The organism is Bosea sp. 124, assembly GCF_003046175.1.
GTDB lineage: Bacteria > Pseudomonadota > Alphaproteobacteria > Rhizobiales > Beijerinckiaceae > Allobosea.
In genome coordinates, this window is the sequence record NZ_PZZM01000001.1 from 2,000,216 (window position 1) to 2,110,100 (window position 109,885).

The 109,885-nt window shown below is 67.4% G+C and carries 110 protein-coding genes and 1 pseudogene (1 of these 111 only partly in view); 63 read left to right on the plus strand and 48 right to left on the minus strand.

The window, feature by feature from the left end; genetic code table 11:
* The first annotated feature begins 112 nt into the window (after positions 1-112).
* The 12 genes from C8D03_RS09345 to trmB all read left to right on the plus strand — a co-directional run bounded on the left by C8D03_RS09345 (position 113) and on the right by trmB (position 11,716).
* Positions 113-673, plus strand: a complete 561-nt coding sequence (locus C8D03_RS09345) for a NifU family protein (protein ID WP_108046014.1) — start codon at positions 113-115, stop codon at positions 671-673.
* 91 nt (positions 674-764) lie between these two features.
* Positions 765-1,448 carry a tRNA (adenosine(37)-N6)-threonylcarbamoyltransferase complex dimerization subunit type 1 TsaB gene (gene tsaB / locus C8D03_RS09350; protein ID WP_108046015.1) on the plus strand — a complete coding sequence of 228 codons (684 nt, stop codon included), beginning with the start codon at positions 765-767 and terminating at the stop codon, positions 1,446-1,448.
* Positions 1,449-1,615: 167 nt separating this feature from the next.
* Positions 1,616-2,113: a GNAT family N-acetyltransferase gene (locus tag C8D03_RS09355; RefSeq protein WP_108046016.1), complete on the plus strand. Its 498-nt coding sequence runs from the start codon at positions 1,616-1,618 to the stop codon at positions 2,111-2,113.
* Between the two features lie 16 nt (positions 2,114-2,129).
* Positions 2,130-2,948, plus strand: a complete 819-nt coding sequence (locus tag C8D03_RS09360; protein ID WP_108046017.1) for a lysophospholipid acyltransferase family protein — start codon at positions 2,130-2,132, stop codon at positions 2,946-2,948.
* 125 nt (positions 2,949-3,073) lie between these two features.
* Positions 3,074-4,480 carry a tRNA (N6-isopentenyl adenosine(37)-C2)-methylthiotransferase MiaB gene (gene miaB / locus C8D03_RS09365; RefSeq protein WP_108046018.1) on the plus strand — a complete coding sequence of 469 codons (1,407 nt, stop codon included), beginning with the start codon at positions 3,074-3,076 and terminating at the stop codon, positions 4,478-4,480.
* 228 nt (positions 4,481-4,708) lie between these two features.
* Entirely contained in the window at positions 4,709-5,812 is a 1,104-nt protein-coding gene (locus C8D03_RS09370) for a PhoH family protein (protein WP_108046019.1), read from the plus strand.
* A complete protein-coding gene (gene ybeY, locus C8D03_RS09375; RefSeq protein ID WP_348981697.1) occupies positions 5,809-6,423 on the plus strand; it encodes an rRNA maturation RNase YbeY in 615 nt (204 codons plus the stop codon). Before C8D03_RS09370 ends, ybeY begins: the two co-directional genes overlap by 4 nt.
* The gene (locus C8D03_RS09380) at positions 6,420-7,397 is read left to right on the plus strand and encodes a hemolysin family protein (RefSeq protein WP_108046020.1); all 978 of its coding nucleotides are present in this window, start codon (positions 6,420-6,422) and stop codon (positions 7,395-7,397) included. Before ybeY ends, C8D03_RS09380 begins: the two co-directional genes overlap by 4 nt.
* Positions 7,397-8,992, plus strand: a complete 1,596-nt coding sequence (lnt, locus tag C8D03_RS09385; RefSeq protein ID WP_108046021.1) for an apolipoprotein N-acyltransferase — start codon at positions 7,397-7,399, stop codon at positions 8,990-8,992. The genes C8D03_RS09380 and lnt overlap by 1 nt, the downstream gene beginning before the upstream one ends.
* Before the next feature lie 124 nt (positions 8,993-9,116).
* On the plus strand, positions 9,117-9,530 hold the full coding sequence (locus tag C8D03_RS09390; RefSeq protein WP_108046022.1) for a helix-turn-helix domain-containing protein: 414 nt from the start codon (positions 9,117-9,119) through the stop codon (positions 9,528-9,530).
* Positions 9,531-9,693: 163 nt separating this feature from the next.
* Complete coding sequence (gene metK, locus C8D03_RS09395) at positions 9,694-10,899, plus strand: methionine adenosyltransferase (RefSeq protein WP_108046023.1); 1,206 nt, start codon at positions 9,694-9,696, stop codon at positions 10,897-10,899.
* A gap of 124 nt (positions 10,900-11,023) precedes the next feature.
* Positions 11,024-11,716, plus strand: coding sequence for a tRNA (guanine(46)-N(7))-methyltransferase TrmB (trmB, locus tag C8D03_RS09400; RefSeq protein ID WP_108046024.1), 693 nt, complete (start codon positions 11,024-11,026; stop codon positions 11,714-11,716).
* On the opposite strand, the gene C8D03_RS09405 is transcribed toward trmB, so the two are convergent.
* Positions 11,691-12,779 carry a DUF2336 domain-containing protein gene (locus C8D03_RS09405; protein ID WP_108046025.1) on the minus strand — a complete coding sequence of 363 codons (1,089 nt, stop codon included), beginning with the start codon at positions 12,777-12,779 and terminating at the stop codon, positions 11,691-11,693. The two genes, trmB and C8D03_RS09405, sit on opposite strands and share 26 nt — an antisense overlap.
* A 33-nt stretch (positions 12,780-12,812) precedes the next feature.
* Between C8D03_RS09405 and rimP the strand changes: the two genes are divergently transcribed.
* The 7 genes from rimP (at position 12,813) to C8D03_RS09440 (ending at position 23,199) form a co-directional block, all read left to right on the plus strand.
* Positions 12,813-13,781: a ribosome maturation factor RimP gene (gene rimP, locus C8D03_RS09410; protein ID WP_465246436.1), complete on the plus strand. Its 969-nt coding sequence runs from the start codon at positions 12,813-12,815 to the stop codon at positions 13,779-13,781.
* Between the two features lie 5 nt (positions 13,782-13,786).
* On the plus strand, positions 13,787-15,391 hold the full coding sequence (gene nusA, locus C8D03_RS09415) for a transcription termination factor NusA (protein ID WP_108046027.1): 1,605 nt from the start codon (positions 13,787-13,789) through the stop codon (positions 15,389-15,391).
* 14 nt (positions 15,392-15,405) lie between these two features.
* The gene (locus C8D03_RS09420; protein ID WP_108046028.1) at positions 15,406-16,179 is read left to right on the plus strand and encodes an RNA-binding protein; all 774 of its coding nucleotides are present in this window, start codon (positions 15,406-15,408) and stop codon (positions 16,177-16,179) included.
* Positions 16,176-19,025: a translation initiation factor IF-2 gene (infB, locus tag C8D03_RS09425; protein ID WP_108046029.1), complete on the plus strand. Its 2,850-nt coding sequence runs from the start codon at positions 16,176-16,178 to the stop codon at positions 19,023-19,025. Before C8D03_RS09420 ends, infB begins: the two co-directional genes overlap by 4 nt.
* Before the next feature lie 157 nt (positions 19,026-19,182).
* A complete protein-coding gene (rbfA, locus tag C8D03_RS09430; protein WP_108046030.1) occupies positions 19,183-19,611 on the plus strand; it encodes a 30S ribosome-binding factor RbfA in 429 nt (142 codons plus the stop codon).
* Positions 19,604-20,551 carry a tRNA pseudouridine(55) synthase TruB gene (truB, locus tag C8D03_RS09435; RefSeq protein WP_108046031.1) on the plus strand — a complete coding sequence of 316 codons (948 nt, stop codon included), beginning with the start codon at positions 19,604-19,606 and terminating at the stop codon, positions 20,549-20,551. Before rbfA ends, truB begins: the two co-directional genes overlap by 8 nt.
* A 155-nt stretch (positions 20,552-20,706) precedes the next feature.
* Entirely contained in the window at positions 20,707-23,199 is a 2,493-nt protein-coding gene (locus C8D03_RS09440; RefSeq protein WP_108046032.1) for a methyl-accepting chemotaxis protein, read from the plus strand.
* A 56-nt stretch (positions 23,200-23,255) separates the two neighbouring features.
* Here the strand turns inward: C8D03_RS09440 and C8D03_RS09445 are convergent, their stop codons facing one another.
* Positions 23,256-24,161 (minus strand): AraC family transcriptional regulator, encoded by a 906-nt coding sequence (locus tag C8D03_RS09445; RefSeq protein WP_108046033.1) that lies wholly within the window; start codon positions 24,159-24,161, stop codon positions 23,256-23,258.
* A 227-nt stretch (positions 24,162-24,388) separates the two neighbouring features.
* Here C8D03_RS09445 and C8D03_RS09450 point away from each other — a divergent pair, with 227 nt between their 5' ends.
* On the plus strand, positions 24,389-25,123 hold the full coding sequence (locus C8D03_RS09450) for an SDR family oxidoreductase (RefSeq protein WP_108046034.1): 735 nt from the start codon (positions 24,389-24,391) through the stop codon (positions 25,121-25,123).
* A gap of 99 nt (positions 25,124-25,222) precedes the next feature.
* A complete protein-coding gene (locus C8D03_RS09455) occupies positions 25,223-25,624 on the plus strand; it encodes an Atu4866 domain-containing protein (protein WP_108046035.1) in 402 nt (133 codons plus the stop codon).
* 43 nt (positions 25,625-25,667) lie between these two features.
* On the opposite strand, the gene C8D03_RS09460 is transcribed toward C8D03_RS09455, so the two are convergent.
* On the minus strand, positions 25,668-26,279 hold the full coding sequence (locus C8D03_RS09460) for an NAD(P)-dependent oxidoreductase (RefSeq protein WP_108046036.1): 612 nt from the start codon (positions 26,277-26,279) through the stop codon (positions 25,668-25,670).
* Positions 26,280-26,403: 124 nt separating this feature from the next.
* Between C8D03_RS09460 and C8D03_RS09465 the strand changes: the two genes are divergently transcribed.
* The 4 genes from C8D03_RS09465 to C8D03_RS09480 all read left to right on the plus strand — a co-directional run bounded on the left by C8D03_RS09465 (position 26,404) and on the right by C8D03_RS09480 (position 30,641).
* Positions 26,404-26,844, plus strand: coding sequence for a winged helix-turn-helix transcriptional regulator (locus C8D03_RS09465; protein ID WP_181300832.1), 441 nt, complete (start codon positions 26,404-26,406; stop codon positions 26,842-26,844).
* Positions 26,845-27,010: 166 nt separating this feature from the next.
* Positions 27,011-27,280 carry a 30S ribosomal protein S15 gene (gene rpsO, locus C8D03_RS09470; protein WP_056803628.1) on the plus strand — a complete coding sequence of 90 codons (270 nt, stop codon included), beginning with the start codon at positions 27,011-27,013 and terminating at the stop codon, positions 27,278-27,280.
* A gap of 272 nt (positions 27,281-27,552) precedes the next feature.
* Positions 27,553-29,721 carry a polyribonucleotide nucleotidyltransferase gene (gene pnp, locus C8D03_RS09475; protein ID WP_108046037.1) on the plus strand — a complete coding sequence of 723 codons (2,169 nt, stop codon included), beginning with the start codon at positions 27,553-27,555 and terminating at the stop codon, positions 29,719-29,721.
* Between the two features lie 284 nt (positions 29,722-30,005).
* A complete protein-coding gene (locus C8D03_RS09480; RefSeq protein WP_108051444.1) occupies positions 30,006-30,641 on the plus strand; it encodes a pyridoxamine 5'-phosphate oxidase family protein in 636 nt (211 codons plus the stop codon).
* A gap of 179 nt (positions 30,642-30,820) precedes the next feature.
* On the opposite strand, the gene C8D03_RS09485 is transcribed toward C8D03_RS09480, so the two are convergent.
* From C8D03_RS09485 to C8D03_RS09505, 5 genes are all read right to left on the minus strand, one after another.
* A complete protein-coding gene (locus tag C8D03_RS09485; protein ID WP_108046038.1) occupies positions 30,821-31,819 on the minus strand; it encodes an adenosine kinase in 999 nt (332 codons plus the stop codon).
* 85 nt (positions 31,820-31,904) lie between these two features.
* Positions 31,905-32,291 (minus strand): helix-turn-helix domain-containing protein, encoded by a 387-nt coding sequence (locus C8D03_RS09490; RefSeq protein ID WP_108046039.1) that lies wholly within the window; start codon positions 32,289-32,291, stop codon positions 31,905-31,907.
* A complete protein-coding gene (locus C8D03_RS09495; protein ID WP_108046040.1) occupies positions 32,288-32,842 on the minus strand; it encodes a Smr/MutS family protein in 555 nt (184 codons plus the stop codon). The genes C8D03_RS09490 and C8D03_RS09495 overlap by 4 nt, the downstream gene beginning before the upstream one ends.
* Positions 32,843-32,844: 2 nt before the next feature.
* Positions 32,845-34,023, minus strand: a complete 1,179-nt coding sequence (gene mltA, locus C8D03_RS09500; protein ID WP_108046041.1) for a murein transglycosylase A — start codon at positions 34,021-34,023, stop codon at positions 32,845-32,847.
* The gene (locus C8D03_RS09505; RefSeq protein WP_108046042.1) at positions 34,020-34,751 is read right to left on the minus strand and encodes a Tim44/TimA family putative adaptor protein; all 732 of its coding nucleotides are present in this window, start codon (positions 34,749-34,751) and stop codon (positions 34,020-34,022) included. Before C8D03_RS09505 ends, mltA begins: the two co-directional genes overlap by 4 nt.
* Before the next feature lie 245 nt (positions 34,752-34,996).
* Here C8D03_RS09505 and secB point away from each other — a divergent pair, with 245 nt between their 5' ends.
* On the plus strand, positions 34,997-35,488 hold the full coding sequence (gene secB, locus C8D03_RS09510; RefSeq protein WP_108046043.1) for a protein-export chaperone SecB: 492 nt from the start codon (positions 34,997-34,999) through the stop codon (positions 35,486-35,488).
* A 188-nt stretch (positions 35,489-35,676) separates the two neighbouring features.
* Positions 35,677-36,420, plus strand: a complete 744-nt coding sequence (locus tag C8D03_RS09515) for a TerC family protein (protein ID WP_108046044.1) — start codon at positions 35,677-35,679, stop codon at positions 36,418-36,420.
* Positions 36,421-36,434: 14 nt separating this feature from the next.
* Here the strand turns inward: C8D03_RS09515 and dnaQ are convergent, their stop codons facing one another.
* The 5 genes from dnaQ to C8D03_RS09540 are packed head-to-tail and all read right to left on the minus strand — an operon-like array spanning position 36,435 to position 40,111.
* A complete protein-coding gene (dnaQ, locus tag C8D03_RS09520; protein WP_108046045.1) occupies positions 36,435-37,142 on the minus strand; it encodes a DNA polymerase III subunit epsilon in 708 nt (235 codons plus the stop codon).
* Positions 37,135-37,761, minus strand: coding sequence for a dephospho-CoA kinase (coaE, locus tag C8D03_RS09525; RefSeq protein ID WP_108046046.1), 627 nt, complete (start codon positions 37,759-37,761; stop codon positions 37,135-37,137). The genes dnaQ and coaE overlap by 8 nt, the downstream gene beginning before the upstream one ends.
* A gap of 46 nt (positions 37,762-37,807) precedes the next feature.
* Positions 37,808-38,641, minus strand: a complete 834-nt coding sequence (locus C8D03_RS09530) for a shikimate dehydrogenase (protein ID WP_108046047.1) — start codon at positions 38,639-38,641, stop codon at positions 37,808-37,810.
* Between the two features lie 16 nt (positions 38,642-38,657).
* Complete coding sequence (locus tag C8D03_RS09535; RefSeq protein WP_108046048.1) at positions 38,658-39,284, minus strand: Maf family protein; 627 nt, start codon at positions 39,282-39,284, stop codon at positions 38,658-38,660.
* On the minus strand, positions 39,281-40,111 hold the full coding sequence (locus tag C8D03_RS09540) for a pyruvate, water dikinase regulatory protein (RefSeq protein ID WP_108046049.1): 831 nt from the start codon (positions 40,109-40,111) through the stop codon (positions 39,281-39,283). Before C8D03_RS09540 ends, C8D03_RS09535 begins: the two co-directional genes overlap by 4 nt.
* A 514-nt stretch (positions 40,112-40,625) precedes the next feature.
* Between C8D03_RS09540 and hemE the strand changes: the two genes are divergently transcribed.
* The 8 genes and pseudogenes from hemE (at position 40,626) to C8D03_RS09580 (ending at position 49,497) form a co-directional block, all read left to right on the plus strand.
* Positions 40,626-41,681 carry a uroporphyrinogen decarboxylase gene (gene hemE, locus C8D03_RS09545; protein WP_108046050.1) on the plus strand — a complete coding sequence of 352 codons (1,056 nt, stop codon included), beginning with the start codon at positions 40,626-40,628 and terminating at the stop codon, positions 41,679-41,681.
* 30 nt (positions 41,682-41,711) lie between these two features.
* A pseudogene (gene hemJ / locus C8D03_RS09550) lies at positions 41,712-42,137 on the plus strand (protoporphyrinogen oxidase HemJ); the annotation flags it as partial.
* Between the two features lie 217 nt (positions 42,138-42,354).
* Positions 42,355-43,620, plus strand: coding sequence for a transcription termination factor Rho (gene rho / locus C8D03_RS09555; RefSeq protein ID WP_108046052.1), 1,266 nt, complete (start codon positions 42,355-42,357; stop codon positions 43,618-43,620).
* Between the two features lie 201 nt (positions 43,621-43,821).
* A complete protein-coding gene (mnmE, locus tag C8D03_RS09560; protein WP_108046053.1) occupies positions 43,822-45,135 on the plus strand; it encodes a tRNA uridine-5-carboxymethylaminomethyl(34) synthesis GTPase MnmE in 1,314 nt (437 codons plus the stop codon).
* 79 nt (positions 45,136-45,214) lie between these two features.
* Complete coding sequence (mnmG, locus tag C8D03_RS09565) at positions 45,215-47,104, plus strand: tRNA uridine-5-carboxymethylaminomethyl(34) synthesis enzyme MnmG (RefSeq protein ID WP_181300834.1); 1,890 nt, start codon at positions 45,215-45,217, stop codon at positions 47,102-47,104.
* A gap of 4 nt (positions 47,105-47,108) precedes the next feature.
* On the plus strand, positions 47,109-47,756 hold the full coding sequence (gene rsmG / locus C8D03_RS09570; protein ID WP_108051448.1) for a 16S rRNA (guanine(527)-N(7))-methyltransferase RsmG: 648 nt from the start codon (positions 47,109-47,111) through the stop codon (positions 47,754-47,756).
* Positions 47,753-48,583 carry a ParA family protein gene (locus C8D03_RS09575; protein WP_108046054.1) on the plus strand — a complete coding sequence of 277 codons (831 nt, stop codon included), beginning with the start codon at positions 47,753-47,755 and terminating at the stop codon, positions 48,581-48,583. Before rsmG ends, C8D03_RS09575 begins: the two co-directional genes overlap by 4 nt.
* Positions 48,584-48,618: 35 nt before the next feature.
* Positions 48,619-49,497, plus strand: a complete 879-nt coding sequence (locus tag C8D03_RS09580) for a ParB/RepB/Spo0J family partition protein (RefSeq protein ID WP_108051450.1) — start codon at positions 48,619-48,621, stop codon at positions 49,495-49,497.
* Position 49,498: 1 nt separating this feature from the next.
* Here C8D03_RS09580 and holA read toward each other — a convergent pair whose 3' ends face one another.
* From holA to leuS, 3 genes are read right to left on the minus strand one after another with little or no spacing between them, the layout of a single operon-like run.
* On the minus strand, positions 49,499-50,536 hold the full coding sequence (holA, locus tag C8D03_RS09585; protein WP_108046055.1) for a DNA polymerase III subunit delta: 1,038 nt from the start codon (positions 50,534-50,536) through the stop codon (positions 49,499-49,501).
* A gap of 18 nt (positions 50,537-50,554) precedes the next feature.
* Positions 50,555-51,109 carry an LPS assembly lipoprotein LptE gene (locus C8D03_RS09590; RefSeq protein ID WP_108046056.1) on the minus strand — a complete coding sequence of 185 codons (555 nt, stop codon included), beginning with the start codon at positions 51,107-51,109 and terminating at the stop codon, positions 50,555-50,557.
* A complete protein-coding gene (gene leuS / locus C8D03_RS09595; protein WP_108046057.1) occupies positions 51,096-53,720 on the minus strand; it encodes a leucine--tRNA ligase in 2,625 nt (874 codons plus the stop codon). The genes C8D03_RS09590 and leuS overlap by 14 nt, the downstream gene beginning before the upstream one ends.
* A 95-nt stretch (positions 53,721-53,815) precedes the next feature.
* Between leuS and C8D03_RS09600 the strand changes: the two genes are divergently transcribed.
* The gene (locus C8D03_RS09600) at positions 53,816-54,481 is read left to right on the plus strand and encodes a YggS family pyridoxal phosphate-dependent enzyme (protein ID WP_108046058.1); all 666 of its coding nucleotides are present in this window, start codon (positions 53,816-53,818) and stop codon (positions 54,479-54,481) included.
* A 19-nt stretch (positions 54,482-54,500) separates the two neighbouring features.
* On the opposite strand, the gene C8D03_RS09605 is transcribed toward C8D03_RS09600, so the two are convergent.
* Positions 54,501-55,070, minus strand: a complete 570-nt coding sequence (locus tag C8D03_RS09605; protein ID WP_108046059.1) for a L,D-transpeptidase family protein — start codon at positions 55,068-55,070, stop codon at positions 54,501-54,503.
* Positions 55,071-55,151: 81 nt separating this feature from the next.
* Here C8D03_RS09605 and C8D03_RS09610 point away from each other — a divergent pair, with 81 nt between their 5' ends.
* Complete coding sequence (locus C8D03_RS09610; protein ID WP_108046060.1) at positions 55,152-55,838, plus strand: response regulator transcription factor; 687 nt, start codon at positions 55,152-55,154, stop codon at positions 55,836-55,838.
* Between the two features lie 5 nt (positions 55,839-55,843).
* A complete protein-coding gene (locus C8D03_RS09615; RefSeq protein WP_108046061.1) occupies positions 55,844-56,311 on the plus strand; it encodes a cyclic nucleotide-binding domain-containing protein in 468 nt (155 codons plus the stop codon).
* Positions 56,312-56,342: 31 nt separating this feature from the next.
* On the opposite strand, the gene xth is transcribed toward C8D03_RS09615, so the two are convergent.
* The 6 genes from xth to tesB form a co-directional block, all read right to left on the minus strand.
* Positions 56,343-57,158: an exodeoxyribonuclease III gene (gene xth / locus C8D03_RS09620; RefSeq protein ID WP_108046062.1), complete on the minus strand. Its 816-nt coding sequence runs from the start codon at positions 57,156-57,158 to the stop codon at positions 56,343-56,345.
* A gap of 87 nt (positions 57,159-57,245) precedes the next feature.
* On the minus strand, positions 57,246-58,085 hold the full coding sequence (locus C8D03_RS09625) for a LolA family protein (RefSeq protein WP_146170128.1): 840 nt from the start codon (positions 58,083-58,085) through the stop codon (positions 57,246-57,248).
* A 206-nt stretch (positions 58,086-58,291) separates the two neighbouring features.
* A complete protein-coding gene (locus C8D03_RS09630) occupies positions 58,292-60,913 on the minus strand; it encodes a DNA translocase FtsK (RefSeq protein ID WP_108046064.1) in 2,622 nt (873 codons plus the stop codon).
* A 219-nt stretch (positions 60,914-61,132) separates the two neighbouring features.
* Positions 61,133-62,599, minus strand: coding sequence for an ammonium transporter (locus tag C8D03_RS09635; protein ID WP_108046065.1), 1,467 nt, complete (start codon positions 62,597-62,599; stop codon positions 61,133-61,135).
* A gap of 31 nt (positions 62,600-62,630) precedes the next feature.
* Positions 62,631-62,969 carry a P-II family nitrogen regulator gene (locus tag C8D03_RS09640; protein ID WP_038358178.1) on the minus strand — a complete coding sequence of 113 codons (339 nt, stop codon included), beginning with the start codon at positions 62,967-62,969 and terminating at the stop codon, positions 62,631-62,633.
* 240 nt (positions 62,970-63,209) lie between these two features.
* Positions 63,210-64,079 carry an acyl-CoA thioesterase II gene (gene tesB, locus C8D03_RS09645; protein WP_108046066.1) on the minus strand — a complete coding sequence of 290 codons (870 nt, stop codon included), beginning with the start codon at positions 64,077-64,079 and terminating at the stop codon, positions 63,210-63,212.
* Between the two features lie 146 nt (positions 64,080-64,225).
* Between tesB and C8D03_RS09650 the strand changes: the two genes are divergently transcribed.
* Positions 64,226-65,473: a ubiquinone biosynthesis hydroxylase gene (locus C8D03_RS09650; protein WP_108046067.1), complete on the plus strand. Its 1,248-nt coding sequence runs from the start codon at positions 64,226-64,228 to the stop codon at positions 65,471-65,473.
* Between the two features lie 111 nt (positions 65,474-65,584).
* Here C8D03_RS09650 and C8D03_RS09655 read toward each other — a convergent pair whose 3' ends face one another.
* Positions 65,585-65,785: a Trm112 family protein gene (locus C8D03_RS09655; RefSeq protein WP_108046068.1), complete on the minus strand. Its 201-nt coding sequence runs from the start codon at positions 65,783-65,785 to the stop codon at positions 65,585-65,587.
* A 27-nt stretch (positions 65,786-65,812) separates the two neighbouring features.
* Positions 65,813-70,660, minus strand: a complete 4,848-nt coding sequence (locus tag C8D03_RS09660; protein WP_108046069.1) for an NAD-glutamate dehydrogenase — start codon at positions 70,658-70,660, stop codon at positions 65,813-65,815.
* Positions 70,661-70,832: 172 nt separating this feature from the next.
* On the opposite strand from C8D03_RS09660, the gene C8D03_RS09665 reads away from it, so the two are divergent.
* Both C8D03_RS09665 and C8D03_RS09670 read left to right on the plus strand, forming a co-directional pair.
* Positions 70,833-71,381 (plus strand): peroxidase-related enzyme, encoded by a 549-nt coding sequence (locus C8D03_RS09665; RefSeq protein ID WP_248308667.1) that lies wholly within the window; start codon positions 70,833-70,835, stop codon positions 71,379-71,381.
* Between the two features lie 376 nt (positions 71,382-71,757).
* Entirely contained in the window at positions 71,758-72,126 is a 369-nt protein-coding gene (locus C8D03_RS09670; RefSeq protein ID WP_108046070.1) for a DUF2794 domain-containing protein, read from the plus strand.
* A 12-nt stretch (positions 72,127-72,138) separates the two neighbouring features.
* On the opposite strand, the gene C8D03_RS09675 is transcribed toward C8D03_RS09670, so the two are convergent.
* The 4 genes from C8D03_RS09675 to C8D03_RS09690 form a co-directional block, all read right to left on the minus strand.
* Positions 72,139-72,678: a GNAT family N-acetyltransferase gene (locus C8D03_RS09675; protein ID WP_108046071.1), complete on the minus strand. Its 540-nt coding sequence runs from the start codon at positions 72,676-72,678 to the stop codon at positions 72,139-72,141.
* 85 nt (positions 72,679-72,763) lie between these two features.
* Positions 72,764-73,537: a Bax inhibitor-1/YccA family protein gene (locus tag C8D03_RS09680; RefSeq protein ID WP_108046072.1), complete on the minus strand. Its 774-nt coding sequence runs from the start codon at positions 73,535-73,537 to the stop codon at positions 72,764-72,766.
* 221 nt (positions 73,538-73,758) lie between these two features.
* On the minus strand, positions 73,759-76,344 hold the full coding sequence (locus C8D03_RS09685) for an ABC transporter permease (protein WP_108046073.1): 2,586 nt from the start codon (positions 76,342-76,344) through the stop codon (positions 73,759-73,761).
* A gap of 2 nt (positions 76,345-76,346) precedes the next feature.
* Entirely contained in the window at positions 76,347-77,078 is a 732-nt protein-coding gene (locus C8D03_RS09690) for an ABC transporter ATP-binding protein (protein WP_248308410.1), read from the minus strand.
* A 174-nt stretch (positions 77,079-77,252) separates the two neighbouring features.
* On the opposite strand from C8D03_RS09690, the gene C8D03_RS09695 reads away from it, so the two are divergent.
* From C8D03_RS09695 to C8D03_RS09710, 4 genes are all read left to right on the plus strand, one after another.
* Positions 77,253-77,849 carry an arylesterase gene (locus C8D03_RS09695; protein WP_248308411.1) on the plus strand — a complete coding sequence of 199 codons (597 nt, stop codon included), beginning with the start codon at positions 77,253-77,255 and terminating at the stop codon, positions 77,847-77,849.
* An 81-nt stretch (positions 77,850-77,930) separates the two neighbouring features.
* Entirely contained in the window at positions 77,931-78,986 is a 1,056-nt protein-coding gene (locus C8D03_RS09700) for an aldo/keto reductase (protein ID WP_108046075.1), read from the plus strand.
* Between the two features lie 158 nt (positions 78,987-79,144).
* The gene (gene thpR, locus C8D03_RS09705) at positions 79,145-79,723 is read left to right on the plus strand and encodes an RNA 2',3'-cyclic phosphodiesterase (protein WP_108046076.1); all 579 of its coding nucleotides are present in this window, start codon (positions 79,145-79,147) and stop codon (positions 79,721-79,723) included.
* Positions 79,724-79,725: 2 nt separating this feature from the next.
* Positions 79,726-80,016: a 4a-hydroxytetrahydrobiopterin dehydratase gene (locus C8D03_RS09710; protein WP_108046077.1), complete on the plus strand. Its 291-nt coding sequence runs from the start codon at positions 79,726-79,728 to the stop codon at positions 80,014-80,016.
* A gap of 9 nt (positions 80,017-80,025) precedes the next feature.
* Here C8D03_RS09710 and C8D03_RS09715 read toward each other — a convergent pair whose 3' ends face one another.
* A complete protein-coding gene (locus C8D03_RS09715; RefSeq protein ID WP_108046078.1) occupies positions 80,026-80,781 on the minus strand; it encodes an RluA family pseudouridine synthase in 756 nt (251 codons plus the stop codon).
* 72 nt (positions 80,782-80,853) lie between these two features.
* On the opposite strand from C8D03_RS09715, the gene ftsY reads away from it, so the two are divergent.
* From ftsY to C8D03_RS09735, 4 genes are read left to right on the plus strand one after another with little or no spacing between them, the layout of a single operon-like run.
* Positions 80,854-82,026 carry a signal recognition particle-docking protein FtsY gene (gene ftsY / locus C8D03_RS09720; RefSeq protein ID WP_108051456.1) on the plus strand — a complete coding sequence of 391 codons (1,173 nt, stop codon included), beginning with the start codon at positions 80,854-80,856 and terminating at the stop codon, positions 82,024-82,026.
* Complete coding sequence (locus tag C8D03_RS09725; protein ID WP_248308412.1) at positions 82,023-82,673, plus strand: septation protein A; 651 nt, start codon at positions 82,023-82,025, stop codon at positions 82,671-82,673. Before ftsY ends, C8D03_RS09725 begins: the two co-directional genes overlap by 4 nt.
* Positions 82,674-82,730: 57 nt before the next feature.
* Positions 82,731-83,144: an MbcA/ParS/Xre antitoxin family protein gene (locus C8D03_RS09730; RefSeq protein WP_108046079.1), complete on the plus strand. Its 414-nt coding sequence runs from the start codon at positions 82,731-82,733 to the stop codon at positions 83,142-83,144.
* Positions 83,141-83,878 (plus strand): RES family NAD+ phosphorylase, encoded by a 738-nt coding sequence (locus tag C8D03_RS09735; protein ID WP_108046080.1) that lies wholly within the window; start codon positions 83,141-83,143, stop codon positions 83,876-83,878. The genes C8D03_RS09730 and C8D03_RS09735 overlap by 4 nt, the downstream gene beginning before the upstream one ends.
* On the opposite strand, the gene C8D03_RS09740 is transcribed toward C8D03_RS09735, so the two are convergent.
* A complete protein-coding gene (locus C8D03_RS09740; RefSeq protein ID WP_108046081.1) occupies positions 83,875-84,102 on the minus strand; it encodes a toxin-antitoxin system YwqK family antitoxin in 228 nt (75 codons plus the stop codon). The genes C8D03_RS09735 and C8D03_RS09740 overlap by 4 nt on opposite strands.
* A 10-nt stretch (positions 84,103-84,112) precedes the next feature.
* On the minus strand, positions 84,113-84,898 hold the full coding sequence (locus C8D03_RS09745; RefSeq protein ID WP_108046082.1) for an SDR family NAD(P)-dependent oxidoreductase: 786 nt from the start codon (positions 84,896-84,898) through the stop codon (positions 84,113-84,115).
* 197 nt (positions 84,899-85,095) lie between these two features.
* On the opposite strand from C8D03_RS09745, the gene C8D03_RS09750 reads away from it, so the two are divergent.
* Positions 85,096-85,470 (plus strand): YkvA family protein, encoded by a 375-nt coding sequence (locus C8D03_RS09750; RefSeq protein WP_108046083.1) that lies wholly within the window; start codon positions 85,096-85,098, stop codon positions 85,468-85,470.
* Positions 85,471-85,480: 10 nt separating this feature from the next.
* Here the strand turns inward: C8D03_RS09750 and C8D03_RS09755 are convergent, their stop codons facing one another.
* Positions 85,481-86,455 carry an NADPH:quinone oxidoreductase family protein gene (locus tag C8D03_RS09755; RefSeq protein WP_108046084.1) on the minus strand — a complete coding sequence of 325 codons (975 nt, stop codon included), beginning with the start codon at positions 86,453-86,455 and terminating at the stop codon, positions 85,481-85,483.
* Positions 86,456-86,668: 213 nt separating this feature from the next.
* Here C8D03_RS09755 and C8D03_RS09760 point away from each other — a divergent pair, with 213 nt between their 5' ends.
* From C8D03_RS09760 to C8D03_RS09770, 3 genes are all read left to right on the plus strand, one after another.
* Complete coding sequence (locus C8D03_RS09760) at positions 86,669-87,277, plus strand: invasion associated locus B family protein (RefSeq protein ID WP_248308413.1); 609 nt, start codon at positions 86,669-86,671, stop codon at positions 87,275-87,277.
* 240 nt (positions 87,278-87,517) lie between these two features.
* A complete protein-coding gene (gene rlmN / locus C8D03_RS09765) occupies positions 87,518-88,741 on the plus strand; it encodes a dual-specificity RNA methyltransferase RlmN (protein ID WP_108046085.1) in 1,224 nt (407 codons plus the stop codon).
* A gap of 5 nt (positions 88,742-88,746) precedes the next feature.
* Entirely contained in the window at positions 88,747-89,223 is a 477-nt protein-coding gene (locus tag C8D03_RS09770) for a hypothetical protein (RefSeq protein ID WP_108046086.1), read from the plus strand.
* Positions 89,224-89,241: 18 nt separating this feature from the next.
* On the opposite strand, the gene ggt is transcribed toward C8D03_RS09770, so the two are convergent.
* Complete coding sequence (ggt, locus tag C8D03_RS09775) at positions 89,242-91,029, minus strand: gamma-glutamyltransferase (protein WP_108046087.1); 1,788 nt, start codon at positions 91,027-91,029, stop codon at positions 89,242-89,244.
* A gap of 146 nt (positions 91,030-91,175) precedes the next feature.
* Here ggt and C8D03_RS09780 point away from each other — a divergent pair, with 146 nt between their 5' ends.
* The 3 genes from C8D03_RS09780 to C8D03_RS09790 all read left to right on the plus strand — a co-directional run bounded on the left by C8D03_RS09780 (position 91,176) and on the right by C8D03_RS09790 (position 93,314).
* Positions 91,176-91,784 (plus strand): LemA family protein, encoded by a 609-nt coding sequence (locus tag C8D03_RS09780; RefSeq protein WP_108046088.1) that lies wholly within the window; start codon positions 91,176-91,178, stop codon positions 91,782-91,784.
* A gap of 139 nt (positions 91,785-91,923) precedes the next feature.
* The gene (locus C8D03_RS09785; protein ID WP_108046089.1) at positions 91,924-92,709 is read left to right on the plus strand and encodes a TPM domain-containing protein; all 786 of its coding nucleotides are present in this window, start codon (positions 91,924-91,926) and stop codon (positions 92,707-92,709) included.
* Positions 92,709-93,314, plus strand: coding sequence for a TPM domain-containing protein (locus C8D03_RS09790; RefSeq protein WP_108046090.1), 606 nt, complete (start codon positions 92,709-92,711; stop codon positions 93,312-93,314). Before C8D03_RS09785 ends, C8D03_RS09790 begins: the two co-directional genes overlap by 1 nt.
* Before the next feature lie 7 nt (positions 93,315-93,321).
* Here C8D03_RS09790 and C8D03_RS09795 read toward each other — a convergent pair whose 3' ends face one another.
* From C8D03_RS09795 to acnA, 11 genes are all read right to left on the minus strand, one after another.
* On the minus strand, positions 93,322-94,080 hold the full coding sequence (locus tag C8D03_RS09795; RefSeq protein ID WP_108046091.1) for a DUF1223 domain-containing protein: 759 nt from the start codon (positions 94,078-94,080) through the stop codon (positions 93,322-93,324).
* A gap of 67 nt (positions 94,081-94,147) precedes the next feature.
* On the minus strand, positions 94,148-95,080 hold the full coding sequence (locus C8D03_RS09800) for a lipid A biosynthesis lauroyl acyltransferase (RefSeq protein ID WP_248308671.1): 933 nt from the start codon (positions 95,078-95,080) through the stop codon (positions 94,148-94,150).
* A gap of 175 nt (positions 95,081-95,255) precedes the next feature.
* Positions 95,256-96,278: a zinc-binding dehydrogenase gene (locus C8D03_RS09805; protein WP_108046093.1), complete on the minus strand. Its 1,023-nt coding sequence runs from the start codon at positions 96,276-96,278 to the stop codon at positions 95,256-95,258.
* A 16-nt stretch (positions 96,279-96,294) separates the two neighbouring features.
* Positions 96,295-96,579: a type II toxin-antitoxin system RelE/ParE family toxin gene (locus tag C8D03_RS09810; protein ID WP_108046094.1), complete on the minus strand. Its 285-nt coding sequence runs from the start codon at positions 96,577-96,579 to the stop codon at positions 96,295-96,297.
* Positions 96,576-96,815: a CopG family ribbon-helix-helix protein gene (locus C8D03_RS09815; protein ID WP_108046095.1), complete on the minus strand. Its 240-nt coding sequence runs from the start codon at positions 96,813-96,815 to the stop codon at positions 96,576-96,578. Before C8D03_RS09815 ends, C8D03_RS09810 begins: the two co-directional genes overlap by 4 nt.
* A gap of 69 nt (positions 96,816-96,884) precedes the next feature.
* Positions 96,885-97,637 carry an SDR family oxidoreductase gene (locus C8D03_RS09820; RefSeq protein ID WP_108046096.1) on the minus strand — a complete coding sequence of 251 codons (753 nt, stop codon included), beginning with the start codon at positions 97,635-97,637 and terminating at the stop codon, positions 96,885-96,887.
* Positions 97,634-98,932: a beta-ketoacyl-ACP synthase gene (locus C8D03_RS09825; RefSeq protein WP_108046097.1), complete on the minus strand. Its 1,299-nt coding sequence runs from the start codon at positions 98,930-98,932 to the stop codon at positions 97,634-97,636. Before C8D03_RS09825 ends, C8D03_RS09820 begins: the two co-directional genes overlap by 4 nt.
* A 10-nt stretch (positions 98,933-98,942) precedes the next feature.
* The gene (locus C8D03_RS09830; RefSeq protein WP_108046098.1) at positions 98,943-100,070 is read right to left on the minus strand and encodes a beta-ketoacyl-ACP synthase; all 1,128 of its coding nucleotides are present in this window, start codon (positions 100,068-100,070) and stop codon (positions 98,943-98,945) included.
* A 2-nt stretch (positions 100,071-100,072) separates the two neighbouring features.
* Positions 100,073-100,540: a 3-hydroxyacyl-ACP dehydratase FabZ family protein gene (locus C8D03_RS09835; RefSeq protein WP_108046099.1), complete on the minus strand. Its 468-nt coding sequence runs from the start codon at positions 100,538-100,540 to the stop codon at positions 100,073-100,075.
* 174 nt (positions 100,541-100,714) lie between these two features.
* Positions 100,715-100,996 carry an acyl carrier protein gene (locus tag C8D03_RS09840; RefSeq protein WP_054211782.1) on the minus strand — a complete coding sequence of 94 codons (282 nt, stop codon included), beginning with the start codon at positions 100,994-100,996 and terminating at the stop codon, positions 100,715-100,717.
* Positions 100,997-101,255: 259 nt separating this feature from the next.
* Positions 101,256-103,955 carry an aconitate hydratase AcnA gene (gene acnA / locus C8D03_RS09845; RefSeq protein ID WP_108046100.1) on the minus strand — a complete coding sequence of 900 codons (2,700 nt, stop codon included), beginning with the start codon at positions 103,953-103,955 and terminating at the stop codon, positions 101,256-101,258.
* Positions 103,956-104,211: 256 nt separating this feature from the next.
* On the opposite strand from acnA, the gene ccmA reads away from it, so the two are divergent.
* The 3 genes from ccmA (at position 104,212) to C8D03_RS09860 (ending at position 106,287) form a co-directional block, all read left to right on the plus strand.
* Complete coding sequence (gene ccmA, locus C8D03_RS09850; protein WP_108051462.1) at positions 104,212-104,808, plus strand: heme ABC exporter ATP-binding protein CcmA; 597 nt, start codon at positions 104,212-104,214, stop codon at positions 104,806-104,808.
* The gene (ccmB, locus tag C8D03_RS09855; protein ID WP_108046101.1) at positions 104,805-105,473 is read left to right on the plus strand and encodes a heme exporter protein CcmB; all 669 of its coding nucleotides are present in this window, start codon (positions 104,805-104,807) and stop codon (positions 105,471-105,473) included. Before ccmA ends, ccmB begins: the two co-directional genes overlap by 4 nt.
* Positions 105,474-105,532: 59 nt before the next feature.
* A protein-coding gene (locus tag C8D03_RS09860; RefSeq protein WP_108046102.1) for an IS5 family transposase occupies positions 105,533-106,287 on the plus strand; the annotation gives its coding sequence in 2 pieces (ribosomal slippage) (positions 105,533-105,866 and positions 105,866-106,287; 756 coding nt in all).
* 127 nt (positions 106,288-106,414) lie between these two features.
* On the opposite strand, the gene C8D03_RS09865 is transcribed toward C8D03_RS09860, so the two are convergent.
* Complete coding sequence (locus C8D03_RS09865; RefSeq protein ID WP_108046103.1) at positions 106,415-106,657, minus strand: hypothetical protein; 243 nt, start codon at positions 106,655-106,657, stop codon at positions 106,415-106,417.
* A 230-nt stretch (positions 106,658-106,887) separates the two neighbouring features.
* Here C8D03_RS09865 and C8D03_RS09870 point away from each other — a divergent pair, with 230 nt between their 5' ends.
* From C8D03_RS09870 to C8D03_RS09885, 4 genes are all read left to right on the plus strand, one after another.
* The gene (locus tag C8D03_RS09870; RefSeq protein ID WP_108046104.1) at positions 106,888-107,127 is read left to right on the plus strand and encodes a hypothetical protein; all 240 of its coding nucleotides are present in this window, start codon (positions 106,888-106,890) and stop codon (positions 107,125-107,127) included.
* A gap of 113 nt (positions 107,128-107,240) precedes the next feature.
* On the plus strand, positions 107,241-108,017 hold the full coding sequence (locus C8D03_RS09875) for a heme ABC transporter permease (RefSeq protein ID WP_108046105.1): 777 nt from the start codon (positions 107,241-107,243) through the stop codon (positions 108,015-108,017).
* A complete protein-coding gene (ccmD, locus tag C8D03_RS09880) occupies positions 108,014-108,187 on the plus strand; it encodes a heme exporter protein CcmD (protein WP_108046106.1) in 174 nt (57 codons plus the stop codon). Before C8D03_RS09875 ends, ccmD begins: the two co-directional genes overlap by 4 nt.
* Positions 108,184-108,816: a DsbE family thiol:disulfide interchange protein gene (locus C8D03_RS09885; RefSeq protein ID WP_108046107.1), complete on the plus strand. Its 633-nt coding sequence runs from the start codon at positions 108,184-108,186 to the stop codon at positions 108,814-108,816. The genes ccmD and C8D03_RS09885 overlap by 4 nt, the downstream gene beginning before the upstream one ends.
* Positions 108,817-108,906: 90 nt before the next feature.
* On the opposite strand, the gene purQ is transcribed toward C8D03_RS09885, so the two are convergent.
* Entirely contained in the window at positions 108,907-109,602 is a 696-nt protein-coding gene (purQ, locus tag C8D03_RS09890; protein WP_108046108.1) for a phosphoribosylformylglycinamidine synthase subunit PurQ, read from the minus strand.
* Between the two features lie 89 nt (positions 109,603-109,691).
* On the minus strand, positions 109,692-109,885 hold the 3' portion of the coding sequence (gene purS / locus C8D03_RS09895) for a phosphoribosylformylglycinamidine synthase subunit PurS (protein ID WP_108046109.1). The gene runs 49 nt beyond the window's last position; the window shows 194 of its 243 coding nt (coding positions 50-243); the start codon falls outside the window, past its right edge; its stop codon occupies positions 109,692-109,694.

Consider the following 109,885-nt stretch of genomic DNA (forward strand, 5'->3'; position numbering starts at 1 on the left):
TGCGCGAACGCATGCCCGGCGGCGATCGTTCGCGCTGGAATGATTCCATGCAGACGCCTATATCGAAGCTTGGAACGGCGGCCTTGAACCGTCCGCGACCGGAGATTCCACCATGTTCATCCAGACCGAAGCCACCCCCAATCCGGCGACCCTGAAATTCCTGCCCGGCCGCGCCGTGATGCCGGACGGGACGCTTGAGCTGCGCGATCCCGAGCAGGCGGAGCGTTCGCCGCTGGCCCAGCGCCTGTTCGGCGTCAACGGCGTCTCCGGCGTGTTCCTCGGCTCGGATTTCATCACGGTGACCAAATCGGGCGGCGAGTGGCCGCATCTGAAGCCGGCCATACTGGGCGCGATCATGGAGCATTTCATGTCGGGCGCGCCGGTGCTCTCGGACGGCTCGCGCGCCGACGTGGTCGAGGAGGGCGAGTTCTTCGCTCCCGAAGACGCGCAAACCGTCGAGACGATCAAGGATCTGCTGGAGACCCGCATCCGCCCGGCGGTCGCGGGCGATGGCGGCGACATCACCTTCCGCGGCTTCAAGGACGGAACCGTCTATCTGGCGATGAAGGGCTCCTGCTCGGGCTGCCCGTCCTCGACCGCGACGCTGAAGCACGGCATCCAGAACCTGCTGCGCCACTTCCTGCCGGATGTGCGCGAGGTCGAGGCGATTTGAACGAACGCATGGTTTTGGCTTGATCGGCCTGCCATTATAGCTTTGGTGCATCTTTCACCCGCCACAGACCCGACAGGCTGATCCGAACCTGATGCGCATCCTCGCGATCGACACCGCGCTCGGCGCCTGTTCGGCCTGCGTGCTCGAAGCCGGCCGTCCCGAGCCGCTCGCGATCGAGCAGATCGCGATGGAACGCGGCCATGCCGAGGCGCTGATGCCGCTGATCGAGCGCGTCATGAACGCGGTCGAAGGCGGCTTCTCCTCGCTCGACCGTGTCGCGGTGACCGTCGGCCCCGGCAGCTATACCGGCCTTCGCGTCGGCGTCAGTGCGGCCCGCGCCATCGCGCTCGCCGCCGGCATCCCTGCGGTCGGCGTCACCACGCTGGCCGCCTGCGCCGCGCCGCTGGTCGGACGCGAGACCGGTCGCGTGATCGCGGCCGCACTCGATGCCAGGCACGGCCAGGTCTGGTTTCAGGCGCTGAGTTCGGAAGGCCGACAGATCGTGGCGCTGCGCCAGGTCAGCTATCGCGATGCGGCTCGTGCCATCGGCGCCGGGCCGGTCAGTCTGGTCGGATCGGCTGCGCTTCCCGTGGCGAACGAAGCCTGGGCGATCGGGCTCGATGCGCTGGTGATCGACGATTCGCGGGCCCCGGACGTGACCTGGGTAGCGCGGCTCGGCATGATCGCCGATCCGGATTCGGCGCCGCCGCGCCCACTCTATCTCAAGGCGCCGGAGACGACGCCGCAGGACCGCGCCCGCCTGCCGCGTCGCTAGAGCATCGGCCCGAAAAGTGGCATGCGGTTTTCGGGAAAGCCGCTGCACAAGCAAAGAGCTCCGGCAGCGGCCCGACAAGGTGCGACGACGTGCGCGGACAAGGCGATGCGACCCTGCGAATAACGCAACAGGACTTGCCAGCCGGCGCGGCTGTGCCATCAAGCGCCATGGACTGGCTGCGTCGACTGCTACACCCCCATGCGAGCCCGGCGCGGACCGGCCATCTCGACGCGCGCCACGCCCGCGACGTCGCGGCGCTGCATGGCCAGGGCGGCTTCGCGCGAGGCTGGGAGCCCGGCGAATGCGCGGCGCTGCTGGCGGATGCGAGCGTTGCGACCGACGGCGTCTTTCCGGGGCAGGCGTCGCAACCGACCGGTTTCGTGATGTCGCGCAAGGCGGCCGACGAGGCCGAAATTCTCTCGATCGTGATTGCGCCCGGGCATCGCCGAAACGGATTGGCGGCGAGCCTGCTCGGCGCGCATCTCTCGCGGCTGGCCGGCAGCGGCGTCGCGCAGGTCTTCCTCGAGGTCGAGGAGGGGAATGTCGCAGCCGAGCGGCTCTACCGGCATCTCGGCTTCCGCGAGGTCGGCCGCCGCAAGGGCTACTACCCGAAGCCCGACGGCAGCCGGGCCACGGCGGTCGCGATGCGGCTCGATCTCGCGTGAGCGGGGAGGCGCGGACATGAAGGGCCTGCGCGCCGGCGCGATCCTGCGGCTGTCGCTTCTGTCGCTGAGCACGGCCGCGCTGCTGCCGGCACAGCTTCTCGTCGCCCGGCTGGCGCCGGCGCATGGCGCCGTCATCCCGCGGCTGTTCCACCGCATCACCTGCCGCTGCCTCGGTGTGCGGCGGCACGTCCGGGGCACGCCGCCGCCATCCGGCAGCAGCGGGCTGATCGTCGCCAACCACGTGTCCTGGCTCGATATCTCCGTGCTCGGCGCCGAGAGGCCGGTCTGCTTCGTCGCGAAGAGCGAGGTGGCGGGCTGGCCGGTGATCGGCTTCCTCGCAAGGCTGCAGCGCACCGTCTTCATCGACCGCTCGCGCCGCGCGGCGACGGCCGATGTCGCAGCGCAGATGGGCGCGCGCCTTTCGGCCGGGGAGGCCGTCGTGCTCTTCGCCGAAGGTACGACCGGCGACGGCACGCGCATCCTGCCGCTGCGGTCCTCGCTGCTGGGCGCGGCGCATGAGGCGCTCGGCAAGGGTGCGGGCGACCCGGACGGCGACGGCGACATCGCGGTCTATCCGCTGGCGATCAGCTATACCGGCTTCCACGGCATGGCGGGCGGGCGGGTCGAGCGCACGGCGCTGGCCTGGTATGGCGACACCGAGCTCGCGCCCCATCTCAGGACGGTCCTCGAGGTCGGCGCGATCGATGTCGAACTCGCCTGGGGCGAGCCGATCGCGATGGGGCGCAAGACCTCGCGCAAGGAGGCGACGCGGCAGGCCGAGGCCGCGATCCGCAAGGCCCGGCAGGAGACGGTGAGCGGGCGGCCCTTGGCGTGAGGCCGAGCACGGCATCGACCGGCGCGATGGCCCGGGCATTGCTTGATCGAAGGATCAGGCGGCCGGGCGTTTCCTCGGGACGTGATCCGGAGTAAGGAGACGGTTTGGAGACCAGACCCGGCGCGATGAAGAAAGTCCACATCAAGTCCTTCGGCTGCCAGATGAACGTCTATGACGGCCAGCGCATGGCCGACATCCTGGGCGAGCAGGGCTTCGAGGAAACAGCGACGCCGGAAGGCGCCGACCTGATCCTGCTGAACACCTGCCATATCCGCGAGCGCGCGGTGCAGAAGGTCTATACCGAGCTCGGCAAGCTGCGGGACATCAAGAACGCGCAGAAGGCCGAGGGCCAGGACACCCGCATCGTCGTCGCCGGCTGCGTCGCGCAGGCGGAGGGTGCCGAGATCCAGCGGCGCCAGCCCGCCGTCGATCTCGTCGTCGGCCCGCAGGCCTATCACCGGCTGCCGGAGCTGCTGGAGCAGGCGCGCGCCAGGCGCATCGTCGATACCGACCTGCCGGTCGACGACAAGTTCGGCCATCTGCCGGCGCCGAAGCCGCAGGCCATCCGCCAGCGCGGCATTTCCGCCTTCGTCACCGTGCAGGAGGGCTGCGACAAGTTCTGCGCCTTCTGCGTCGTGCCCTATACCCGCGGCGCCGAGTTCTCGCGGCCGGTGGCCCAGATCATGGCCGAGATCGAGCGGCTGGCGGCATCGGGCGTACAGGACGTCACGTTGATCGGCCAGAACGTCAACGCCTATCATGGCGAGGGGCAGGACGGGCGGGTCTGGGGCCTGGCGCGGCTGATGCACCGTGTCGCCGAGGTGCCGGGCATCGCCCGCATCCGCTACAGCACGAGCCACCCGCGCGACATGGACGACGACCTGATCGCCGCCCATCGCGATCTGCCGCAGGTGATGCCGTTCCTGCATCTGCCGGTGCAGGCGGGCTCGGACCGCATTCTCGCCGCGATGAACCGCAAGCACAGCGCCGACGAATACCGCAGGCTGATCGGCCGCATCCGCGAGGCCCGGCCCGACATCGCCCTGTCGTCGGACTTCATCGTCGGCTTTCCGGGCGAGAGCGACGCCGATTTCGAGGATACGATCGCACTCGTCGACGAAATCGGTTTCGCTTCGAGCTATTCCTTCAAGTACTCGGCGCGTCCCGGCACGCCCGCCGCCGATCTCGGTGGGCAGGTTCCGGCCGCCGTGATGGACGAGCGGCTCTATCGCCTGCAGGCGCGCATCGAGCATCACCGGCAGGCCTTCAACCATGCGATGGTCGGGCGCACCGTCGAGGTTCTGCTGGAACGGGCCGGGCGTCATCCGGGACAGCTTGCGGGAAAATCGCCCTACCTTCAGGCTGTGCAGATCGAGACGGAGGCGAATCAGATCGGCGACCGGGTGCAGGTGGTGATCGAGCGGGCGGGCTCCAACTCGCTCTTCGGCCGCAAGGCCGGCGCGCCTGCGCCCTCGGCACAGGCGCTGTCCTCGACAGAGCAAGAGCCATCCTCGAAGGAGATGGCCGCGTGAACGCCATCCCGACACAAAATGCGGCCCCGCCGCTCGCCGCCGTCACGGCCTGTCATCAGGCTGAAACCGGCACGCCCGCTGATAACGACGACCGATCCGCTCAACGACCCGGCCTCACGCTCCTGTCCGGCCGGAACAGGCGCCAGGGAGACGACGCTTTTGGCACAGGCTGACTCGACGAATCCGAGACCGGAACGCGGAACGCGGCGCGATCTCGCGCCCGCCCCGATGGATGCCCTCGCCCGCGACGGGTTGCCGGCGACCGAAGTCCTGCTCTCCTTCGACGACAACCGTCTGGCGAGCCTGGTCTTCGGGCACTACGACCAGAATCTGGCGCATATCGAGCGCCGGCTCGGCGTCGTGATCAGCCCGAACGGCAACCATGTCACCATCAAGGGGCCGCGCGAGACCGCCGAACAGGCCGGGCGCGTGCTGAAGACGCTCTATACGCGCGCCAAGGCCGGTGCTCCCGTGACGCTGGGCGAGGTCGACGGCGCGATCGAGGAGAGCAATGTCCAGCGCTCGCTCTTCCCGGCCGCCGATACGGGCAAGGCCTCGTTCGACGCGATCGTGACGCGAAAGCGCGGTCCCGTCAGGGCGCGGAATGCGGCGCAGGACGCCTATCTGCGCCAGCTCAAGCGCAACGAGCTCGTTCTCGCCGAAGGCCCGGCCGGCACCGGCAAGACCTGGCTCGCAGTCGGTCACGCCGTCTCGCTGATCGAGCAGGGCGTGGTCGAGCGCATGGTGCTGTCCCGCCCTGCAGTCGAAGCCGGCGAGCGGCTCGGCTTCCTGCCCGGCGACATGCGCGAGAAGGTCGATCCGTATCTCAGGCCGATCTACGACGCGCTGAACGACTTCATGGAGGCGCGCCATGTCGAGCGCGCGCTGCAGACCGGCATGATCGAGATCGCGCCGCTCGCCTTCATGCGCGGGCGCACGCTGACCAACGCCGTGGTGCTGCTCGACGAGGCGCAGAACGCGACTTCTGTGCAGATGAAGATGTTCCTGACCCGCCTCGGCGAAGGCTCGCGCATGATCATCACCGGCGATCCAACGCAGATCGACCTGCCGCCGGGCCAGCGCTCGGGGCTGATCGAGGCGGTTCGTCTGCTGTCGGGCGTCGAGGGCGTCGGCTATGCCAAGTTCGAGGAAGGCGACGTCGTCCGCCACGACCTCGTGCGCCGCATCGTCATGGCATATGAGAGCGCGTCGCGCCGCGAGCGCGAGGAACGGGAGGAGCGGATGCGCGCCGCCGTGCCCGAGCCGCAGGCCCCGATCGAAAGCGAGACCGAAGGGCTGAAGCGCACCCTGTCGCGGGAGCGCCCGCGATGACCGACCGACCTCGCGCGCGGCGTCCGGCGCCGCGCCCCAAGACCAAACCGGCCGCGCCTGTGATGGCGCTCAGGGCCCAGTCGCGCCAGTGGCGCGCGCTCGGCGACCTCGCCGCCCTGCGCGCACGAGTCAGGCTGGCGGTCGAGGCCGCTCTGGCCGTCGCGCCGGTGCAGCCCTGCGACGGCGCCGAACTCAGCCTGCTCCTGACCGACGACAGGCGCATCCGTATCGTCAACCGCGACTGGCGCGGCTTCGACAAGGCGACGAACGTGCTGTCCTTCCCGGCCGCGCCGCCCGAGCGGATCGCGACCAGCCCGATCCTCGGCGACATCGTCATCGCCTATGAGACCGTCGAGCGCGAGGCTCAGGCCGAGGACAAGAGCCTTGTCGACCATTTCAGCCATCTCGTGATTCACGGCCTGCTGCATCTGCTCGGCGAGGACCATGAGACCGAAGCCGAGGCCCAGCGCATGGAAGGGCTCGAGATCGCAGCGCTCGCCCGACTCGGCATCGCCGACCCCTATGCCGGCGGCGAGCTGATCGCGCGCACGCAGGCCCCTTCCCCGACTTCTCCGCAAGCCGCAACACCGGACCACCTCCCAAGATCATGAGCGACGACAGTCGACAGACCGAGGCCGCCGGGCGCGGCCTCTCCCATTGGCTCAGCCAGTTCCTCGACAGGCTCGGCCTGCGCGGCAGCGGCACGATCCGCGAGGACATCACCGAAGCCCTGGCGCAGGGCAGCGGACAGCTCGCGGACCTCAGCGCCCAGGAGCGCGCGATGCTCTCCAACGTGCTCAGCCTGCGCGAACGCCGTGTCGGCGACGTCATGATCCCGCGCGCCGACATCATCGCCGTCCCGGCCGACGCGACGCTCGACGAGGTCCTGGCTCTGTTCCGGACGGCGGGTCATTCGCGCCTGCCCGTCTTCGACGATTCGCTCGACGACCCGCGCGGCATGGTCCATATCCGGGACTTCCTCGAGTTCATCGCGGGCCAGGCCAAGGCCGAGGTCACGCCCGGCCTCTCCGAGCCGGCCTTCCACGATCTTTCCGCCGTCGATCTGCGAATGACGCTGGCCGAGTCCAAGATCCTGCGCCCGGTGCTCTATGTGCCGCCCTCGATGCCGGCGGTCGACCTGCTGGTGCGGATGCAGGCAACGCGGACGCATATCGCGCTGGTGATCGACGAGTATGGCGGCACGGACGGGCTGATCACGATCGAGAACCTGATCGAAATCGTCGTCGGCGACATCGAGGACGAGCACGATCTCGAGGAAGCGCCAGCGATCACCGCAGCCGGCGAAGGCCGCTTCACCGCCGATGCCCGCGCAACCCTGGAAGAGCTCAAGGAAGCAACCGGGATCGACCTCTCCGACAGCCCGGTCGCCGGCGACGTCGATACGCTGGGCGGGCTGATCGTGACGCTCGCCGGCCATGTCCCGGCCCAGGGCGAGGTCATCGAAGGCCCGGAGGGGCTCAGCTTCGAGATCATCGAGGCCGACCAGCGGCGGGTGAAGCGCCTGAGCATCCACCAGCGCGCGCCGTCGGCGCCCGAGACCACCGCCCCGGCGGAGCCCGATTGATGCGCCTTCCCGCGCTGGCCGACAGCGTCATCCTCGCCTGGGGCTGGCGCAAGCGACTGATCGCGCTCGCGGCTGGCGCCAGCGGCGCGCTCGCCCTGCCGCCGCTCGACCTCTGGCCGCTGATCGTCGTGCCGATGACGATCGCGGTCTGGCTGATCGACGGCGCCGTCGGCACGAGCATGGCCGGGCGCTTCCGCGCCGCAATGGCGGTCGGCTGGTGGTGGGGCTTCGGTTTCTTCCTCGCCGGGCTCTGGTGGCTCGGCGCCGCCTTCCTGGTCGAAGCCGACAAGTTCGCCTGGGCCATGCCGCTCGGCGTCGTGGCGCTGCCGACCTTTCTCGCCTTTTTCCCGGCGCTGGCCTTCGGCTGCGCCCGGCTCGCCTGGCCTGCGGGGGCCGGACGCATCCTGGTTCTGGCCGTCGCGCTCTCGCTCAGCGAATGGCTGCGGGGCCATGTGCTGACCGGCTTCCCCTGGAACATCTACGGGATGATGCTGGCCGGGCAGGCCCATATCGCGCAATTCGCCTCGATCGGCGGCCTCTACGGGCTGACGCTGCTCGCGGTCGCGATCGGCGCGGCGCCAGCGACGCTGGGAACCGCGGAGAGTGGCGCCGGCCGCTGGCGCGCGCCGCTCACGGCGCTGATCGTCCTGGCCGGACTAATCGGTTTCGGGTTCTGGCGCGTGCCAACGGGGCCAACGCCGCTGGTTGCGGGGGTCAAGCTGCGGCTGATGCAGCCCAATCTGCCGCAGGACGCCAAGTTCAGTGCGCGCAACGGCGAGGCGATCCTGAACCAGTATCTGGCGCTGAGCGACCGGGCGACGAGCCCGGCCACGCCCGGCGTCCAGGCCGTCACCCATCTGATCTGGCCGGAATCGGCGTTCCCCTTCCTGCTCGGGCGCACGCCGCAGGCGCTCTCGCGGATCGCAGCGCTGCTGCCGCCGAACACGACGCTGATCACCGGCGCTGCGCGGGCGGGCGAGGCCCTTCCCGGCGAGAGCCGACCACCGATCTTCAATTCCATCCAGGTCGTGGATGACGAAGGCACCATCGTCTCGAGCTACGACAAGATCCATCTCGTGCCGTTCGGCGAGTATCTGCCGGGGCTGCTCGAACGGCTCATCCGCAGCCTCGGCCTGTCCGAGTTCGTGTCCGTACCGGGCGGCTTCGCATCGGGCACGCGGCGGCTGCCGCTTTCGATCCGCGGTCTGCCGCCGGCAGCCCCGTTGATCTGCTACGAGGTGATCTTTCCCGGCGACGTCGCCCCGCAGGGGCCACGCGCCGGATTTCTGCTCAACCTGACCAATGACGGCTGGTTCGGCCAGACCAGCGGCCCTTACCAGCATTTCGCCCAGGCGCGGTTGCGGGCGATCGAGGAGGGGCTGCCGCTGGTTCGCGTCGCCAACACCGGAATCTCGGCGGTGGCCGACGGGCATGGCCGGATCATCGCAAGCCTGGCGCTCGGCACAGAAGGGGTGCTCGACGCGGGCCTGCCGCGCGCCGGGCCCGCCACGCCTTACGCCCGGTTCGGCGATCTGATCTACGCGGCCCTGCTTGCAGGATTCTTGCTTCTGTCGCGTCTGCTGCCGCACCGTTAATCCCATTTGGAACTTCTTGGCAGATTGGGTAACGTCGGGTCCGTCGTCGTCTCAAACCAATTGACTATGCGGCCTTCGGAGCTAATGCATCCGGGGCGGCGCTCCCGAGCCAAGGCTGTCATTCATGCTGAAGAAAATCCCGAACCCGATCGACCGCCATGTCGGCAGCCGCGTGCGCATGCGCCGCATGCTCGCCGGGGTCAGCCAGGAGAAGCTCGGGGACGCATTGGGACTGACCTTCCAGCAGGTGCAGAAATACGAGAAGGGCTCGAACCGCATCAGCGCGAGCCGGCTGCAGCAAATCGCCAAGATGCTCGATGTGCCGGTGTCGTTCTTCTTCGAAGGCGCGCCGACCGGCGACATGCCGACGGGCGGGTTCTCCGACGCCGCCTCAAGCGCCTATGTTTCCGATTTCATGGCGAGCAGCGAGGGCGTGCAGCTGACCAAGGCCTTCGTCCGCATCAAGAACGGCAAGGTGAGGCGCCGGATCATCGACCTCGTCGAGTCGCTGGCCGAGGAAGACGGCGGAAACGCCTGATTCAGCGCAAATTTCGTTCGTCCTGACGAACGAAGCTCCCGATAAACGGATTGCCGTGCTTGACGGCGAACGCGTCCACTGCAAAGAGGATGGCCGTTTCCGTCGATCGGCCCCGTTTCCGAGCCGGTCTCCCGTCTCACGCCTGCAAAAGGGCAGACCGACCGTGTCACGCCAGAATTACCTGTTCACCAGCGAATCCGTCGGCGAAGGCCATCCCGACAAGATCTGCGACCGGATCTCCGACGAGGTCGTGGACCTGTTCTTCAAGGAAGCCGCCAAGTCCGGCATGGACGCCGCCCAGGTGCGTGTCGCCTGCGAGACGCTGGCGACGACCAACCGCGTCGTCATCGCCGGCGAGGTCCGCACCTCGCTCGACGAGAAGGCGATGAAGAGCAAGGTCAAGTCGGCCGCGCGCAAGGCGATCAAGGCGATCGGCTACGAGCAGGACGGCTTCCACTGGAAGAAGTGCAAGATCGACGTGCTGCTGCACGCCCAGTCGGCGGATATCGCCCAGGGCGTCGACGCCTCCGGCAACAAGGACGAAGGCGCCGGCGACCAGGGCATCATGTTCGGCTATGCCTGCCGCGAGACGCCCGAGCTGATGCCGGCGCCGATCTACTACGCCCACAAGATCCTCGAAGTGCTGGCCAAGGCCCGCCACGCCAAGGACGGCGCCGCCGCCAAGCTCGGCCCCGACGCCAAGAGCCAGGTCACGGTCAAGTACGAGAACGGCAAGCCGGTCGGCGTGACGCAGATCGTGCTCTCGACCCAGCATATCGACGAGAGCCTGACCTCGGCCGATGTCCGCAAGATCGTCGAGCCCTACATCCGCGCGACGCTGCCGGAGGGCTGGATCAGCAAGGACACCGTCTGGCACGTCAATCCGACGGGCAAGTTCGTGATCGGCGGTCCTGACGGCGACGCCGGCCTGACCGGCCGCAAGATCATCGTCGACACCTATGGCGGCGCGGCCCCGCATGGCGGCGGCGCCTTCTCGGGCAAGGATCCGACCAAGGTCGACCGCTCGGCGGCTTATGCCGCCCGCTACCTCGCCAAGAACGTGGTCGCGGCCAAGCTCGCCGAGCGCTGCACGATCCAGCTCTCCTATGCCATCGGTGTCGCCAAGCCGCTGTCGATCTATGTCGACCTGCACGGCACCGGCAAGGTCGACGAGGCCAAGCTCGAGGCGGTTCTGGGCGAGGTCATGGACCTGACCCCGCGCGGCATCCGCACGCATCTCCAGCTCAACAAGCCGATCTATGCCAAATCGGCGGCCTATGGCCATTTCGGCCGCAAGGCCGGCCGCGACGGCAGCTTCTCCTGGGAGAAGACCGACCTGGTCGACGCGCTGAAGAAGGCCGTCGCCTGATCCCCGGATCGCGAACTCTTTGAGAAAGGCCGGGGCCTGCGCTCCGGCCTTTTTCTTTTGGGCGCTTGCGCTACAAGCGCCGTCATTTCCTATCAAAGACCGCATTCCCTCGCAAAGACAGCTCATGACGAACGATTACGACCCCGACCGCGCCTTTTTTGGCCGGCGCAAGGGCAAGGCGCTGCGCGAAGGCCAGAACGCGATGATCGACACCGTGCTGCCGCGACTGCGGCTGCCGGAGGGCGAGATCGCCGGGCTGGCGGCGCTGTTTCCGCAGACGGTGACGGCCGTGCGGCTGGAAATCGGCTTCGGCGGCGGCGAGCATCTCCTCTCCCGCATGCGCGAGAGCCCCGAGATCGGATTCATCGGCGTCGAACCCTTCATCAACGGCATGGCGAAGTTCCTCGCCGTAATCGAACGCGAGGGCCTGACCAATATCCGGATCTGGGATGGCGATGCGGCGCTGATGCTGCCGCGTCTGCCCGCTGGCTCGCTCGACGCGATCGACCTGCTCTATCCCGATCCGTGGCCGAAGCGACGCCAGCGCAAGCGCCGCTTCGTCTCGGACCGGACGCTGGCCCTGTTTGCGCGCGCCTTGCGCGACGGCGGCCGTTTCCGCTTCGCCAGCGACATCGACGATTATGTCGGCTGGACGCTGGCGCGACTGGCGCGATCACCCGATTTCGACTGGACGGATACACGCGCGGACGACTGGCGCCAGCCCTATCCCGGCTGGATCCGCACCCGCTACGAGGCCAAGGCCGTCGCGGCGGGCCGGGTCCCGAGCTATCTCACTGCTGCGCGTCGCGCATCCTGAGGAAGCCGAGAACGCGCTGGGCGGTCGGCTGGGCGAGGTTGCGGAAGTGCTGGCGGGCGCGCTCAACCGCCGGCGCCGATTTGCCGAAATCCTTGCGCAGGCCGATCAGCGCGGCTGCGGTCTCCCACGACCAGCCGAGCCCCCGGGCGACGAGCAGCACCGCGTCCCGGTCCGAGCCGAGGATGATCTGTTCCGTTGCCGGCAGCCCGAGCTGGGCGAGAGCGGCGACGGCGCAGATGGCATGCTCGGTCGCGCCCGCCGTGGCAAAGCTCGCGACCTTGCTCTCGTCGAGCTCGCCGGCCTCGTTCAGACGGTTGATCTCGACCAGCGCCTCATTCACCGCACCGAGATCACCCTGGATCTGCGCCTGGGCGGCAACTGCCTGCGCACCCCGCTCGACCGCGCCATCGACCGCGCCGGCCAGGCCGGGCTCGAGGCTCGCGGTCAGACGGCGGCGGGCAGAGTTCTTCGCCGCGGCCATGAGCTGGCCGGCGAGTTCCGCCGGAATGTCACGCCTCGCGCCGAGCGCCGTCTGCAACGCATCGTCCTGGACCGCGCGCATGACGAGGACGCCCATGCCGTGATGGGAGAAGCGGGCGGTATGATTGGCCGCGATGGCGTGGGTCACGACCCGGCCGCCGCGCAGGATCAGAAAATCGGTCACCGGCTCGCCGAGATCCGGCCGCTCCGTGATCGCCAGCATGTGATCGCGACCCTTGGCCGCCGAGATCGCGACGAGGTCCTGATCGGTCAGGCGGCTGGAGCCGACCAGCACCGGCCGCGCCACCGCGATCTCGTCGAGCGCCAGTTGACGCACGACCCCGGTCGGCGCGTTCGGGACGGGAGCGAGCCGCTCCGAGAGCTCGATGCGGGCCCTGAGCTCGATGGCACGCGAGAGCCGCCCGATGACGACGTCGAAAATGCCGACCTGGTCCTCGTCCATGACCGAGGCCGTGCTCAGGAAAAGATCGGTCAGGCGCGACACGATCTGGGCGCGATCGTCGGTCGAGCCGCGCAGCATCGTCGTCTCGAGATCACGCAACAGCGTACTGACAGAACTCATACCGCATCCCCAAACAACGCGTAGCGCCCGACCATGACGCAGAAGGATGACCAGCGGGTTAGCGGCGGCGGAAAAGCTCCGCCATGGTCCGCATCGGCCAAGAACGCTTGCATGCGCGGCCAAGGCGGACTAAATAGCAGGCCAACAGCTCTGGTTTCGGTATCAGCCGATGATCAAGAGCGGGCCTGCCGGCCCGCTCTTTTTTATTGGCCGCAGCCCAGCCGGGACTGGAGCATGACGGCCCGTAACAGCCAGCGGCATCATGTTCCGATAATGGTTGGAGCCGGCAGCCCAGGCATGAACGAGCCGACAGCGAATAACGATCTTTCAGAGCCGCGCCTCGTCGTCGAGACGGGCGTCGCCGCGCGCATCGCGGTCATTGTCGAGCCTGCCATCGCCGATCTCGGCTACCGGCTGGTGCGCGTGCGCGTCTCTGCCCAGAACGGCTGCACCGTTCAGATCATGGCCGAGAAGCCCGACGGCACGATGAATGTCGAGGGCTGCGAAGCCGTCAGCCAGGCAGTCTCGCCGGCGCTCGACGTCGACGATCCCATCCAGGCGGCGTATCATCTCGAAGTGTCATCGCCGGGGATCGACCGGCCGCTGGTGCGGGCGAGTGATTTCGAGCGCTGGGCCGGGCATCTCGCCAAAATCGACACCGAACAGCTCGTCGCCGGCCGCAAGCGCTTTCGCGGCATCCTGCGCGGCGTCGAGGGCAGCAATGCGCTGCTCTCCCGCGACGATGCCAAGTCGACCGAGGAGCGCGACGTCGCGATCCCGATGACGTTGATCGCCGATGCCCGCCTCGTGCTGACCGATGCGCTGGTCACCGAGTCGCTGCGCCGCGGCAAGGCGGGCCTGCCGCCTGAAATGCCGGCGGCCGACGAGATCGCCACCCCCAAGAAGGGTCGCGGCAAATCTCTCGGGCCTCGTCCTGATAAAAAGCCTGATCCGGACAAGAAGCGCGGACCTGATCCGCAAGACACGAACGAAGAGGAGTGAGCGTCATGGTCGTCAGCGCCAACAGGCTCGAACTGCTGCAGATCGCCGACGCGGTCGCCCGCGAGAAATCCATCGACCGGCAGATCGTCGTCGATGCGATGCAGGACGCGATCGCCAAGGCGGCACGCTCGCGCTACGGCGCCGAGACCGACGTCCATGCCGAGATCAACACCAAGACCGGCGAGCTGCGGCTCGCCCGCCACCTCCAGGTGGTCGAGCAGGTCGAGAACGGCGCCGTCGAGATCACGCTCGACGAGGCCAAGCGCCACAATCCGGCGGCCCAGGTCGGCGACGTCATCGCCGATCCGCTGCCGCCCTTCGATTTCGGCCGCATCGCGGCGCAGTCGGCCAAGCAGGTGATCGTGCAGAAGGTGCGCGAGGCCGAACGCGACCGGCAATATGACGAGTACAAGGATCGCATCGGCGAGATCGTCAACGGCGCGGTCAAGCGCGTCGAATACGGCAACGTCTTCGTCGATCTCGGCCGTGGCGAGGCGATCATCCGCCGCGACGAGATGATCCCGCGCGAGACCTTCAAGGTCGGCGACCGCGCCCGCGCCTATGTCTACGACGTGCGCCGCGAGCCGCGCGGCCCGCAGATCTTCCTGTCCCGCACGCATCCGCAGTTCATGGCCAAGCTGTTCGGCCAGGAAGTGCCGGAGATCTATGACGGGATCGTCGAGGTCAAGGCGGTCGCCCGCGATCCGGGCTCGCGCGCCAAGATCGCGGTGATTTCCCGCGATTCCTCGATCGACCCGGTCGGCGCCTGCGTCGGCATGAGGGGATCGCGCGTGCAGGCCGTCGTCGGCGAACTGCAGGGCGAGAAGATCGACATCATCCCGTGGTCGCCGGACGTCGCGACCTTCGTCGTCAATGCGCTGCAGCCGGCGGAAGTCGCCAAGGTCGTGCTCGACGAGGAGGCCGACAAGATCGAGGTCGTGGTGCCCGACGAGCAGCTCTCGCTCGCCATCGGCCGGCGCGGCCAGAATGTCCGCCTCGCCTCGCAGCTCACCGGCTGGGACATCGACATCCTGACCGAGGCCGAGGAATCGGAGCGCCGCCAGAAGGAGTTCCTGGCCCGCACCGAGATCTTCATGAACGCGCTGAACGTCGACGAGACGGTCGGCCAGCTCCTTGCCTCGGAAGGCTTCCGGACCGTCGAGGAGGTCGCCTATGTCGACCCCTCCGAGCTGGCCTCGATCGAGGGCTTCGACGAGGACACCGGCGCAGAGATCCAGTCTCGCGCGCAGGACTATCTCGCGGCTGTCGAGGCCGAGTTCGACGAGAAGCGGCGTGCGCTCGGCGTGGAAGACGCCTTGCGCGAGGTCGCCGGGATCACCACCTCGATGATGGTGGCACTGGGCGAGAACGACGTGAAGAGCGTCGAGGACCTCGCCGGCTGCGCCACCGACGACCTGATCGGCTGGACCGAACGCAAGGACGGCGAGACCACCCGCCATTCCGGTTATCTCGACGGTTTCGACCTGTCCCGGCAGGATGCGGAGGCAATCATCATGGCCGCCCGCGTCCTGGCCGGCTGGATCGAGGCACCGGCCGAAGAGCCTGAGGAGGCCGGGCTTCCGGCCGATGGCGAAACGGCCGAGGCCTGAGCCGGACGGCGGCGATGAAAGCGGCCGCGGCGCGTGGCGCGCGCGAGACGCGCCTGGATCGCAAGGATGGTCCGGAGCGGAGCTGCGTCGTCACGAGGACGGTCAAGGCGCCGGACGATCTGATCCGTTTCGTCATCGGTCCCGATGGCGTGCTGGTGCCGGATCTGCGGCGCAAGCTGCCGGGACGCGGCGTCTGGGCGAGCCTCAGCGCCGCGACGGTGGCCGAGGCGATCAAGCGCCGGGCCTTCGAGCGCTCGCTCAAGGCCAAGGTCGTCATACCGCCCGATTTGGTTGCGATGATCGACACCCTGATGCTGAAGGATGCGCAGCAGGCGCTGGCGATGTCGAACAAGGCAGGACTGGTTCAGGCCGGTTTCGCCAAGGTCGAGGCGGTGATCGGCTCCGGCCGCTGCGCGGCGGTGATCGAGGCCAGCGACGGCGCCGAGGACGGCCGTCGCAAGATCGGGCAGGCACTCCGGAGGGCGGAGCTCGCCCGCGAGGAGGCCGGCCTCAAGCCGCGAAGAGTGCCCGTCGTGGCAATTTTCGCGGGCATAGATTTGGAATTGGCGTTGGGCCGGACACATGTGATACATGCGGCGCTTGCTCCGGGACCGGCGGCCGAGGGTTTCCTCTCCCGCTGGCGTCGGCTCGTCCGCTACCGGACGGACGATGCCGGTGCAATCCACCCGGATGAGCCGGCTTTCTCCGACTCCATCGACGACGATTCCGTAGACCAACGAACGACCGAACCGGCTGGACCGAACGCGGCAGGACCGAGCACAGAATGAGCGATACCAAGACCCCGGGCGACAAGACCTTGACCGTCAGCCCCCCGAAGACCCTGACGCTGAAGCGTCCTGTCGAGCAGAGCACTGTTCGGCAGAGCTTTTCGCATGGGCGCTCCAAGCAGGTGGTCGTCGAGGTCAAGCGGCGCGTCGCCGGCACCGAGGTCAAGGAGCAGCCGGTTGCCCGCGCGCCCGCCCCGCAGGTCCAGCAGGCGGCTCCCCGCCCGGTGCCTCCGGCGCCGCCGACACCGCCGCGTCCCTCTTCCGGCATGCTGCTGCGCACCCTGTCCGAGGACGAGAAGGACGCCCGTCAGCGCGCCCTGACCGACTCGCGCAGCCGCGAGGCCGAAGCCCGCCGTATCGCCGAGGACGAAGCCCGCCAGCGTGCGCAGATTCTCGAACGCGAGCGGCAGGAGCGCGAATCCGCCCTCGCCCGCCAGCGTGAGGAAGAAGAGCGTCGCCGTCAGGAAGAAGACCGCAAGCGCCGTGCCGAAAGCACCGCGCGCCAGCGGATGGACGAACCGCAGGCTCCGCGCCCGGTGCAGGCGCCGCGTGAGTTCACGCCGGCCCCGCAGCAGGCCGAGAGCTCCGCCCCCGCGGCGGCCGCTCCCGCCTATGCCCCTTCGCCGCGGCCCGCGCCCTCCGGTCCGCGCCCCGATTTTGCGCCGCGCACCCCGATGCGCGATGTCGGCGCACGGCCGCCACGCCTCGACTCGCGGCCGCCGCGTCTCGATACGCCGCGCCCGCCGCGCCCCGTCGATACGACGGCCCCGGCCGAGCCCGCCATCACCCGCCCGACCCGCCAGGCGCCGTCCACGACCGCGCCGCGCAGCCGGCCGGATGACGGTGAGGCACGGCCCGCCTTCCGCCGCCCTGGCGGCGGCGCGGGCGGCCCGCCCCGCGGCGCGCCTGTTCCGGCTCCCAAGACTCCCAAGGTCGGCGAGAAGCCGCGCGGCCGCCTGACGCTGTCGACCGCCACCGGCGGCGACGACGAGCGGACCCGTTCGGTCGCGGCCTTCCGCCGCCGCGTCCAGCGCATGACCGGGCACCGTGCTTCGGACGTCGCCAAGGAGCGCGTGATGCGCGAGGTGATCGTTCCCGAGACGATCACCATCCAGGAACTCGCCAACCGCATGTCGGAGCGCGGCGTCGACGTCATCCGCCTGCTGATGAAGCAGGGTGCGATGCACAAGATCACGGATGTGATCGATGCCGATACCGCCCAGCTCGTGGCCGAGGAAATGGGCCACACCGTCAAGCGCGTCGCCGATTCCGACGTCGAAGGCGGTCTGTTCGACACACCCGACACCGACGATGCGCTGACCTCGCGCCCGGCCGTCGTCACGATCATGGGTCATGTCGATCACGGCAAGACCTCGCTGCTCGACGCGATCCGCCAGACGCATGTCGTCACTGGCGAGGCCGGCGGCATCACCCAGCATATCGGCGCCTATCAGGTTCTGACACCGTCCGGCGCCAAGGTGACCTTCATCGACACGCCCGGCCACGCCGCCTTCACGGCGATGCGCGCCCGTGGTGCGAAGGTCACGGACGTCGTGGTGCTGGTGGTCGCGGCCGATGACGGCGTCATGCCGCAGACGGTCGAGGCCATCAACCACGCCAAGGCGGCCGGCGTGCCCCTGATCGTGGCGATCAACAAGATCGACAAGCCCGATGCGAACCCCGATCGGGTCCGTTCCGAGCTGCTGCAATACGAGATCCAGGTCGAGACGCTCGGCGGCGAGACACTGGAGATCGAGGTCTCGGCCAAGACCGGCCAGAATCTCGACAAGCTGCTGGAAGCCATTGCGCTGCAGGCCGAACTGCTCGACCTGAAGGCCAATCCCGACCGGCCGGCCGAAGGTACCGTGATTGAGGCCAAGCTCGACCGTGGTCGTGGCCCTGTCGCGACGGTTCTCGTCCAGCGCGGCACGCTGCGCACGGGCGACATCGTCGTGGCGGGCTCCGAATGGGGCCGCGTGCGCGCCCTGATCGGCGACACCGGGGCTCATATCAAGGAGGCCCCACCCTCGCTTCCGGTCGAGGTGCTCGGCTTCAACGGCACGCCCGAGGCCGGCGACCGCGTCGCGGTGGTCGAATCCGAGGCCCGCGCCCGCGAGATCACCGATTACCGCGAGCGCCAGAAGCGCGACCGCATCGCCGCTCGTGGCGGTGGATCGGCGGCGGGCCGTTCGCTCGCCGACATGATGCGCGACCTTAAGGAAGGCGCCGGCCGCAAGGAATTCCCGCTCGTCGTCAAGGGCGACGTGCAGGGCTCGGTGGAAGCCATCGTCGGAACCTTGGAGAAAGTCGGCAACGACGAGGTGCGCGCCCGCGTGCTGCAGTCGGGCGTCGGCGGTATCACCGAATCCGACATCACGCTGGCCCAGGCTTCGGGCGCGGCCGTGATCGGCTTCAACGTGCGTGCCCACAAGGAAGCGCGCGAGGCGGCCGAACGGGCCGGCGTCGAAATCCGCTACTACAACATCATCTACAACCTCGTGGATGACGTGAAGGCGGCGATGTCGGGCCTGCTGGCCCCGACGCTGCGCGAAACCATGCTCGGCAACGCGCAAATCCTCGAGATCTTCGCGGTCTCGAAGGTCGGCAAGATCGCCGGCTGCCGCGTCACCGACGGCACGATCGAGCGTGGCGCGAATGTCCGCCTGATCCGCGACAATGTCGTGGTCCATGAGGGCAAGCTCGCCCAGCTCAAGCGCTTCAAGGACGACGCCAAGGAAGTGGTGGCGGGCCAGGAGTGCGGCATGTCCTTCGAGAACTACCAGGACATGCGCCCGGGCGACGTGATCGAGTGCTATCGCGTCGAAGAGATCAAGCGGACGCTGTAAGGCGCTTCGCTTCCCCCAATGCAGAGCGCGTCATGGCCGGGCTCGCCCGGCCATCTCGTGACGATAAGAGCGCGTCTGGCGCCTCATCCTTCGAGAGATGGTCGGGTCAAGCCCGACCGTGACGTTTGATCCGGTCCGATCCCGGAGAACGAGAATCATGGCAAAACCTTCAAAGACATCCGGCCCCTCGCAGCGGCAGTTGCGTATCGCCGAACTGATCCGGCACGCGCTGGCGGAGATGCTTGCGCGCGGCGACATCCATGACGAGGTACTGGCCAAGCATGTCGTGACCGTGCCCGAGGTGCGGCTGTCGACCGACCTCAAGCTCGCGACCTGCTACATCATGCCGCTCGGCGGCGGCGACGTGAAGCCGGTGCTCAAGGCACTGACCGACCACAAGCGCTACATCCGTGGCGAGATCGCCCATCGCGTGAACGCCAAATACGCTCCCGATGTCCGTTTTCTGGCCGATGAGAGCTTCGCCGAGGCCGAGCACATCGATGCGCTGCTCTATTCCGACAAGGTGCGCCAGGACATCCTGAAGCAGCCCCTCAGAATCCAGCCGGACGATCAGGACGATGACTGAACCGACTTCTCCGGACGTCCTCGCGCCGCAGGAACAGAGCTTCGCGCCGCGGCCGAAGAAGCGCGACGTCCATGGCTGGGTCGTGCTCGACAAGCCCGTCGGCATGACCTCGACCCACGCCGTTGCGGTCGTCAAGCGCGCCTTCTCAGCCAAGAAAGCCGGCCATGCCGGCACGCTCGATCCGTTAGCCTCCGGCCTGCTGCCGATTGCGCTCGGCGAGGCGACCAAGACGGTCCCTTTCGTGATGGACGGCCGCAAGGCCTATCAGTTCACTGTCGCCTGGGGCAGCCAGACCGATACTGACGATACCGAAGGCAAGGTCATCGCGACCTCCGACGAGCGCCCCGATGAGGCCTCGATCGTGGCGCTGCTGCCGCGCTTCACCGGCACGATCAGCCAGGTGCCGCCGAAATACTCAGCCATCAAGATCGCCGGCGAGCGGGCCTATGATCTCGCCCGCGAGGGCGAGGAGGTGGTACTGGAGGCGCGTCCGGTCGAGATCGACGCGCTGCGCATCGTCTCCCATTCGGCCGAGACCACGACCTTCGAGGCCGAATGCGGCAAGGGCACCTATGTCCGGGCGATCGCGCGCGATCTCGGCCTGGCGCTCGGCTGCCTCGGCCACGTCGCGCATCTGCGGCGCACCCGCGTCGGCCCGTTTCGCATCGCGGATGCGGCCAGCGTCGAGACGTTGCGCGAGAGCCCCGAGCAAGCGGCGACGGCGCTGCTGCCGGTGAAGGCTGCGCTTTCGCTGATTCCGGAGATCGCGATCCATCGCGACGCGGCGCTCCGGCTGAAACGCGGCCAGAGCGTGCTGCTGCGTGGCCGCGACGCGCCGGTCGAGAGCCAAGCCGTCTACGCAACCTCCGCTGGTGTCCTCATCGCCACGGGCACGGTCGAGCAGGGCGAATTCGTGCCGCACAGGGTCTTCAACCTCTGATTCCAGCGCCTTTGATGCCCCGTTTGAAAGGTGACGTTAACGGCCGGTTCGTTATGTCTCTCTGACAACGCTCCAGCATCTTTCTGGTCCCGCCGCGCGTCAGCGGCACGACCGCATGCCGGATTCGAGGCGGCGGCCGTAGGGACAGAAACGCCATGCGCGTAACGCACTTCCTGATCTGCACCATCGCGGCCGGCGGCGCGGCGATCCTTGCCAGCGGCTATGTCGCCTACACCCAGATGCAGGCGCTTTCGACGGCCCGCGAGACCCGCAGCCTTGTCGTGGCCTCGGACGCCGTGAGCCGCGTCATCGAGCGCGCCGCAATCGAACGGGGCGCGATCACGCAGGTCGTCCTGGCCGCCGATCCCGACGGGAAGATCGCTGCCGCAGCCACCCAGGCGGCCCGTGACACCGATGCCCGCATCGTGCAGATGCAGGAAGGCTTCGCGGCCACCACCTTCGCCAGGCGTCCCGACCTCGCGGGATCGGTGAACCAGATCGGCCAACGTCTGGCCGAGGCGCGCAAGCTCGCCACGGCGGAAGGCAACAAGCCCCTGGAGCAGCGCGACCCCAAGGCGTCACAGCTCTTCAGTGCCTCAGTGCTCGAACTGCTCAACCAGCAATCCTCGCTGCAGCGCCAGATCGGCGCGCGCATTGGCAATCTCAACCCCGACGTCAGCAACACCGTCTCGCTCGGCGAGCTCGCGACGACGATGCGCGAGGCAGCCGGCAGCCGCTCGGTTCACTACACTCAATTTGTCGGCAGCGGCGTGAAGCTAACGCCGATCGCAGTGTCCCAGGTCGACCGCTCCAGCGGGCGCATCGAGCAGCTCTGGCTGCTGATCGACCAGGCCCTGGCGCAGATGCAGACGACGGCCCAGCTCAAGACTGCGCTGGAGGCCGCCAAGACCGGCTTCCGCGACGAGGAGGCTCGGACCTATGGTGCAATGCATGAGGCCGCCCGCGACGGCAAGCCGGCCGGCATAAGCCTCGCCGACTGGCGTGCCTGGACGCAAAAGTCGCTCGCGACCATTCTGCAAATGCGCGATGCCGCCTTCGAGCAGGCGAGGGCCGAAATCGACGCCGACCTGTCGCTCGCCGGCTGGCGGCTGGTGCTCTCGCTCCTCGCCATCCTCGTCGTCACCGGCGTCGTAGTCGGGGTCGTCCTGCTGTTCCATCGCGGCGTGGTCAGGCCCCTCGGCCAACTGGCCAATTCGGTCGGCCTGATGCTGTCGGGCGCCGACGATGCCAAGATCCCGGCCAAGGTCAACATGGTCGAGATCGACGCGATCAGCCATGCGCTCGGCGATTTCCAGGCCAATATCCAGCGTGTGCGCGCGCTTGAGGAGCAGGAGCGGACTGCTGCGGCGGCGCGCCTGGCGCGGGCGCAGTCGATGGAGGCCGTGGTCTCCGATGTCGGCGAGGTCGTGGCAGCGGCTGCGGCCGGCGACTTCTCGGCCAGGCTCCAGATCGACCAGGCCGACGAGCAGATGCAGAAGCTCGTCGCCGGCATCAACGAGATCAACGCGGTTGTTGATTCGGCGACGAGCGAGTTCGCGCGGACGCTGTCGGCCGTGGCGGGCGGCGACCTGACGGTGCGGGTCGATGCGGCCTATCGCGGCAAGTTCGCCGAACTCAAGGGCGCGATCAACGAGACGGTGGACCGCCTGTCCTCGACGGTGCGCACGATCCAGGTGACCTCGGCCGATGTCGGGCTGGCGGCGCGCGAGATCAACATGGGCGCCGACGATCTGTCGAAGCGCACCGAGGAGCAGGCCTCCTCGCTGGAGGAGACCGCCGCCACCACCGAGGAGCTCGCAGCCTCGGTCAAGGCCTCGGCCCAGGCCTCGCGGGATGCCGCCGCGATCGCCAATGATGCGATGCAGGCGGCCCAGTCGGGTGGCGCCATCGCCGGCCAGGCGGTCGACGCCATGGCCCGCATCGAGACCGCCTCGCAGAAGATCTCCGACATCATCCGGGTGATCGACGACATCGCCTTCCAGACCAATCTGCTGGCGCTGAACGCCGCCGTCGAGGCAGCCCGGGCCGGCGATGCCGGCAAGGGCTTCGCCGTCGTCGCCTCGGAGGTGCGCACCCTGGCGCAGCGCTCCAGCGCCGCCGCCAAGGACATCTCCGGCCTGATCTCGTCGTCCAACATGGAGGTCGGCGAGGGCGTCAAGCTGGTGCGCCAGGCCGGCGACCAGCTCAGCCAGATCCTCAGCCACTCGCAGAAGGTCGCCGCCACCATCGCCGACATCTCGGCCGCCTCCGGCGAACAGGCCAACGGCATCGACGAGATGAGCCAGGCCGTCGCCCATCTCGACGAGATGACCCAGCAGAACGCAGCCCTCGCCGAACAGAGCGCCGCATCCGCCGGCTCGCTCTCGGGACGCATCGGACAGCTCAACGACCTCGTCGCAGCCTTCAGGACAGGGCCGGACGAGGCGCCCCGGGCGCGGGCTCCGGCGCCACCGGCAGCAGCCCCCGCCGCCTCCGAGCCGGAACGCCTGCGCAAGCTCGCCGAGGCCGCCTTCGTGCAGCCGAAGGCCCAGCCGGCCAGGGTCAGGTCCGCCACGCCGGCGCCCACCCCCCCGGCCCGCAAGGTCGCCAACAGCCGCGCCAGCGACGCCGGATGGGAAGAGTTCTGAGACGCAGGCTATCTGACCGAGACGACGCATTTTAGGGGCCTGAACCGCTTAGCGGTTCAGGCCCCAACCATGTCGAAGGCAGAGCCGTCTCGCAGGCGGGCGGCATCGCGCAGGGGCGGAGCGCCGAACAGGCGACGATATTCCCGGCTGAACTGCGACGGGCTCTCATAGCCGACGCGAAAGCCGGCGGAAGCCGCGTCCAGCGCCGTGCCGAGAATGAGCCGCCTGGCCTCCTGCAGGCGTAGCTGCTTCTGGTATTGCAGCGGGCTCATCGCCGTCACCGCCTTGAAATGCTGATGCAGGGCAGACGGGCTCATGCGGGCTTCCTGCGCCAGGGCCTCGACGCTGAAGGCCTTGTCGTAATTGCGCTTGATCCAGCCGATCGCCCGGTTGACCTGCTGCAGCCGGCTCTCGGCGGTGGCGATCTGGCGCAGCCGCGCCGCCTGCTCGCCCGTCATCAGGCGATAGAGGATTTCGCGCTCGGCGAGAGGGGCCAGAATCGCGATGTCGCGCGGGGTCTCCAGCAACCGGACCATCCGGAGCATCGCATCGAGCAGTTCCGGCGCCACCGGGTTGAGGGCGAGACCCGGCCCCGCATCGCTGCCGCCCATGCCATCGCCGCCAGCTTCCAGCATGATCGCGCCGAGCAGCACCGGGTCGAGATCGAGCCGAATGCAGAGATAGGGGTGCTCGGGGCTCGCCTCGAGGACCTGGCCGACGACCGGCAGATCAACCGACACCACCAGATACTGGCTGCGGTCATAGCGGTAGACACGGTCTCCCAGCATCACCTGCTTGCGGCCCTGGAGGATGATGCAAAGCGCCGGCTCGTGCAGCGCATGCAGGGGCTCGGTCGGCCGGCTGGAGCGGATCAGCGCGAGGCGCGGGATCGCCGTCTCGTGAATGCCATCCGTATCGGCAAGGCGCCCGGCCAACGCCGCCAGTTCGTCGATCTGCCGCATGCCCGCTCCTCTGGCTCATCGTCGCGGTGGGTCTGATCGCCGCCGCGATGGGCTTTCATACAATGATCCGCCGCCATCCTGCGACCGGAAAGCGGCTCTTCTGGAGGATCAGGCAATCCTTGCGTCGCATCGGTCTACCGCATCGAGGCCTCGCCGCGGCATTGGTCGTCTCACGCCAGCCGGGATTTCTGCCCGGCGGCCCCACAGCAGGACCACAGGAGAGCATCATGTCGCACATCGAAGGCAAGGTCGTCGCCATCACAGGCGCGAGCAGCGGCATCGGCGAAGCCACCGCCCGGCTGCTGGCGGCGCGGGGCGCTCATGTCGTGATCGGCGCGCGCCGCGGCGATCTCCTGGCGGCGTTGGCCGGCGAGATCGCAGCCGCCGGCGGCTCGGTCCGGCAGAAGACGGTCGACGTCACCGCTGCAGCCGACGTCGCGGGCTTCCTCGGCTATGCCGAGGCCGAGTTCGGGCGCCTCGACGCCGTCGTCAACAACGCCGGGCTGATGCCGCTCTCGCGGCTCGACGCCGGCAAGATCGACGAATGGGACCGGATGATCGACGTCAACATCCGCGGCGTCCTGCACGGCATCAAGGCCGGGCTGCCGATCATGAAGCGGCAGGGCTCCGGCCAGTTCGTCAACATCTCGTCGATCGGCGGCCATCAGGTCTATCCGACCGCGGCGGTCTATTGCGCGACGAAATTCGCAGTGCTCGCCATCTCCGAGGGCTTGCGCCAAGAGCATGACGACATACGTGTCACGGTGATCTCGCCCGGCGTCACCCGTTCCGAGCTCGCCTCCACCATCACCGATCCGGGTGCACAGGCCGCGATGGCCGAATTCCGGCAGATCGCCATCGAGCCGGATGCCATCGCCCGCGCGATCGCCTTTTCAATCGAGCAACCCGGTGACGTGGACGTCAGCGAGATCATCGTTCGGCCGACGGCCAGCCCGTATTGAACCTGCAGGCCGCTTCGCGCGACTTCCGGTTCTGAGACATTCGATCTGCATTCGATTTTGCGATCTGCATTCGATTTTTAAAAGACCAGGAGACCCGCCATGTCCATTGCTCCCCGCCCCCTCGCCCAGGTGCTTTGCTCGCTAAGCCATTTCGCTGCCGCCCTCGTCCCATCCGCCCGGCCGAGCCGTTCGCTGGAGATCGCGCTGGTCGACGAGGCCGACGCCTTCGAGCGCGCAGCGCTTGGCCGCTGGGCGACAGAGGACGGCGGCATCGTGATCGAGCTTCGGCCCGATGGCCGCTACAACAAGGCCAAGCAGACCGTTCCTGCCTGGCATCACGGCCGCTATCAGGTCGATCGCTCGCGGCTCTACTTCGAGAGCGATAGCGGGCATCTGGCCAAGGGCGAGATGCGCCGTGGCGTTCTCAGCATCGGCGAGATGCAGTTCCGGCGCGCCAGGAGCGCCGAAGCCGAGCATTCGGTGATCCAGCAGGATCACTGAATGCCCGTACTTCTCAGATTGGTTCAGCCTGACTAAACCGCTCTCAGTAGCCGACCGTGAAGCGCCGGCGGTTGTGAGCGGGCTGCTCGAGTTCGTCGACCAGCGCGATCGCGTAATCCTCAGCCGAAATCCTGCTTTCGCCCTTCGCGTCGACGAGGAGCTGATCGAGGCCGAGGCGGAATGTGCCGGTGCGCTCGCCCGGCGCGATCATCGCCGAGGGCGACAGGAAGGTCCAGTCGAGCGCCTTCTCCTGCTTCAGCCGATCGAGATAGGCCCCACCCTTCCGGGCCTCGTCCAGATAGATCGCCGGGAATTCCGGGGTGTCGACCAGCTTCACGCCCGGCGCCACCTCGAGGCTGCCGGCCCCGCCGACGACGAGATAGCGCGTCACCCCCGACTGCTTGACCGCGCCCAGCAGCGCGTCGGCATCACTCGCCAGATAATGCACGGAGCTGATCACCGCCTCATGGCCGGCGAGCAGCCCGGCGAGGCCATCCCTGTCGAAGATGTCGCCCTTGACGGCGGTGACGCCGGGCAAGGCCGGGACCTTGCCGGCATTGCGGACGATGGCCGCCACCTCATGACCGCGCGAGACCAGTTCGGAGAGGATGCGCGAGCCGATGAAGCCGGTGGCGCCGATCAGTGCAATGGTCATGACAAGGGTCCCTTGCTCTGGTATCCAACGGATACCAAGGATACGATAGAACCCACATGGCTCGCCCGGCGCCGCCCGTAAAGAAGGCACTTTCGCGAGACATGGTCACCCATGGGAAACTGCCATGCTGCAACGACCCGACGCTTTCAACGCAGAATGCCCGACACGACAGGTGCTCGACCGCATCGGCGACAAATGGGCCGTGCTGATCCTGATTATGCTCGAGCGCGAGACGCTGCGTTTCAACGAATTGCGCCGCCGCATCGAAAGAGTCTCGCAGAAGATGCTGTCGCAGACGCTGAAGAGCCTCGAACGCGATGGCCTTGTGCGGCGCGAGGTCTTCGCCACCGTCCCCGTGACGGTCGAATATTCCCTCACCGATCTCGGCCGGACGCTGGCGCATACGGTCCAGGGCCTGACGCTCTGGGCCGAGACCCATATCGGCGCGGTGCAGGAGGCACAGCGGCGCTATGATCGCGGCGAGAGCCCGGGCCCGATTCCAGCGGCCGTGTTCGCCCCGGCAGGCAGGGCGCCGGCCGGGCCTGGAACGCTTCGCGAGGGTTGAGGCGGGCCGCTGGCGTTTCCCGCCATTTCGTGTATATCCCCGCCATCCGGTTTAAAAAGCCGGCCGCGCAGCCTCTCCTCGATGAGAACGCTGCGGGCTTCGGACCCAGCTGGACGACATCCCGGCTAAGGCCCGCCAGATCAACATCCAACCGAAGGATCACACGATGTCGATTACTGCCGAGCGCAAGACCGCGCTCATGAAAGAGCATGCCACCAAGCCGAACGACACCGGCTCGCCGGAAGTCCAGGTCGCGATCCTGACGGAGCGCATCAACAACCTGACCGGCCACTTCAAGTCGCACACCAAGGACAACCATTCGCGTCGTGGCCTGCTCAAGATGGTCTCGCAGCGCCGTTCGCTGCTCGACTACCTGAAGAGCAAGAGCGAGCCGCGCTATCGGACGCTGATCGAGAAGCTCGGCATCCGCCGCTGATCGAGGCCTGACGATCACACGCCCGGTGCGACATCGCTCCGGGCGCTTCTACAAGACGACAGGGGCAAAGCCGCAATGGTGCGGCGACGAGCCCCGATCCATTGCGAAAAGCCGCATGGGGCGGCCTTCCGCATGACCCGCCGGACGATCCCAGTCCATGGCAGGATCGCCGAGCGCTCGGGCGCGAACCCAACCGTCATACCGAGCGCTTCGCCGTCTTGCTCATGGACAGGAATCCCGGCCGGGTCGCATCCGATCCGAAAGATAATCTCATGTTCGATGTACAGACCGAAGAACTGATGTGGGGCGGGCGCAAGCTCGTGCTCGAAACCGGCAAGATCGCCCGCCAGGCCGACGCCGCCGTGCTCGCGACCTATGGCGAGACCGTCGTGCTCGCGACCGTGGTCTCGGCCAAGTCGCCCAAGGCCGGGATCGACTTCTTCCCGCTGACCGTGAACTACCAGGAAAAGACCTTCGCAGCCGGCCGCATTCCCGGCGGCTATTTCAAGCGCGAAGGCCGCCCGACCGAGAAGGAGACGCTGGTTTCGCGCCTGATCGACCGGCCGATCCGCCCGCTCTTCGTCGAGGGCTACCGCAACGAGACGCAGGTCGTCTGCACCGTGCTGCAGCATGACCTCGAGAACGACCCCGACATCGTCGCCATGGTCGCCACCTCGGCTGCCCTGACCCTGTCGGGCGTGCCCTTCATGGGCCCGATCGGCGCGGCCCGCGTCGGCTATTTCGACGGCGCCTACAAGCTCAACCCGCTGGTCGACGAGATCAAGGAATCGGCGCTCGACCTCGTCGTCGCCGGCACCCCCGACGCCGTCCTGATGGTCGAGTCGGAAGCCAAGCAGCTCTCGGAAGAGATCATGCTCGGCGCCGTGATGTTCGGCCACAAGCACTTCCAGCCGGTGATCGACGCGATCATCCGCCTGGCCGAGAAGGCCGCCAAGGAGCCGCGCGACTACACCCCGGCCGACAACTCCGTCGTGCTCGACGCCGTGCTCAAGCTGGTCGACAAGGACATCCGCGCCGCCTACCAGATCAGAACCAAAGCCGAGCGCTACAAGGCACTGGATGCCGCCAAGGCCAAGGTCGCCTCGCTGATTTCCGACACGCCGGACGGCAAGACCACCTTCACCAAGGAGCAGGTCGGCGGTCAGTTCAAGGAAGCGCAGGCCAAGGTCGTGCGCTGGACCATCCTCGACGACGGCGTCCGTATCGACGGCCGCGACCTCAAGACGGTCCGCAAGATCGTCTCGGAAGCCGGCATCCTGCCGCGCACCCATGGTTCGGCGCTGTTTACCCGCGGCGAAACGCAGGCGCTGGTCGTGACCACGCTGGGCACCGGCGACGACGAGCAGTACATCGACTCGCTGGAGGGCACCTACAAGGAGACCTTCCTGCTGCATTACAACTTCCCCCCCTATTCGGTGGGTGAAGCCGGCCGCATGGGCTCGCCCGGCCGCCGCGAAATCGGCCATGGCAAGCTCGCCTGGCGCGCCATCCGGCCGATGCTGCCGGCGAAGTCGGAGTTCCCCTACACCATCCGCGTCGTCTCGGAGATCACCGAGTCGAACGGCTCCTCCTCGATGGCCACCGTCTGCGGCACCTCGCTTGCCCTGATGGATGCCGGCGTGCCGCTCAAGGCGCCGGTCGCGGGCATCGCCATGGGCCTGATCCTGGAAGGGAAGCGCTTCGCCGTGCTCTCCGACATCCTGGGTGACGAGGACCATCTCGGCGATATGGACTTCAAGGTGGCCGGCACGGCCGAGGGCATCACCTCGCTGCAGATGGACATCAAGATCGCCGGCATCACCGAGGAGATCATGAAGGTCGCCCTCGATCAGGCCAAGGGCGGTCGCGACCACATCCTGGCCGAGATGAACAAGGCGCTCGCGACCTCGCGCGGCCAGCTCGGTGAGTATGCGCCGCGCATCGAGACGATGAAGATCCCGGTCGACAAGATCCGCGAAGTCATCGGCTCCGGCGGCAAGGTCATCCGCGAGATCGTCGAGAAGACCGGCGCCAAGGTCAACATCGAGGACGACGGCACCATCAAGATCGCCTCGGCAGACGGCAAGTCGATCGAAGCCGCGATCAAGTGGATCAAGTCGATCGTCTCGGAAGCCGAGCCGGGCATGATCTATGACGGCACGGTCGTGAAGATCATGGAGTTCGGCGCCTTCGTGAACTTCTTCGGCGCCAAGGACGGCCTGGTCCATATCTCGGAGCTGGCCGCGGCCCGCGTCCAGAAGGTCTCGGACGTGGTCAAGGAAGGCGACAAGGTCAAGGTCAAGTTCCTCGGCCAGGACGATCGCGGCAAGATCCGCCTCTCGATGAAAGTCGTCGACCAGGAGACCGGCGAAGATCTGACCGAGAAGCTCAAGGCCCAGCGCGATACCGAGAAGAGCCGCGAGAAGCAGCAGGCCGAGTGATCGGTCCGCATGTGAGCCTCGGCTTCACGTGAAACAGGAAGCGCCCCGCATCGCAGGATGTGGGGCGTTTTTCGTTTGGGCGGCGGCGGAACAACACCGCGACGTCATTCCGGGTGGAGCGAAGCGGATGCCCGGAATCCATCATAAGGCCCTGCGCTCTACGAAGGATTCCGGATCGACGCCGCTGCGCGGCTTGTCGCGAATGACGCGGGCATGATTTGAGCCAATGGCGCAGTCTCGTACGATAGTCTAGACTTATCCGCGCCTCGCCCATGGAGACCGGCATGCCCGCCCACGCCATCACCTCGCTCGATGCCCTCGCGGCGCTCTACCCCAACCCGATCGCGCCGGCGTCGGTCGCCAAGGAGATCGACCATGTCGATGCGAACTATGCGGCGCTGATCGCGGCCTCGCCGTTTTTCGTGCTTGCGACCAGCGGTCTGGAGGGCCTGGATTGTTCGCCGCGCGGGGATCTGCCGGGGTTCGTTACGGTCCGGGACGCGAAAACGCTCCTGATTCCGGACCGAAGAGGCAATAACCGTCTGGATTCATTGAAGAATATCCTGTTCAATCCGCGAATCGGAATGCTCTTCCTGGTGCCCGGTTATGGCGAGACCCTGCGCGTCAACGGAGTCGCCACCCTCTCCAGCGACCCTGAGTTGTGCGGGCGCTTTGAGATGGCCGGAAAGCTTCCGGCCTGCGTCATCGTGGTCGCCGTGGAGAGCGTCTACTTCCAATGCTCGCGCGCAGTGGTCCGGGCCGACCTCTGGAACCCCGCCAAGCATGTCGATCGGCGCAGCGTGCCGAGTGCCGGCCAGATCCTGCGCGACATCACGGCACGCGATGCGGCGATCGAGACGTTCGACGGCGTGGCCTATGACAAGGCGCTGCCGGAACGGGTTCGGACGACGCTGTATTGAGAGCGCGCGGGATCCCCTCTCCTGTAAGGAGAGGGGTAGGGGTGAGGTGTCGGCCCCTATCCGGTCGAGCACCGAATTCCAGGCGCAGCAGCGGTGAGGTTACGGCTACCGTGTCAATCGGCGGACCCCTCTCCCTACGGGAGAGGGGTCCCCGCGCCGGACTCGCTAACCGCTGCTGCTCAGAGCAGCCCTTCGTTGCCCGCCAGCACCTTCAGGTTCACATCCGGCCGCGCCCCGACATGGCTGATGATCTCGGCGGCGGCGAGTGCGCCGAGGCGCAGCGAATCGCGGACCTCGCGGCCAGAGGTCAGGCCGAACAGGAAGCCGGCGGCAAAAAGGTCGCCCGCGCCGGTGGCATCGACCACGCGGGCGACCGGGAAGACCGGCTCCTCGACGATGCCGTCCGGGGTCACGGCCAGCGCGCCCTTCTCCGAGCGCGTGACCACGGCGAGGATGTTCTCGGCCCGCAGCGCCGAGAGCGCGTCCTCGAAGGCGGGCGCCTGGTAGAGGCTCTTCAGCTCGTGCTCGTTGGCGAAGACGATATCGACCATGCGGTTGCGGATCAGCCCGACGAATTCGTCGCGGTAGCGGTCGACGCAGAACGAGTCCGACAAGGTGATCGCGACCTTGCCGCCGGCCTTGTGGGCAATCTCGGAGGCCTTGCGGAAGGCGTCCTTGGCTGCCGGCGGGTCCCAGAGATAGCCCTCGAGATAGATGATATCGGCATTCTCGATCGCTTTCGCATCGACATCGGCGACGGTGAGGCCCTGGCAGGCGCCGAGATAGGTGTTCATGGTGCGCTCGCCATCGGGTGTGACGATGATGAAGGAGCGAGCCGTCGCCGCGCCCTCTGTCGCCGCAGGCGTAGCGAAGGCAACGCCGAGCGAGGTCAGGTCATGCCGGTAGAGCCGGCCGAGCTCGTCGGCCTTGACCTTGCCGATGAAGGCGCCCCTGCCGCCAAAGGAGGCGAGACCGGCGATGGTGTTGGCGGCCGAGCCGCCCGAGATGACCTTGCCCGGCCCCATCGCGGCATAGAGAGATTCGGCGCGGGCCTCGTCGATCAGCGCCATCGCACCCTTGGTCAGGCCGTGCTTCGCCAGGAAATCCTCTTCGGCGGAGGCGATGACGTCGACGATGGCATTGCCGAGGGCGAGGACGTCGGTGCGCGTGCTGGTCATGAGGAAGCCCGATGCTGTGCGGAGGGGGATGGCAGAACGGAAAGGCAAGGAGTGGCGCGGCGTGTCGCATCCATGGCTGTGCGGGTCAAGCGGACCCTCCCGGGCGGCTGCGCCGGGCGGACGCCTCGTCCAGCACGGCGGCGAGACGCCTGAGGTCGTCGGCCTCCAGTTCGGCGATCTCGCGCGCCAGACGGTTGGCGAGTAGCGTCGCGTCCGGCTCGAGCCCGGCTGTGTCGACGGTGACGCGCGGATGGGAGAGATCGGCCAGGCGCACGAGTTCGTCGGCCTCGTCCCAGATCACGCCGAGAACGTGGATGACGCCCTGAATCAGCGTGAAGGTCGGGCGGCCGCGCTTGCCATGCTCCAGCGCGGAGAGATAGGCGGGCGTCACGCCGAGCACACCGGCCATCTCAGCCAGCGTGATGCCGCGCTGCGCCCGGTGATCGCGAACCCGCCGGCCGAAGGGCGTCACGGGCCGGCCTCGCGCGCGCGGCGCAGCCTGACATAGAGCGCGCCGGAGCCGCCATGGCGGGCCTGCGCCTCCTCGAAACCCACGACCAGCGGCCGCAGATCCGGCAGCCGCAGCCAATGGGGCACGACCCGGCGCAGCACGCCGCGCTCCTCCCCGAACAGCACGGTGCCGGCCGCGCCCTTGCCGGTGACGACGAGAGCGAGGCGGGTGCCCCTGCCCTGCTCGCGCCGGAGGAAGGCACGCAGCGCCAGATGGGCCTCGTCCTGGCGCATGCCATGCAGATCGATGACCGCCTCGACGCCCTGCTGGCCACGCCGGAGCTGCGTACGCAGGCGGTTTTCGAGAGGCGCGAGCGGCGGCGGCGCAGGCGCCGCCGGTGCCGATCGCATCGAGGCGGCGGCGATCACGGTTTTCGTCTCCTCGGCGACGGGCGCGGCCACAGGCTCGGGCTCGACCGGCGCGCGGCCCGGCAGCGGCGTCACCGAGCGCGCGACCTGACGCCAGAGCGCGAGATCGGCCTCCGACAATGTCCTGCCCCGCCGCGCGCGCATCGCTATCGCCCGGGGTCGGTCGGCCAGAGCACGGTGAAATTGACTGGATGGCGGATCAGGCCGGCGCGGTGTCCGGCGCTGGCCCCGGAGCCGACGAAGAGATCGAGCCGGGCCGGGCCGAGAATGGCCGAGCCGGTATCCTGCGCAACCATCAGGCGGGCGAGGCGCTCCATGCCGCCAGTTCCATCCGGCAGCGTCGCATCGATCCAGACCGGCAGCCCGTAAGGCCAGACGGTGCGGTCGATCGCAATGCTGCGCAGCGGCGTCAGCGGCAGGCCGGCTCCACCGATCGGCCCCGAATCCGGCGGGAGATCGTCGCGGCGTGCGAAGAAGACGAAGGAGCGGTTGAGCCGGATCAGGTCGCGAGCGAAGCCGGCATCGGCCTTCAGCCTTGCGATCAGCCGGTCCATGGTCATCTCGGCCGGCGGAATGCCCTCGCGCTCGCTCAGGATACGGCCGAGCGAGGTATAGGCGTGGCCATTGCGGCCGGAATAGACCAGACGCGTCACCGAACCGTCCGGTAGGCGAATGCGGCCGGAACCCTGGACCTGCAGGACGAAACGGTCGACCGGATCACGCAGCCAGAGAATTTCGAGATCGCGGCCGTCGAGCGCACCCGTCTCGATCGCACTGCGATCCGGGAAGGGCTCGAGGCCCGTGGCGGTGCGTCGGGCGGCCGAGAGAAAGGCGTCGAGGCCGGGCCAGTCATCGCCCGGCATGCGCGTCACCAGCTCGGGCGGGCGGCCGTAGAGCGGCGTCGGATAATCGTCCGAACGGGTTTGCGAACCCTCGATTTCGGGCTCGAAATAGCCGGTCATGAAGCCGCTCTGCGCGGCGGGCGGGCGGATGCGCCAGAAGGAGAAGTGGCGCTCGAAGAAACGTCTCGCCGTATCGGGCTCGACCGGCCCGGCCGCCGCCAGGCGCTTCGCCTGCTCGCAGATGGCCGCCAACGCGGGGGGAACCGCGACCGAGGCTCTCAGCGGGGGATCGGCCTGACAGCCGCGGACGAAGATAGCAAACGCGGCGCGCTGGTCGTCATCCGCCCAGCCGGCAACCTGCGCGGGCGTCAGAGGCTCGGCGCTGGCGCCCGGAGGCAAAGGCGGGGGAGAAGCGGCCATGCCACTCACCGGCCCCCAGCAGGCTGCGAGCAGCGCCAGTACGACACCGGCGCCATCGATCACGCGGCGGATTCGGTGGCGACCAGGAGCCAGTTGGGATCGCGGCTGCCGAGCTGGCGCGAGAAGGTCCAGAAGTCGTTGACCTCGGAGACCGCCTCGGCGCTGCCGTCTACGACCGTCCCCTCCGCGTCGCGGGTCACGCTGATGAGCTGCGAGACGAAGGCGATGGTGATCTGCGCGGTCTTGGCCTTGACCTCGACCGCGGTGACCTCGGCCTTGTCGATCGAGACGAAGTTGGATTCGGCCTTCTCGCCGCGCTTCTCGCGCTCGGTGATGGCCTGCTCGAACCCATCATAGACCTCCTTGGCGAGGAGGCCCTTCAGTGTCTTGCGGTCGCCGCGGGCGAAGGCGGTCACGATGGTCTCGTAGGCCGCCTTGGCGCCGCCGAGGAAGCCGCGCGGATCGAAGGACGGCTCCTGCCGAACAATCGCGTCGATGCCGGCGATGATCGGTGAATCCGGCGGGGCGATGTCGGTCCAGCGATCGGCGGCCTGCTGCGGGGCGGCTGCCGGATCATTGGCGGCACCCGGCAGGCGGATGACGTTGTCGCGCTTGGCGTCGGCGGGCCCGGCCTGGTCCGGCCGCAGCGGCGGCGTCTCACGGCGGGAAAAGGGATCGGCCGGTGGCTGCTCGTTGCCGGTCTTCTGGCCGAGGACGGAGCGCAGCTTCCAGGCGACGAAAACGGCCAGAGCCAGGAAGACCAGAGTCGTCATGTCGAAGGAATTTTGCATCGAAAGCTGACCCGAGGCTCCAGTCGCGGTAACACACCAGCGGCTCCCTTCAGGGAGTGCTGCTACGCGTCATATGGTGAGCTAGGCTCGTAACATCCACCCCCCTGCTTGTGAAGGCGGCTTCTTGTGCCGCGCTTTCGTCCATGATAGCCGACGCCGCGTTGCACCGGAGAGCGGAGCGCAGTCCCGGACGCCAGCCACGGCGCGGGATTTCCCGAGACAGCCTGCCAGAAGCGATGGGACCGATGGCCAACGAACTCCCCAACGGCAACGGTGCCGGCGAGCTTGCGCCGAGCATGAGCGCCCTGATCCAGTACACCAAGGACTTCTCCTTCGAGAACCCGAAGGCGCCGCGCGGCCTCGGCCAGCAGCAGGCCCAGGAAGGCCCGCAGATGTCCCTGCAGGTCAACGTGTCGAGCAACGCCCTCGGCGAGAACGACTACGAGACCGTGCTCCAGCTCGAGGGCAAGGCCGAGGTCAACGGCGAGACGCTGTTCGCGTTCGACCTCAGCTATGGCGGCGTGTTCCGCCTGCTCAACGTTCCGCAGGAGCATATTCACCCGGTGCTGGTGATCGACTGCGCCCGGCTGCTCTTCCCCTTCGCCCGGCAGATCATCGCCGAGGCCGTGCAGAACGGCGGCTTTCCGCCCTTCTATGTCCCACCGATCGACTTCGCGGCCCTGTTCCAGCAGCGCATGCAGGAGTTCCAGGGTCAGCCAGGCGCGCCGCTCGCCTGAGCCGCCGCTGACCGGCACGACGACCAAAGGGCCCTGCGGGGCCCTTTTTCATGCGTTTTTCCTGCGCGTTAGCCGTTTTGTTCCTGACGCGTTTCCCTTGCGACCCCGGCAGGCACTCTCCATCTCGGCAGCATCGACAGGCGGACGGCCCCACAGCCGCCCGCCGTTTTCATGATGCTGGAGGATAGATGGACTACCTTATGACGCTCGCCGCCGATCCCGCCGTCTGGGCTGCGCTCGGTGCCTTGATCGCCATGGAGGTCGTGCTCGGCATCGACAATCTGATCTTCATCTCCATCCTGACCAACAAGCTGCCGGAGCATCAGCGCTCGCGCGGCCGCAGGATCGGCATCGGGCTGGCGCTGATCCTGCGGCTCGCCTTGCTCGGCACGGTCGCGATCATCGTGCAGCTCACCGCGCCGATCTTCTCGGTCTTCGGCCAGGCGTTCTCCTGGCGCGACCTGATCCTGATCGCCGGCGGCCTGTTCCTGGTCTGGAAGGCGACGGTCGAGATCCATCACAAGGTCGACCCCGATCACGGGCCGGACATGTTCGACGGCGGCCGGGCGGCAGCCGTGACCTTCGGCGGCGTCATCGTCCAGATCCTGCTGCTGGACCTCGTCTTCTCGATCGATTCGATCATCACCGCCGTCGGCATGACGGACCATATCCCGGTCATGGTCATCGCCGTCATCTTCGCGGTTCTGGTGATGCTGCTCGCGGCCGACCCGCTGGCACTGTTCATCGAGAAGAACCCGACCATCGTGATGCTGGCGCTAGGCTTCCTGCTGATGATCGGCGGTACGCTGATCGGCGAGGGCTTCGGCGCGCATGTGCCCAAGGGCTACATCTACGCCGCGATGGCCTTCTCCGCCGCGATCGAGGGCCTGAACATGCTGTCGCGCCGCGCCCTCCGGCGGAAGGGGGACTGAGCAGCGGCGGCGCCTCAGCCCTCCTCGACGATGCCGAGATAGCCGCGCCAGAGCTGGCTCTTGCCGAGCGAGCGGACGAAAGCCTCATGGGCCGCGATCGCCGCCTCGTCGAGGCGGGGCGCCAGAGGCCGCAGCCGCTGCGGGCGCTCGACCACGACGCCGGCCAGGCCGCCACGGCCGGAATCGGCCGAGCCCAGGCCGAGCGAGGCCTGCTTGCCGCCGATCAGCTCGATATAGACCTCCGCCAGGATCTCGGCGTCGAGCAGGGCGCCGTGCCTCGTGCGGCGGCTGTTGTCGATGCCGTAGCGCGAGCAGAGCGCATCGAGGCTGTTGGAGGCACCCGGGTGCTTGCGGCGTGCCATGGAGAGCGTATCGACGACGAGCGAAGGCTCGATCGGCCCGCGCCCGACGCGCCGCAGCTCCATGTTGAGGAAGCCGACGTCGAAGGCGGCGTTGTGGATCACGAGTCGCGCGCCTTCGATGAATCCGATGAAGTCATCGGCGACCGTGGCAAAGACCGGCTGTGGCGCGAGGAACGCGTCCGACAGGCCGTGGACCTTGAAGGCGCCCTCCGACATCGGCCGCTCGGGATTGATGTAGCAGTGGAAGCTGCGCCCGCTCGGACAATGGTTCAGCAGCTCGACGCAGCCGATCTCGACGATGCGGTCGCCGCCATTGGCCTCGACGCCCGTGGTCTCGGTATCGAGAACAATCTCACGCATGGTTTGGCGCCCGGTTTGGCCGCGCCTGGCCAGGCCGGCCGGCGAGCACGCTCAGGATAGAGCCGACCTGCCGGCGCGCGGCCAGCACGCCCCGCGCGGTGTCCACAATGAAATGGGCGCGGCGACGTTTCTCCGCATCCGGCATCTGCCGGGCGAGGATGGCGGCAAGCCTCGCTTCCGTCATCTCAGGCCGGGCAAGCACGCGCTGGCGCTGCACCTCCGGCGGGGCACTGACGACGAGCACGGCATCGCAGCGGCCCTCGCCTCCCGCCTCGAACAGGAGCGGGACGTCGAGCACGGCGAGCTCAGCGCCAGCTTCACGGCAGCGGAGCAGGAAGGCTTCCTCTTCCGCACGCACCAGGGGATGAATGATGGCTTCCAGCCGGCGCAGGGCCTCGGGTTTGCCGAGCACGGCGGCCGAGAGGTTCTGACGGTCGACGACACCGTCGCGGACGACGCCGGGAAAGGCCTCCCCGACCGGCCCGACGGCGCGCCCGCGATAGAGCGCGTGCACCGAGGCGTCGGCATCGTGGACCGGGATGCCGCGTTCGCGGAACAGGCCCGATGTGGTCGATTTTCCCATCCCGATCGAGCCGGTGAGTCCGAGGATAAAAGTCATCGCGTCCGGGCCGTCGTCAGTCTGGCCATGGCTCGCCCCCGCCGAATCAGTGCCCGAGGATATCGGCTTCGAGCAAGGCGCGCAGCGCCGGCGTTACCGCGGGCGTGACCCCGAACCAGCGCGCGAAGCCCGGCACCGCTTGATGCAGCAGCATGCCGAGCCCGTCGACCGCGACGCCGCCACGGCGCTCGGCATCGACCAGCAGGGGCGTCTTCAACGGCACATAGACGATGTCGTCGACGATGGTGCCGGGACGCAAGCGCGCCAGATCGAGATCGAGCGGTGGCTGGCCCTGCATGCCGAGGGCGGTGGTGTTGACGATCAGATCCGCCTCGCCGACGAGGGCATGCCGCTGCGCCCAGTCAGCTGCCACGAGCGGAGCCCCGAGGGCCGCCGCCAGATCGTCGGCACGCCTCCGGCTGCGATTGACCAGGACGATCCGGTCGAAGCCGCGGGCCTTGAGTCCGAAGGCGATGCCCCGCGCTGCGCCGCCGGCGCCGAGAATCAGAGCGGTTCCTCCCTTGCCGTCCCAGCCAGGGGCGGAAGCGTCGAGATGGGCGAGGAAGCCGGCGACGTCCGTATTGTCCCCGCAGATGCGCGCCCCCTCGCTCCAGAGTGTGTTGACCGCTCCAATGGCACGCGCCGCCGCGCTGACCTCGTCGACGAGAGGCAGCATCGCTTCCTTGTGTGGCACCGTGACATTGCCGCCGGTGAATTCGCCGGCACGCAGACGCAGGACGAACCCGGGCAGGTCGGCCGGTGCGACATCGACGCGCTCATAGCAGCCAGCAAGCCCGTGCTCGGCGAGCCAGGTGCCATGGATCAGCGGCGAGCGAGAATGGGCCACCGGGTGGCCGATGATGAAGCAGCGGGGAGGCATCGGCGGTCCGTCGGGTTCAGCGGGCAAGCATGTCCAGATCGCGGAGCGCCGCGAGGACGTGAAAGAGCGGCAGGCCGAGAATGGTGAAGTGATCGCCCTCGACGCTTTCGAAGAGCTGGGCGCCAGGGCCTTCGATCTGGTAGCCCCCGACGCTTTCCAGAGCTGTCTCTCCGGCCTGACCGAGATAGCGCAGGATGAAGCCGGGCGAGAGGCTGCGCATCGTCAGGCGCGCAGTGCTGACACCCTCGACGATCGGCGACCCGTCCTGCGCCAGGACGAAGGCGCTGTGCAGTTCATGCGTCTTCCCGGCGAGCGCCGCAATCTGGTCGGCCGCGCCGGCAAGCGTGGCCGGCTTGTGGAAGGCGATGCCATCGCAGGTGAGGGTCTGGTCGGCACCGAGCACGAGACGTCCGGGTTTCGCTTGCGAGACGGCCAGAGCCTTGGCGCAGGCCAGAGCCGCCGCCACGGCATCGGGCGGTGACCCTTGCGCGAGCAGCGGCGCTTCGACGGCGCGCTCGTCGATCGCGGGTCTGACGATCTCGACCGGAATGCCCGCCGCCCGCAGCATGTCGCGCCGGGTCGGGCTGCCCGAGGCCAGAAGCAAGGGCTCTGCCGCGAGCCAGAGCGTGGCACCGGTGATCATGTCGCAATGAACTTCATGCGGTGGTCGCGCAGCAGATCGAGGATCGAGGCGGCCGTTTCCTCGATCGAGCGGCGCGTCACGTCGATCACCGGCCAGCCCTTGCGGGCGCAGAGTCGGCGCGACTGGGCGACTTCGTCGGCGACGGAGGCCGGATCGACATAGGGGGTTTCGTCATCTGCCTTGAGCGAGAGCAGCCGGTTCTGACGAATCTGGACGATGCGGTCGGCGCTGGCGACGAGGCCGACGATCAGCGGCTTTCGGACAAGCTCCAGTTCGGCTGGCAGCGGCACGTTGGGGACCAGTGGGATATTGGCGGTCTTGATGCCGCGATTGGCGAGATAGATCGAGGTCGGCGTCTTCGAGGTCCGGCTGATACCGACGAGGATGATGTCGGCGCTTTCGAGATCGCCACCGAGTTGGCCGTCATCATGCAGCAGCGTGTAGTTCATCGCATCGATGCGGCGGAAATACTCGGCGTTCAACACATGCTGGGCGCCGGGCTTCGGGGCCGAGGCCTGGCCGAGATAGGACTGGAACAGCGAGAGCACCGGCTGCAGCACCGACAGGCAAGGGCAGCCGAGCTCGCGACAGAAATTCTCCAAACGGGCTGACCATTCCGGCTCGACCAGAGTGTAGAGCACGACACCGGGCGAAGCCTCGATCTCCGCCAGCACGCGCGCGAGCTGCGCCTCAGAGCGTACCAAAGGGTAGACATGCTCGATCGCCGAGACGGTCTCGTATTGCGCGGCTGCGGCGCGGCTGACCGCGATCAGGGTTTCGCCAGTCGCGTCCGAGACGAGATGGAGATGGAAGTAGTTACGGGCCACGATGGCTCCCGGGTCGGTGCGGCGTCAGCCACCTCTAGAGCATGGCGCGAACAAGTGGGAACCGGTTTTTCGCTGAAGCCATGCCCGGGCTTCGTGTCGACGCCGGGCCGGCAAGGCTGATCGGCTGACAGCGGAACGCCTGAGCCGAAGCCTCGACCCGAGGGCATCGACAGGGACGGGGCTGGGGAGCGCTGTGGACAAACGGACGCGGCCGAGGGGCCGGCCGGCGGCTCTGTATAACCTTAAGATTCCGTCAACAGGCCGGACCCTGTGGGGAGGATCGGGAGTGTTTCACGTGAATCATTTTGGCGGCATAGCGGTCCGCGCGGATTCCGATGGGTTAATAAACCGTTAACGGCTCCCGTCGCCTTGCCGCAGAGCACTCGCGGCGAACCTGCGACCTGTGGACCCGTTGTGGACAAGCTTGCGCCGGGCTATCTGCCCCCCTCCAAGAGTCAAAGAAGAAGATTCTCTCTCAAGAATCATATTTAAGAGAGATCGGGATGGACGGCCGATGAGCCCCGCGACACAGGACAGACCGGCCTTGGACAGACCTGCCTTTCTGCGAGCGCTATCAGGCGAGGCGCTGCCGACACCACCCATCTGGATGATGCGGCAGGCTGGACGCTATCTGCCGGAATATCGCGCGCTTCGCGCCAAGGCCGGCAGCTTCCTGTCGCTGTGCTATAATCCGGAATGGGCCGCCGAGGTGACCCTGCAGCCGATCCGGCGTTTTGGTTTCGATGCGGCGATCCTGTTCTCCGATATCCTCGTCGTGCCTCAGGCGCTCGGGCAGAAGCTCTGGTTCGTCGAAGGCGAAGGTCCGCGGCTCGAGCCGGTCGCCGACGAAAGACGGCTTGGCGAGATTGAGGCGCAGGCGGATCAGGATGTGCTGGCGCCCGTCATCGAGACCGTCCGGCGTGTACGGGCTTCGCTGCCGCGGGAAACCACCTTCATCGGGTTCTGCGGGGCGCCCTGGACGGTTGCCACCTACATGGTTGCAGGACGGGGCACCCCTGATCAGGGACCGGCCAAGGCGCTGTTCGGGAGTGACCCGGCGCTGTTTCAGAAAATCATCGACCGTATCGTCGACGCCTCGATCGACTATCTCGCCGCACAGATCGAGGCAGGGGTCGACGCCGTCCAGATTTTCGACAGCTGGGCCGGGTCGCTCGGGCCGGATGATTTCGAGCGCTGGTGCGTCACACCGACGCGCCGTTTGGTCGCGGGCGTAAGGGCGAGGCATCCGCAGGCTCGCATTATCGGGTTCCCGCGCGGGGCCGGCAGGCTGATCCCGCACTATGTCCAGGCCACGGGCGTCGATGCCGTCGGGCTCGAATCGGATATCGACCGGGCTTTTGCGCGCGACGAGATCCAGTCGCTGGTGCCGGTCCAGGGCAATCTCGATCCGCTGGTGCTGCGTGCGGGCGGCCCCGAGCTGGAGCGCGAGGTCGCGGCGGTGCGCGAGGCCTTCGGCGCAGGGCCGTTCGTCTTCAATCTGGGTCACGGCATCCTGCCGGATACGCCGATCGCGCATGTCGAGCGCCTGCTCGCGGCCGTGAGAGCGTGAGCACCGGACGCCGAGTGAGGGAGCGGATTTTCGATGTATGAATGGATCAAGGCCGTCCATGTCCTGGCGGCAATCTCCTGGATGGCGGGGATGCTCTACCTGCCGCGGCTGATGGTCTATCACGCCGAATCGGCCGTCGGCTCGATCCAGTCCGAGACCTTCAAGATCATGGAGCGGCGGCTGCTGAAGGGGATCATCAACCCCGCGATGATCGTCACCTGGCTGCTCGGGCTCTACCTCGCCTGGGCCGCCTTCGGCTTCAAGGGCGGCTGGCTGCACGGCAAGATCCTGCTGGTCTTCCTTCTGTCGGGCGTCCATGGCTATCTCGTCGGTCGGGTGCGCGACTTCGCGAATGACCGGAATGCGAAGTCGGCCCGCTTCTACCGGATCATCAACGAGGTTCCTGCGGTGCTGATGGTTGGGATCGTCATCCTGGTGATCGTCAAGCCGTTCTGACGATCTGCGGTTTCCCGCTTGAGCAGGACGATGATTCCGGTTATCAGGGGCTTGCGCTTCTCCAGCGTTCTCCCTGTTGTCGATGGTTCGTGAGCCGACTGCCCTAGCAGCCGCTCGTGGCGCGCAACCTCCGCGCCGTCCGTCCGGGCCTGTCGATCATTCCATTACCGTCCTGGTTCCGGCCCCTGTGCCGGGACATTTACGATCCGGGTGCCCCATGCGGGAAATCAAACTCCAAGACCTCAAGGTCAAGTCGCCGACCGAACTGCTCGCCTTCTCCGAGGGGCTCGAGGTCGAGAACGCCAGCACGATGCGCAAGCAGGAGCTGATGTTCGCGATCCTGAAGCAGCTCGCGGCGAAGGATACCGAGATTCTCGGTGAAGGCGTCGTAGAGGTCCTGCCCGATGGCTTCGGCTTCCTGCGCTCACCCGATTCGAACTATCTGCCGGGCCCCGACGACATCTATGTCTCGCCGACGCAGATTCGGAAATTCGGCCTGCGCACGGGCGACACCGTCGAGGGGCCGATTCGCGGACCCAAGGATGGCGAGCGCTATTTCGCCCTGCTCAAGGTCAGCACGATCAATTTCGAAGACCCCGAAAAGATCAAGCACAAGATCAATTTCGACAATCTGACGCCGCTCTATCCCGATGAGCGCCTACGTCTGGAAGTCGTCGAGCCGACCAAGAAGGATTTCTCGGCCCGGGTCATCGACATCGTCGCGCCGATCGGCAAGGGCCAGCGCGCTCTCATCGTGGCGCCGCCGCGCACCGGCAAAACCGTATTGCTGCAGAACATCGCGCAGTCGATCACCACCAACCATCCCGAATGCTATCTCATCGTGCTGCTGATCGACGAGCGGCCCGAGGAGGTCACCGACATGCAGCGCTCGGTAAAGGGCGAGGTTGTGTCCTCGACCTTCGACGAGCCGGCGACGCGTCACGTCCAGGTCGCGGAGATGGTGATCGAGAAGGCCAAGCGCCTGGTCGAGCACGGCCGCGATGTCGTGATCCTGCTCGACTCGATCACCCGCCTCGGCCGCGCCTACAACACCGTGGTGCCGTCCTCCGGCAAGGTCCTGACCGGCGGCGTCGACGCCAATGCGCTGCAGCGCCCGAAGCGCTTCTTCGGCGCGGCGCGCAACATCGAGGAAGGTGGCTCGCTGACGATCGTCGCGACGGCGCTGATCGATACCGGCAGCCGCATGGACGAGGTGATCTTCGAGGAGTTCAAGGGCACCGGCAACTCCGAGATCATTCTCGACCGCAAGGTCTCGGACAAGCGCATCTTCCCGGCGATCGATATCCTCAAATCGGGCACCCGCAAGGAAGAGCTCATCACGCCGAAGGATGTGCTGGCGAAGACCTATGTGCTGCGCCGCATTCTCAACCCGATGGGTCCGCAGGACGCGATCGAGTTCCTGATGGACAAGCTGCGGCAGACCAAGCAGAACGCGGACTTCTTCGACTCGATGAACACCTGACGCGTCGGTTCAGGTTCCCTCGCCTGAGCCCATCGCCGTCGATTCGGACCCGTGACGGGTCGGGCGCCTCTGCCGGGCGTTTGTGAGCGCAAGCGAGCGAGTCATACCGGGTCGTACCACGGTGAACCGCAGCGAAGCCGTGATTCCTGGACGTGACGGGCGAAGGCCCCGTGCACAGGCATTCCCACCGCGAGCGCCGGTATGACCGAGTCCGACCCTTATCCGACCATTGTGGCGCTGTCATCGGCGGCTGGTCGTGCCGGCGTCGCGGTCGTCAGGGTCTCCGGACCGCGCGCCCGATTCGCACTCGAAACGATTGCGGGACTCGTGCCCAAGCCCCGTCAGGCGGTGCTGCGCCGGCTCCGCGATGATGCCGGCGAGGTCATCGACAATGCTCTGGTGCTGCATTTTCCCGGGCCGGCCAGCTTCACCGGCGAGGATATTGCCGAATTCCATGTCCATGGCGCGCGTGCCGTGCTGGCGCGTCTCCTCGCGGTGCTCTGCGCCCTGCCCGGCGTGAGGCTGGCGGAAGCCGGCGAATTCACCCGCCGTGCCTTCGAGGCCGGCAAGCTCGATCTCGCAGCCGTCGAGGGACTGGCCGACCTGATCGATTCGGAGACGGAATGGCAGCGTCGCCAGGCGTTGCGGCAGATGGAAGGGGCGCTGGGCCTATCCGTCGGGCGTTGGCGCCTGCGCCTCACCGAGGCGATGGCGTTGTTGGCGGCCGAGCTCGACTTCTCGGACGAGGGCGACGTCTCGGGGCCCCTGCTGGAGCAGGCTCAGGCGGTGAGTGCCGAGGTTCTCGCCGATCTGCGCTCGGCCCTCGGTAGCTTCGGAATGGGAGAGCGTGTCCGCGAGGGCTTCGTCGTCGTCCTGGCCGGACCGCCCAATGCCGGCAAGTCGAGCCTGCTGAACGCGCTGGCGAGACGGGATGTCGCGATCGTCTCGCCGGTCGCTGGCACGACGCGGGATGCGATCGAGGTTAGGCTGGATCTGTCCGGTGTGCCGGTCGTGCTCGTCGATACGGCCGGCTTGCGGGAGAGTGCTGACCCGGTCGAGTCGGAGGGCGTGCGCCGGGCTCGCGCTTTCGTCGCGCGGGCAGATCTGGTCCTCAGTCTTCGTGCGTTCGATTCGGAGCCGGATCGAATCCATCATGATCCCGGTTCGATTGCGATTGCGACCAAGGCCGATCTTCCGGGCGTGGCACTGCCCGGGGAATTGCCGATCTCCGTCATGGCCGGAGACGGCCTCGATTTACTGCTCGCGACGATCGTCACGCGTCTCACGGCATTTGCCCAACCCGAGCCGGCCTTGCTGACGCGCGAGCGGCATCGCGCGGCGGTGACCGACGCGGTCGGGGCGCTGGAGCGCGCAGCGGCTGCGCGTCATGGTCAAGCGGAACTGCTCGCCGAGGATATCCGCCTCGCGGTTCTCGCGCTCGAACGGCTGATGGGGCGCATCGATGTCGAGGATGTGCTGGACCAGCTTTTCGCGGGGTTCTGCATCGGCAAGTGACGCTTCCCAGGCGCTGCTCGGCAGGAGCCCGGGCCCGATAATCATTGACCCATCGAGGCGCCTTCGCTAGCGATCAGCGATGTCCCGTGAACCTGTCGAGATGCGTTACGACGTGATCGTCGTCGGCGGCGGCCATGCCGGCGTCGAGGCCGCTGCCGCCGCGGCGCGATATGGCGCGCGTACGGCCCTGGTCACGCACCGCATCGAGACGGTCGGCGTGATGTCGTGCAATCCGGCGATCGGTGGCCTGGGCAAGGGCCATTTGGTCCGTGAGATCGATGCTCTCGATGGCATCATGGCGCGCGCTGCCGACCGGGCCGGAATCCAGTTCCGGATGCTGAACCGCCGCAAGGGCCCCGCCGTACGGGGACCCCGCGCCCAGGCCGACCGCAAGCTCTACCGCCAGGCGGTGCAGGACCTCCTCGCCGAGCAAGCCGGCCTCGATCTGATCGCCGGAGAGGTCTTCGATCTCGACATCCAGGACGGCCTTGTCGCGGCTGTGTTGATGGCGGATGGGCGTCGATTCGCAACCGGAACAGTCGTGCTGACCACCGGTACCTTCCTGCGCGGGTTGATCCATATCGGCGAGGCGAAGATCCCGGCCGGCCGGGTCGATGAGGTGCCCTCGCTGGGCCTCTCGCTGACGCTGGAGCGCCATGGCTTTCCGCTCGGGCGACTCAAGACCGGCACGCCCCCGCGCCTCGATGGCCGTACGATCGATTGGGCTGCGTTGGAGATGCAGGCGGGTGACGATCCCCCAGAGCCATTCTCGGCCCTGACGACGGCCATCACGACGCCGCAGATTTCCTGCGGGATTACACGCACAACGCTGGCGACGCATGACCTGATCCGCGCCAATCTGCATCGCGCGCCGATGTTCTCCGGTCAGATTGAAGGCCGTGGCCCGCGCTATTGCCCGTCGATCGAGGACAAGGTCGGCCGTTTCGGCGATCGCGACGGCCATCAGATCTTCCTCGAGCCGGAGGGCCTCGACGATCCGACCGTCTACCCGAACGGAATCTCGACCTCCCTGCCCGAGGATGTGCAACACGGCATCCTGACGACGATCCCGGGGCTGGAGCGCGCGACGATGCTGCGCCCCGGCTACGCGATCGAGTATGATTTCGTCGATCCGCGCGCGCTGCGCAACACGCTGGAAACCCGGGCCATTGCCGGGCTCTTTCTGGCCGGGCAGATCAACGGCACGACTGGCTATGAAGAAGCAGGCGCCCAGGGTCTCTTCGCTGGGCTCAATGCCGCACGCCGGGCCGGCGGAGCCGAACCCGTCGTGCTGGAGCGGACATCATCCTATATCGGCGTCCTGGTTGACGATCTGGTCACGCGCGGCGTTACGGAGCCGTACCGAATGTTCACGTCGCGGGCTGAATTTCGCCTGTCTCTTCGGGTGGACAATGCCGATGAGCGGCTGACGGCGCTGGGATCGCAGCTCGGAATCGTCGGGACGGCGCGTTCTATGGCCTATGCGGAGCGGAGCGCCGCCATCGAAAGGCTCAGAACGCGCCTCGGGGAGCTTTGGCTGACACCGCAGCAGGCCGAGGTGGCCGGGCTTCAGCTCAACCGGGACGGCGTGCGACGCAACGCCTATCAGATCCTGTCCTATCCGGACATCGGGTTCGAGCGGCTGGCGGCGATCTGGCCCGATCTGGCGAGCTATGCGCCAGCGATTACGGCGCGGGTAACCGCCGATGCGGTCTATGCCGTCTATCTCGACCGGCAATCGGCCGAGATCGCGGCCTATCAGCGCGATCAAGCCCTAAAGGTCCCGGCAGATCTGGATTTGGACGGGATTTCTGGATTGTCGAACGAACTCAAGACCAAACTCGCGCATGAGCGGCCAGCGGATTTGGCGCAGGCCGGCCGGATCGAGGGCATGACGCCTGCCGCCCTGACACTGCTTGCGGCGCACGCGCGGCGCGGCCGGGTTCGTGCCGCGGCATCGGCGGATTGACACCGTGGCTGTTGATAATTCGGATCGCGGGCGCGCTTTACGCTTGACGCCTGTTTCACGTGAAACAGAAGAGCGTCTCGCGCTGCTGGTGTCGGAGCTGGCCCGCTGGCAGGCGGCGAAAAATCTGGTCTCCAGCGCGACCCTGACGGATGTCTGGACCCGTCATATCGCCGATTCGCTTCAACTCTGCGGACTGGCGCCCGAGGCGTCGCGTTGGCTCGATCTCGGTTCAGGCGGTGGATTCCCGGGCCTGGTCATCGGCATCTGCCTGGCGGAACAGCCGGGCGGCCGAATTGATCTGGTTGAGAGCAACAGCCGCAAATGTGCCTTCCTGCGTCATGCGGCGCGGCTGACTGGCGCGCCGGTGACGGTTCATGCCGCCCGGATCGACGATGTCATTGGTGATTTCGTGGGTCGCGTCGATGTGGTCACGGCCCGCGCGCTCGCGCCGCTGCCCCAGCTTCTGGAGTGGTGCAAAGACCTGTTGAGAACCGGGACGCTCGGACTCTTTCCCAAGGGACAACATCTAGATACGGAATTGACCGAAGCCTCCAGATATTGGAAGATTCAGGCCTCAACGGTTTCCTCCGTCACGGATGGTGCCGCCCGGATCCTGATGGTCCGCGCGGCCGAGAAACGGGCCGATCAATGACCGATCTTACGCCTATCCCCATGCCGCGCCGGCCGCGCGTGCTGGCACTCGCGAATCAGAAGGGTGGCGTCGGCAAGACGACGACCGCGATCAATCTCGGCACGGCACTAGCGGCGATCGGCGAGAAGGTGCTGATCGTCGACCTTGATCCGCAAGGCAACGCCTCGACAGGGCTCGGCGTCGACCGAAAGAGCCGTAAATCCTCGACCTATGATGTGCTGTGCGGCGATGTCGGGCTGGGGCAGGCGATGCAGGAGACGGCCGTTCCTGGGTTGTTCCTGGCGCCCTCCACGCTCGACCTGCTCGGTGTCGAGCTGGAGATCGCGGCCTCCAAGGATCGCGCCCATCGCCTGAAGAATGCGATCGACGAGCTGGTCTATGATCAGCGCTGCTCCGATCTGACCTATGTGCTGATCGATTGCCCGCCGTCGCTCAGCCTAATTACGATCAATGCGATGACGGCCGCGGACGCGGTTCTGGTTCCGCTGCAATGCGAGTTCTTCGCGCTCGAAGGTCTGAGCCAGTTGCTCAAGACGGTCGAGCAGGTGCGCGCCGGGCTCAACCCCCGCCTGATCATCCAGGGCGTTGTCTTGACGATGTATGACCCGCGCAACAATCTGTCGGGCCAGGTCATGGCCGATGTGCGGGAATTCCTCGGCGATAAGGTCTATGACACGGTGATTCCGCGGAATGTCCGTGTCTCGGAGGCGCCGTCCTATGGCAAGCCGGCGCTGCTGTATGATTTGCGGTGCTCCGGCTCGCAGGCCTATCTGAAGCTGGCCTCCGAGGTGATCCGGCGCGAGCGCGCGTTGCGCGCCGCCGCCTGAGTTCGATTTGGCGTAGCGATTTGACGAGGATGGCGATGGCCGAAGAACAGGGGCGTTCACGCCTGGGCCGGGGTCTGGCAGCGCTGATCGGCGATGTCGGCGAGGAAATCGGTGCGCTTGAGCGGGCCCGTGGCCAGCGTCGCGTGCCGGTCGAGTTCCTGCGGCCAAGTGCGCGCAATCCGCGCCGTAACTTCGCCGAGGGCGATCTGGAGGAGCTGACCGCCTCGGTGCGCGAGCGCGGCATTCTCCAGCCGATCATCGTGCGACCGATTGTCGGCATGCTCGATGCCTATGAGATCATCGCTGGCGAACGACGCTGGCGGGCGGCGCAACGGGCGGGTCTGCACGACGTTCCGGTCATCCTGGTCGAGGCCGATGACCGCGAGGCGCTCGAAATCGCGATCGTCGAGAACGTCCAGCGGACGGATCTCAACGCGATCGAGGAAGCCGCGGGCTATGAGCGGCTGATCGCGGAGTTCAACTATACGCAGAATGATCTCGCCCGCGTCATCGGCAAGAGCCGCAGTCATGTCGCCAATACGCTGCGCCTGTCGAAGCTGCCGGAATCGGTTCGCCAGATGGTGAGCGATGGCGCCGTCTCGGCTGGCCATGCGCGTGCACTGCTGTCTGTTTCGGAACCGGAACTGATGGCGCGCAAGATCGTCGACGAGGGGCTGAGCGTCCGCGATATCGAGCGCATCGTCCAGGACGAGACGCGCGGCGAGAGCAAGGGCATCACCACGAAGCCGAAGCTCGACAAGGACCCGGATACGCGGGCAGTCGAGAAGGCTTTGGAAGAGGCGCTCGGCCTTTCCGTCTCGATCGTGCATCGCGCCAATGGCGGCGGTGACATGAAGATCAGCTACAAGACGCTGGAGCAGCTGGACGGGCTGTGCCGGCGGCTCAAGGACTGATTCAGCGCTCTCCGGCGCGGCTGGCGGCTCGGCCCATCCGAGCCAGCGTCCAGAGCACGCGCGTCGCCCCGGCCCTGCCGGTTTCACCGTCGCGGCGGGCGGCCAGCGTGGCGGTGCCGAGAAGGCCAACAGCCTCCACCAGTTTTGCCGTGCTCCAGTTCCCCAGAGCTGATTCGGTCGCCGCGATGCGGGGGTAGGGCAGGCGCATCGCCGCCACCATGTCTCGGGCACTGCGACCGCCATCGATACCCTGCCGTGCCTTGAGCAGCGCCAGCGTGTGCCGCAGGACGGCTCCCAGCATGGCACCGGGGTCCAGCCCCTCGCCGGCGAGCTTGGCCTGGGCGAGGTCGAGAGCCGGCAGGCGGCCAGAGAACACGGCATCGACCAGCATGGCCTGTTCGCGCTGCGCCGTGTCGCCGACGACGGCGTCGATATGAGCCTCGGTGATGGCCGTTTCGGTTCCGACATAAAGCAGGAGCTTCTCGATCTCGCGACGCGAGGTCTGCCGGTCTCCACCCAGCAGACCGGCGAGATGATCCCGGGCGCCGCGATCAATGGTCTTGCCCGCGGCGCGGACCATCTCGTCGATGATGCTGCCGAGATCGCGGGCGGCGTCACCATAGCAGGGCACGGCCAATGCCGTGCGAGCGCGCTCGCAGGCGGTTCGCAGCGGGTTACTACGCTGGAGATCGCCGGCCTCGACGATGACGATGGCGTCCTTCGACGGCGTCGTCAGGAGAGGTTCGACGGCGGCCAGCAGCGGCTTGCTGGTGGGCGAGACGCGAATGGCCCGCCGACCACCGAACAGGCCGATCGTATTGGCCTCGTCGACGAGCTTGAGCGGGTCGGAGGCGATGTCGTCGCCGCTCATGCGTACGAGCTGGAAGGCGTCGGCGGCGTCGTCGACATGGGCGCGGGCGAGGGCGGTCGCGCGCTCCGAGACAAGGCCGGCATCGGGCCCGTAGATCAGGACGAGCCGACAGGCGGGATCGAGCCTGGCCAGGGCGCGGTCGGCCTCATGGGCCTTGATGGCAACCATCGCGGCGTTCCGGCCGGCTCAGCCAGCGACGAGGTCGGCGGCCATCTGTCCGCGAATCAGGGTGGCGAGATTCTTCGCGGCGCGGATCTGGGCGTCGCGTGCGGCTCGCACGGTGGCGAAGCGCTGCGAGGAACGCTCATAGGGAGCCCGGACGATATTGGTTCCCTTGGAGACGACTTTGCCGGAGCCGATCTCGGTCACCGTCCAGGTCGCCGTCGCAACGAGAATTGCCGAATCGGCCCTGCCATTTGCGTAATCGACCGTGACGACCTCGATCGACTCGGCGATCTTGGTGTCGAATTTCAGGCGTTTGGTGCGATCCGGCTCGCCGCCGCCATCGAGTTCGAAAACGAGCTCATTGCGCAGATAATGGCCGATCAACCCCTTGATCTCGGGGACATCGACCTCTTTCAGCGTCTCCTTAATGCTTCCGCCGGTGACGCTCCGGGTGTTCTCGGCATAGAGTGGCTGCAGGCATCCGCCCGCCAGTGCAGCTACGGCCAGCGCAGCCGCGAGCATCGCGCGGCGGCTCGACAGCGAGGCATCGCGGCTTCCGGCTTCAGACGACGACATTCACGATTCTCCCGGGCACGACGATGATCTTCCGGATCTCGCGGCCGTCAAGCGCTCTGGTCACGATCTCGGATGCCCGCACGAGGGCCTCGACCGCCATCGTATCCGCATCGGCGGGCACGGTCACCTCTGCGCGCTTCTTGCCGTTGACCTGCACAGGCAGGACGATGCTGTCGTCCTTGAGCAGCGCGGCATCGGCATCGGGCCAGGCGGCCTCGCCGACGAGGCCCGGCTGGCCGAGCGCTTGCCAGCATTCCTCGGCCAGATGCGGCATCATCGGAGCCACGAGCTGGGTCACGATCACGCCCGCCTCATGCAGCGCAAAAGCGCTGTCCGGAGCCAGGGCCGCATTCTCGGCGGCCGCGTCGAGCGCCTTTCCGATGGCGTTGGTCAGAGTATAGACATGAGCGATGCAGCGGTTGAAGCCGAGGCGCTCGATATCGTTACCGACCGCATCCAGCGCGCGGTGGCTGGCCTTGCGCAGGGTCTCGGCCGCCTCGCCGAAGCCGGCAGGCCGCGGGGCATCGTTGCCGGTGCGCTCGGCGATCTCGCCGAGCAGCCGCCAGAGGCGCTGGACGAAGCGCGCCGCGCCCTGCACGCCCTCGTCCGTCCAGATCACGTCACGATCCGGCGGCGAATCCGAGAGCATGAACCAGCGCGCGGTGTCGGCGCCGTATGAGGCGATGATGTCGTCGGGGTCGACGACGTTCTTCTTCGACTTCGACATCTTCTCGATCGCGCCGATCTCGATCGGTGCGCCGCTGTCGACATGGAAGCCCGCGCGCTCGGTGCCGGTGCCCTCGATGCGGACATCGCCGGGCTCGACCCAGTTGCCGTCAGTGTCACGATAGGTCTCGTGAACGACCATGCCCTGCGTGAACATGCCGTCGAAGGGCTCGTCGAGCCCGGCATGGCCGGTCGCCTTCATGGCACGGGTGAAGAAGCGGGAATAAAGCAGGTGCAGGATCGCGTGCTCGACGCCGCCGATATACTGGTCGACCGGTAGGAAGCGGTCGACCACTGCCCGGTCGGTCGGGCTCTCCGTCCGCCACGGATCGGTGAAGCGGGCGAAGTACCAGGACGAATCGACGAAGGTGTCCATCGTGTCGGTCTCGCGCCGGGCCTCCTTGCCGCATTGCGGGCAGGCGACATGCTTCCAGCTCGGGTGATGGTCGAGCGGGTTGCCGGGCTTGTCGAAGGAGACATCGTCGGGCAGCTTCACCGGCAGGTCGGCGTCGGGCACCGGCAGCGTGCCACAATCGGCGCAATGGATCACCGGGATCGGGCAGCCCCAGTAGCGCTGGCGCGAGATGCCCCAGTCGCGCAGCCGGAAATTGACCTTGCGGGCGCCGATCGGGCGGTTGCCGCGCGTCTCGTTCTCGAGCCGGCGGGCGACGTCTTCTTTCGCTTCCGGAATGGTCATGCCGTCGAGGAAGCGCGAATTGATCATGCGGCCATCATCGACATAAGCGGTATCGGTGATGACGAAGCTCGCCGGATCGACGCCTTCGGGAGCAACGACCGGCGTGTTGCCGAGGCCGTATTTGTTGACGAAGTCGAGGTCGCGCTGGTCATGCGCCGGGCAGCCGAAGATTGCGCCGGTGCCGTATTCCATCAGGATGAAATTGGCGACGTAAACCGGCAAAGTCCATGATGGATCAAAGGGATGCGCGACGCGCAGGCCAGTGTCGAAGCCGAGCTTCTCGGCCTTGTCGATGTTCTCCTGGGCCGTCCCGGTGCGCTTGCACTCCTCGATGAAGGCCTGCAGCGCGGGATTGTTCGCGGCGACCGCCTTGGCGAGCGGGTGATCGGGTGCGATGCCCAGGAACTTCGCGCCGAACAGCGTGTCGGGCCGGGTCGTGTAGACCTCGATCTCGTCGGTTCCGAAGGCATTCGATTCGAGAGCGAAACGGATCAGCAGCCCTTCCGAGCGGCCGATCCAGTTCTTCTGCATCAGACGGACCTTGTCGGGCCAGCGGGTCAGACCCTCCAGCGCGTCATGCAGTTCCTGGCCATAGGCCGTGATCTTGAAGAACCACTGCGTCAGCTCGCGGATCTCGACGGGCGCGCCGGAGCGCCAGCCCTTGCCGTCGATGACCTGTTCATTGGCGAGCACGGTCTCGTCGACCGGGTCCCAATTGACCTTGGCGGTCTTGCGGTCGACCAGCCCGGCCTTGAGGAAATCCAGGAACATCTTCTGCTGGTGGCGATAATAGGAGGGATCGCATGTCGCGAGCTCGCGGCTCCAGTCGAGCGACAGGCCCATGGACTGCAATTGGGCCCGCATCGACGCGATATTCGCATAGGTCCATTCGCGTGGATGGACGTTCTTGGCCTTGGCGGCATTCTCCGCCGGCAGGCCGAAGGCGTCCCAGCCCATCGGGTGCAGCACGGCGAAGCCCTTGGCTCGCTTGTAGCGCGCCACGACGTCGCCCATCGCATAATTGCGGACATGGCCCATATGGATGCGCCCGGACGGATAGGGGAACATCTCGAGGACGTAGTAGCTCGGCCGCGGGTCGTCGTTCCTCGTCTCGAAGAGCTTGCGCTCCTCCCAGACGGCACGCCATTTCGGCTCGGATTCCTTGGGATTGTAGCGTTCGACGGCCATGGTAACGGGCTATTCTTGCATGATCAGAGGTGCCCGGACTAGGACACCATTGCAAGCGCGTGGTCAACGCCGGCCCGGGCATGAAGGGATGTCAGATGAGCGATACGGTTACGCGATGGACCGAGACCCGGGCCGCGATTGCGCGCGCGGCGCGCGATTTCGAGCGTGAGCCCGATTCGGTCACGCTGATCGCCGTTTCCAAGACGGTGCCGGCGGAGGCGATCCTGCCCGTGCTCGAGGCGGGGCAGAGGGTTTTTGGCGAGAACTATGTCCAGGAGGCCAAGGCGAAATGGCCGGCACTGAAGCAGCGCTTTCCCGATGCACAGGTGCATATGATCGGGCCGCTCCAGTCCAACAAGGCGAAGGAGGCGGTCGAGCTGTTCGACGCGATCCATTCGCTCGACCGTGAGAGCCTGGCCAAGGAACTGGCGCGCGAGATCGGCCGCAGCGGCCGGTCACCTGCGCTGTTCGTGCAGGTCAACACCGGCGACGAACCGCAGAAGGGCGGGGTCAGCCCGGGTGAGATCGACGCCTTCCTCGATCTCTGCCGGGTGCATCACGGGCTGGCGATCGAGGGGCTGATGTGCATCCCGCCTGCGGCCGATCCGCCCTCGCCGCATTTCGCGCTGCTGGCGAAGATTGCGGCGCGGCACGGGCTGCGCGGGCTGTCGATGGGCATGAGCGCCGACTATGAGGCGGCGATCCAGCTTGGCGCGACGCATGTGCGGGTCGGCAGCGCGATCTTCGGGGCGCGGGGCTGAGCGCCCTTCCTCGCGCCGCTTATGCGATCCGCATCACGCAGCGGCGCGCCAGCCGAGGCAGCACCTTGGCGAAGACGTGGCCTTCGACAGCGACGCAGCCGGCCGTCGGGCTGAAGCCCGGGCGGGCGAGATGCCAGAAGATCGCGCTGCCACGGCCGCGAATCACCGGCGCGTCGTTCCAGCCGAGCTCGACGATGACGTCATAGAGAGGGTCGTCCCGGGTCAGGCGCTCCTCGGCCTCGCCCGGCGGGCGGTCGATCAGCCGGTTGTAGCGGCGGTCGCCGGCATCGTCGCACCAGGCATCGCGCGAAGCGATGGCGCGCAGGGGCAGAAGGGTGCACGGCCGACCGATCCGGTCGGCCCGGAACAGCACGCTGCGAAGGGGCAAGGCGGCGCGCGGCGTGCGACCGTCGCCCTCACGTTTGAGCGTCCCGATCCCCGATCGCCCCAGTGCGCAGGGAAAGGCCGCGCCACCGGCGATCAGGAAGCCTTTGCGGCGGTCGCGGACGGAGGCGAAGACACGCAGCGTGGTCAGGCGGCGGGAGCCGCCAAGGGGCGGGCATAGCGCCCGGGGATCACGGTTTCTCACGGGAATTCCATTGGGCGTGACTTGCGGTCGCGATTCAGCGGGCTCATGGTGTCGTGTCATTTCTCGCACGAACGATGCTTCATGCCCGCCGTCCATCATATCCTTCTGGTCGATGACGACCAGACCTTGCGAGAGGCGCTTGCGGAACAGCTCGCACTCTATGACGAGTTCAAGCTCTCGACCGCGGGAACCGCGACCGCAGCGGTCAAGGCGGTGCAGGCCGAGCGGATCGACCTCGCGATCATGGATGTCGGTCTACCCGACATGGACGGGCGCGAGGCGGTGAAGCTGATGCGCAAGAACGGCTTCAAGAGCCCGGTGATCATGCTGACCGGACAGGGCTCGGATGCCGACACGGTGCTCGGGCTGGAAGCGGGAGCCAACGACTATGTCGTCAAGCCGTTCAAGTTCGCCGTGCTGCTGGCGCGGATTCGCGCCCATCTGCGGCAGTACGAGGCCAGCGAGGACGCGGTCTTCCAGGTCGGCCCCTATACCTTCCATCCCGGCTCGAAGCTGCTCGTCAGCGAGAAGGGCTCGAAGACCAAGCTGACCGAGAAGGAGACGGCGATCCTGCGCTTTCTCTATCGCGCCGGCCGCAAGCCGATTGCGCGCGAGGTGCTGCTGCAGGAGGTCTGGGGCTATAACAGCCAGGTCACCACCCATACGCTCGAGACCCATATCTACCGGCTGCGCCAGAAGATCGAGCCCGATCCGGGCAATGCCCGGCTGCTCGTGACCGATGCCGGCGGCTACCGGCTCAATCCTTAAGCCCGATGGCGCTGGACGACGACATCAGCCTGCTGGCCCGGCAGCCCTTGCTGAGCCTGATGGAGCGCGATGCACTGAGGCTCGTCGCCTTCGCTGCGGAAAGCCGTATCCTGCGCGCGGGTGACGTGCTGTTCCGGATTGGTGAGCCGTCGGATGGCGCCGTTCTGATCATCTCGGGTGCGGTCGCGCTCAACAGCCAGGAGGACGGGCAGCCGGCAGACGAGATCGTCGGGCCGGGTGCCTTGATCGGCGAGATGGCGCTGTTCACCTCGGTGGCCCGCCCGGTCACTGCGATCGCGCGCGAACCGACCCAGGTGATGCGGCTGTCGCGCAGCGTGATGCGCCGGGTCCTCGCCGAATCGCCGGCCTCGGCCGAGGCTGTGGCGACCGCCATCGGCGACAGGCTGCGCGGCTTCGTCGGCCAGTTGACGGCTGTTCAGGATATGCTGGCGGCGATCGACCGTTCGAGCTGAACCGGAAAGCCAGGCGGCGCCAGGCCGGCTTTCAGAGTTCCAGCGTCACCGTCACCGGGACATGGTCGGAGGGGCGCTCCCAGCCCCTGGCCTCGCGCAGGAAGGTGACGTCGCGCAGGGCCGGCGTCAGGGCGTCCGAGAGCCAGATATGGTCGAGCCGGCGGCCTCGGTTCGAGGCCTCCCAATCGGCTGCGCGATAGCTCCACCAGCTATAGAGTTTCTCGGGCTCGGGCCGCAGCTTGCGCGCGGCATCGGTCCAGCCGAGCTCCGAACGCAGCTTCTCCAGCGTGGTGGTCTCGATGGGGGTGTGGCTGACGACATCCAGGAGCTGCTTGTGGCTCCAGACGTCGTGCTCGTAAGGGGCGATGTTGAGATCGCCAAGCAGGATCGCCGGCCGATCGGTCGGCCGCCTGGCGATACCCCAGGCGCCGATCTCGTCGAGGAAGGCGAGCTTGTGGGCGAATTTGTCGTTCTTCGCCGGGTCCGGAATGTCGCCGCCCGCGGGAATATAGAAATTATGGATCGCGACGCCGGCCGCTGCACCAGCGCCCTTGTCCAGCACGGCGGTCATGTGGCGCGCGTCGTTGCGCCCGCACATCGCCATCGCGTCCTTCTCGCTGAAGGGCAGCTTGGAGACGATCGCGACGCCGTTGTAGCCCTTCTGGCCGATGAAGGCCTGATGGACATAGCCGGCCTTCTCGAAGGCCTTGACCGGAAACTGCTCGTCGGGGGTCTTGGTTTCCTGCAGGCAGAGGACGTCAGGCGCATGGGTCGCCAGGAAATCGGTGACCATGCCGATCCGGAGCCTGACCGAATTGATGTTCCAGCTTGTGACGGTGAGTTGCACGTCGGGTTCCCGGCAAAAACGATGCCGGAAACTGGTTCGCCGACGCCGAAAAGGCAAGGCGCCTCAAGCGTTTTTCGAGAGATTGCGTCAGAGCTTGCGCTGGTAGTCGATCACGAAGTTCTTCGCATCGGGCCGGCGCTGGGTATCGAGGTTGTAGAGCGAGACCGAGGTCTCGTACCCTTGCGGATCGATGACGACCCATTGCCGCAGCACATTGGCGGCAAGGTCGAACTTCAGCGTGATTTTCGAGGTTCCGCCCAGCGTCGAGCGATCCTCCAGCCGCAGCGACAGGATGTCGCCGTCGATATTGGCGCCGGTGATCGTGCCCTCGCGGGAGAGATCCATGCGCTCGCGCACGAGGAACTTCAGCGGAGTCTGCCCCAGCGAATAGATGTCCTGCGTCGCCAGACGCTTGTCGCGAACGGCCACCGAGGTTCCGTCGGCGACGACCTCGATCGTCGCGGGCGGCTCGTATTCGAAGCGCATCTTGCCGGGCCGCTGGATATAGATGCGGCCCTCGAGACGCCGGCCATCCGCCGCGTGCTGGATGAAATTGCCTTGCAGTGAGGTGAAGCTGTTGAGATAGGCATTGAGCCGCTCGATCGCCTCCTCCCGCGTGGCGGGCGCCGCAGCCTTTGCCCGGGCGGGCGTGGCCGCAGGGGTGGGCGCGGGGCGCGCGGCCTCCGGCGCCGTGGCGACCGCGCTCGGTGCGACCGGCGCGGTGGCCGGTGCAGCCGAGGCCTCGGCCAGCCGCGGCAGTCCGAGACCGGCAGGACGGATCGGCGGGAGCGGCAGGGGGCGGGCCACGACGGGTTTCGCCGCCGCCGGCTTGGGGGCCTGCAATTGCAGCGGTTGCGCCGCGAGCGGGCCGCAACCCAGCAGCGCCAGCACGGCAACGGAGGCCCGAAGAGCCGGGGTCGATCTCATGAGCAGGCCTGCTCCATTCCAGTGTCGCTGCGATCCCCGAGCGGACCGGACACGTTTTGTGCGTTCAGCCGCTGCCAGCATGGCAACTCGACACGATATCAACTCAACGCATCGGATGCGGCAGAGGTTGCGACACGCTGATGGCTATTTGAGGACCAAACCCCGCAACCACAAGGGGCGGTGCGGCCATCGCCGTCGATCGTCGTCTAGTCCTCGTCTTCCCTGGCGCGCCCGGTCTCGACAAGGATCTCGCGCTTTCCGGCATGGTTGGCCGGGCCGACAATGCCCTCGTTTTCCATTCGCTCCATGATCGAAGCGGCGCGGTTGTAGCCGATCTGGAGGCGGCGCTGGATGTAGGAGGTCGAAGCCTTCTTGTCGCGCAGTACGACCGCGACCGCCTGATCGTAAGGGTCCTCGCTCTCGGCCTGGCCCATGGCGCTCTTGTCGAAGATGGCGCCGTCCTCGCCTTCCTCCGCAGCGGGGTCGTCCTCGGAGGTGACCGCGTCGAGATATTGCGGGCGGCCTTGCGTCTTGAGGTGGGCCACGACCTTCTCGACCTCGGAATCCGAGACGAAGGGGCCGTGCACACGGGTGATGCGGCCGCCGCCGGCCATGTAGAGCATGTCGCCCTGGCCGAGCAGCTGCTCGGCACCCATCTCGCCGAGGATGGTGCGCGAGTCGATCTTGGACGTGACCTGGAAGGAGATGCGCGTCGGAAAATTCGCCTTGATCGTGCCGGTGATGACGTCGACCGAGGGGCGCTGGGTTGCGAGCACGACATGGATGCCGGCGGCGCGCGCCATCTGGGCGAGGCGCTGGATCGTGCCCTCGATCTCCTTGCCGGCGACCATCATCAGGTCGGCCATCTCGTCGACGATGACGACGATATAGGGCAGAGGCTCGAGGTCCATGACCTCTTCCTCGTAGATCGCCTCGCCGGAATGCCTGTCGAAGCCGGTCTGCACGGTGCGGGTGATGACCTCGCCCGCGGCCTTGGCCTCGACGACGCGGGCGTTGAAGCCGTCGATGTTGCGCACCGAGAGCTTCGACATCTTCTTGTAGCGCTCCTCCATCTCGCGCACCGCCCATTTTAGGGCGACGACCGCCTTCTTCGGATCGGTGACGACGGGGGTGAGCAGATGAGGAATGCCGTCATAGACGGAGAGTTCGAGCATTTTTGGGTCGACCATGATCAGCCGGCACTGCTCGGGCTTGAGCCGGTAGAGCAGCGACAGGATCATGGTGTTGATCGCGACCGATTTGCCCGAGCCGGTGGTGCCGGCGACCAGCAAATGCGGCATGCGGGCGAGATCGACGATCACCGGCTCGCCGCCGATGGTCTTGCCGAGGCCGAGCGCAAGCTTGTGCTTGGAGCTTTCGAAATCCTGGCTCGCCAGCAATTCGCGCAGGAAGACGGTCTCGCGCTTGGCGTTGGGCAGTTCGATGCCGATGGCGTTCTTGCCCGGAATCACTGCCACACGCGCCGAGATCGCGCTCATCGACCGAGCGATGTCGTCTGCCAGCGAGATCACCCGCGAAGATTTGGTGCCTGGCGCCGGCTCCAGTTCGTAGAGCGTCACGACCGGGCCGGGCCGCACCTGCGTGATCTCGCCGCGGACGCCGAAATCCTCGAGCACGCCTTCGAGCAGCGTGGCGTTCTGCTCCAGCGCGTCGGTCGAGATCGCATTGGCCGGCAGCTTCTTCGGCTCGGCCAGATAGGTCAGCGGCGGCAGCTCGAACTCCTCGCGATCAAGCAGGGAAGGCTGGGCCTCGCGCTGGATGCGCTTGCCGGGCTTCGGCGCCGGCGGTGGGGCGGTCACGCGCGGCGCGTTCAGGTCGCGCAGATCCTGAGGCTCTTCGTCATCCAGCTCGAAAGGGGGGTCGAAATCGGGCTCGGGCGCCCTCGCGCCGCGCGGCACCGGCAGCGGTTCGGGATCGAAGGCGGGGATCGTCGGGCGTACGCCCGGCTCGCGCCTTTGCCCTTCCTTTGCGGGCCCCTCCTGGAATTGCGGTTCGCGACGGACACGGCCGGCCGCGGGCATCGCCTCGCCGCCAAGTCCGCCATGATGGGCGCCCTGGGCGGCGGCTGCAGGCGGTTGCGGCAGGCGGCGCAGGATCATGCCACGCAGCGCCATTGCGCCATGGGCGAGCCAGCCGATCAGAATCACGGCGATGCCGGGCTCGTCATCGCGGCGATCTTCGCTCTCGGACCAGGATTCGTCCGAATCATCGGTGTCGGCGACCGGATCCTCGTCGCTGACGAAGCCGAAGCCGGCGGCTGCCGTTACGGCCAGGATGGCGATGCCGGCATAGAGGAAGCCGACGAGGCCACCGAGCGCATTGCCGGCGATGCCGGCGAGGTTGCGGGTGCCGAACAGCAGCCCATCGCCGATGACGCCGCCCATGCCGGTCGGCAGGGGCCAGCGCGGCGTGGCGGGAAGCGCACTGCCGACGGCCGCGGTCGCGGCGATGCCAACGACCCAGAGGCCGAGCTTGAGGGCGCCGCGGTCGAAGATGTGGAATCGCACCAGCCTGAGCGCCCAGATGACGGGCGGGAAAAGCAGCGCGATGACGCCGAGCCCGATCAACTGCATCAGCAGGTCGGCGATCATGGCGCCTGGCCGGCCGAGCCAGTTCCGGACGGCACCGCTGGTGGCGTTGTTGAGGCTCGGATCGTCGACCGACCAGGTCGCAAGCGAAAGGGCGACGGCGGCCATCAGGCCCAGCAGCACGAGCCCGGTGATCTCGCTGGCGCGGCGCGACAGAAACTCCCGCACCGGGTCGGGCAGGCGGTCCATCAGCGAGGAGGAACGTCGGATCGTGCGCATGCGGGGTTAAGCCGTCATCCCAGGACTGCAGGCCGGTCGGATCGGCCATCGCGATCACGTTAGGAAGGCGAGGTTAAGACCCGCTTAACCTTGGTGCTGCGGAGGGCCCGGCGATGCGTTCGGTGTGACCGTGCCGGGAGGGGGGCGGAGCGTTCGAAACGAAAATCCCCGGCGGTTGCCCGCCGGGGAGTGTTTCACGTGTGACGAAAGTGCGTCGGATCAGTCGTGATAGGCGCGCTCGCCATGCTCGGCGATGTCGAGGCCCTCGCGCTCGGCATCGGGAGCGACGCGCAGGCCGACGATAACGTCGACGATCTTGTAGAGGATCAGCGAGCCGACGCCGCTGAAGACCAGCGTGAACAGCACCGCCTTGACCTGGGACATGAAGGCCGCGCCGAACTCATAGGCGCCGACGGCGAGTTCGCCGGGCTTCGAGGTGTAGTCCGGGATGCCTGCGCCGCCGAGGTCGACATTGACGAGGATGCCGGTCGCCAGCGCGCCGAGGATGCCGCCGACGCAGTGGATGCCGAAGACATCAAGCGAGTCGTCGTAGCCGAGCGCGTTCTTCACGGTCGAGCAGAACACGAAGCAGACGATGCCGGCGACGAGACCGAGGACGATGCAGCCCATCGGGCCGCCGAAGCCGGCTGCCGGGGTGACGGCGACGAGGCCGGCAACCGCACCCGAGACCATGCCGAGCATCGAGGGCTTGCCCTTGACCGCCCATTCGACGAACAGCCAGGCGACAGCCGCCGCCGCCGTGGCGACGAAGGTGTTGACCATGGCCATCGCGGCCGTGCCGTTCGCTTCCAGGTTCGAGCCGGCGTTGAAGCCGAACCAGCCGACCCAGAGCAGGGCGCCGCCGATGAGGGTCATCGTCAGCGAGTGCGGGGCCATCAGTTCCTTGCCGTAGCCGATGCGCTTGCCGAGCAGGATGCAGCCGACGAGGCCGGCGATGCCTGCGTTGATGTGGACCACGGTGCCGCCGGCGAAGTCGAGCGCGCCCCACTTGAAGAGCATGCCGGCATCGGCATTGACGGCGTCCAGAGCCGCTTGGGCGGCGACCTTGCCGTCAGCGCCGGCCTCGGCCAGCGCCTTGGCGGCGTTGCCGACGAGATCCGGGCCGCCCCAGTACCAGACCATATGGGCCATCGGGAAGTAGATGAAGGTGACCCACAGCACCGTGAAAAGCAGCAGCGCCGAGAACTTCATGCGCTCGGCGAAGGCGCCGACGATGAGGGCCGGCGTGATCGCGGCGAAGGTCATCTGGAAGGCCAGATAGACGTATTCGGGAATGACGACGCCGTTCGAGAAGGTGGCGACGGTGGTGGTCGCGTCGACGCCGCGCAGGAAGGCCTTCGAGAAGCCGCCGACATAGTCGTTCAGGCCGCCACCATTGGTGAAGGCGAGCGAGTAGCCATAGATCACCCAGAGCAGCACGACGACGCTGACGATGGCGAAGACCTGGGTCAGGACAGAGAGCATGTTCTTGCTGCGGACGAGGCCGCCGTAGAACAGGGCGAGGCCCGGGATGGTCATGAGGAAGACCAGCACGGTCGAGCTCATCATGAAGGCGACGTCGCCCTTGTTGGGCACGGGTGCGGCGGGGGTCTGCGCGAGTGCGGTGCCGGCGGCGGCAAGCGCCAGCGCGACAATCCCGACCCGGCTAACGGTCTTGAAATTCATGTTTGAAAACTCCTCAAGGAAGATCGCGTGCTCAGAGGGCGTCGCCGTCGGTCTCGCCGGTGCGGATGCGCACGGCCTTCTCGATGGACGAAACGAAAATCTTGCCGTCGCCGATCTGGCCGGTGCGGGCCGCGGCGGTGATCGCCTCGATCACCTTGCCGACGAGTTCGTCGGCCACGGCGACCTCGATCTTGATTTTCGGCAGGAAGCTGACGGCGTATTCGGCGCCACGGTAGATTTCCGTATGGCCCTTCTGCCGGCCATAGCCCTTCACCTCGGTCACGGTCAGGCCGTGCACGCCGATGGCGGTGAGCCCGTCGCGCACCTCCTCCAGCTTGAACGGCTTGATGATAGCCATCACGATCTTCATTGCAGGGTTTCCCCGTTTACGCCGCCCGGAAGTCAGCCCCGGCGATCTCGTTGCGCCTCGCGCGCCTGCGAAGCCGCAGCGCGTCAGGCACACCCAATTCAAGGCGCGTGCCAACTGTCCCCGCGGGGTGCCGAGATCGTGAAGAGATTGGAAATGCCCGCCGGGATGTGATTCCGGCGCGGGCAGTCTGCTCAGAAGTTGAGCGACTGATTAAACCGCAGTCACATGCCTATTGCGTAATCAGGCGCGGTCCGGCCGGGGCCTGATCAGGCCCTCCTGAGCGACCGACGCCACGAGGCGTCCTTGCCGATCGAAGACGAGTCCGCGCGAGAATCCGCGGGCGCCGGAGGTCGAGGGGCTGTCCTGCGCGTAAAGCAGCCATTCGTCGGCGCGGAAAGGCCGGTGGAACCAGAGCGCGTGGTCGAGGCTGGCGCCCTGAATCTTTTCGTCGAAGACCGTGGTGCCATGGGCGATCAGGCTCGAATCGAGCAGCATCAGGTCGGAGGCATAAGCGAGCACAGCCTGATGGATCGCCGGATCGTCCGGCAGAGGCTGCAATGCCCGCAGCCAGACATGGAATTTCGGGTCCATCGGCCCGGCGCCGCCGGCGTAGCGCTCGAACTCGACCGGCCTGATCTCGATCGGCCGTTCGCGCTGGTAATAGGCGCGCACTGCCTTGGGCATGTTGGGCAGGATGCCGCGGTTCATCGCATCCCGGTCCGGCAGATCCTCCGGCATCGGCACGTCAGGCATCGGCATCTGGTGGTCGTAGCCCGGCTCTTCGACCTGGAAGGAGGCCGACATGGCGAAAATCGCCTCGCCCTTCTGGATCGCGAGAACCCGTCGCGTGGTGAAGGACCGGCCGTCGCGCAAGCGGTCGACCTCGTAGACGATCGGAATCTCGGGATCGCCCGCCAGCAGGAAATAGGCGTGCAGCGAATGCGGCTGGCGGCCTTCGACCGTCTTGCACGCAGCATAGAGCGATTGCGCAATGACCTGCCCGCCGAAGACGCGCGGCCAGCCGACCTTCGGGCTGCGACCGCGGAACAGATTGCGCTCGAGCGGCTCGAGGTCGAGGATCGACATCAGGGAGTCGCTGATCTGGGACATGGTCGGAAGGCTCTGCTGGCAGGCGGGTTGACGGTCCGGCCGGCTTGGGGACAGAGGATGGGCCGGCTCTGCCGCATCAGCACCGACCCATCCCGGGCCGTCAAGCCGGCACCGGATCGACACGGCATCCGCAGGAGGAAAGCAGCATGGCCGTCTTGACCGAGCCGCGCGACGCGATCGTGATCGCAGGGGGCGGCATTGCCGGGCTTTCGCTCGCGCTCGCGCTGAAACAGGCACTGGGCTCCGGATTTTCGATCGTCGTGGCCGATCCGGCGCTTGCAGCGGCCGCGCGTGCCGATAACCGGGCCTATGCGGTTGCCGCCGCAGCGCAGGCCATGCTGCGCGCGCTCGGCATCTGGGATGGCATCGCCGCCACTGCCCAGCCGATGACCGAGATGATCGTCTCCGACAGCCGCAGCGGCGACGTGGTGCGCCCGGTCTTCCTGACCTTCGACGGCGAGGTCGAGCCCAGACAGCCCTTCGCCCATATGATCGGGAGCGCGGCGCTGATCGCGGCACTGACGGGTGCCTGCCGCACGGCTGGCGTCGTCATGCGGGACGAGGGGGTTCGCCGCTTCGAGAGTGGCGATGCGGGTGTCACGGTCACCCTGTCCGGCGGAGAGGAGTTGCCTGCCCGTTTGCTGGTGGCAGCCGACGGGGCCCGCTCGAAGCTGCGCGAACAGGCCGGCATCGGCTGGGTCGGCTGGGATTACGGACAATCGGGACTCGTCGCGACGATCGGGCATGAGCGCCCACACGGCGGACGCGCGGTCGAGCATTTCCTGCCGTCCGGTCCGTTCGCGATCCTGCCGCTGAGCGATGGCGGCCGGTTCGGGCACCGTTCCTCGATCGTCTGGACCGAACGCGCCGCGAATCTGCCGGCGCTGCTCTCGCTCGACGATGACGACATGCTGGCCGAGATCGAGCGGCGTTTCGGCCTCGAACTCGGCGAGATCGCGCTGGAAAGCCCGGTCTCCGCCCATCCGCTCGGCTTCGGGGTGGCGCGGCGCTTCGTCGGCGAGAGGCTGGCGCTGCTCGGCGATGCCGCGCACCTGATTCATCCCATCGCCGGTCAGGGCCTCAATCTCGGGCTGAAGGACGTCGCGGCGCTGGCCGAAACCATCGTCGATGCGGCCCGCCTCGGACTCGATCCCGGGACGGCCGATGTGCTCGAGGGCTATGAGCGGGCGCGGCGTTTCGACACGGTGGCGATGGGTGCGGTCACCGACGGGCTCAACCGCCTGTTCTCGAACGATGTCACCCCGATCAGGCTGGCGCGCGATCTCGGGCTCGGCCTTATCGACCGGCTGCCGGGGCTGAAGCGTTTCTTCATCCGCGAAGCGGCAGGCGTTTCAGGCGCGCCGCCGCGGCTGATGAAGGGCGAGGTGCTTTAGGGCGCTGCGTCATGGTCGGGCTTGACCCGACCATCTCTTGCTGATGATGCGTGCTTTATCCTGCGCGAGATTGTCGGGTCTGCGCTTCGCTTCGCCCAAGAATGACGGCATTCACGCCTCCAGTGCTCGAGCCTCTTCCGGCAGCATGATCGGGATGCCGTCGCGGATCGGATAGGCGAGCTTTGCGGCTCGGCTGATCAATTCCTGTCGGGCGGCGTCGTATTCCAGCGTCGTCTTGGTCAGCGGGCAGACCAGGATTTCGAGCAGCTTGGGGTCGATGCGGGGGGCGGGCTCGTTCACGGTGTCGGTCATCGCGTGGCTCTCGTTTCAGGCGCCGGATCAGGCGTTCTTACGCGGCAGGTCGGCCAGCATGCCGGCCGCCACCATCAGCTTGGGCAAGGAGAGGCCGGAGGCAACGATCGCCTGGATCGTGGTCCGGGTCCGTTCGGCATCGTCCTTTCGGTCGTCCTGCCAGGCTTCGATCGTACCCTTGCCCTCTCCGGCCGAGGCGATCTCCCGCGTCAGGCTGGCATGCGCGTCGGTCAAGGTCTCGATCGCGCGCTCGCGGGCGAGCCGCTCGTAATCGTCCGTCGCCGGCACCGCCGCGGCCGCTGCGGCGAGGGCGGTCAGACCGAAAACCGAATCGACTCCGAAATGAATCCGCGCAACGTCGGCGATGTTTCGTCTGGCCTGCCCGGCGATATCGACGATGTCCGTCGCCTGGGCCAATGACGGCAGGCTGGCGATGCGGGCCGCCAGCGCCTCCGGCACGCCTTCGGCGGTCAGGACGGCGATCCGGGCCTGCCGCGTCTGGGCCGCGGCCTCCGGCAGCAGGGTGTCGAGATCGGCGGCCAGCGCCGCGACGCCACCCGCATAATGCGCCACGGTCGGCTCGATCGCGCCCGGCTTCGCCACGCCCCGGCGCAGGAACCAGCCCATCCGGTCTCTGACGAGTTCCTGGGCAGCGGCATAAAGGCCGAGCTGAGCCTTGCCGGACAGTTTCGCGTCGAGCGCATCGATCGCACCGTTGAGCGAAATCAGGTCGAAGGAGTCGCGCGCGATCGCATAGGCGGCAGCGATGGCCGGCGCCTGCGCATGGGTCAGCGCCGACAGCACCGGCACCAAGGCCGGGCCGCCGCGATTGACGATCGCGTTGGCCAGTTGCGTGGCGACGATTTCGCGCCGCAGCTTGTGACGGGCGATCTCGGGAGCGTAATGCTCGCGCAGCGCCTGCGGGAAATAACGGATCAGCTCACTGTTCAGATAGAGATCGTCGGGCACGTCGGATGCGAGCAGCGCGTCGTGCAAGGCGAGCTTGGCATAGGCCAGGAGCACGGCGAGCTCCGGCCGCGTCAGCCCTTCGCCGCGCTTCTCGCGCTCGGCCAGTACGGCGTCGCTCGGCAGATATTCGACCGTGCGGTCGAGCCGGCCCTCGGCTTCGAGTGTCTGCATGAGGTAGCGGAGGCCGGGCGTCGCCGCGACGCCTTGTGCCTCCGTCAGCGAGAGTGCCAGCGTCTGGAGATAGTTGTTGCGCAAGACGAGCAGGCCGACCTCATCGGTCATCTGCGCGAGCAGGGCGTTGCGGGCATCCTCGGCGAGACGGCCGTCTTTTACCGGATCGGCCAGGGCGATCTTGATGTTGACCTCGACGTCGGAGGTGTTGACGCCTGCCGAGTTGTCGATCGCGTCGGTGTTGAGCCGGATGCCCTTGCGCGCCGCCTCGACACGGCCGCGCTGGGTCGCGCCGAGATTGGCGCCCTCGCCGATGACGCGGGCCCGGACGTCGCCGCCGCTGATGCGGATCGCGTCGTTGGCGCGGTCGCCGACCTGTGCGTCGCTCTCGTCCGAGGCGCGGATATAGGTGCCGATGCCGCCGAACCAGAGCAGATCGACTTTGGCTTTCAGGATCGCAGTCATCAGCTCGGGCGGGCTGACTTCGGGCTTGTCGAGGTCGAGCACGGACTGGATCGCCGGCGAGAGCGGGATGCTCTTGGCCTGGCGCGAGAAGATGCCGCCCCCGGCCGAGATCAGCGCCTTGTCGTAGTCCGCCCAAGAGGAGCGCGGCAGGTCGAACAGGCGCTGGCGCTCGGCCAGCGACTTCGCTGAATCGGGATCGGGATCGAGGAAAATGTCGCGGTGATCGAAGGCCGCGACCAGCCTGATGGCCGGCGAGAGCAGCATGCCATTGCCGAAGACGTCGCCCGACATGTCGCCGACGCCTGCGACGGTGAACGGCACCGTCTGGATGTCGATGTCGACCTCGCGGAAATGCCGCTTCACGGCCTCCCAGGCGCCGCGCGCCGTGATGCCCATCTTCTTGTGATCGTAGCCCTGCGAGCCGCCCGACGCGAAGGCGTCGCCGAGCCAGTGGTGCTTCTCCAGCGAGAGCGCGTTGGCGGTGTCGGAGAAGGTTGCAGTGCCCTTGTCGGCGGCGACGACGAGATAGGGGTCGTCGCCATCGTGACGCACGGTATCGATGGGCGGAATCACCGTCTCGCCGTCGAGATTGTCGGTGAGTTCGAGCAGGGTGCGCACGAAGATCCGGTAGCTCTCGGTGCCCTCCGTCAGCCAGGCCTGACGGTCCGACGCCGGGGGGAGCTGCTTCGGCACGAAGCCGCCCTTGGCGCCGACCGGCACGATGACCGCGTTCTTGACCTGCTGCGCCTTGACCAGGCCCAGCACCTCGGTGCGGAAATCCTGCGGCCGGTCTGACCAGCGCAGGCCCCCGCGCGCGACCTTGCCGAACCGCATGTGAATACCCTCGACGCGCGGCGAATAGACGAAGATCTCGTAGAGCGGACGCGGCAGCGGCAGTGAATCGACCCTGGCGCAGTCGTATTTGATCGAGATCGTGCCCCGCGGGTGACCGCCCGGGCCGATCTGGAAGAAGTTGGTGCGCAGGCCTGCATCGATCAGGTTGACGAGGCGACGCAGGATGCGGTCCTCGTCGAGGCTGGTGACGGCGTCCAGCGCGGTCTCGATCGCCGCGCGTTCAGCCTCGGTCTTCGTGGCGCGCTCGGTTTCAGACAGGCGCGGGTCGAATTTGGCGATGAAAAGGGCGACCAGACCCGAGGCGATGCCGGAATGGCGCGTCAGCGCGTCGGCGATGTAGCCCTGCGCATAGGGCGCGCCGACCTGACGCAGATAGCGCCCGAGCGCGCGCAGCAGCGCCGCCTCGCGCCAGGCGAGGCCCGCCGCCAGGACGAGCTGGTCGAAGCGGTCGGACTCGGCGAGGCCGCGGAACTGCGCCATCAGCGCGGCTTCGATCGTCGGGTCGAGGCGGGCGATGTCGATCTCGCCGTCCTCGGCGCGCTCCAGCGTCATGTCGTGCAGCCAGACGCGGGTGCTTTCGGCGGCGTCGCCGGCCGCCGGCTGCGGCGTGATGTTATAGGTCCGTTCGTTGACGACGCGGAAACCCATGTTCTCCAGCACCGGCACGCGGGCCGAGAGCGAGATCGCCGCGCCGCGCGAGAACACCTTGAGATTGGCGCGCGTGACCGGGTCACCCTCGCGGCGATAGAGATTGACCGCGCGGGCGCGTTCCGGCGTGAGCTTCTGCAGGATGTCGATGTCGTCGAGCGCCTCGGCGGGCGAGAAGCGGTCGCGATAGGCGGCGCCGAAGGCTTCGGCATAGCGTTCGGCCAGAGCGCGGGCGGCGGGGCCTGCGCGCTCATGATCGAGCACGTCCTTCAGGCCGTCGCTCCAGGTGCGCACGATCGCACTGATGCCGGCTTCCAGCGTGGCGCGGTCGATTTTCGGGGTTTTGCCCTCGTCTCGGCCGATGATGTAGTGCGTGCGGGCGAGCGGGCCCTCCGGATAGGCCGGATAGGCCGCCGAGATGCGGCCCTGATAGATGCCGGCGAGGAATTCGCCGACGCGCCGGCGCACCCGCGTATCGTAACGGTCCTTCGGGATGAAGACGAGAATCGAGACGAAGCGGTCGAACTCGTCGACGCGCGCCAGCGCCCGGATGCGCGGCCGCTCGGTGAGCTGCAGGATGGCGAGCGCGAAGGTCTCCAGCGACCCGGCATCGATCTGGAACAGCTCGTCGCGCGGATAGGCGTCGAGCACGTTGAGCAAGGCGCGGCCGGAATAGCTCGCCGGATCGAAGCCGATGTTCTTCGCGACGCGCGCGACCTTGAGGCGCAGATAGGGAATGGCGAGCGCGCTGCCGGTATAGGCGTTCGAGGTCAGCAGGCCGACGATGCGCAGTTCGCCGTCGAGCCGGCCATCGGGCGTGAACAGCTTGACGCCGACATAGTCGAGATGGACGCGGCGGTGCACCCGGCTCTTGACGTTGGCCTTGGTGATGATCAGCGCCTGCGGCTTGGCCAGGAAGGCGCGGATCTCCGGCGTGACGGCGACCATCTCGCCATTCTTGCGCAGCACCTTGACGCCGGGATCGCGCAGGATGCCGAGGCCCGAGCCCTCGATCGGGTCGGCTGCCGCATCGCCATTGGGGAAGCGGTAGGCCCGGATGCCGAGCAGGGTGAAATTGTCGCCGGCGATCCATTCGAGGAACTGCAGCGCCTCGCCGACCTCATCTTCCGGCAGCGGCGGCGGGTTGGAGCGATAGGCCTGGATGACCTCGGTGATGCGCCCGCGCATCGCCGCCCAGTCCTCGACGGCGAGGCCGACGTCGCCATAGACGCGTTCGAGCCCGGCGCAGAGCCTGTCGCGTGCCTCCGCGGAATCGATCCGTTCGAGGTGGATCTGGATCAGGCTTTCGCGGCGCGCGCCTTCCGGGGCGCGGCCGGCGGCCTCGCCCGCAAGCGAGAGGAAGCGGCCCTCGGCATCGCGCGCGACCGCGAGGATCGGGTGGGCGACGAGGCGCGGCTCGTAGCCCTGCTCGGCCAGTTCGGACAGGGTCGAATCGAGCAGGAACGGCTTGTTGTCGTTGACCACTTCCAGGATCGTGAGCTGGTGTTCGCGATCCTCACCGCTGAAAGCCTCGTCGCGGAAGCGCAGGTTGATGGTTTCGGGGCGGCGCGGCGCGGCGAGATGGTCGTAGGCCGCAGCGGCGGCGCGGGCCAGCATGTCGGCCGGCAGCGCTTCGAGATCCTCGGCGACGGCGCGGCCATAGAGCAGGCGCGGAAATTCCGGCGGCATCGGCCCCGGCAGGCTGGCGGCGGCGGTCTCGATGGCGGCGACGGCCGCTGCCGTCGCATTGCTCACGCGCTTCCCCATGATCCACCCCTGTTATTTTGCCGCAGCGATGACATAGGCTGTGCGGCCTTTCAATCTCGGCGCGGCGCAGGGCGACGACCCGGACGACACGACAGGACGTAACATGGCGACGAAACATGACAAACCGAAGCCCGGCGAGAAGCCGGCACGGCAGGATGCGGCGCCGCCTGCGATGGCGCTCGACCTGCCGCCCGGCGCGCTTTCGGCCGAGAATCAGGCCTATTTCGACAAATGCCTGGAGAAACTCGGCTTCGTGCCGAATGTGCTGGTCTGCTACGCGCATGACGACGCCAAGCTCTCGGCCTTTGCCGGCTTCTACAACGACCTGATGCTGGCGCCGTCCGGCCTGTCGAAGCTCGAGCGGGAGATGATCGCAGTCGCCGTCTCCAGTGTGAACCGCTGCTATTACTGCCTCACGGCCCATGGCGCGGCGGTGCGCCAGCTCTCGGAGGACCCGGTGCTGGGCGAGCTGATGGCGATGAACTACCGCGCGGCGGATCTCTCGCCGCGCCATCGCGCCATGCTCGATTTCGCGGTGAAGCTGACGGAGACGCCGCATCTCGTCGGCGAGGCCGACCGGGGCGCCCTGCGGACAGTGGGCTTCGCCGAGCGCGATCTCTGGGACGTGGCGGCGGTCGCTGCCTTCTTCAACATGTCGAACCGGATGGCGTCCGCGGTCGATATGCGGCCCAACCTCGACTATCACCGGCAGGTTCGCTGAGGCCGCGAGACGAGGCGCTGCCGAAAAGAAAAACGGCCGGCGCAGGCGCCAGCCGCTGAGTTGGCCTCGAACCGAATGGCCCGGCCCCACCACATCGCCGGGGGGCTGGGGGGCTGACAAACCGGAGACCGATGAAACCGGGCCGTCGAGGCAACGCAGCCATTCGAGCCAAGCAACAGGGCGGCGGCTTGGCCTGATCGGGGCGAAAATGCGGCGCGCCTGACGAAGCCGTGATATCGGCGGAGCGCTGTTTGCTCCCGGCGTGGCGAGCGCTCGCTGCGCCCTGGCCGGGATTGCTTGCCAGCGCAGCATCGCGAGCGCATCATCGGCTGCCACATATCAGGGCGGTCCCGAGGATCGCTGATCGGGAGGCGCAATGAGCGAAAGCGACACGCCGCAATCGCAGCCGATGGCCGGGGTGATCCCTTTCCCAGGGGCATCGAAACCGGCCGCAGTTACCTTCGACCGCCGTGAGCTTTCGGAACTGCTCAATCTCTACGGCCGGATGGTCGCCGCCGGGGAGTGGCGCGACTACGCCATCGATTTCCTCAAGGACCATGCCCAGTTCTCGGTCTATCGGCGCTCGTCCGAGGTGCCGCTGTACCGGATCGTCAAGGATCCGGCCCTGGCCAAGCGGCAGGGCGCCTATTCGGTGGTGGCAGCGACGGGCCTCGTGCTGAAGCGGGGCGCGGAGCTGTCGCGCGTGCTGCGCGTGCTCGACAAGAAGCTGAGCGTGGTGGGGTAGGGCCTCCCGCCGCTATGGCGTCGGCGGCACCTTGTCGCCCTCGCTCAGTTCCTTCTGCATCAGCACCTGGTCGAGCCAGCGGCCATGCTTGAAGCCGACCTTTTCGGCGATGCCGATCAGGCGAAAGCCGGCCCGCTCATGCAGGCAGCGCGAGCCGACCGAGGCGCCGTTGCCGTCGCCGATCACGGCGATCATCTGGCGGAAGCCGCGGGCGGTGCAGTCATCGATCAGGGCCGCGAGGAGCGCGCGTCCGACGCCTGCCCCCTGTGCTTCGGGCGCGATATAGATCGAGTTCTCGACGGTGGCGCGGTAGGCCGGGCGCGGACGATAGGCGCCGGCATAGGCATAACCGAGCAGCAGCCCGTCGCGTTCCGCCGCGAGATAGGGGTAACCGCCGGCGAGAACCGCTTCGAAGCGCCGCAGCAGTTCGGCCTCGTCCGGCGGCGCGATCTCCCAGGAGGCGGTACCGTTCAAAACGGCATCGCCATAGATGTGGGCGATGGCTGGGATATCGGCAGGAACGGCCGGGCGGATCGTGAGCGGCAGGGTCATGCAGGGATCATGATCCGGCGGCCGGCCAAAAGAAAAGCCCCGGCCTTGCGGCCGGGGCTCGTCGTGGATGCAGGGCGGAGGTCGCTCAGCGACGGTCGCCGAAGAGCTGCAGCAGCATCTGGAACATGTTGATGAAGTTCAGGTAGAGCGACAAGGCGCCGTTCACCGAGAGCTTCGCGGCCGATTCGGCGTCCATGTCCGAGGACAGGTACATTTCCTTCAAGCGCTGGGTATCCCAGGCGGTCAGGCCGGCGAAGACCAGCACGCCGATCGCCGAAATGGCGAAGGACAGTCCGCTGGACTGCAGGAACAGGTTGACCACCGAGGCGATCACGAGGCCGATCAGACCCATGATCAGGAACGAGCCCATGCCCGAGAGGGACTTCTTCGTGGTGTAGCCGGCGAGGCTCAGCGCGCCGAAGGCGGCGGCCGTGATGAAGAAGACCTGGGTGACCGACGCGCCGGTGAAGACGACGAAGATCGAGGACATCGAGACGCCCATCACCGCCGCGAAGGCGAAGAACATCAGGCGCGCCGAAGCCGAGCTCATATTCTCGGCCTTGAACGAGAAGAGCAGGATGAAGGCGAGCGGTGCCAGCATCACGACCCATTTCAGCGGGCTGGTGTAAAGCGCGACGCCGAGCGGCGTCAGGCCCGTGATCTTGCCATTGTCCGCGACGCCGGCAATCGCCAGCATCGAGATGCCGATCGCGGCGAGGCCGGTGATGGCCAGGCCGATCGTCATGTTGTTGTAGACGCCGAGCATGAACGAGCGCAGGCCCTGATCCATCTCGACGGCGCTGGTCTGCTGTGCGCGGCCGGCACCCCAGACTGGAGCATTGCGGTCGAAGTTGCTCATCGAGCGAGTTTCCCCTGACAGTGATTCCGAAGACCGGCCATCGCGTCAGGCGATGTCCTGTCGTCGCGCACAACCGTGGCGATGCCCGGAATATGAGGCGGTTTGCCGGTTCTTACAAGGGGCTCGCATGGTTAAGCGCCGGCCTTTATAGAAACGCGACACCGCGGCCATGCAAAGTTACACCTGTGTAATGTCTATCGCGAGTCGTTCATAGATAGTCATCATAAATTTCGCAGGTGAGAAGCCGGCGCTTTCGATAGTATTTTCAGCGTGCCGGCCAGCCCGAACAGGACGGTGACGCCGACAGCGGCAGTCGCGGCCAGTAACGCCCCGGTGGGGTCACTGACGAATTCGATCTTCATCACTTGGGTCACGACGCCCCAGCCGGCGAGAGCCCCCGCGACAACGCCGAACAGCGCCGAGACGAGGCCGATCGCCGCGTATTCGAGGGCGTACGACGAAAGTATAAAGCGGCGTGTCGCGCCGAGCGTCTTCAGGATCATCGCGTCGTATAGTCGCGCGCGCTGTCCGGCGGCCAAGGCCCCGCCCAGGACGAGCAGGCTCGCGGCGATGGCGAGGCCGGAGGCGCCGCGGATCGCGGTGGCGAGCTGGCCGACGATGGTGTTGATCGCCTCCAGCGCATCCTTGACCCGAACCGCCGTCACCGAGGGAAACTCGACGGCGAGCCGGCGCAGCAGGGCGGCATCGCTTCCGCCCGTCCCATCGGCGGCCGGAGTGATTGTCGCAAGGTTGGTATGGGGCGCGCCCGCGAAGGTATTGGGCGAGAACAGCATCACGAAGTTGATGCCGAGCGAGCGCCATTCGACCGCGCGTAGATTGGCGACGCGGGCGGTGATGTTGCGGCCAAGCACGTTGACGGTGAGCCTGTCGCCGATCTTCAGTCCGATGCCGGCGGCGTTCTGGGCGTCGAAGGAGACCAGCGGCTCGCCGCGATAGTCGGCCGGCCACCATTCGCCGACGGCGAGCTTGGAGCCCTCGGGAATTGTTTCCGCATAGGTGATGCCGCGGTCGCCATCGAGCACCCAGGCGGATTGCTCGGAGGCCTTGATGTCCTCGGCACGGACGTCGTTCACTGAGACGATGCGACCGCGCATCATCGGCACGCGGGCGAGCGTCGCGCCGGGGCGCTCCTGATGCAGGACCGCGTCGAAGCGGGCGGCGTCGGCATTGGGAATGTCGAGGAAGAAGAAGCTCGGCGCCTTCTGCGGCAGGGACTGAGTGAGCTGCCGGGTCAGGCTGGTGTCGATGAAGGCGAGCGCCGAGAGCAGGGCGACGCCCAAGCCCAGCGAGAGCACAAGCGAGGGCGTCAGTGCGCCGGGGCGGTAGCTGTTGGCCAGTGCCATGCGCAGCGAGGGGTTTTTCGGCCGCGGCATCTTGCGAGCCAGCGCCATCAATCCCGACGAGACACCGCGCAGCAGCAGGAAGATGCCGGTCATCACGCCGATATAGATCAGCGCGATGCGACGGTCATAGGCGAAGGCGAGCGCGACTCCGACGAGGCCGGCAAGCGCCAGAAGGCAGATGGCGATATAGATCGCGCGCGGACGGCGCGCATCGGGCTCGATCTGGTCGCGAAACAGCGCCGAGACCGGCACGTCATGGGCGCGGCCGAGCGGCAGGATGGCGAAGACCAGCGCCGTCAGCAGGCCGTAGAGCGCCGCGACGCCGAGTTCGCCCAGTGCGAGCGTCGGCTCGAACGGCACGGGCAGGACGGTCTTCAGTGCGGCGCCGAGCGCAAAGGGAGCGGCCGCGCCGAGCCCGAGGCCGATGGCAGTGCCGAGGCCCGCAACCAGCATGACCTCGGTGAGATGGATCGCCACGACGCGGCCGCCGGTGGCCCCGACTGCCTTCATCGTGGCGAAGTCGAGCTTCTTGGCCTCGACGAAGCGACGCACGGCATTGGCGACGCCGACGCCGCCGACAAGCAGGGCGGTCAGGCCGACCAGCGTCAGGAACTGGGTGAAGCGTTCGAGATTGCGCTGAAAGCCGGGATTGGCGTTGGCGCGGGAGCGGATCTCCCAGCCGGCATCGCGCTGCTCGGTTCCGGCGGCGGCAATCAACGTATCGAGCGCAGCATCGCTCGCGGCCTCGGGCGGCAGCGAGACGCGATAGGTCCAGCGCACCAGGCTGCCGGGTTGGAGCAGGCCGGTGGCGCGCAGCGCGTCCTGCGAGATCAGCAGGCGCGGACCGAAGCCGACGCCGGCGGCGATCTTGTCGGGTTCGGAGACGAGATTGGCGCGAAGCTGGATGCGGGCCTGGCCGAGCATGACGACGTCGCCGGGTTTCAGGTCGAGGCGGCCGAGCAGGACGGGATCGGCGACGGCTCCAAAGACACCGTCGCGGGCGGCGAGTAACCCGGCGATCGGTGCGCTGGGCTCGGTCAGCAGTTCGCCGATGCCGGGATAGCCCGCATCGACCGCCTTGATCTCGACCAGGGCCGCGCCCTTCTCGCCGGCATTCGCCATGCCGCGCATCGTCGCGATGGTGGAGACCGTGCCGCGGCCTGCAAGAAAGGCGAGCTCCGGGGGTGTCGCTTCGCGATGGATCAGGCTGAAGGCGGCGTCGCCGCCGAGGATGCGCCGGCCTTCGCGCGACAGGCCTTCGGTCAGGCCGCGCGAGGCGGAGGCAACGGCCGCGATCGTCATGACGCCGAGCGCGAGGCAGGCGATGAAGACGCCGAAGCCGCGCAGGCCGCCGCGCAGATCGCGCCAGGCGAGACGAAAGGCGAGGGCGGCGCCAGCGGCGCGGGATGGCGGCGCCGGAATGGGCTTGACGGTTCCGTGCATGCTCAGGCCACCGCCACGTCGTTACCGGCCGGGGCCTCGGCCTCGATGCGCCCGGCGCGCAGGCGCACGGTACGGTCGCAGAGCGCGGCCAGCGACAGGTCATGGGTGACCAAAATGAGAGTGGCGCCGCGCTCGCGCCGAAGGGCGAAGATCAGGTCGACGATCGAGCGGCCTGTGCTCTCGTCGAGATTGCCGGTGGGCTCGTCGGCGACGAGGATCGCGGGATCGGGCGCGACGGCACGGGCGATGGCGACACGCTGCTGCTCGCCGCCCGAGAGTTGGGCCGGGTAGTGGTCCATGCGCTCGCCGAGGCCGACATTGCGAAGCTCGGCTTCGGCGCGGGCGAAGGCGTCGCCGACGCCGGCCAGTTCCAGCGGCAGGGCCACGTTCTCGCGCGCCGTCATGGTCGGGACGAGGTGGAAGGACTGGAAGACGATGCCGATATGGCGGCCGCGGAAGACGGCGAGGCCGTCCTCGTCGAGCGCGCCGAGATCCTGGCCTGCGACCTTGACGATGCCGGCATCGGGGCGCTCCAGCCCGGCCATCGTCATCAGCAGGGTCGACTTGCCCGAGCCGGAGGGACCAACCAGTCCCGTCGCCTCGCCGGCAGCCAGGGACAAAGAAACGCCCTTGAGGATATGGACGCGGGCGGCCGCACGCCCCAAACTAAGCTCGACATCCCGCAATTCGATCGCCGGCTTCTCCGTCGGTGGGACGCGCAGTTCGCTCATCATCCAATGATCCTGACTTCGATATCCATCAGCGTCCCTGCTCGCACGCGATCGCGGCCCGAGCGGGGCAAGCCGCCTTTGCGCCGCCTAGAGCGCCGATATGGGCGTGCTGGCGCGCTTGTCCAATCTCTCGGCGCCGCTTTTCTGTTCTGCTGCGCGCTGCTCCCGGTTGCGACCATGGCCCAGACATCGACGCCCGTGCCGGCGCGCACCCTGAAACTCGTCGCGCTCGGCGACAGTTTGACAGCCGGCTACAACCTGCCGGGCAGCGCCGCTTTTCCGCCGGTTCTCGAGCAAGCGCTGCGCCAGAAGGGCATCGCTGTCGAAATCGTGAATGCCGGTGTTTCCGGCGATACGGTCCAGGGCGGGCTCGAGCGGCTCGACTGGTCGGTGGCGGAGGGGACCGACGGCGTCATCGTCGAGCTCGGCGCCAATGACGCTCTGCGCGGGCTTGATCCGGCGACGACGCGCAAGGGGCTGGAGGCGATCATCACGCGGCTCAAGGCACGCGGCATTCCCGTGCTGCTCGCTGGCATGTATGCGCCGCGCAATCTCGGCGCGGATTATGCAGCGCGCTTCGATGCAATTTACCCCGAGCTTGCGAAAAGCCACGGGCTGGTGCTTTACCCGTTCTTCCTGGAGGGCATCGCGGGCGACCGCGCGCTCAACCAGCCCGATCTGCTCCATCCCACGGCCGAGGGCGTGCGCGTCATCGTCCGCACCATCCTTCCCACGGTCGAGCGTTTCCTCGCGACGCTGCCGGCCAAACCCTGACGGCCACCCGGCCCGAGGGACCGCTTCCCGCCATCTGCTGACTGCGCGCCTTTCGCCCGCTGCTTCCGGAGTTGCATCGCCATGGAATACCGCCGCCTCGGGCGCACCGACCTGAAGGTCTCGGTGATCTGCCTTGGAACCATGACCTATGGCGAGCAGAACACGGAAGCCGAGGGCCATGAGCAGATGGACTACGCGCTCGACCAGGGCGTGAACTTCTTCGACACGGCCGAACTCTACTCGATCCCGCCCAAGGCAGAGACGCAGGGCTCGACCGAGCGCATCGTCGGAAGCTGGTTCAAGGCGCGCGGCAACCGCGACAAGGTCATCCTCGCCTCGAAGATTTGCGGGCGCGGCGTCAACACCTGGTTCCGCGACGACAAGAGCCCGACGCGCGTCACCCGCAAGCAGATCACCGAGGCGGTCGACAATAGCCTGAAGCGGCTGCAGACCGACTATATCGATCTCTACCAGATCCATTTTCCCGAGCGGCCGATGCCGTGGGGCTCGAATCCGACGCGGTTCTCAAGGGCCGCCTTCGAGAAGCCCGAAGACGAGACCCCGATCGCCGAGCAGCTCGACGCCTTCGCCGAGATCGTGAAGGCGGGCAAGATCCGCCATCTTGGCCTCTCCAACGAAAGCGCCTGGGGCACGATGAGCTTCGTGCGCGATTCCGAGACGCGCGGCGGGCCCCGTGTCCAGTCGATCCAGAACGCCTACAGCCTGATCAACCGTACCTTCGAGACGGCGCTGGCCGAGGTCGCCATCCGCGAGGATGTCGGGCTGCTGGCCTATTCGCCGCTCGGACAGGGCTTCCTGACCGGCAAATATCTCGACGGCGCGCAGCCGGCGGGGGCCCGGACCACGCTGTTCAACCGCGGCCAGCGCTACCAGACCGCCGGTGCCGAGGCGGCGATCAAGCGCTACATCGCTGTTGCCCGCGAGGCCGGTCTCGACCCCGCGCAGATGGCCCTGGCCTTCGTCAATTCACGCTCCTTCGTCACCGCCACCATCATCGGCGCGACGAAAATGGAGCAGCTCCGGACCGACATCGCCTCGATCGGCGTGACGCTGCCGCCCGAGCTGGAAGCGAAGATCGACGCGATCCACCAGTTGGTCGGCAATCCCTGCCCCTGAAGCAGGCGTCATTCTCGGGCATGTCCCGGGAATCTCTCGTGGGAGATGGTCGGGTCAAGCCCGACCATGACGGCCACGGCCGCGGTGCCGCCCAAGAAGGCGGCCCCTGCCCTGCTTTTCGTCTCGCCAGAGTCACAAAAAACTGGCACTGATTCGTCATGCCGAGGCTGTTCACAGCTCTGGAGATTCCCGCCGAGGTCGCCTCGGTGCTGACGCTGCACCGGGGCGGGCTGGCCGGGGCACGCTGGATCGATCCGGCCGATTTTCACATCACGCTGCGCTTCCTCGGCGATGTCGACCGGCGCATGGCGAACGATCTCGACGCGTTCCTGGCGGATATCCGCAACTACCCCTTCGAGGTGACGCTCGATGCGCTCGGCAGCTTCGGCGGCGACAAGCCGCGCGCGGTGTTTGCGCGTGTGCAGCCGAGCCCGGGGCTGAGCGAGCTTCAGGCCGATCTGGAGCGGATGATGCGCCGGCTCGGACTGCCGCCGGAGGGGCGCAAATTCGTGCCGCATGTCACGCTCGCCCGACTGCGCGACGCCTCGCCCGTCGATGTGGCGCATTATCTCAGCCTGCATCCGATCGTCCGTCCGATCACCTTCACGGCGCGGCGGCTCGCGCTGATGTCGTCGCGCGATTCGGTCGGCGGCGGCCCCTATGTGCTGGAGGCGGCCTATCCGCTCGGGCCATCCTACCCGAACCGGCCGCTGCGGGGCGAATTCCAGCGGAGATGACGATGCCCAAGCGACTCGGTCCCGATGCCCGCAACGAGGTGCTGACGACGCTGACCGGCTGGAAGCTGGTCGAGGGTCGCGAGGCCATCGCCAAGCGCTTCGTCTTCCGCGATTTCAGCGAGGCTTTCGGCTGGATGACACGGGTCGCGCTCCTGGCCGAGACGATGGACCACCATCCGGAATGGTCGAATGTCTATCGCATGGTCGAGGTCACGCTCTCGACACATGACGCCGGCGGGCTGACCGAGCTCGACGTCAAGCTCGCCCGCGCCATGGATGCGATCGCGGGCTGAAAGCCGCCATCACGGCGCCGCGGCGGCCGGAGTCCAGCCGCAGGCGCGCAGGGCCGCTTCCATATGAGGCGGGGGCGGCGCTTCGACACGGATCGGCGGCTTCTTGCGATAGAGCGGGACGGTGACGGCGCGGGCGTGGAGCTGCAGGCCCGGGCCGCCCTCGCGCGGAGCGTCGCCATAGATCTCGTCGCCCAGCATCGGCCAGCCCGAGGCCGCGCAATGCACCCGCAACTGATGCGTCCGGCCGGTCAGCGGTTCGAGTTCGAGCCAGGCGAGCGGGCCGGCCTCGCTCGTGCCGCGCCCCATCACGCGGTAGCGCGTCTGCGAGGGCAGGCCGTCGGGATCGACCTTCATCCACCAGCCCCGGTCGGGCGCGCGCTTGCCCAGCGGCAGGTCGATCAGGCCCTCCTCGGTGGCCGGGCTGCCCTGCACGATCGCCCAATAGGTCTTGTCGATCTTGCCTTCGCGAAACATCTGGTTGAGTTCAGCCATGGCGCGGGGATGGCGGCCGAGGATCAGGCAGCCGGAGGTGTCCTTGTCGAGCCGGTGGGCCGCTTCCGGCCGGCGCGGCAGGCCGAAGCGCAGGGCGTCGAGATGGTCCGTTAGGACAGGAATGACGCGGCGCTTCGCCTGCGGCCCGCGATGCGAGGGCAGGCCGGCCGGTTTGTCGATGACCAGCATCATCGCGTCGCGATAGAGCAGCGGGAACGGCAGCGGCGGCCCGTCACGCGGTTGCGAAATCTCTGGTCGGTCGGGCGCTGTCATGGCATTGCGCTAGCGAAGGCCACCGTGCGGCGCAAGCGGGAGCCGCTCTGCGGCGAGGCCACGGGAAGAGTGATGAGCGAGAACGAACCGAGGAAGCGCGGCTTCTTTTCGAGATTGTTCGGCAGTGAGCCGGAGCCTGCGACGCCCGTGCCGGCCACGCCTGCGGAGGCACCGCCCGAGGCGCCGCTCGAAGATGCACCGATCGCGCCGGAACTGCTGAGCGGTGAGGCGACGCCGCTGCCGATCGCGCTGCCGGAGCCCGCTCCCGTCCAGGCCGCGCCGGTGATGGCGCCGCCCACGGTTGCGGCGCCCGAGCCGAAGCGGAGCTGGTGGCGCCGGCTGACGGAAGGCCTGTCGCGGACGTCGTCCGCCCTGACGACGGGCATCACCGACCTCTTCACCAAGCGCAAGCTCGATGCCGGCACGCTGGAGGATCTCGAGGACATCCTGATCCAGGCCGATCTCGGCATCGCCACCGCAGCCCGCATCGCCAAGGCGGTCGGCGAGGGGCGCTACGACAAGCAAATAGAGCCCTCCGAGGTGAAGGCGATCCTAGCCCGCGAGGTCGAGGCGATCCTGACGCCGGTGGCGCTGCCGCTTTCAGTCGACGCCACGAAAAAGCCCTTCGTGATCCTGATGGTCGGGGTCAACGGCTCGGGCAAGACGACGACGATCGGCAAGCTCGCGGCCAAGTTCCGGGCCGAGGGCAAATCCGTGATGCTCGCTGCCGGCGATACCTTCCGGGCCGCGGCGATCGAGCAGCTCAAGGTCTGGGGCGAGCGTACCGGGGCCGAGGTCGTTTCGGGGAATCAGGGTGCGGATGCTTCGGGGCTCGCCTTCGAGGCGCTGCAGAGGGCGAAGGCCGCGGGAACGGATGTGCTGCTGGTCGATACGGCCGGGCGGCTGCAGAACAAGACGGGGCTGATGGACGAACTCGCCAAGGTGGTCCGCGTGATCCGCAAGCTCGATCCGGAGGCGCCCCATGCGGCGCTGCTGGTGCTGGACGCGACGGTCGGCCAGAATGCCGTCAGCCAGGTCGAGGCCTTCCGCGACACGGCCGGAGTCACCGGGCTGGTGATGACCAAGCTCGACGGCACGGCGCGCGGCGGCATCCTGGTGGCACTGGCGGCGAAATTCGGGCTGCCGGTGCATTTCATCGGAGTCGGCGAGGGCGTCGAGGATCTCGAGCCCTTCTCGGCGCAGGATTTTGCGCGGGCCGTGGCTGGACTGGGAGAAGCAGCGTGACGAGCGATAGCGGAGCCGAGACGGCCGAGGCCGTGGCGGAGAAGGTCCTCCAGAAGCGCAGCGTCAACCCGCTGCTCAAGCTCGCGCTCGAATTCGGGCCGCTGGCGATCTTCTTCTTCGCCAATTCCTATGGCGACCGGCTGTTCGGCGTGGCGCCGGACCGGCGCATCTTCGTCGCCACCGGCATCTTCATCGCTGCTTCGCTGCTGGCGCTCGCGGCCTCGCGCATCCTGATGGGCTATCTGCCGCGCATGGCGATCGTGAATGCGGTCGTGGTGTCGGTGTTCGGAGGGCTCACGATCCTGCTCGACGACGCCTTCTTCATCAAGGTCAAGCCGACCATCGTGAACACGCTGTTTGGCTGCATCCTGCTGGGCGGGCTCTGGTTCGGCCGCTCGTTGCTGGCGCTGGTGCTGGAAACGGTGCTGCAGCTCGACGAGGAGGGCTGGCGCAGGCTGACCCTGCGCTGGGGGCTGTTTTTCTTCGTGCTGGCGGCGCTGAACGAGATCGTCTGGCGCACGCAGACGCAGGATTTCTGGGTCGCCTTCAAGGTCTGGGGCGTGATGCCGCTGACCATGCTGTTTGCGCTGGCGCAGACGCCGCTGATCCTGAAGCACGAGATCAGGCCAGCGAAGGTCGCCGAATAGAGCGATCTTGCCATTTGGCGTTATCCATCCCATTTTATGCCAAATGGGGAGCGCGGTGTGAATTCCTTGCTGCAGGTCGACACGACGGTGCGCGAGTTCGCTCCGGAGCCGATCACAGACGCCGAGGCGGCGGCGATGTTTCGTGCCGCCGTCAACCTGTTCCGGCTCTGGCGCCTGACCGACGAGCAGGCCGCGACGCTGCTGGATCTGCCGCCGCGAAGCTACAGCCGCTGGAAGGCCGGCCAGATCGGCCGCATCTCGCGCGACGGCAAGGCGCGGCTCTCCAACCTCATGGGCATCCACAAGGCGCTGCGCATCGTCTTCCGCGAGCCGCAGCGCGGCTATGACTGGATCCAGGCGGCGAATGCGGTCTTCGCGGGCCGTTCCGCGCTGGAGGTCATGCTCGGCGGCGAACTGACCGATCTGATGCGTGTCAGGCGCTATCTCGACGACGAGCGAGGGGCCTGGTGATCGATCCCGCGGGGCTTCCCGTTGCCGCGATCGGCTGGCGGGGCGCGGTCCGGATCATCCGCAGCGTGTTTCCGCCGATCGACCTGTTCGAGGATATCGCCGATCCGGCCGACTGGCCGCTTCTGCTTGCCGCAGAACAGAAGACCAATCCGCGGCTGATGGCGGCGGTCGGCCGTCTCGATCTCGTTCCTCCGGAGCGTCGCGTGGCCGGACCGGGCGCGAGCTGGCTGATGGCGCCCTTCACCCATGTCAGCCCCGACCGGCCGAGCCGTTTCTCCGCCGGGCGTTTCGGCGTGCTCTACGCCGGCGACAGCTTCGGGGTGGCGCTGTTCGAGACGGTGCATCACCACGCCCGCTTCATGGCCGCGACGAAGCAGCCGCCGGGCTGGACCTCCCAGTTCCGCGAAATCCTGATCGATGTCGAAGCGCGGCTGCATGACCTGCGCGGGCCGGAGGTGATTGCTACCGCGATCCTTGCCCCGAGCGATTATGCGGCGAGCCAAGCCTTGGGCGCCACCTTGCGCGCGGTTGGCTCCGACGGCGTGGTCTATCCGAGCGTGCGGCATCCGGGCGGCCAATGTGTCGGGCTGTTCTATCCCGATGGTGCGGGAAATCCGATGCAGGGGCGTCATCTCGACTATCACTGGAACGGCGAGCGCGTGGATCTCTACCGCGATCGCAGCGCCGATGTCGTCTATCGCATCGTGCAGGAGGATGATGGCGTGGGCGGCTAGCGCGTCCTCGTCCGCATCCTCGTGACCTTGTAGGGCTCGCCCTTCGCGTCATAGGTCGTCCATTCGCCGACCTGCTCGCCCTTGTCGAAATGGCCGGAGCGGAGTTTCGTGCCGTCCTTGCGGAACCATTCCCAATAGCCGGTGGGAACATCGTCCAGGGTCTGGCCCCTGGCCCAGAGGCTGCCGTCCTTGTGCCGCTTCTCGAACGGGATCGCCTCCGCCACCGCTGCCTCCCTATTTCGGCGCCATGCGCAGGGCGCCGTCGAGCCGGATCGCACTGCCGTTTAACATGTCGTTCTCGACGATGCTCCGGACCAGCGCCGCATACTCCGACGGCTTGCCGAGACGCGAGGGGTGCGGCACCGAGACCGCCAGTGAGGCGCGCGCCTCCTCGGGCAGACCGTCGAACATCGGTGTCTCGAACAGGCCGGGCATGATCGTCATGACGCGGATGCCGAACGTCGCAAGCTCGCGCGCGATCGGCAGCGTCATGCCGGCGACGCCGGCCTTCGAGGCGGCATAGGCCGCCTGGCCGATCTGGCCGTCCTCGGCCGCGATCGAGGCGGTGCAGATGAAGACGCCGCGGCCGCCATCCGTGGTGACCGGGTCGAGCCCGGCCAGCGCCGCGGCCGATTTCGCGATCATCCGGAACGTCCCGGTCAGGTTGATCGCGACGGCCTTCTCGAAGAACGCCGTATCGTGCGCGACGAGCTCGCCGGTCTCGCGCTTCTTCGAGACGATGCGGCGGCCGGGCGCGATGCCGGCGCAATTGACCAGGACTCGGGCAACGCCATGGGCGGCGCGGGCCGTGGCCAGCGCCTGATCCACCGAGGTTTCGCTGGTCACGTCGCAGGCGACGAAGAGCCCGCCGAACTCGGCAGCGACCTTTTCGCCGCGCTCGGCATTGAGATCGAACAGCGCGACCCGGGCGCCCTGGCCGGCCAGCATGCGCGCGGTCGCCTCGCCGAGACCGGAGGCGCCGCCGGTGACGATGGCGGCGGTGGAGGAATCGAGCTGCATCGGCGCGTCCTGATCTTGGAGGGGTCTGGGAAGCGTTTAAGGCTCCGCCCCGGCGGCTCCAAGCCGGATTCTTTGCACGCCGGCATTGGTGGGCCTCTTGTGCGGTGTTTCTTGCGGGGCCACATCTTTCGACATTGCTGGCCGGCTCCCGAGCCCGGATCATGCAGCCAGGACCACCCGCCCTGAGGAGGGGCAGCATGAGCGACGGTTTCACCTCCCGCTTCACCACCGAGGAGATGGCGGCGATCCGCAAGAGCCTGCGGGACGAGGCGCGCTTCGGCTCGGAGTTCCTTGCCCGGCTGAAGCGCGTGGCGAAGCGGATTCCGTTCGCGGAGGATCTGCTGGCGGCCTGGATCTGCGCCCGCGATCCGGCGACGCCGCGACGCGTCCGGCTGACGCTGCTGGCGGCTCTGGGCTATTTCGTGCTGCCGATCGACGCCATACCCGACATCATGCCGATCCTCGGTTTCACCGACGATGCGGCGGTGATTGCGGCCGCGCTGGCGGCGGTGGCCGGATCGATCACGGTCGAGCACCGCGAGAAGGCGAAGCAGTCGCTGGCGGAGCTTTGATCGGGATGCCTCAGAGCGTCAGCACGACCTTGCCCTTGGCTTTGCGGTCGGCGATCAGCGCATAGGCTTCGGTCCAGCGCTCCAGTGGGATTTCCGCGTGGACATGGGCACGGATATGGCCGCCCGCAGCCCAGTCCAGCAGCCGCTCCATGTTGCGGCGCTGCGCCGCAGGCTCGCGCCGGACGAAGTCCCCCCAGAACACGCCGCGCAGGTCGCAGCCCTTCAACAGCAGCAGGTTGAGCGGGATTTTCGGAATGGCGCCACCGGCGAAGCCGACGACGAGATAACGCCCCTCCCAGGCCATGGATCGGACGGCGGGCTCGGCGAGATCGCCGCCGACGGTGTCATAGAGGACGTCGACGCCGCGTCCTTCCGTCAGGCGGCGCAGTCCGGCCCGGATGTCATGGGCCGTATAATCGAGTTCCTCCTGCGCGCCATGTTCGCGAGCGAGCGCGAGCTTGTCGGCCGAGGAGGCGCAGGCGATGACATGGGCCCCCAGCAGCGCCCCGATCTCGACTGCGGCGAGCCCGGCACCGCCTGCGGCGCCGAGGATCGCGAGCGTCTCGCCCCCTTTCAGCCCGGCGCGCTGGATCAGCCCGTGCATCGCGGTGCCATAGGTGACGAAGAGCCCGGCCGCCTGCGCGAGCTCGAGCCCGACCGGCACCCTGACGGCGCTTTCGGCTGGCACGACGACAAGCTCGCGTGCCGCGCCATAGCCGAGCCAGGCAGCGACGCGGTCGCCGATCTGCCAGCCGGCCACGCCCTCGCCAATCGCGGCGACCGTTCCCGCGCATTCGGCCGAGGGCGAGAAGGGCAGGGCCGGCTTGGTCTGGTAGCGGTTTTCGATGATGAGCGTGTCGAAGAAGTTCAGAGCCGCAGCCCGGACCGCGATCGCGATTTCGCCGGGGCCGGGCTGCGGCTCTGGCAGATCCCGGATGACCAGCATCTCCGCCGGGCCGTGGCTTTCGCAGAGCAGTGCCTTCATCGTCCCGTCACCCGTCGCGGCCCGGTCCAAAGTCGCAGGTTCGTGGAGCAGACTGTGCCATGCGTCCGTGGTGAACGAAACCGCCAGATCACCAGCGCGGCATTCGCATTTTCGCCAGGATCGTGACACTCTATGCGCCCTGCCTCGGCGATCCCGCCCGCTCAGCCGGGTGGTAAAGGCAGTGTTAAGAATTTTAATGACTGATGGCGGTCCATGAATATCTCGTCCTTCCCTGCCGGCGTCACCGCCTCGCTCCGTCCGACATTCGTGCTCGCCCTGCTGGCCGGCTGCGTGGGCCTTGCCCTCGCCCCGGTGACTGCCCTGGCGCAGCAGCGGGCTCGCCCTGCCGCAGCCGCGGCAACCCCCGCAGCCTCCGGCCAGGGCCAGGCGATGCTGCTGGAGACCGCCGGCAAATGGCAGGCCTTCTCCTCGCAGCAGGGCCGCGCCAAGGTCTGCTACGCGCTGTCGAAGGCTGAGAGCCGGCTTCCGGCCAATCTCAAGGATGTCGAGGGTCTGCTCTTCGTCGCGACGCGCCCGACCGAGGGCGTGCGCAACGAGATCAGTTTCGTGCTGAACTTCGACCTCAAGGAAGACGTCGAGCATCAGGCGACGATCGGGAGCGAGCGCTTCGCGCTGGTCGCGAAGGGGCAGAACATGTGGCTCAAGAATCCCGCCGAGGAGCCACGCATGCTCGATGCACTGCGCAAGGGCTCCGCGCTCGAGATCAAGGGCACGTCCAAGCGCGGTAATCCGACCGCCGACAAATACTCGCTGTCGGGGATGAACCAGGCAGTCAAACGCGCCGAAGACGCCTGCAAATAGGACGCGCGCTGGAACGCGCGAGCATGGCCGTCTGACGCGACGGCCTGCGCTTCCGGTGCTCACGGACTGTAGTCCGCTCCGCTCCGGTTCTCGTCCGTCACGCTAGCCGGCTGACGCTCACGAATTCCATCTGCGGTCCTGCGTTGTGCAATTCGCCGCCATGATTTCGCGGCTGGACGTTCTCGTGCTATGAGCCGCAGCCATTCGGGCCCTTGATGCCCGACCCGAGCCAGAGTTCCGATGACCCTCTCCGTCCTTGAACCCGCCGCGCCAGCGGCCGAACCTGTTTTGCAGCGTCTGTCGCTGGTCGGGCGCACGCGCGCCGGCCTCGCCGAGGCGCTGGCCGAGATCGGCGTGCCGGAGAAGGAGCGGCGCATGCGTGTCGGCCAGCTCTGGAACTGGATCTATCATTACGGCGTGCGCGACTTTTCCGCGATGACGACGATCGGCAAGGGCTTGCGCGCCGCACTGGCCGAGCGCTTCACGCTCGACCTTCCGCAAGTCACGGCCGAGCAGGTCTCGACCGACGGCACCCGCAAATGGCTGATCCGCATGGCCCCGACCGGGCCGCGCGACCGCGGCGCCGAGATCGAATGCGTCTATATCCCCGAGGTCGATCGCGGGACGCTCTGCGTCTCCAGCCAGGTCGGCTGCACGCTGACCTGCACCTTCTGCCACACCGGCACGCAGCGCCTCGTGCGCAACCTGACGACGGAAGAGATCGTCGCGCAGTTGATGGTGGCGCGCGACCGGCTCGGCGATTTTCCCAACCGCATCGCGCCGGATGGCGCCTTCGTGCCGAATGATGGCGGGCGCTTCGTTTCCAACATCGTCTTCATGGGCATGGGCGAGCCGCTCTACAATTTCGACGGCGTGCGCGAGGCGATCGATGTCATCTCCGACAATGAGGGGCTTTCGCTGGGGCGCCGGCGCATCACGGTGTCGACCTCGGGCGTCGTGCCGCAGATCGGTCCGCTCGGCTCGCAGATGAACACGATGCTGGCGATCTCGCTGCATGCGGTGCGCGACGATCTGCGCAACGAACTCGTGCCGCTGAACAAGAAATACCCGATCCGCGACCTGATGGAGGCCTGCCGGACCTATCCCGGTGTCTCGAATGCGAAGCGGATCACCTTCGAATATGTCATGCTGAAGGGCGTGAACGATTCCGATGCGGAGGCGCGCGATCTGGTCAGGCTGCTCAAGGGCATCCCGGCCAAGATCAACCTGATCCCGTTCAACCCCTGGCCCGGCACCCGCTACGAGTGCTCGGACTGGGACCGGATCGAGCGTTTCTCCGAGATCGTCTTCCGCGCCGGCTATGCCTCGCCGGTCCGGACGCCGCGCGGGCGCGACATCCTCGCGGCCTGCGGCCAGCTCAAGAGCGAGACCGAAAAGCTGTCTGCCCGCGCCCGGCTGATGCTGGACCAGGGCGAGCCGACCGACACCGCGGTTGCCGGCTGACCCCGATGCTGCGCTGGCTCTTGCTGATTCCGTTTGCGCTGGTGATGGCGATGGCCGCCGGCCTCGTGGCGATGATGGTCGCGAGCGTCGTCTCGCCGGGCCTCGCGCTCCTGATCGGTGGCGGCTTCGAGCGTTTGCTGGATGCCCTGTTCGGGCTCGCCGAAGGTGGCGTCGATCCCGGCCCCACCGCGGAGGCGGCCTTCGCCCTGCTCGGGCGGCTCGGCTTTGCGATCATCGTCGCGCCTGTCGTGCTGGTCGCAGTCGGTTCCGAGTTGTTCGGCCTGCGCAGCGGGCTGATCCAGAGCGGGCTCACCGGCCTGCTCTCGGCGCTTCTGCCGCTCGGCATGCTGGGCCTGGCGCGCACGCCGAGCGGGGCCGAGGTGCAGGTCATCGGCGCGCTGGTGCTGGTCGGCGCTGCGACGGGTTTCGTCTACTGGCTGATCGCCGGGCGGGGAGCGGGTGGCCAGCGGTCTGCCTCCTGATCTGGAAATTTTCGCCGTTCAATCCCCGATCGCGACGCCTTCCCGGCGTCCATCCGCGCCGCCGACGAAACCCTCCGGCGTCTTGAGGATGGCCTGGATGCCAGAGGTCATCTCGAGCAGGCGGACCTCGTGGCCTTTCGCTTCGAGCGCCGCCTTCCAGGCCTCGGCTTCGGTGCCCTTCTCCAGTTCCGTCGGGCCGTTGCGGCTGCCGAAATTGCCGAGATCGACAGCGGCCTGCGGGTCCATCTTCCAGTCGAGCAGCGCCACCAGCGTCCTGGCGACGAAGCCGATGATCTGGCTGCCGCCGGGCGAGCCGACGACGGCATAGAGCCGTCCGAAGGCGTCGAAGACCAGCGTCGGAGCCATCGAGGAGCGCGGCCGCTTGCCGGGCTCGACGCGGTTGGCGATGGGCTTTCCGTCCTCCTCCGGCGCGAAATTGAAGTCGGTCAGCTCGTTGTTGAGCAGGAAGCCGCCGGCCGTCATCAGCCGCGCGCCGAAGCCGTCCTCGATCGTCGTGGTCATCGAGAGCGCGTTGCCCCCGGCATCCACGATGGAGATATGGCTGGTGCCGTTCTCGATGCCGTCGGAGGGGGCGAGCCGCTGTGCGCGCTTGTTGGGCGGTTCGCCGGCCCTAGCGCGGCCCATCGAGCGGTCGGGGCTGACGAGACCGGCCCGCGAGCGGATATAGTCGCGGTCGATCAACCCCGTGAGCGGGATGCCGATGAAGGCAGGATCGGCGAGATAGAGGTTGCGGTCGGCGAAGGCGAGCCGGCCGGCTTCGGCGAACCAGTGCGCGGCTTCGGCGCCGGGACCGAGACGCGCGAGATCGCGCGTTTCGAGGATGCCGAGCATCTGCTGGATCGCGACGGCACCCGAACTCGGCGGCCCCATCCCGCAGATGCGCCAGACGCGATAGGCGCCGCAGACCGGCTCGCGTTCCTCGATCCTGTAGGCCGCGAGATCGTCCAGCGTGATGTCGCCGGGATTGCTCGCATGGCCGGTGACGGTCGCGACGATGTCCTGCGCGACCGAGCCGGAATAGAAGGCATTCGAGCCGCTTTCGGCGATGGCCCGCAGCGTTGCCGCGAAGGCCGGGTTCTTGAGGATCGTGCCGACAGGCTTGGCCTTGCCGTCCGGTCCGTAGAAATAGGCGGCGGCTCGCGGGTCCCTGGCCAGATTGGTCTCGCCCGAAAGCAAGCCGTTCAAGCGGGGCGAGATCGGAAACCCCTCCTCCGCCAAGCTGATCGCGGGCGCGAGCACCTGTGCCCAGGGCAGACGGCCCCAGCGTCGATGCGCGTCTTCCAGCAGCTTGAGCGTGCCGGGCACGCCGACCGAGCGCCCGCCCACGACCGCATCGGCGAAACGCATCGGCTTGCCGTCGCGACCGATGAAGCGGTCGGGCTTTGCGGCACCGGGCGCCGTCTCGCGGCCGTCCAGGGTCGTCAGCCGCTTTGCGGTCTCGTCCCAGTGCAGCAGGAAGGCTCCGCCGCCGATGCCGGAGCTTTGCGGCTCGACAAGGTTGAGCACGAGCTGGATCGCGACCGCCGCATCGGCCGCGCTGCCGCCGGCCCGCAGGATGTCGCGGCCAGCGGCGGCGGCCAGCGGATTGGCGGCCGCCACCATGAAGCGCCGGGCCGTGGCGGTGGACTTGGCGATCCGCCCGGTCGCGGCTTCCGGTGCGGGGGCGAGCACCGGCGCCTGAGGCTGAGTTTGGGCCTGGGCGGGGCCGGTCGGTGCGACGCAGGCCAGCAGACTGAAGACCGCGGCCCGGTGCAAGCAGCACCAGGCCTCAACTGAGAATCGCATGGTCCGATCTCCTGATTGGCGGGCCCCGGAGGAGGTTAGCGCGCCGGCATCAGTCTGCGCCATGCCTGCATTCGTCTTGGACCGTTCGTCCTGGAGGGATAAGGTCCGAATCGTTGTTTCCGAGACAGTGCCAAAGGGGCCCCGGCATGTCGTTTGCGCTCTCCACGATCTTTCGTCGACCTCTCGCCGTCGCGGCTGTTGCGCTGCTCGGGCTGGCGCTGGCCGGCTGTGGCGTCAACAACGTGCCGACACTGGAGGAGAAGGCCAAGGCGAGCTGGGGCGAGGTGCAGAACCAGTACCAGCGCCGCGCCGACCTGATCCCGAATCTGGTCGAGACGGTGAAGGGCTACGCCTCGCAGGAGCGCGAGGTGCTGACTGCCGTCGTGGAGGCGCGTGCCAGGGCGAGCCAGGTCAAGGTCGATGCCTCGACGATCACCGACCCCGTCCGGTTCAAGGAATTCCAGGACGCGCAGAACCAGCTCAGCGGCGCGCTCGGGCGGCTGCTGGTGACGGTCGAGCGCTATCCCGACCTGAAGTCCAACCAGAACTTCCTGGCGCTGCAGTCCCAGCTCGAAGGCACGGAGAACCGCGTCGCCGTGGCGCGGCGCGACTTCATCCAGGCGGTGCAGGCCTTCAATACGGAAATCCGTACCTTTCCCGGCGTGATCTGGGCCCGGCTGTTCTGGGGGGCCAAGGCGATGGAGAGCTTCGCGGCGACCACCGGGGCCGAGAGGCCGCCCGCGGTGAAGTTCTGAGGGCGGCCGAAGAGTCCGGGCCGTGCGCCTGAATCAGTCGTCATGCTCGGGCTCGAGCCGCGCATCTCCTGCAAGAGAGTCTCGGGCATCAGACGCTTGGACGAGCGTTTCTCGCGCCTCCGCCTCGCTACGCCCGAGAATGACGGCCGTGTGCATCGCGCTGCTCGCGGCGCTGTTCGGTTCGCTCGCCCATGCCGCCGATCCGTCCTATCCCGCGCTCACGGGCCGGATCGTCGACGGCGCAAACCTGATCGCATCCGAGGCGCGCCAGCGCATCGAGGGCAAGATCAAGGCCCATGAGGACAAGACGTCCGACCAGCTCGTGGTCGCGACGGTGCCCTCGCTGCAGGGCCTCACGATCGAGGACTATGCCAACGGGCTCTTCCGGTTCTGGAAGCTGGGCGAGGCCAAGACCAACAACGGGGTGCTGCTGCTGGTCGCGCCGAACGAGCGCAAGGTCCGCATCGAGGTCGGCTATGGGCTCGAAGGTGCGCTGACCGACGCTCTCTCCAAGGTCATCATCACCACGGCGGTCGCGCCGAAGTTCAAGGCGGGCGACTTCGCCGGAGGGATCGAGGGCGGAGCCGATGCGATCCTGAGCATTCTCGCCGGGGACGCCGAGGAATGGCAGCGTCGCGCCAGCGTCCGCAGCGATGACAGCTCGACTGCGGAGGCGATCGCGATCGTCTTCACGATGCTGATGGTCTTCATCCTGATCGCCGCCTTCATGAACGAGTTCCGCGGCAGCGGCGGGGCGCGACGCCACCGGCTGCGCAACGGACGCTGGGTGACGCTGCCGCAGAGCTCCGGCTGGAGCACAGGCTCGGGCTCGGGCGGCGGCTGGAGTTCGGGGTCGAGTTCAGGCGGCGGCTTTTCGGGCGGCGGCGGATCGTCCGGCGGCGGCGGCGCCTCGGGAGACTGGTGATGGATGAGCAGGACCGGGACGCGATCGCGGAGGCCGTGCGTCAGGCCGAAGGTCTGACGGCCGCCGAGATCGTCGTCGTGATCGACCATGCCGCGTCGAGCTATCGGACGGTTCCCGTGGTGATGGCGCTGTCACTGTCGCTGCTCGTGCCCTGGCCATTGCTGGCGCTGTCGGAGACGAGCGCGCCGCGGATTTTCCTGATCCAGCTCATCTGTGCGGCGCTGCTGCTCGGTACGCTGCTCTGGTATGGGCGCGGCGGCCGTTTCGTGCCGGGTTTCGTCAAGCGCCAGCGTGCCCATGACGTGGCGCTGCGCGAATTCACCGCACGCGGCCTGACGCGAACCCGCCAGCGCACCGGGGTGCTGCTCTATGTCGCCATCCAGGAGCGCTATGCGGAAATCCTCGCCGATACGGGCATCGACGGGAAGGTCGATCAGGCGGTGTGGGACACGATCATCGAGTCGGTCCTCGTGGCTGCCCGGGAGGATCGCCTGCGGGGCGGGCTGGTCGACGCCGTCCGCGCCGTCGGAGCCGTGCTGGCGAACCACGCGCCGCGCCGGCCGGACGATGTCGACGAACTGCCGAACAAGGTGGTGATGCTCTGAAAGCGTCTCAGCGCGGGCTGCGCGCCGCGCCCAGGATCGCACCCGGCATCATGCCGTATTTCCCGGGCTGTTCCGCCTGGACGATCACGACATAGCTGTCGGCTTCCGCCGACTGTGTCGCGGCAAGCGACGCGGTCAGCGTCGCCTCCTTGCCGTCCCAGTCGCCGATACGGGTCATGCCGCGCACGACATTGGCGTAGGAGACGGTCTTGCCCTGGTTCTCGCCGCGCGCGATCGGAACCGTGACCATCCGCGTCGTCGCCAGGACCCAGACGCCGGCCGTCCGCTCGGCAGGAACATCCAGCGGCGCAAGCTTGACCTGAAGTGCGCCCGCCTCTTCCTTCAGGGAGACCTTCGCGACGAAGCCCGCGCCGGATGGCTGCTTGGCTGCCCGCTCGATCTCGATCCTGTCGGAGCCGACGACATGCGACGCGCCGTTGATGACGGCTTGAGGCGTGTAGACCTGTCCGTCGCCGCGCGCCTTGGCGTAGAATTTCTGCCGCTTGGCGAAGCTGTCCTTCCCGAGCGTGTCCTTCCAGCCGAGATAGTCCCAATAGGTCACGGGCAGTGTCAGCGCGATCATGTCCGGGTTGCGCGCCAGCTCGACGAAGAGCGCGTCGGCCGGCGGGCAGGAGGAGCAGCCCTGGCTGGTGAAGAGCTCGATCACCGCCTTCGGCTGCCTGTCCGCGGATTCGGCGCGCGCGACCGCACCGCCCAGGACGAGCAGGGCGATGGAGGCTGAAAGGAGGCGCGCGAGGACGGTCATGGCTTGAACTCGGCGAGATGTTACATCTCAGGCGTTACCAAAGCGCCCAATCCATCTCACTTGGAAATCACGTTGCCTTGAAAAGCGGTGTGTGTGCAACCGCCATGCCGGCCTCGGCGGCGGGGGCCGCGATCATGTTCGGCCGCCAGCGCCGGTGCATCCAGAGCCATTGCTCGGGATGCTCGCGGACCCAGCCTTCGACCACCGCCGTCATCATCGCCATCGCACCCTGGACGTCAATCTCGCCGGCGGCGTCGCGCGGCAGGTCGAGCGGCGGCGTCAGCTCCAGCCGGAAGCGCTGCCTGGGCAGGCGGATGACGCGCACGCCATGCACGGGGCATTCGAAACGGCGGGCGAATTTGCCGAGAATCGGGTTGGTCAGGGCCGGGCGGCCCATGAAAGGCACCACGACGCCGCGGGTAAAGTGCTGGTCGATCAGCATGCCGAGATGACCGTTGCGTTCGAGAACGCCCTGCATGGCGAAAGCCGCGCCCTGTTTTGCCGCGGCGAGGCCGCCCATGGCGCCGGAGCGGATCTCGTGGACGATCGCAGCGATGGCCGGATCGTTGGGCGCGCGGAAGACTGCGGTGGTCTCGAGGTCGTAGGCCGCCGCGCAGATCGCCGGCAGCTCCCAGTTGGCGAGATGGGCGGAGAAGATCAGGCCGGGCTTCGCGTCGTCCTTCAGCGCGATGAAGTGCTCGATGCCGTCGACCTCGACGCGCGAGGGCGCGTCGGGATTGAGATAGTCATAGTCGAACAGCGTCTTCAGATGGGCGTATTCGGCGGCGGTCCGGCCCAGGTTTTCCCAGGCGCCGCGTGCGATGCGGCGCACCTCCGGCTCGGCCATGCCGGGAAAGGCGGCGCGGATATTGGCCAGCGCGACGCGGTTGACCGGGATCAGCGGACTGGCCGTGCGCAGCAGCCAGCCGCCAAGGTCGCTCGACCGCTCGGGCCCGAGCAGGCGCAGGAACGCGAACAGGGCCCGGATCAGGCCGATCATCACCATGGCGCCGGCGCGCGCGGCGAACATCTTCAGTCGTCTCAAGATCGGTCCGGCCCCATCTCGCCCGCGTGACCTTCGAGGCCGGGCTGAAGCCGCGACTTGGGGCAGGAACGCGGCTTCGTCAAGTTTTGCGCACGTTCGGGCCGATAAGCTGCGTCCGTTCGCAGAGGCTTCAAAACGTCACGACGACCTTGCCGAAGACCTGCCGGCCTTCGAGACGGGCCAGGCCCTTCTCGAAATCCTCGAGCGGAAACACCGAATCGATCACCGGCTTCATGCCGCCGGCCATCTTCTCGAGCGATTGGCGAATATTCTCGATCCGGCAGCCGAAGGAGCCGGTGATGCGATATTGCTGCTGGAAGAGCTGCATCAGGTTCATCGTCGTCGAGGCACCCGAGGTCGCGCCGCAGGTGACGAGCCTTCCGCCACGCTTGAGGCAGAGCAGCGAGCCGTTCCAGGTGTCGGCGCCGACATGTTCGAAGACGACGTCGACGCCCTTACGCTTGGTGAGCTGGCGAACCTCGCCCTCGAAGCGCTCGGTCTTGTAGTTGATGACGTAATCGGCGCCGAGCGCCTTGGCCTTGGCGCCCTTCTCGTCGTCGCCGACGGTGGTGTAGACGGTGCAGCCGATGGCCTTGGCCATCAGGATCGCGGCCGTGCCGATGCCGGAGCCGCCGGCATGGACCAGCACCGATTCGCCGGGCTCCAGCCGGGCATTGTCGAACAGCATGTGCTGGACCGTGCCGAAGCCGATCGGCGCGCAGGCGGCATCCTCGAAGGAGACGCCGGGGGGCGCCTTGATCACCAGCCTGGCCTCGCGATTCAGTAGCTCGCGGGCGAAACCGTCGATGTGAAAGCCCATGATCCCGGCGACGTTCTCGCAGAGATTGTCGCGGCCCTCGCGGCAGGCCTTGCATTGGCCGCAGGTGTCGGCGCCATAGGCCGTGACCGTGTCGCCGACCGCGAGGCCCGTGACGCCCTCGCCGATGCAGACGATTTCGCCCGCCGCCTCGACGCCTGCCGCCTGCGGCATCTTGCGCTTGGCGAAGGCCATGCCGCGAAAACCCCAGATGTCGAGATAGTTCAGCCCGATCGCGCGGATGCGGATCTGGACCTCGCCGGCGGCGGGCGGCGGCGGCGGCTCGATCTCCTCGAGACGGAGGTCGCGGTCGCCATGAAGCTGGAGGGAACGCATGGGAATCGAATGTCTTTCAAAGGTGATCCGGCCATTCACGCGAGGCGTGCAGCGCGGCCAGGATTTCAACACGCCCGTCACGGACGCGGTAAGGGATAATATAGGGCGTCCCGGTGACCACGAATTCGCGGGTGCCGTCAACGCGACCCGGACGTCCCATCTCTGGATACTCGGCCATTTTGGCGGCTCTAGCCTCGATCTCGAAGGTCAATCGTTCAGCAAGGGCTCGATCTGCGGCCGCGACGAAGGCAAAAATGGTATCGATCTCGGCCAGAGCGCGCGAGGACCAATGAACCTTCACGCCTTTGTCCGATATTTATCGAATACGGCCCGGACCTCATCATCAGTAGCGAACTCGCCGCGATCCGCTTCCGCGATGCCTTCCTTGATGCGCGCGATCTGCCAGGCGTTCAGCTCGACATAGGACTCGATGGCCTTGGCCGCGATCCAGCTGCGCGAGCGGTCCGTGTCGGCAGCCAGCGCGTCGAGCTTGGCCAGCATCTCGTCGTCGAGGCGGATGGTGAAGGCTGCGGTCATGACGCGATCTCCCCGCGGTTCATCCTGGTTCAATCTGAACCTAGCACGAGCGGCCGGCCTGGTCGATTCTCAGCGATGCACGCCGAGATGCGCGGTCACGCCGCCGTCGATCGGGATCACCGTGCCGGTGATGTAGGCCGCCGGCTCGCTCATCAGAAAGGCGGCGAGGCCCGCGACCTCTTCCGGCTTCGCGAAACGCCCGGCCGGGATCTGGCCCTGCATCTTGTCGCGATAGGCGGCGTAGGGCGCCATCATGTCGGTGTCGACGAAGCCCGGCGCGATGATGTTGACGGTGACGCCGCGCTTGCCGGTCTCGACCGCGAGCGTCTTGGCATAGGAGATCAGGGCGCCCTTGGATGCGGCATAGGCCGCATTGCCAGGGTTGCCGCGCAAAGCCGCGACGGAGCCGATCGCGACGATGCGTCCAGCGCGGGCGCGGATCATGTTGCGCATCAGGCTCTTGGCGAGGCGGGTGAAGGCCCAGAAATTGACCTGCATCGCCGCCTCCGCCTTGTCCTGCACCATCATCGCGGCGAGCGAATCATAGGGCTGGCCGGCATTGTGGATCAGGCCAAAATAGCTCTCGCCCTCGCCCTCGCGTTCGTCGCAGAAGGCGTCGAGCGCGGCCTTGTCGGAAAGGTCGAGCGGGAGGGCGTCGATGCTGCGACCGGGATAGGCCTGCGCGATCTCGGCTGCGAGCGCCAGAGCCTGCTCGCCCGAGCTGCGATAGGTGAAATCGACGTCGTGGCCGGCTGCCGCCAGCGCACGCACGATCGCTGCGCCAACCCCCTTGGCGCCTCCGGTGACGAGGATCCGGGTCATGTGCGCGCGGGCTCCGCGGTCAGGACGAGGCTGGTGTTCTGGCCGCCGAAGCCGAAGGAGTTCGACAGGACGGTGCGCACCGTCGCATCGCGGGCGACATTGGGCACGACGTCGAGCGCGATCGCCGGATCGGGCGTGGTGTAGTTGATCGTTGGCGGGATGCGGCCATGGGCGATGGTCAGGAACGAGATCACCGCCTCGACGGCGCCGGCCGCTGTCAGGGTGTGGCCGAGCATCGACTTGTTGGAGGACATCGGCAGCCTGCCCATGCGCTCGCCGAAGACGGCGGCGCAGCTCATCGCCTCCATCTTGTCGTTCTCCGGCGTCGAGGTGCCGTGGGCGTTGATATAGTCGACGTCGTCAGGCTTCAGCCCGGCATCGTCCAGCGCGTCCTGCATGGCGAGGATGGCCGGCTTGCCGTCCGGGCTCGAGCGGGTGCGGTGGAAGCCGTCGCCGCGCTCGCCGCAGCCGGCGACGATGCCGAGGATCGCAGCTCCGCGCGCCAGGGCATGGTCGTAATCCTCCAGCACGAGCGCGCCGGCGCCCTCGCCCATGACGAAGCCGTCGCGGTTCTTGGAGAAGGGCTTGGCGGCTGCTTCCGGCGGGTCGTTATGGGTCGAGAGCGCCGAGAGCAGCGAGAAGCGGATCAAGGCCTCGGCATGGATCGAGCCGTCTGTGCCGATGCAGAGCGCAGCGTCGGTCTCGCCACGCCGGATCGCCTCGACACCCATCTGGATCGCGGTCGCGCCGGACGAGCAGGCGGTCGACAGCGAGATCGGCGAACCTTTGGTGCCGAATGCGTCCGCGACATGGTCGGCGACCGTTCCGAACAGGAACATCTCGTGCATCGGCCTGAATTTCAGCGAGGCGGCCGCGCGCAGCAGGCCATCGTAATCGACCTCGCCCTCGACGGTCGCGGCGAGTTCCTGCTTCTGCGGCCATTCCATCTCGACGGGAGGCACCGCCATGAAGAGCTCGCCTGGGAAATCGCCCGGCTTGCCGAGCCCGCTCTGGCCGACGGCCTCCTCGGCGGCCAGCATGGCGAGCTTCTCGGAGAGCTGCGGCGCCGTGAACGGACCGTCGAACAGGAAATCGACGGTGCCGCCGATCGTGGTGCGCAGGCCCTGCGTCGGAAACCGCTCGATCGCGTGGATGCCGGAGCGTCCAGCGGTCAGCGCTTCCCAGTTGGCGTCCTTGCCCTGACCGAGCGAGGTGACGATGCCGAGTCCCGTGACGGCGACGATCGGGCGGCCCTTGGAGTCGCGGTGCGAAGGGGTCTGGTTGATCGCGTTCATGGAACCGTCCTCAGGCCTTGACCAGATGGGCTACACCCTCGCCGCGCCAGTGGCCGGCGCCGGTGACGACGGCCTCCTGCGCCTGCCCCGTCGAGAGGGCGGCAGCGGCGAGCGCGACCGAGACGGGGAAGGCGGCCTCGACAGCGTGGCCGACGAGATCGCCCGTCGCGATGCGGCGAGCCTGCGGCAGGGTGGCGATGGCGGCGGCTTCTTCCGCCGTGATGCGGGCGACCCCGGCTGCGGCGGAGATGGCGAGCGCTCCGGGCGAAACCGTGCCGAGATCGGCGAGCAGGCTGCGCAGGGTGGTCTCGACCGTGCCGGGCTGGCGCTTCGAGCGGGTGGCGACCACCCGGTCGAGCCGGGCATGGGCACGGGCGCCGCGGGCGGCGGCGCGCTCGGCGGATTCGAGCACGAGAAAGGCGGAGGCGCTGCCGGCGATGAGGCCGGGCGCGTCGTCGCGGTCGAAGACCGGGGCGAAATCGCCCTTGCGCAGATAGCCGCCGAGTTCGAACAGCAGCAGCATGTCGCGACGCTCGGCATTGTAGGAGCCGCCGACCAGCATGACCTCGGCCTGTCCGGAGGCGATGCGGGCATGGGCGGTGCGGATCGCGTCGACGCCGGCCTGCTCCTCGCCCATGAAGGTGCGCGAGGCGCCGGTGATGCCGTGGACGATGCCGATATTGCCGGCGAGCAGGTTGGAAAGCTGCGCCAGGAACAGGGTCGGGCGCAGATCGCCCATCAGCCGTTCGTTGAGGAAGGAGCCGGGCGCGTTGGCGCCGCGCAAGCCGGTGAGGATGGCGCCGTCGACGGCATGGTCACGCTCGCCGCCTCCGGCCGCGACGATGACCTGGAGCACGCTCTTCGCCTCGGCATCCTCTTTCAGCCCGGCGCCGTCCAGCGCGAGGCCGGCCGCATAGACGCCGAGGCGCTGCCAGGGCTCCATCTGGCGCTGGTCGGACTTCTTCGGGATCTGCCGGTCGAGCTCGAGGGCTTTCAGCGGATGGACCGGGTAGGGGGCGAAGCTCGCTGTGTCGACGACCGGCGCAGTGTTGCCGGCGAGGGCGGCCGCATGGGTCTCGATGCCCTCGCCGAGACTGGAGGCGAGGCCGATTCCGGTGATGACGACGTCGCGCTGCATGGTCAGGCCTGTTCCGGAGCAAGACCGATGGCGGCAAGGCGCGCCTCCATCAGGCTTCGCATATCGGCGGGGAAGGGCATCAGGCGGAAGCGAAGTTCCGCATCGCAGATCGGCTTGCCGGCGATGGCGATCTTCGCCTTGGTCGCGGCATAGCCGGAGCCCTCGATGACGAGTTCGGCCGTGATGTCGAGCACGGCATCGGGCTCGACGAAGGTGCGGAAGCGCGCCTTGTCGACGGTCATCAGGAACGGCATCTGCGTCATGCCGTTGAGGGCGAGCAGGAGATAGCCCGAGGCCTGCGCCATGGTCTCGGTCAGAAGCACGCCGGGCACGAGCGGGTGACCGGGGAAATGCCCCTCGAAAACCGGGCTGGCATCGGCGGCGGGCACGGTCGAGCGCGTCATGATGCGCTTTTCGCCCGGCTCGAAGGCCAGCACGGTGTCGATCATGTCGAAATATTCGAGGCGCATGCGCTTCCGATCGTCGATGACGCGTGTCGAAGCCCGCTCCGACGCGGCTATGCTCTAACGGCTGAGGCCGTTCCGCTCAAGATCGCCCGTCCTGAACGTCGATAGCCCCCGTCCCGAGGAACCGCTGGCGGCGCCTTGGGAGAGGGGGCTGATCTATTGTCGATGCGGTCTGGCTCAGGCCGCCTTGGCGGCGACGAGGTCGTCAATGCGCTTGCACAGGTTCTCGAGCACGAAATACTGCTCGGCGGGCGCCTTGCCCTCATTGACTTCCTGCGTCCACTGCTCGAGCGGCAGCTTGATGCCGAAGGCCTTGTCGATCGCGAAGGCGATGTCGAGGAAGGCGAGCGAGTCGATGCCGAGATCGGCGATCGCATGGCTCTCGGGGGTGATTTTCTCGCGCGGAATGTCGCAGGTCTCCGAAATGATTCCGGCGACCGTCTCGAACGTGGCGGACATGCGGGTGCTCCCGTCTTGATGATGGAGGCGGACGACATCCGGGCGCGGGTGTTAGCCCTGCGCCTGCCCCAAGCCCCCCGCCAAAGGATGACTGTGACGCCCCCTTACACCGGGGGACGGGCGAGGACAACCTTGGCGGTCACCGGCTGCCATCCCGTCATGCCCGGCCTTGTGCCGGGCATCCACGTCCTGAGCACCGCGCTCGGCCAGCAAAGGCGTGGATGGTCGGGACGAGCCCGACCATGACGAAGAAGGACGGTCAGGCCGCGATGCCGCGCAGGACGTAGTGCAGGATGCCGGCGTTCTTGAAGTAGTCGATCTCGTCCAGCGTATCGATGCGGCAGAGGATCGGCACCTGCTTCACCGTGCCGTCGGCATAGGTGATCTCGGCTTCCAGCATCTGGCGCGGCTTCACCGTGGCGAGGCCCTTGATCGAGACGGTCTCGTCGCCCTTCAGGTCGAGCGAGGCCCAGCTCGTGCCCTCCTGCAGAGTGAAGGGGACGACGCCCATGCCGACCAGGTTCGAGCGGTGGATGCGCTCGAAGCTCTGCGCGATCACGGCCTTGACGCCGAGCAGGTTGGTGCCCTTCGCGGCCCAGTCGCGCGAGGAGCCGTTGCCGTATTCGACGCCGGCGAAGACGACCAGCGGCACCTTCTCCTGCTGGTAGCGCATCGCCGCATCATAGATCGGCAGCTCTTCCTTGCTCGGATAGTGGATGGTGTAGCCGCCCTCGCGTCCGTTCGGCCCCATCATGTGGTTGCGGATGCGGATATTGGCGAAGGTGCCGCGCATCATCACCTCGTGATTGCCGCGCCGCGTGCCGTACTGGTTGAAGTCGGCCACCGCGACGCCATGCTCGGTGAGATAGGCGCCTGCGGGAGAGGCCGCCTTGATCGAACCGGCCGGGGAGATGTGGTCGGTGGTGATCTTGTCGCCGAAGAGGCCGAGGATGCGGGCACCCTTGATGTCGGTGACCGGCGACGGCGTCTTGCTGATGCCCTGGAAATAGGGCGGGTTCTGGACGTAGGTCGAGGCGTCCTCCCAGGCATAGGTCTGGCTTTCCGGGGTCTTCACCGCCTGCCAATGCGCGTCGCCCTTGAAGACGTCGGCGTATTTCGCCTCGAAGATGGCGCGGGTGACGTTCTTCGCGATGAAGCTCTGGATCTCCTTGTTGGAGGGCCAGATGTCCTTAAGGAAGACGGGCTTGCCGTCCGAGCCAAGCCCGAGCGGCTCGGTCGTCAGATCCATCTGCACGGAGCCGGCCAGCGCATAGGCCACGACCAGCGGCGGCGAGGCGAGGTAGTTCGCCTGCACGTCCGGCGAGACGCGGCCCTCGAAGTTGCGGTTGCCCGAGATCACGGCGCCGGCGATCAGACCCTGTTCGTTGATCGCCTTCGAGATCGGCGCCGGCAGCGGGCCGGAATTGCCGATGCAGGTGGTGCAGCCGAACCCGACCAGGTTGAAGCCGAGGGCGTCGAGGTCGGTCTGGAGGCCGGCCTTGGCCAGGTATTCGGCGACGACCTGCGAGCCCGGCGCCAGCGAGGTCTTCACCCAGGGCTTGACCTTGAGGCCCTTGGCGACGGCGTTCCGGGCGAGCAGGCCCGCGGCCATCAGCACCGAGGGGTTGGAGGTGTTGGTGCAGGAGGTGATGGCCGCGATGACGACGTCGCCATGACCGAGATCGAAGGGCTGGCCCTCGACCGGAACGCGGCGCGCGATTTCCCCGCCCTTCTTGTATTCGGTGTCCATCGCGGCCTTGAAGCCCTTGGCGACGCCGTTCAGGTCGATGCGGCCTTCGGGGCGCTTGGGGCCGGCCATCGAGGGCTGCACGCTCGAGAGGTCGAGTTCCAGTGTGTCGGTGAAGACCGGGTCGGCGGTCTCGATCGTGGCGAAGAGCCCCTGCGCCTTGCTGTAAGCCTCGACCAGCGCGATCCGGTCGGTGGCGCGGCCGGTCGTGGTGAGATATTCCAGCGTCTCGGCATCGACCGGGAAGAAGCCGCAGGTCGCGCCGTATTCCGGGCCCATATTGGCGATGGTGGCGCGGTCGGCGAGGGTGAGGTTGTAGAGGCCGGGGCCGAAGAACTCGACGAACTTGCCGACGACGCCCTTCTTGCGCAGCATCTGCGTGACGGTCAGCACGAGGTCGGTGGCGGTGATGCCTTCCTTGAGCGCGCCGGTCAGCTTGAAGCCGATCACCTCGGGCAGCAGCATCGACTGCGGCTGGCCGAGCATGGCAGCTTCCGCCTCGATGCCGCCGACGCCCCAGCCGAGTACGGCCAGACCATTGACCATGGTGGTGTGCGAATCGGTGCCGACGACGGTGTCGGGATAGGCCATCTCGACCTCGACGCCGTCGATGGTCTCCTTGCGGGTCCAGACGGTCTGGGCGAGGTATTCGAGATTGACCTGATGGCAGATGCCGGTGCCGGGCGGGACGACGCGGAAATTGTCGAACGCGCCCTGGCCCCATTTCAGGAAGCGGTAGCGCTCGGCATTGCGCTCATATTCGAGCTCGACATTCTGGGCGAGTGCCTTGGGCGTACCGAATTCGTCGACGATGACCGAGTGGTCGATGACGAGATCGACCGGCACAAGCGGGTTGATCTTGGCCGGGTCGCCGCCGAGCGCGACGACGCCGTCACGCATCGCGGCGAGGTCGACCACGGCGGGAACGCCGGTGAAGTCCTGCATCAGCACGCGGGCGGGGCGGAAGCCGATTTCCTTGCCGGCGGTGCCCTTGTCGGTCAGCCAGGCGACGAAACCCTCGATGTCGGCTTTGTAGACCGAGCGGCCATCCTCGAAGCGCAGCAGGTTCTCGAGCAGCACCTTCATCGAGAACGGCAGCTTCGAGATCCCCGGCAGGCCGTTCTGTTCGGCGAGCGGCAGCGAATAATATTCATAGGATTTGCTGCCGACGGTGAGCGTCTGGCGGCATTTGAAGGAGTCGAGCGAAGCCATGCGGGCTGATCCTGATCAAGGGGTTGCGGTCGCGAGCCGACAGACGCCTTGCGGGATCGCCGGATCGAAGGCCTAATGCGCATGACGCGCGCGCCGCCTCGGGAGTGCCCGAGCCCCGCGCCGGATCGGCGTGCGGCGTAGCCACGGGTTCTATAGAGCAATTCCAAGAAGCCCGCTACATGAACGAAGCGCGTTCCTTCGCAGACCTGACGCCCCGGAAGACGCTTCGGCCTTGACGCATTTTTCTGTCCCGAACCTGGCCTTGACCGCCGAGAACCTGGCCTGCCGCCGTGGCGGTCGGCTTATCTTCGAGGGCGTGCATTTCCGGCTTGGCCCGGGCGAGGCGATCGCGCTGACCGGGCGCAACGGTGCCGGCAAGTCCAGCCTGCTCGCCATGCTGTGCGGCCGGTTGCGACCGGAGGCGGGCACGATTGCGATCGAGGGCGCGGCGGAGGCGGCGATGGCTGAGCTGAGCCATGCGATCGGGCATCGCGACGGGCTCAAGACGGCGCTGTCGGCTCGAGAAAATCTCGCTTTCGCGCAGGCGCTGCTCGGCGATGCCGCGGTGGCACCGGACGCCGCGCTGGCGGCGGTCAGCCTGCAGCATGTCGCGGAGCTGCCGGTGGGCTATCTCTCTGCCGGGCAGCGTCGCCGGGTGGCGCTGGCCCGGCTGCTGGTATCGCGGCGGCCGTTCTGGCTTCTCGACGAGCCGATGTCGGCGCTCGACCTCGCCGCCCAGACGATGCTAACCGGGCTGATGCGGGATCATCTGGCGCAGGGCGGAGCGATTCTGGCCGCGACGCATGGGCCGCTCGGCCTCGACGGGGCGCGCGAATTGAGGATCGGCCCGTGAGCCGCGCCTTCTTCGCCATCCTCCGGCGCGATCTCGCACTGGCCTCGCGCGCCGGAGGCGGCGGCGAACTTGCGCTCGTCTTCTTCCTGACGATTGTGGTGCTGGTGCCCTTCGCGCTTGGGCCGGATCTCAACCTGCTGTCACGGATCGGCCCGGCGATCCTGTGGCTGGGTGCGCTTCTGTCGATGCTGATCGGGCTCGATCGGCTGTTTCAGGGTGACGAGGAGGACGGCTCGCTCGACCTGATCCGCGCCTCCGTGCTGCCGTTGGAACTCGTCGTGTTGGCCAAGGGGCTGGCGCATTGGCTGACGACGGGGCTGCCGCTGGCGCTGGCTGCGCCGCTGCTCGGGCTGCTGGTGGCGCTGCCCGGCGAGGCGATGTTGCCGGTCGCGGCGACGCTTCTGGTCGGCACGCCGGCACTGAGCTTCATCGGGGCCGGTGGCGCCGCGCTGACCGCGGGGCTGCGGCGGGGCGGGTTGATCCTGCCCGTGCTGGTCGCCCCACTGACGGTGCCTGTGCTGATCTTCGGCGTCTCGGCGGCGAATGCGGCTCTCGGCGGCACGATTCCGTTCCTGACGCCGTTCCTGATCCTGTGCGCGCTGTCGCTGGCGGCGATCGTGATCGGGACGCTGGCGGCCGCCGCGGCGCTGCGGCAAGTCGACTAGGCTCAGGACCTATTAAATTCGTTTGATCTGTGATTCACGGTGTCTGGGAGGACGCTGTGATGAATGATTTGTTTTTGCTGAGCGAGCGGCAGATGACGCGGATATCGCCGCATTTTCCGCTCTCGCATGGCGTGCCACGGGTCGATGATCGGCGCGTGGTGAGCGGGATCGTCTACATCATCCGCAGCGGCCTGCAGTGGAAGGACGCGCCCAAGGGCTACGGTCCCCACAAGACGCTCTACAACCGCTTCATCCGCTGGAGCCGGCTCGGCGTCTTCGACCGGATCTTCGCCGGGCTCGCCGGCGAGGGACCCAAGCCGGAGCGCATCATGATCGACGCGACGCATCTCAAGGCCCATCGCACGGCGGCGAGCCTGCTCAAAAAGGGGCTGTTCCCCGTCGTATCGGGCGGACCAAGGGCGGGCTGAACTCCAAGCTCCACACTGTCTGCGACGAGAGCGGCCGCCCAATCATCATGCTCCTGTCGGAAGGCCAGATGAGCGACCACAAGGGCGCAAGCCTCGTGCTCGCCGCCCTGCCGCCAGCCAAAACCCTCATCGCCGATCGTGGCTACGACAGCACGCCGTTCCGCCAGGCGCTCGCCGCCAAGGGCATCGCGCCCTGCATCCCCTCGAGCCGAAGCCGGAAAACCCCGTACCCTTATGACAAGGCGCTCTACCGCCAGCGCCACAAGGTCGAGAACCTCTTCGCCAAGCTCAAGGACTGGCGCCGCATCGCAACCCGCTACGATCGATGCGCCCACACTTTCTTCTCGGCAATCTGCATCGCCGCAGCCGTCATCTTCTGGCTCTGATCAATGAGTTCTGAGCCTAGATCATCGGACCGAATATCGTATTCGGTCCGATGATCTCGGTCTTTGATCTTGCATCGGCTTTGTCCGAAAACTGCAGTCCACTTTTCTGACCGATGCTCGGGCGTCGCTAGGCCGATTGACGCGTAAGGGGCTCGGCGCGCTGGCCGCCCAGCTCGACGGCGCAGCCATACTGGCTCGCGAGTCGCGCCACCGTCGTCGCGATGTCCTCGATCCGGATCTCGGGCACGGCATGCCTGCTGCGGATTTCCTGGGCGGTCGCATAGACGTCAAGCACCCGGGACTCACTCGCTTTCGCTCGGATCGTGGTTTCGACCTCGCGTTGGATATCGTCGGGCAGTTGCTGCGTCATGCATTCTCCTCTTCGAAGATGTGCCAGCGTAGCAAGCGAACGGATCCCGGACAACCCATCGCCAATGAATATATCAATCTATTCAGCTTGTTAGCAATTTGCTGAAAGGGCACCCATGGCGGGCATGCAGGAAACGGGGCCAAAAGCGAAGTCTTGGCAGAACGTTGCTTCACCGCCAAATGTGCTTAAGATGTCACCTACTCATTCGCAGGAGCGATCAGGTCTGAACGATGACGGCACTGGAACGTCCCGAACGCCTGCAAATCATGTTGAGCCAGAGCGAGTTGCGGGCGCTGGAGGATTGGCGCTTCGACAAGCGGATGCCGAGCCGGGCGGCCGCGGTGCGCGAGTTGCTGCGCCGTGGGCTGGCGGCGGAAGGTTTCAGCATCGCCGGGGAAGGCATTCGTTCGCAGGAATTCGGAGTGGTGCCGCCGGACGGCAAGTCCGGCCTTTCAGGCGATGGCGGCTGAGGCTCGGCGTCGCCGGTGTCGCATGTTCGGCAAGCGCATTGCTGGCAGGGGCGTGCATTGATAAAGCTGCGGCGGCAGCTTCTGGGGGCAGCCCCCGAGCGTGATGCGATGACATGGCTGGCCTGATCGACCTGGCAAACCCGACGCGCTTCATGCGCTATTCCGCTGTGCTGCTGCCCTGGCTTGCGGGCGCGGCGGCGCTGATGCTGGCTGTCGGCTTCTACCTCGCCTGGTTCGAGGCCCCGGCCGACTACCAGCAGGGCGAGACCATCCGCATCATGTTCGTGCATGTGCCGGCCGCCTGGCTCGCTTTGATGTTCTATTCCGTGATGGCCGTCTCGGCGCTGGGCACGCTGGTCTGGCGGCACCCGCTGGCCGATGTGGCGCAGAAGGCCGCGGCGCCGATCGGCGCCAGCTTCGCCCTAATCTGCCTGCTGACCGGCGCCTTCTGGGGCAAGCCGATGTGGGGCACCTATTGGGTCTGGGATGCGCGGCTGACCTCGGTGCTCGTGCTCTTTCTGATCTATCTCGGCATCATGGCACTGTGGCGGACGCTCGACGATCCGTCGCGCGCCGGGCGTGCGGTCGCGATCCTGACATTGGTCGGCTTCGTCAATGTGCCGATCATCAAGTTCTCGGTCGACTGGTGGAACACGCTGCACCAGCCGGCCTCGGTCTTGCGGATGGGCGGGCCGACGATCCACGCCTCGATGCTCTGGCCGCTGCTCATCCTGGCCGTGGGCTTCACCTGCCTGGCGCTGGCGCTGCATCTTGTCGCGATGCGGGCAGAGATCATGCGCAGGCGCGTGCGGACGCTGACGATCCTCGAGGCCGAGCGACTCGACCAGCTGGCGGCACAGGGGTTGTCGACGCAGGGATCGCCGGCATGAGCGGGCTCGGGCCGCATGCCGGCTTCATCCTGGCGTCCTATGGCGCGGTCGTCATCGTGCTGGGCGGGCTGGCGCTGTCGGTCGCCCTCGACCACCGCGCGCAGAAGCGCGCGCTCGCGGCCCTCGAGCAGCGCGGCGTCGGCCGCCGGTCGGAACGGGTCCAGCCATGAGCCAGGTCGAGAGCGGTCAAGTCGAGGCCCCTGCCGAAGCCTCCGCCGAGATCGCGCCGCACCGGCGAGCGGCGCTGATCTTTCTTGCCCCGCTGATGCTGTTTGCGGCCCTTGCTGTGGTTTTCCTGGTGGGGCTGTTTTCCGGGGATGCCAGCAAGGTGCCCTCCGCCCTGATCGGCAGGCCGGCGCCGCCGATCGCGCTGGCCGCGCTCGAAGGGCTGCAGCGGGACGGGCAGCCCGTGCCGGCCTTCGGCATGGCCGATCTCGCTGCCGGCCGGGCGACGATCGTCAACGTCTTCGCGAGCTGGTGTGCGCCCTGCCGGGTCGAGCATCCCTTCCTCGTGGCGCTCGCGGAGGCGCCGGCCGTGAAGGCCGGCAAGGTCGCGGTCGTCGGGATGAACTACAAGGACGAGGCGGACAATGCCCGGCGCTTTCTCGGCGCCCTCGGCAATCCCTATTCCGCCGTCGGGGTCGACCGCTCGGGACGGGCCGCGATCGAATGGGGCGTCTATGGCGTGCCGGAGACGTTCCTGATCGCGCCGGACGGGCGCATCCTGGAAAAGCATGTCGGCCCGCTGGACGCGGCGACGGCCGGAAAGCTGCTGGCGCGGGCGATGGCGGGCAAATGACGTCGCGCTCGGGCGTGCCCCGAGCATCGTTTCGCGCGTTCTGAAAGCGTTTCGCGGGTCTGCGCTTCGTTTCGTCCGAGAATGACGGCGTTACGCCGCCTTCTTTCCGCCCATCAGGCTGTCGAACATGCCGCGGCCGTCGGTGCCGCCGGTCAGTGAATCGATCAGGTTCTCGGGATGGGGCATCAGCCCCAGCACGTTGAAGCTGGGCGAATAGATGCCGGCGATGTTGTTGAGCGAGCCGTTCGGATTGGCTTCGGCCGTGACCCTGCCCTGCGCGTCGGCATAGCGGAAGGCGACGAGGCCTTCGCCTTCGAGGCGCGCGAGAGTCTCGGGATCGGCGATGTAGTTGCCTTCGCCATGGGCGATGCAGACATCGATGACCTGGCCCTTGCCGTAGGCACCGGCGTAGGGCGTGTCATTGCGCTCGACCGTCAGATGCTGCCGGCGGCAGACGAATTTCAGATCGGCATTGCGCATCAGGATGCCGGGCAGCAGGCCCGCCTCGCAGGCGATCTGGAAACCGTTGCAGATACCCAGCACGAAACCGCCGCGGGCGGCGTGCGCCCGGGTCGCATCCATGATGTTGGCGCGGCCGGCGATGGCGCCGGTGCGCAGATAGTCGCCATAGGAGAAGCCGCCCGGCAGCACGACGAGGTCGGTGCCGGCGGGAAGCGCGGTGTCGGCATGCCAGACATGGGCGACGCTGGCGCCGGCCTGCTTCAGCGCCTTGGCGACGTCGCCGTCACGGTTGGAGCCGGGAAAGGTGATGACGGCGGCTTTCACGGGCGGGTGCTCCTCGGCTTGCGGGCGCCCTGGCGGGCAGCGTCGACGATCTTTGTCGGGGCCGGGAGGCCCCGATCATGTGCGCTGGCTCAGGCGCTGATCTCGACGCGGTAGTTTTCGATCACGGTGTTGGCGAGCAGCTTGTCGCAGGCCGTCTTCAGGGCCGCTTCGGCGGTGGCCTTGTCGCTGCCGGCCAGCTCGATGTCGAAGACCTTGCCCTGGCGGACGGAGCCGACACCCTCGATGCCGAGGGATTTCAGCGCGCCCTCGATCGCCTTGCCCT

Excerpts from the sequence above, each read along its gene's own strand:
- C8D03_RS09465 (WP_181300832.1), top strand. The coding sequence starts at position 26,404 with ATGCTGCAACGACCCGACGCTTTCAACGCAGAATGCCCGACACGACAG.
- ccmD (WP_108046106.1), top strand. The coding sequence starts at position 108,014 with ATGAGCGGGCTCGGGCCGCATGCCGGCTTCATCCTGGCGTCCTATGGC.
- secB (WP_108046043.1), top strand. The coding sequence starts at position 34,997 with ATGGCCAACGAACTCCCCAACGGCAACGGTGCCGGCGAGCTTGCGCCG.
- rimP (WP_465246436.1), top strand. The coding sequence starts at position 12,813 with ATGACGCAGAAGGATGACCAGCGGGTTAGCGGCGGCGGAAAAGCTCCG.
- C8D03_RS09530 (WP_108046047.1), bottom strand. The coding sequence starts at position 38,641 with ATGCCTCCCCGCTGCTTCATCATCGGCCACCCGGTGGCCCATTCTCGC.
- C8D03_RS09700 (WP_108046075.1), top strand. The coding sequence starts at position 77,931 with ATGGAATACCGCCGCCTCGGGCGCACCGACCTGAAGGTCTCGGTGATC.
- C8D03_RS09460 (WP_108046036.1), bottom strand. The coding sequence starts at position 26,279 with ATGACCATTGCACTGATCGGCGCCACCGGCTTCATCGGCTCGCGCATC.
- C8D03_RS09450 (WP_108046034.1), top strand. The coding sequence starts at position 24,389 with ATGTCGCACATCGAAGGCAAGGTCGTCGCCATCACAGGCGCGAGCAGC.
- C8D03_RS09885 (WP_108046107.1), top strand. The coding sequence starts at position 108,184 with ATGAGCCAGGTCGAGAGCGGTCAAGTCGAGGCCCCTGCCGAAGCCTCC.
- hemE (WP_108046050.1), top strand. The coding sequence starts at position 40,626 with ATGAGCCCCGCGACACAGGACAGACCGGCCTTGGACAGACCTGCCTTT.
- C8D03_RS09745 (WP_108046082.1), bottom strand. The coding sequence starts at position 84,898 with ATGCAGCTCGATTCCTCCACCGCCGCCATCGTCACCGGCGGCGCCTCC.
- rho (WP_108046052.1), top strand. The coding sequence starts at position 42,355 with ATGCGGGAAATCAAACTCCAAGACCTCAAGGTCAAGTCGCCGACCGAA.
- C8D03_RS09665 (WP_248308667.1), top strand. The coding sequence starts at position 70,833 with ATGGCGCTCGACCTGCCGCCCGGCGCGCTTTCGGCCGAGAATCAGGCC.
- C8D03_RS09600 (WP_108046058.1), top strand. The coding sequence starts at position 53,816 with ATGAGCGATACGGTTACGCGATGGACCGAGACCCGGGCCGCGATTGCG.
- C8D03_RS09535 (WP_108046048.1), bottom strand. The coding sequence starts at position 39,284 with ATGATCACCGGTGCCACGCTCTGGCTCGCGGCAGAGCCCTTGCTTCTG.
- C8D03_RS09770 (WP_108046086.1), top strand. The coding sequence starts at position 88,747 with ATGCTGCGCTGGCTCTTGCTGATTCCGTTTGCGCTGGTGATGGCGATG.
- C8D03_RS09780 (WP_108046088.1), top strand. The coding sequence starts at position 91,176 with ATGTCGTTTGCGCTCTCCACGATCTTTCGTCGACCTCTCGCCGTCGCG.
- C8D03_RS09750 (WP_108046083.1), top strand. The coding sequence starts at position 85,096 with ATGAGCGACGGTTTCACCTCCCGCTTCACCACCGAGGAGATGGCGGCG.
- tesB (WP_108046066.1), bottom strand. The coding sequence starts at position 64,079 with ATGTCCCAGATCAGCGACTCCCTGATGTCGATCCTCGACCTCGAGCCG.
- C8D03_RS09820 (WP_108046096.1), bottom strand. The coding sequence starts at position 97,637 with ATGACCCGGATCCTCGTCACCGGAGGCGCCAAGGGGGTTGGCGCAGCG.
- C8D03_RS09485 (WP_108046038.1), bottom strand. The coding sequence starts at position 31,819 with ATGACCAGCACGCGCACCGACGTCCTCGCCCTCGGCAATGCCATCGTC.
- C8D03_RS09680 (WP_108046072.1), bottom strand. The coding sequence starts at position 73,537 with ATGAGCAACTTCGACCGCAATGCTCCAGTCTGGGGTGCCGGCCGCGCA.
- mnmG (WP_181300834.1), top strand. The coding sequence starts at position 45,215 with ATGTCCCGTGAACCTGTCGAGATGCGTTACGACGTGATCGTCGTCGGC.
- coaE (WP_108046046.1), bottom strand. The coding sequence starts at position 37,761 with ATGACTTTTATCCTCGGACTCACCGGCTCGATCGGGATGGGAAAATCG.
- C8D03_RS09790 (WP_108046090.1), top strand. The coding sequence starts at position 92,709 with ATGGATGAGCAGGACCGGGACGCGATCGCGGAGGCCGTGCGTCAGGCC.
- C8D03_RS09515 (WP_108046044.1), top strand. The coding sequence starts at position 35,677 with ATGGACTACCTTATGACGCTCGCCGCCGATCCCGCCGTCTGGGCTGCG.
- miaB (WP_108046018.1), top strand. The coding sequence starts at position 3,074 with ATGAAGAAAGTCCACATCAAGTCCTTCGGCTGCCAGATGAACGTCTAT.
- C8D03_RS09630 (WP_108046064.1), bottom strand. The coding sequence starts at position 60,913 with ATGCGCACGATCCGACGTTCCTCCTCGCTGATGGACCGCCTGCCCGAC.
- C8D03_RS09830 (WP_108046098.1), bottom strand. The coding sequence starts at position 100,070 with ATGCAGCGCGACGTCGTCATCACCGGAATCGGCCTCGCCTCCAGTCTC.
- C8D03_RS09505 (WP_108046042.1), bottom strand. The coding sequence starts at position 34,751 with ATGCAAAATTCCTTCGACATGACGACTCTGGTCTTCCTGGCTCTGGCC.
- C8D03_RS09710 (WP_108046077.1), top strand. The coding sequence starts at position 79,726 with ATGCCCAAGCGACTCGGTCCCGATGCCCGCAACGAGGTGCTGACGACG.
- C8D03_RS09495 (WP_108046040.1), bottom strand. The coding sequence starts at position 32,842 with ATGCGCGCGCGGCGGGGCAGGACATTGTCGGAGGCCGATCTCGCGCTC.
- ybeY (WP_348981697.1), top strand. The coding sequence starts at position 5,809 with ATGACCGACCGACCTCGCGCGCGGCGTCCGGCGCCGCGCCCCAAGACC.
- C8D03_RS09870 (WP_108046104.1), top strand. The coding sequence starts at position 106,888 with ATGACGGCACTGGAACGTCCCGAACGCCTGCAAATCATGTTGAGCCAG.
- infB (WP_108046029.1), top strand. The coding sequence starts at position 16,176 with ATGAGCGATACCAAGACCCCGGGCGACAAGACCTTGACCGTCAGCCCC.
- C8D03_RS09800 (WP_248308671.1), bottom strand. The coding sequence starts at position 95,080 with ATGATCGGCCTGATCCGGGCCCTGTTCGCGTTCCTGCGCCTGCTCGGG.
- ggt (WP_108046087.1), bottom strand. The coding sequence starts at position 91,029 with ATGCGATTCTCAGTTGAGGCCTGGTGCTGCTTGCACCGGGCCGCGGTC.
- C8D03_RS09445 (WP_108046033.1), bottom strand. The coding sequence starts at position 24,161 with ATGCGGCAGATCGACGAACTGGCGGCGTTGGCCGGGCGCCTTGCCGAT.
- C8D03_RS09795 (WP_108046091.1), bottom strand. The coding sequence starts at position 94,080 with ATGACCGTCCTCGCGCGCCTCCTTTCAGCCTCCATCGCCCTGCTCGTC.
- truB (WP_108046031.1), top strand. The coding sequence starts at position 19,604 with ATGACTGAACCGACTTCTCCGGACGTCCTCGCGCCGCAGGAACAGAGC.
- C8D03_RS09650 (WP_108046067.1), top strand. The coding sequence starts at position 64,226 with ATGGCCGTCTTGACCGAGCCGCGCGACGCGATCGTGATCGCAGGGGGC.
- pnp (WP_108046037.1), top strand. The coding sequence starts at position 27,553 with ATGTTCGATGTACAGACCGAAGAACTGATGTGGGGCGGGCGCAAGCTC.
- rbfA (WP_108046030.1), top strand. The coding sequence starts at position 19,183 with ATGGCAAAACCTTCAAAGACATCCGGCCCCTCGCAGCGGCAGTTGCGT.
- C8D03_RS09625 (WP_146170128.1), bottom strand. The coding sequence starts at position 58,085 with ATGAGATCGACCCCGGCTCTTCGGGCCTCCGTTGCCGTGCTGGCGCTG.
- C8D03_RS09380 (WP_108046020.1), top strand. The coding sequence starts at position 6,420 with ATGAGCGACGACAGTCGACAGACCGAGGCCGCCGGGCGCGGCCTCTCC.
- C8D03_RS09670 (WP_108046070.1), top strand. The coding sequence starts at position 71,758 with ATGAGCGAAAGCGACACGCCGCAATCGCAGCCGATGGCCGGGGTGATC.
- C8D03_RS09785 (WP_108046089.1), top strand. The coding sequence starts at position 91,924 with ATGACGGCCGTGTGCATCGCGCTGCTCGCGGCGCTGTTCGGTTCGCTC.
- mnmE (WP_108046053.1), top strand. The coding sequence starts at position 43,822 with ATGACCGAGTCCGACCCTTATCCGACCATTGTGGCGCTGTCATCGGCG.
- C8D03_RS09640 (WP_038358178.1), bottom strand. The coding sequence starts at position 62,969 with ATGAAGATCGTGATGGCTATCATCAAGCCGTTCAAGCTGGAGGAGGTG.
- C8D03_RS09835 (WP_108046099.1), bottom strand. The coding sequence starts at position 100,540 with ATGCGCCTCGAATATTTCGACATGATCGACACCGTGCTGGCCTTCGAG.
- C8D03_RS09805 (WP_108046093.1), bottom strand. The coding sequence starts at position 96,278 with ATGCGTTCCCTCCAGCTTCATGGCGACCGCGACCTCCGTCTCGAGGAG.
- rlmN (WP_108046085.1), top strand. The coding sequence starts at position 87,518 with ATGACCCTCTCCGTCCTTGAACCCGCCGCGCCAGCGGCCGAACCTGTT.
- rpsO (WP_056803628.1), top strand. The coding sequence starts at position 27,011 with ATGTCGATTACTGCCGAGCGCAAGACCGCGCTCATGAAAGAGCATGCC.
- C8D03_RS09370 (WP_108046019.1), top strand. The coding sequence starts at position 4,709 with ATGGATGCCCTCGCCCGCGACGGGTTGCCGGCGACCGAAGTCCTGCTC.
- C8D03_RS09405 (WP_108046025.1), bottom strand. The coding sequence starts at position 12,779 with ATGAGTTCTGTCAGTACGCTGTTGCGTGATCTCGAGACGACGATGCTG.
- C8D03_RS09420 (WP_108046028.1), top strand. The coding sequence starts at position 15,406 with ATGAAAGCGGCCGCGGCGCGTGGCGCGCGCGAGACGCGCCTGGATCGC.
- C8D03_RS09825 (WP_108046097.1), bottom strand. The coding sequence starts at position 98,932 with ATGAACGCGATCAACCAGACCCCTTCGCACCGCGACTCCAAGGGCCGC.
- C8D03_RS09590 (WP_108046056.1), bottom strand. The coding sequence starts at position 51,109 with ATGTCGTCGTCTGAAGCCGGAAGCCGCGATGCCTCGCTGTCGAGCCGC.
- C8D03_RS09840 (WP_054211782.1), bottom strand. The coding sequence starts at position 100,996 with ATGTCCGCCACGTTCGAGACGGTCGCCGGAATCATTTCGGAGACCTGC.
- C8D03_RS09390 (WP_108046022.1), top strand. The coding sequence starts at position 9,117 with ATGCTGAAGAAAATCCCGAACCCGATCGACCGCCATGTCGGCAGCCGC.
- C8D03_RS09455 (WP_108046035.1), top strand. The coding sequence starts at position 25,223 with ATGTCCATTGCTCCCCGCCCCCTCGCCCAGGTGCTTTGCTCGCTAAGC.
- C8D03_RS09760 (WP_248308413.1), top strand. The coding sequence starts at position 86,669 with ATGAATATCTCGTCCTTCCCTGCCGGCGTCACCGCCTCGCTCCGTCCG.
- ftsY (WP_108051456.1), top strand. The coding sequence starts at position 80,854 with ATGAGCGAGAACGAACCGAGGAAGCGCGGCTTCTTTTCGAGATTGTTC.
- leuS (WP_108046057.1), bottom strand. The coding sequence starts at position 53,720 with ATGGCCGTCGAACGCTACAATCCCAAGGAATCCGAGCCGAAATGGCGT.
- C8D03_RS09345 (WP_108046014.1), top strand. The coding sequence starts at position 113 with ATGTTCATCCAGACCGAAGCCACCCCCAATCCGGCGACCCTGAAATTC.
- C8D03_RS09355 (WP_108046016.1), top strand. The coding sequence starts at position 1,616 with ATGGACTGGCTGCGTCGACTGCTACACCCCCATGCGAGCCCGGCGCGG.
- lnt (WP_108046021.1), top strand. The coding sequence starts at position 7,397 with ATGCGCCTTCCCGCGCTGGCCGACAGCGTCATCCTCGCCTGGGGCTGG.
- C8D03_RS09440 (WP_108046032.1), top strand. The coding sequence starts at position 20,707 with ATGCGCGTAACGCACTTCCTGATCTGCACCATCGCGGCCGGCGGCGCG.
- C8D03_RS09875 (WP_108046105.1), top strand. The coding sequence starts at position 107,241 with ATGGCTGGCCTGATCGACCTGGCAAACCCGACGCGCTTCATGCGCTAT.
- C8D03_RS09865 (WP_108046103.1), bottom strand. The coding sequence starts at position 106,657 with ATGACGCAGCAACTGCCCGACGATATCCAACGCGAGGTCGAAACCACG.
- holA (WP_108046055.1), bottom strand. The coding sequence starts at position 50,536 with ATGGTTGCCATCAAGGCCCATGAGGCCGACCGCGCCCTGGCCAGGCTC.
- tsaB (WP_108046015.1), top strand. The coding sequence starts at position 765 with ATGCGCATCCTCGCGATCGACACCGCGCTCGGCGCCTGTTCGGCCTGC.
- acnA (WP_108046100.1), bottom strand. The coding sequence starts at position 103,955 with ATGGCTTCGCTCGACTCCTTCAAATGCCGCCAGACGCTCACCGTCGGC.
- C8D03_RS09695 (WP_248308411.1), top strand. The coding sequence starts at position 77,253 with ATGGCCCAGACATCGACGCCCGTGCCGGCGCGCACCCTGAAACTCGTC.
- dnaQ (WP_108046045.1), bottom strand. The coding sequence starts at position 37,142 with ATGCGTGAGATTGTTCTCGATACCGAGACCACGGGCGTCGAGGCCAAT.
- C8D03_RS09360 (WP_108046017.1), top strand. The coding sequence starts at position 2,130 with ATGAAGGGCCTGCGCGCCGGCGCGATCCTGCGGCTGTCGCTTCTGTCG.
- nusA (WP_108046027.1), top strand. The coding sequence starts at position 13,787 with ATGGTCGTCAGCGCCAACAGGCTCGAACTGCTGCAGATCGCCGACGCG.
- C8D03_RS09685 (WP_108046073.1), bottom strand. The coding sequence starts at position 76,344 with ATGCACGGAACCGTCAAGCCCATTCCGGCGCCGCCATCCCGCGCCGCT.
- C8D03_RS09755 (WP_108046084.1), bottom strand. The coding sequence starts at position 86,455 with ATGAAGGCACTGCTCTGCGAAAGCCACGGCCCGGCGGAGATGCTGGTC.
- C8D03_RS09715 (WP_108046078.1), bottom strand. The coding sequence starts at position 80,781 with ATGACAGCGCCCGACCGACCAGAGATTTCGCAACCGCGTGACGGGCCG.
- C8D03_RS09635 (WP_108046065.1), bottom strand. The coding sequence starts at position 62,599 with ATGAATTTCAAGACCGTTAGCCGGGTCGGGATTGTCGCGCTGGCGCTT.
- C8D03_RS09655 (WP_108046068.1), bottom strand. The coding sequence starts at position 65,785 with ATGACCGACACCGTGAACGAGCCCGCCCCCCGCATCGACCCCAAGCTG.
- C8D03_RS09690 (WP_248308410.1), bottom strand. The coding sequence starts at position 77,078 with ATGATGAGCGAACTGCGCGTCCCACCGACGGAGAAGCCGGCGATCGAA.
- C8D03_RS09660 (WP_108046069.1), bottom strand. The coding sequence starts at position 70,660 with ATGGGGAAGCGCGTGAGCAATGCGACGGCAGCGGCCGTCGCCGCCATC.
- trmB (WP_108046024.1), top strand. The coding sequence starts at position 11,024 with ATGACGAACGATTACGACCCCGACCGCGCCTTTTTTGGCCGGCGCAAG.
- C8D03_RS09615 (WP_108046061.1), top strand. The coding sequence starts at position 55,844 with ATGGCGCTGGACGACGACATCAGCCTGCTGGCCCGGCAGCCCTTGCTG.
- C8D03_RS09610 (WP_108046060.1), top strand. The coding sequence starts at position 55,152 with ATGCCCGCCGTCCATCATATCCTTCTGGTCGATGACGACCAGACCTTG.
- C8D03_RS09675 (WP_108046071.1), bottom strand. The coding sequence starts at position 72,678 with ATGACCCTGCCGCTCACGATCCGCCCGGCCGTTCCTGCCGATATCCCA.
- C8D03_RS09575 (WP_108046054.1), top strand. The coding sequence starts at position 47,753 with ATGACCGATCTTACGCCTATCCCCATGCCGCGCCGGCCGCGCGTGCTG.
- C8D03_RS09815 (WP_108046095.1), bottom strand. The coding sequence starts at position 96,815 with ATGACCGCAGCCTTCACCATCCGCCTCGACGACGAGATGCTGGCCAAG.
- thpR (WP_108046076.1), top strand. The coding sequence starts at position 79,145 with ATGCCGAGGCTGTTCACAGCTCTGGAGATTCCCGCCGAGGTCGCCTCG.
- C8D03_RS09580 (WP_108051450.1), top strand. The coding sequence starts at position 48,619 with ATGGCCGAAGAACAGGGGCGTTCACGCCTGGGCCGGGGTCTGGCAGCG.
- C8D03_RS09480 (WP_108051444.1), top strand. The coding sequence starts at position 30,006 with ATGCCCGCCCACGCCATCACCTCGCTCGATGCCCTCGCGGCGCTCTAC.